We start from the raw sequence: 113,787 nt of genomic DNA on the forward strand, positions 1-113,787 counted from the left end.
GAGTTGCCAGCGCCCCTGCAGACCCAGCCCCAGCCGCCGCGAGGTGCTCGACTGGTCGTCGAACTCCAGCGCCGTGGCGTCGTTGCCGCGCTCGCGATAGCCATCCACCTGGACGCGGGCATAGTCGGCGCTGAGATAGGGACTCAGGTGCCAGGGACTGCCGGCCGCCGCCAGGTCGTAGCCCAGCCGCGCCGAGAGGGCGCGCAGATCGCCGTCGGTGTCGCCCTGCTCGCTGCGGGTGGTCGAGCCGAGGGCGAAACGGCGGCTCAGGTCGTCATAGTCCAGCCGGCCACCGGTGGCGGTGAGATCGCCCCAGAGGCGCTCGCCCTGGTACTGGGCGAAGGCGCTGAGCAGATAGCTGTTGAGGCGATAGCTGGAATCGGCCGCGCCGGGCTCCAGGCGCTGGCGCGCGACACCGGCGGCCACGCCGAGGCGCCATTCCTCGCTGAGCCGATAGCTGCCACCCAGGTCCAGGCTGTAGCCGTTGCCATCGCCGCCGGCGGTGCTGCGCTGGTCGTCGACGTCCAGGCGCCGCGCGCTGGTATCCACATAGCCCTGCCAGCGCCCCACCGGCTGCCAGGCATGCCAGTCGCCCAGCCAGCGCTGGTGCAGGCCGTCCTGGTGCGCCCTGAGCGTGGACTGGGCCATCTCCGGCAGCAGCGTGACCTCCCAGGGCGCCGCCAGCAGCGAATAGGCGTAGTCGGCGATCAGCCGCTGGCCGGTGATGGTCGGGTGGACGCGATCGTTGAACAGCAGCTGGCTGGGATCGGCCGCCGCCGCGCCCAGGCCATAGGTGGGGTTGCGGGTGCAGCTGTCGCCACTGAAGCAGGTGCCGGTCAGATTCTGCCCGCTGGCCAGGCCATAGCGGCCCGGTTCGGCCACCACCTCGGCCAGCAGCTGGGGCACGTTGAGGCCGATAATCTCGGCGTCGATGCCGGCCAGGCGCGCCACCAGCGCCTGGTTGTAGACCCGACTCAGGGCCGAGCTGGCCGCCTGTTGCGGCGAACCGGCCAGGGCTGGGGTCTGGCCGATGTCGGGCAGCAGCCAGACCACCATATAGCGGGCGCCGGCCTGCTGCAGCGCAGCCACGCCGTCACCCAGGCGATTGGCTGCGGCCGCCGCGGTGGCCGGCGAGGTGACCAGTCCCTGGAGGAAGTCGTTACCCCCGCCGCTGATATAGAACAGGGTGTTGGGATCCAGGCTCAGTCCCTGGCTGGCGAGGCCGGGCAGGTAGCCGTCACGGCTGCGCAGGGTCAGGCCACCCACCGCCACCACCGAGCCGTTGCGAGCGGTGATGGAATCGCGGATCTGCGCCGTGGTGTAGCCACCCGTGGCCCAGTTGTCGCCATCGCTCAGGCCGATCCGCTGATTGATCAGCGAGGTCGAGGCGTCCAGGGTACGGACATCGAAGCCCAGTTGCTGGCCGAGCAGGATCGAGGACACCGGTCCGGTCACCGCGCCGCTGGCCGGGCTGTAGCCGGGACCGACGCGGTTGGTGAATCTGAGGCTGGCGCCCGTGACCCCGGTATCGGGAAATTGCCCGGCATCGAGCAGGCTGTCGCCGAACACGGTGAAGCCACTGTAGGGATTGGGAGCCGCCTGGGCGGTTGCCGCGAGCGCCGTGGCCAGGGCGATGGCCAGCGGCAGGCGTTGCCTGAGGAAAGATGTCATGCCTGCATCCTTGATTGTTGTTATCGGGGCACGCGTCAGGGCGTGTGGCCCCACGCTAGACGGTTTTTGTGACGTTGTATCTGGGTGTAAACAAAAACCTGGAAGACATTTGTTCGGCTTGAACGGCAGGTCAGAGGGCTGTCGGCAATTCGACCGGAGCGGCCTGCCATGACTGTCGAGTCTGCCGCTCAATCCGTGGCGACGCTCATCGGGACGATGAGGCTGATCGCCCGCTCGGATAGCCCCCTCTCCCCCGGGGAGAGGGTTGGGGTGAGGGCCCTGGCAGCGAGCCGAGTGGAAAAGACTGCGCCGTTTTCCACGCTACGGTTTTCTCCGGAACGATGAGGCTGATCGCCCGCTCGGATAGCCCCCTCTCCCCCGGGGAGAGGTTGGGGTGAGGGCCCTGGCAGCGAGCCCAGTGGAAAAGGCTGCACCGTTTTCCACGCTACGGTTTTATCCGGCGCGATGACGCCAAGCGCCCACTTGGATAGCCCCCTCTCCCCCGGGAAGAGGGTTGGGGTGAGGGCCCTGGCAGCGAGCCCAGTGGAAAAGGCTGCGCCGTTTTCCAGGCTACGGTTTTATCCGGGGCGATGACGCCGAGCGCCCGCTCGAATAGCCCCCTCTGCCCCGGGGAGAGGGTTGGGGTGAGGGCCCCCTGGCAGCGAGCCCAGTGGAAAAGGCTGCGCCGTTTTCCAGGCTACGATTTTCTCCGGAGCGATGACGCCAAGCGCCCATTCCGGATAGACCCCTCTCCCCCCGGGAGAGGGTTGGGGTGAGGGAACGGCGCGCCCCCTATCCCGCCAGCTACCTCACTGCCCCAGCTTGCCCGCCTCGCAACCGGTGCTGGCGCATTCGCGCAGGCGCTCCTTGAGCACCTCCAGACGGCTGTCGGTCAGGCTGACGGCGCAATCCAGGTTGACGAAGTAGCCATCGGCTTCCTCGCGGGCGCACTGGCTGTCGCGCTGCTTGATCCAGGCCAACTGGCTCTGTTTGAGCACGGCCTGCTGATCGGCCGGCAGCTGCTTGCGCAACTCGCCATAGGTCTGGTTCAGCGACTTGTCGCTCTGGGCGAACAGGTTGCTGGCGCAGTAGACGGTATCGAAGGCATTGCGCGGCGTGCCGCAACCGGCGGCCTGGGCCGTGGCGAAAACGCTGAGACCGCTCAGGGTCAGGGTGGCGGCGAGGGTAGTCTTGAGCATGGCAGCATCCTGCAGAAGGGGCCGTCCCGAATGGCGCGGCCGTGGGATAAACGCTAGCAGAGCCGCCAGTCGTGCGCGTAGCAGGCTCTGAAAAACCGGCAACAAAAAAGCGCCCGAAGGCGCTTTCCTGCATCACCCGGACGGGATCAGACCTTGGAACGCTCGAAGCGCTTGCGGTCGTTTTCGTTCAGGAACTTCTTGCGCAGACGGATGGACTTGGGCGTCACTTCCACCAGCTCGTCGTCGGCGATGAATTCTAGCGCCTGTTCGAGGGTGAACTTGATCGGCGGCACCAGGGCGATGACTTCGTCCTTGCCCGAGGCGCGCATGTTGTCCAGCTTCTTGCCCTTGGTGGGGTTGAGCACCAGGTCGTTGTCACGGCTGTTGATGCCGCACAGCTGGCCTTCGTAGATCTCGTCGCCCGGAGCCAGGAACAGCTTGCCGCGGCTCTGCAGGGTTTCCAGCGAGTAGGTCAGGGCGGTACCGGTGGCCATGGACACCAGCACGCCGTTCTGACGGTTGCTCACTTCGCCGGCCTTGATCGGGCCGTAGTGGCTGAAGGTCGAGGTCAGGATGCCGCTGCCCGAGGTGAGGGTCAGGAAGTTGTTGCGGAAGCCGATCAGGCCACGCGCCGGGATGGTGTATTCCAGGCGGATACGGCCCTTGCCGTCGGGGATCATGTTGGTCAGATCGCCCTTGCGCAGACCCATCTGCTCCATCACCGAGCCCTGGTGCTGCTCTTCGATGTCGATGGTGACGTTCTCGTAGGGCTCCTGCTTCTCACCGTCCTTCTCGATGATCACCACTTCCGGACGGCCCACGGCCATCTCGAAGCCTTCGCGGCGCATGTTCTCGATCAGTACCGACAGGTGCAGCTCGCCACGCCCGGAGACCTTGAACTTCTCGGCGGACTCGCCCGGCTCGACGCGCAGGGCCACGTTGTGCAGCAGTTCCTTGTCCAGACGGTCCTTGATGTTGCGGCTGGTGACGAACTTGCCTTCACGACCGGCGAACGGCGAGTCGTTGACCTGGAAGGTCATGCTCACGGTGGGCTGGTCGACGGTCAGCGGCGGGCGGGCTTCGACGTTCTGCGGATCGCACAGGGTGTCGGAGATGAACAGCTCGTCCATGCCCGAGACGCAGACGATGTCGCCGGCTTCGGCTTCGGCCACTTCCACGCGCTGCAGGCCGGAGTGGCCCATGATCTTGAGGATACGACCGTTGCGCTTGCTGCCGTCGTCGCTGATGGCCACGACCGGGGTGTTGGCCTTGATGCGGCCACGGGCGATACGGCCGATGCCGATCACGCCGAGGAAGCTGTTGTAGTCCAGCTGGGAGATCTGCATCTGGAAGGGACCGTCCAGATCGACCTGGGGAGCCGGTACGTGGTCGACGATGGCCTGGAACAGGGCATCCATGTTGTCGTCCATCTTCTCGTGGTCCAGGCCGGCGATGCCGTTCAGGGCGCTGGCGTAGACGATCGGGAAGTCCAGCTGCTCATCGGTGGCGCCGAGGTTGTCGAACAGGTCGAAGATCTGGTCGATGACCCAGTCCGGACGCGCGCCGGGACGGTCGATCTTGTTGACCACCACGATCGGACGCAGGCCGGCCTTGAAGGCCTTCTGGGTCACGAAGCGGGTCTGCGGCATGGGGCCGTCCTGGGCGTCGACCACCAGCAGCACGGAGTCGACCATGGACATCACACGCTCCACCTCGCCACCGAAGTCGGCGTGGCCGGGGGTGTCGACGATGTTGATGTTGTAGTCCTTCCACTTCAGCGCGGTGTTCTTGGCCAGGATGGTGATGCCGCGTTCCTTTTCCTGGTCGTTGCTGTCCATCACCCGCTCGTTTTCCGCTTCTTTGCGGTCCAGGGTGCCGGACAGGCGCAGCAGCTTGTCGACGAGGGTGGTCTTGCCATGGTCGACGTGCGCGATGATGGCGATGTTGCGTAGATTCTCGATCACAGTGGTGTTCTCGGTATAGAAATGAAGGAGCTTCAGCCAGCAGGCTGACAGCCGGAGATTGCAAAGGCGCGAAACGCGGCCGACCGGTACGTGGCCGGAGGGCTAGAAGAGGTCGGGAGGGCGGTGGCGGATACTGCCACCCAGCAGGCCCGGCTGCTTAGGCCGGACGATAAACGCGCACATTGGCGTGCCCTTCGGTGAGCAGGTGATGGGCGTGCAGCCGGCTCATCACCCCGCGGTCGCAATAGAGGAGGTACTGGCGATTCTCGTCCAGTTCCTTGAAACGGCTGTTCAGCGCGAAGAACGGCATGGCCTGCACCTCGATGCCGGGCAGCTCCAGCGGCTGGTCTTCCTGGGCATCGGGATGGCGGATGTCCACCACGATCTGACCTGGCAAGGGCTGTGCCAGTTCTTCGACCTGCACGTCCTTGCCCAGCTCTTCGATCACCTTGTCGACGGTGATGAAGCGCGCACGTTCCAGGGCGGCGTCGAGCACCGCCAGGTCGAACTTGCCTTCCTCGTGCTCCACCCGCAGGGCCTTGGCCTTGGTGGTGGGATTCACCGAGATGATGCCGCAGTATTCGGGCATGTGCTTGGCGAAGTCGGCGGTGCCGATGCGCTGGGCGGTGTCGATGATGTCCTGCTTGTGGCTGGCCAGCAGCGGGCGCAGCACCAGGGTATCGGTGGCCTTGTCGATCACCGCCAGGTTGGTCAGGGTCTGGCTGGAGACCTGGGAGACGGCTTCGCCGGTCACCAGCGCCTCGATCTGCAGCTGTTCGGCGATGCGACTGGCCGCGCGCAGCATCATGCGCTTGAGGATAACACCCATGTGGCTGTCGTCGCACTGGGTGAGGATCTGCCCCACCACTTCCTCGAAGGGCACGCTGATGAACAGCACGCGCTGGGAACGCCCGTACTTCTCCCAGAGATAGTGGGCCACTTCCATCACGCCCAGCTCGTGGGCGCGTCCGCCGAGGTTGAAGAAGCAGAAATGGCTGACCATGCCACGTCTCATCATCTGGTAGGCGGCCACGGTGGAGTCGAACCCCCCGGACATCAGCACCAGCACCTGCTCCAGCGCGCCGAGCGGATAGCCGCCCAGCCCTTCGTGGTGCTCGTCGATGATGAACAGCTGCTGGTCGCGGATCTCCAGGCGGACGTTCACCTCGGGATTCTTCAGGGCGATGCCGGCGCCGCCGCAGCGTTCGCGCAGGCCACCACCGACATGGCGCTCCACGTCCATCGAGGAGAAGTCATGGCGGCCGGCGCGCTTGCAGCGCACCGAGAACACCTTGCCGCGCACGCGCTCGCCGAAGTGGCGTACGCACAACTCGAGAATCGAATCGAAATCGCCCAGCGGATACTCGTGCACCTCGAGGAACTGGCCGATGCCCGGGGTGCAGGCCAGGCGCTGCTTCATTTCCGCCAGCAGCCGCGGCTCGTCGAGCGCGGTCTCCAGGGTGATGTTGTCCCACACCCCTTCCACGCGGACATCCGGATCCAGATCGCGCAGCACGACACGAATGTTCTTCACCAGCTGGCGAATGAAATTCTTGCGCACCGGGCGACTCTTGATGGTGATTTCCGGAAAGACCTTGATGATGAGCTTCATGAGCAGGAAACGGGGGGCGGGCAACGCGAAAGAAAAGGGCGAATATGGTACCTGAAAACCACCCGGCACTCGAATTCGCCCGACAAAATCACCCAGAGCGCCATTAAGGTGCATACGCCAAATTAAGCGCACCAAATTGGTGCCCGAATACGGCCTCCATTGACCTGAAAACGGCACGACAGGCGCCAGGACGGCCCTCCAGCCCATTTAGGGGCACTGGCATACAACTTGCTCTCTTGTGAGGCAGCCGCCCCTGGGCCAGCATAGGGCGCTTTTCGTGGAACGCCGGTCGCTGACCAGGCAGTACGGGAGCGCCCCTCAAGGGCACAGCTGATACCGGGAGTACCGCCAACCGCTCCCGGCCGAAATTCCTCTGGAGGAAACCATGTCGAAGGCTGTTCAACTGATCAAAGAAAACGACGTGAAGTGGGTAGACCTGCGCTTCACCGATACCAAAGGCAAGCAGCAACACGTCACCATGCCGGCGCGTGACGCGCTGGACGAAGACTTCTTCGCCCACGGCAAGATGTTCGACGGCTCCTCCATCGCCGGCTGGAAAGGCATCGAAGCCTCCGACATGATCCTGCTGCCCGACGACAGCACCGCCGTTCTGGATCCCTTCACCGAAGAGCCGACCCTGATCCTGGTCTGCGACATCATCGAACCCTCCACCATGCAGCCCTACGAGCGCGACCCCCGCGGTATCGCCCGTGCTGCCGAGGAATACCTGAAGTCCACCGGCATCGGCGACACCGTGTTCGTCGGCCCGGAGCCCGAGTTCTTCATCTTCGACGAAGTGAAGTTCAAGTCGGACATCTCCGGCTCCATGTTCAAGATCTTCTCCGAGCAGGCTTCCTGGAACACCGATGCCGACTTCGAGTCCGGCAACAAGGGCCACCGTCCGGGCGTCAAGGGCGGCTACTTCCCGGTACCGCCGGTCGATCACGACCACGAAATCCGTACCGCCATGTGCAACGCCCTGGAAGAGATGGGCCTGGTCGTGGAAGTCCACCACCACGAAGTGGCGACCGCTGGCCAGAACGAGATCGGTGTGCAGTTCAACACCCTGGTCAAGAAGGCCGACGAGACCCAGACCCTAAAGTACGTCGTGCACAACGTGGCCGATGCCTACGGCAAGACCGCCACCTTCATGCCCAAGCCCCTGTACGGCGACAACGGCTCCGGCATGCACGTGCACATGTCCATCTCCAAGGATGGCAAGAACACCTTCGCTGGCGAAGGCTATGCCGGTCTGTCCGATACCGCCCTGTACTTCATCGGCGGCATCATCAAGCATGGCAAGGCGCTGAACGGCTTCACCAACCCGTCCACCAACAGCTACAAGCGTCTGGTGCCCGGCTTCGAAGCCCCGGTCATGCTGGCCTACTCGGCCCGTAACCGCTCCGCCTCCATCCGTATCCCCTATGTGTCGAGCCCGAAAGCCCGCCGCATCGAGGCTCGCTTCCCGGATCCGGCTGCCAACCCCTACCTGTGCTTCGCCGCCCTGCTGATGGCCGGCCTGGACGGTATCCAGAACAAGATCCACCCCGGCGATGCCGCCGACAAGAACCTGTACGATCTGCCGCCGGAAGAAGGCAAGAAGATCCCGCAGGTCTGCGGCAGCCTGAAGGAAGCCCTGGAAGCCCTGGACGCCGGTCGCGCCTTCCTGACCAAGGGCGGCGTCTTCACCGACGAGTTCATCGATGCCTACATCGAGCTGAAGTCCGAGGAAGAGATCAAGGTGCGTACCTTCGTGCACCCGCTGGAATACGACCTGTACTACAGCGTCTGATCCCGCTGCGGTTAGGCAAGAGGCCTCCTTCGGGAGGCCTTTTCTTTTGCCCTGGGAAAATCGCCGCGACCGACGCCCGGGCACAGCGGCCAGGTTGCCTACCTGTGCACCGGGCGCGCCTGCTACCCTTGATCTCCACTGCCCGGCCGAGATTCCGCCATGCCTCGCCTGCTTGCCTGCTGTCTGCTCTGCCTCGCCTGCTCCGCCCAGGCCGCGATCTACAAGTCGGTGGATGCCGAAGGCAACACGGTGTTCAGCGACCAGCCCTCGGCCAATGCCAAGCCGGTGCAGGTGGCACCCACCAATACCGTGGACAATCCACGGCCGGCGCCGCCCATCCCCAGTGCGCCTGCGGCGGCGACGCCCGCCGGCCCGGCCTTCAGCCGCCTGGAGGTCAACGTGCCCGACGATGAGGCCATCCGCGCCAACAACGGCACCTTCTCGGTGGGCGTATCCCTGGAACCGGCCCTGGGTGCGGGGCAGTCGCTGCAATTGCTGGTGGACGGCGCCCCCTACGGCAGCCCCGGCCAGAGCACCCGCTTCGGCGTGGCCAACCTGGATCGCGGCGAGCACCGTTTCGCGGCCCAGGTGCTGTCCGGCAACGGCGAGGTGGTCCAGACCAGTGCCGAGAAGACCGTGACCGTGCAGCGCATCAGCGTCAACAGCCCGGCCCGCTGATGCGCGCGCTCCTGACCCTGCTGCTGCTCTGCCTGCTGCTCCCCGCCCAGGCAGCGGTCTACAGCTATGTCGACAAGGAAGGCAATCGGGTCTATACCGACCAGCCGCCCAAGGGCGTCAAGGCCACCCAGGTGCCGATCACGGTGCCCAACAACCTCAATCAGCAGGGCCAGCCGACCCGCAAGCTGAGTCCGACCCCCGCCGCGCCGGTGGCCAGGACGCCCAAGGCGGCGCCCTTCCGCTACCAGATGCTGCGCATCCTGGTGCCCGAACCCGATGCCACGGTGATCGATCAGGAAGGGCAGCTCATCGTCAGCCTGGTCAGCGAGCCGGAATTGCAGCCGGGTCACAGCTACCGCCTGCTGCTGGACGACCGGGAAGCCGGCGCCGGACGCAGTCCGGTGTTTCCCCTGGGCGGCCTGGACCGCGGCACCCACAGCCTGGTGGCGGAGATCCTCGCCGCCGATGGCAACGTGCTGGAGCGGACGCCGGCGCAGCCCTTCCATCTGCGACGCCCCTCCCTGGAGCAGAAGCGCCGCGCCCATCCCTGCAGCGACAAGGACTGGGGCAAGCGGCCGGAATGTCCGCTGGACATGAAACCGCCCGAAGCCAGGAAATCCTGGCTACCCTTCCTATAGCGCACCTCTTTGGTGCGCTTTTTGACTGTGCACCATCTTGATACAAATCCTGTGCAACTCCGTCCGGCGTGCGGCGGCTGTTAGTGCACGTTTCAGCCATCTGCCCTAACTCGGGGCGTCTTGGTTTGCTTCTTGCATTTTCCTATCGTCCCTATAGCGCTGTGGCCCCTCATGCCTACCGACGTCATCCACCGACTCCTGCTCGACAACCTCACCACCGCAGTCATCCTGCTCGATGCGGAGTTGCGTCTGGAGTACATGAATCCGGCGGCCGAGATGCTGCTGGCCATCAGCGGCCAGCGCAGCCATGGCCAGTTCATCAGCGAGCTGTTCACCGAATCGCCCGAGGCCCTGCAGGCGCTGCGCCAGGCGGTGGACCATGCCCACCCCTTCACCAAGCGCGAGGCGCTGCTGATCTCCACCTCGGGCAACAGCCTCACGGTGGACTATGCGGTGACCCCGATCCTGGATCGCCACAACACCCTGCTGCTGCTGGAAGTCCATCCCCGCGACCGGCTGCTGCGCATCACCAAGGAAGAGGCCCAGCTCTCCAAGCAGGAGACCACCAAGCTGCTGGTGCGCGGCCTGGCCCACGAGATCAAGAATCCCCTCGGTGGCATCCGTGGCGCGGCCCAGCTGCTGGCCCGCGAGCTGCCGGAAGAGGCGCTCAAGGACTACACCAACGTCATCATCGAGGAAGCCGACCGACTGCGGAATCTGGTCGATCGCATGCTCGGCTCCAACAAGCTGCCTAAGCTCGCCATCACCAATGTGCACGAGGTGCTCGAACGCGTCTGCAGCCTGGTGGAAGCGGAAAGCCAGGGGCTGATCAACCTGGTGCGCGACTACGACCCGAGCATTCCCGATCTGATGATCGACCGCGAGCAGATGATCCAGGCGGTGCTCAACATCGTGCGCAACGCCATGCAGGCCATCTCCCAGCAGAACGAATTGCGCCTGGGCCGGGTCACCCTGAGAACCCGCACCCTGCGCCAGTTCACCATCGGCCACCACCGCCATCGCCTGGTGTGCAAGGTGGAAATCACCGACAACGGTCCGGGCATCCCCCAGGACCTGCAGGAAACCATCTTCTATCCCATGGTCAGCGGTCGCCCCGACGGCACCGGCCTCGGGCTCGCCATCACCCAGAACATCATCACCCAGCACCAGGGGCTGATCGAGTGTGAAAGCCATCCTGGCCACACCGCCTTCAGCATCTTCCTGCCGCTGGAATAACGAGGAGTACGCATGAGCCGTCAGGAGACCGTCTGGATCGTCGACGACGACCGTTCCATCCGCTGGGTCCTGGAAAAAGCCCTGCAACAGGAGGGCATGACCACCGTCGCCTTCGACAGCGCAGACAGCGTCATGACCCGCCTCGGCCGTCAGCAGCCGGACGTGGTGATCTCGGACATCCGCATGCCGGGGACCAGTGGCCTGGACCTGCTGTCGCGCATCCGCGAGATGCACCCGCGCCTGCCGGTCATCATCATGACCGCCCACTCCGACCTGGACAGCGCCGTGGCCTCCTACCAGGGCGGCGCCTTCGAATACCTGCCCAAGCCCTTCGACGTCGACGAGGCCGTGGCCCTGGTCAAGCGCGCCGGGCAGCATGCCCAGGAGCAGCAGGGCTTCGCCGAACCGGCGCACCTGACCCGCACCCCCGAGATCATCGGCGAGGCGCCGGCGATGCAGGAGGTGTTCCGCGCCATCGGCCGCCTCTCGCACTCCAACATCACCGTGCTGATCAACGGCGAATCCGGTACCGGCAAGGAACTGGTCGCCCACGCCCTGCACCGCCACAGTCCGCGCGCCGCGGCGCCCTTCATCGCCCTGAACATGGCCGCCATCCCCAAGGACCTGATGGAGTCCGAGCTGTTCGGCCACGAAAAAGGCGCCTTCACCGGCGCCGCCGCCCAGCGTCGCGGCCGCTTCGAGCAGGCCGATGGCGGTACCCTGTTCCTCGACGAGATCGGCGACATGCCGGCCGACACCCAGACCCGCCTGCTGCGGGTACTGGCCGATGGCGAGTTCTATCGCGTCGGCGGCCACACCCCGGTCAAGGTTGACGTGCGCATCATCGCCGCCACCCACCAGAACCTGGAAGGCCTGGTGCGCGAGGGCAAGTTCCGCGAGGACCTCTTCCATCGCCTCAACGTCATCCGCATCCACATCCCGCGCCTGGCCGATCGCCGCGAGGACATCCCCGCCCTCGCCCGCCACTTCCTGGCGCGCGCGGCCCAGGAGCTGGCCGTGGAGCCCAAGACCCTGCGCGGCGAGACCGAGGAATACATGAAGGGCCTGCCCTGGCAGGGCAACGTGCGCCAGCTGGAGAACACCTGCCGCTGGATCACGGTGATGGCCTCCAGCCGCGAGGTGCTGATCGACGACCTGCCGCCGGAGCTGCTCAACCAGCCCCAGGACGCCGCCCCCGCCGCCAACTGGGAACAGGCCCTGCGCCAGTGGGCCGACCAGGCCCTCACCCGCGGCCAGTCCAGCCTGCTGGACAATGCCGTGCCGGCCTTCGAACGCATCATGATCGAGACCGCCCTCAAGCACACCGCCGGCCGCCGCCGCGACGCCGCCGTCCTGCTCGGCTGGGGCCGCAACACCCTGACCCGCAAGATCAAGGAGCTGGGCATGAAGGTGGATGGGCCAGATGAAGAGGGGGAGGACTAGCTGTTGTAGGTTGGGCTGAGCGATAGCGAAGCCCAACGTTTCGAGTTTGGACTTATAGCTGCCTAAGCTGATTATCGCGGTTTGCTGATAGGTTTTGTTTCCCCCACCCGGGCGAGTCACTTTTTTCAAACGCGAAAAAAGTAACCAAAAACGCTGTCCCCACGTTTCGGTCCTCCGCTGCGCTCCGGGTGCCCTCGCTCCGGCGCCGTGGCAGGGGCACGGCACGAAGGGGCTTCCTGCCCCTCGCGCCTTGCTCGGCGTCTTGCCTCGCAACCCCCGCCACGACACCGGAACTCGGCCTCACTGACGGGGACGGGGCGCTAGCCTGAGACTTCGGTGTTCATAGGATTTGTAGCGTGGAAAACCGCGCAGCGTTTTCCACTGATGAGCTTGATCGAGAAAGTGGACAAGGCTTCGCCGTTGTCCACGCTACGGGCTCTTCAACCAACACTTTCAGGCTGGCGAATCGCCCCGTTCAGCAGGGCGAACGCCAGTGTCGTGGAGTGGGTCGAGCCGCATGGATGCGGCGAGAGGTCCAGTGGGCTATGGACGGCCGATCTGGACCGACCCCGGAACGGCGCTGGCGTGAGCGCACCCGCAGCGCAGCGGAGGGCCGGATGACCGGGGCAAGCGTTTTTGGTTACTTTTGTCCGGGGCGCGCAGCCGCGACTGAAAAAAGTGACTCGCCCGGGTGGGCGAAATAAGAAAAATCAGCAGAATTCGATGAGCGACTATGGCACCAAGAAAGCCGAGTCTGCTGCACCGAAACGTTGGGCTTCGCTAGCGCTCAACCCAACCTGCAAAATCCCCAACACCACCTAACTCAAAACTTGGCACACCTTCTGCAATGTTCTAGGTAACTACCCTTTTGGGGACCTCGGTACAGGCAGGCTGGGGAATCCCCTCTTTTCTTCCCGAGGCCATCACCCAGTGTGATGGCCTCTTTTTTTCGTCTGCGAAAAGTGGAAAGCCGCAGGCTAGAGCGCTTTTTCTCCTCGGCAAGGACGCAGGGGTCGGCAAAGGAGGACTAAGCTTCAAAACAATCCGGCTCCGCACCCCGTTCCGCTCTGGTGCAAACCAGCGGCCTTTTGCCTGATAACGGGGCATTTCAGGGTGTCAGCGGGACCTCGACGTGGAGCACCCAGTCCTCGCCTTCCGCGACGATCCGGTCGCTGGCCTGCAAGGCACCGCCCACACCGACCAGCAGCACCTTCAGGTCCTGGCCATCCTGGCGCACCGTCCAGGAAAAGCTGCCGCCCGGCCGCGCCACCCGCCCCTGGCGTTCGCCACCGTCCCAGCGGGCGCGGGGCAGGCGCAGGCTGAGGGCGCCGTCGGGGCGATAGCGTTCGTAGAACAGCGAGCGGTCGGCGGTGATCAGCAATTCGAAGCGCCCCGCCTCCTGATGAGCCTCCACCCCCAGGATGACCGGGCGGCGGGCCTCGGCCGACCAGGGATCGGGATGGGTGCGCTGGTACACCAGTTGGCCGAGGATCATGCCGAACAGCCCGGCGCCGAGGGCCGCCGAGGCCAGCCAGAGGGTCAGGCGCTGGCGCTGGCCGCGCCATTCGGCCTTGAGCAGCTCGGGATCTTCCACCCGCGCCAGTTCGTCCCGGCGAGCGCGCTGTTCGCGCAGCAGCCAGTCGACCAGGCGGCGCCAGAGGTTCATCGCCCTACCCCGCTCGCGACGGCGCGACGGCGGCGCAGTACCATAGGCGCTTTGCCAGGCTCCCTGCCCTTCATGTTCGACATCATCCTCTACCAACCGGAAATTCCGCCCAATACCGGCAACGTCATTCGCCTGTGCGCCATTACCGGCTGCCGCCTGCATCTGATCGAGCCGCTGGGCTTTGCGCTGGACGACAAGAAACTGCGTCGCGCCGGCTTGGACTACCACGAGTGGTCCAGCGTGCGGACCCATGCCAGCCTCGCGGCCTGTATAGCAGATTTGCAGCCGCCCCGACTGCTGGCCTTCACCACCAAGGCCAGCCATCCCTTCACCGAGATCGCCTATGCGCCGGGCGATGCCCTGCTGTTCGGTCCGGAAAGTCGCGGGCTGCCGGCCGAGGTGCTGGAGTCGCTGCCGCCCGAACAGCGGCTGCGCCTGCCGATGCTGCCCAATCGCCGCAGCCTCAATCTGTCCAATACCGTGGCCGTGGCGGTCTACGAAGGTTGGCGCCAGCTGGGCTTCGCCGCACCGCCTGGCTGACCACCAGAACCTTCCCGCCAGACGCGTCGTCCCATGACCTACAGGCACATCGCCAGACAGTCACGTGAGGCGCACCATGAGCAAGATCGGCAAACCCAAGGTTGAAAGCTATGACGCGCCCTCCGGTGGCTGGGGCTCGGCGCGTTCGGTGACCGAGATCGTCCTGCGTGAACGGGTGCCGCTCAAGTCCGGTGCGCTGCTGGCCCGGCAGAACAAGCATGGTGGCTTCGCCTGCGTGAGTTGCGCCTGGGCCAAGCCGGGCAAGCCCCATCCGCTGGAATTCTGCGAGAACGGCGCCAAGGCCACTGCCTGGGAGGTCACCAGCAAGAGATGCGGACCGGAATTCTTCGCCCAGCATTCGCTCAGCGAACTGCGTGGCTGGCGCGACTATGACCTGGAAGAGGTAGGCCGCCTGACCCATCCGCTGCGCTACGACGCCGCCACCGACCGCTATCGTCCGGTGAGCTGGGCCGAGGCCTTCGCCGACATCGGCGCCGAACTCAAGGCGCTGGCGCCGGACTCGGTGATCTTCTACGCCTCGGGTCGTGCGGCGCTGGAGACCTCCTACCTCTATCAGCTCTATGCCCGCCTGTACGGCACCAACAACCTGCCGGACAGTTCCAACATGTGCCACGAGAGCACCTCGGTCGCCCTGCCCAAGAGCATTGGCGTGACCGTGGGCACCGTGACCCTGAACGACTTCGATCAGGCCGACTGCCTGCTGTTCTTTGGCCAGAATCCGGGCAGCAACAGTCCGCGGATGCTGCATGACCTGCAAGAGGCGCGCAAACGCGGCGCGCCCATCATCACCTTCAATCCCCTGCGCGAGCGCGGCCTGGAAACCTTCGTCAATCCGCAGTCGCCGGTGGAGATGCTGACCGACCAGCCCACCCAGATCAGCACCCAGTACCACCAGCTCAAGCCCGGTGGCGACACCGCGGCCCTCGCCGGCCTGTGCAAGGCCTTGCTGGCGGCCGATGATCTCGCGCGCGAACAGGGCCAGCCGGCCGTGCTCGACCATGCCTTCATCGCCGAGCATTGCCACGGCTTCGCCGACTTCTGCGAGTGGTTGCAGCGCCAGGAATGGCCGCAGCTGGAGCGCCAGTCGGGGCTGACCCGCAGCGCTCTGGAAGCCGCCGCTGCCGTCTATGGTCGCTGTCAGAAGGTCATCGGCATCTATGGCATGGGGCTGACCCAGCATCGCCATGGAGTGGAAACCATCCAGATGCTGACCAACCTGCTGCTCATGCGCGGCAACATCGGCAAGCCCGGCGCCGGCATCTGCCCGGTGCGCGGGCATTCCAACGTCCAGGGCCAGCGCACCGTGGGCATCACCGAGAAGCCGGAGCTGGCGCCGCTCGAACAGCTGGGCGAGCGCTTCGGCTTCGCCCCGCCACAGGACAAGGGTCGCAATACCGTGGAAGCCTGCGAGGGCATCCTCGACGGCTCGGTGAAGGCCTTCATCAGCCTGGGCGGCAACTTCCTGCGCGCCATTCCCGAGACCAGCCTGATGGAGCCGGCCTGGCGCACCCTGCGCCTGTCGGTGCAGATCGCCACCAAGCTCAATCGCAATCATCTGGTGCCGGCGGACAAGACCTATCTGCTGCCCTGCCTGGGGCGTACCGAAATCGATCGCCAGAATGGGGTGGAACAGGCCCACAGCACCGAGGACAGTACCGGCTGCATCCACGGCTGGCGTGGCGTGGCCGAGCCGCCCGAAGGCGACCTGTTGTCCGAGCCGGCCATCGTCGCCGGCCTGGCCAAGGCCACCCTGCCCGACAACCCGCAAGTCACCTGGGACGCCTGGGTCGCCGACTATGCGCTGATCCGCGACGAGATCGCGCGCTCCTTCCCGGAGATCTTCCACGACTTCAATGCGCGGATGTGGGAGGTGGGCGGTTTCCATCGCCCACTGCCGGCGGCCAAGCGCGAATGGAAGACCGACACCGGCAAGGCCAATCTCATCGTGCCGCGCAGCCTGGAAGAGGATCCGGACATGCCCGCCCGCGGGCGTGACGTCCTGACCCTGATGACGCTGCGCAGCAACGACCAGTTCAACACCACCATCTATGGCTATCACGATCGCTTTCGCGGCGTGAAAGGCACCCGTGCGGTGCTGCTGATGAATCGCAACGACATCGAACGCCTGGGCCTGGCCGAAGGCGACAAGGTGCAGGTGTCGACGGTGGCCGATGACGGCGTGCGCCGTGAGGTGGGTCCGCTGCGGGTCACGCCCTACAACATTCCGGAAGGGGCCTGTGGCGGCTACTACCCCGAATGCAACGCCCTGATCCCGCTCTGGCACCACGCCGAAGGCAGCAAGGTGCCAGCTGCCAAGGCCATCCCGGTACGCCTGAACAAGCTGATCGCCGCCAACAATGGCAGCTTTCCGGTGGAACCGGAGGGGTATGGGGCTAGCTAGCGCATGTAGGCAGCGAGAAAAGCCGGTCGAGACGAAACTCGATCATGGCTCTTCCGCCCCCTTTCTTGCCAGAGAGGGAGCGACCAACCAGCTGTTGACTCGCTGAATATCGGCTGCGGAAAAGTCCCCGCTCCAGCGCAGTAACACGAGCTGATTGGTGACGAAGTCGTACTGGGCCTGCAAGTAATCGCGCCGGCCGAGAAACTCCTGACGCACGGCGTTGAGGACATCGACTGCTGTAACGGTACCGTAAGCGAAGGACTTTTCGGTCACTTCTCTGGACTTGACCGCCGACTCCAAAGCCTTGCGCGCTGAAGTGATCTTCCGCAGATTGGCATTGCTCTTGAGATAGGCGGTCTTGGTTTCCTTGACCACCTGCCGTCGTAACGCTTCGTAGTCCTGCTCGGCAGCGTCTCGCGAACCGTACAGCCCCCGGGTACGGGCAGTGACCGACCCGCCGCTGTAGATCGGAATCTGCAGGTTCAAGCTGGCGGACAGGGTATCGACCTTGTCCGCCGCGATGACATTGTCGTAGGCAAAATCGCTGCGTTGCGCGCCCAAGGCGAGGCTCAAGGTGGGCAGGTGGCCGGCCTTGGCCTCATCAATAGCCTGTTCGGCCGAATTCAGCGCACTCTGCCGGGCTTTGAGCGCCGGGTTATGCGCAAGCGCGGACGTCACCCAATCCGTTTCCGCGCCTGGCAGAGCGCTGAACAGCGTTCGCTCGTCAATTCGCTTGAGAGGCTGGTAGACCTCCTGGCCCAGCAGTTCGGCCAGCGCCTCGCGGGCGACCTGAATCTGGTTCCTAGCCTCGATTTCCTCAGTTTCCAAGCTGTCGACTCGGGCAGCCAATTGCAGCTTGTCCGTGATGGTCGCCAACTGACGCTCGAACAGCGCCGAGACGCGCTCCAGGTTACGGCGCGTCGCATCACGCTCGGCCCTGGCCAGGTCCAGCTCATCTTCCGCGGCCAAGACCGCGAAGTAGCGCTGGACGAGATCGGCGGCGGATTGGATACGCGCATCCTCCGCCTGGGACCGGTACTGTTGGGTGAGCTCCGCGTACTTCTTGAAACCGCGCCAGGCTTCAGGGTTATAGAGCGTCTGTGTGAGACTCAGGTTGTAGGTCTGGCCATCATAGAGCAGCGCCTGGGTTCCTTCCGAGCGCTTGATACGGCTGGTGGAGGCACCGCCTCTGAGCTGTGGCAGCAGTTGCCCTAGGGCACTGCGCTCCTGGCCGGCCCCCGCCTGGATCTGCGCATCCGCGCCGAGGATGCGCGGATCGGACTGGACGACTCGCTGATAGAGCTGCCAAACATCCACTGTGCCGGTGTCATTGTCAGGGAGAGCGGCAACGGCTGGTCCCATAAATAGCAGCAGCACGACCAGCTCCCGGCGCAGCCTTGATCGTCGGGACATGGTCCTACTCCTCGATCATCGAACGCGCCATGGCGTTGCGAGCGGGCTTGAGCAGATAGTTGAGCAAGGTACGATCCCCCGTGGTGATGAGGACCTCGGCCGGCATGCCAGGCACAAGTTCGCGTCGGCCCAGTTCCTGGCGACCTCGCTCCGTCAGGGCCACCCGCGCCAGGTAGTAGGGTGCACCGGTCTTCTCGTTGGTGAAACGGTCGGCAGATACATAGACCAACTCCCCCTCCAAGATGGGGGTGGTCGCGCCCTTGAACGCGCTGAAGCGAATTTCGGCAGGCCTGCCCAGGGCGATACGATCGATGTCACCTGGCTGGATCTCCACTTCGACCAGGAGGTCCGCCCCACCGGGGACGACGTCCAGCAAGTGACTACCAGGCGCGACGACTCCACCCAGGGTATGGACGCTCAGTCCCATCACGATGCCATCCACGGGCGCCCTGATCACGGTACGGTCGAGCGTGTCCTGCAATGCCCTTAGCTGTTCACGCAATTCGTAGATACGTGATTGGGTATCGGCCAGCTGATTGGCGACCTCGGACCTGAATTTCTGGGTGATCTGGAGCATCTGCAGCTGGGTTTCCCCGCGCTGTACCCGGGCCCGGGCGATGGCCGAGCGCTGATCCGCAATCTCCGCCTGCAGTCGCGAGAGGCTGCGTTCCTGATCGCGCAGGCGCTCGTTGCTGACGAACCCCTGCCTGAGCAGCTCGCTCAGATCCTTGATCTCGCTGGTGTAGGACTTCGCCAGGCCCAGCTTGCTTTGACTGTTCGCTTCAAGTCCCAGGATCTGTTGCTCAAGCTCCATACCACGACTGCGCAGTACTTCGATCTCGCCCAGCCGAGCCGCCCGGCGTGCCTGGAACACCTGCCGCTCGCTGTTGCGCGCCTCACGAACGCGCCGGTCATCAACGGCAAAATCACTGCCGGTGGAGGCGATTTCGGACCGATCATCACGCTCGGCGATCAGCCGTGCCTCGAGTGCCTGGGCCGCGATCAGTTGGCTCCGCGTCGTTTCGAGCTGTGCCCGCGGCTGGGTATCGTCAAGCTGCATGAGTATCTCTCCCGCTTGCACCCGGTCGCCGTCGCTGACCAGCAACTCGCGCAGGATGCCGCCCTCCAGGTGCTGCACGGTCTTGCGCGAGCTCTTGATGATCACCGAGCCCTGCGCGAGCACGGCGCTGCTCAGCGGCGCCAGTGCCGCCCAGAGCCCTCCGAGGCCAAATACCACGAAGAGGATGGCGAAACCGAGCCAGCGGATGGGCCAGTCAGATACCTTGAGCCCCTCGGCTTCGGCTTGGATAAGGACGGGATGTTTCAGCACCTTAGACCTCCCTGCCAGGTTCGCGGGCCTCGCTACCAGGCAGCCCCTCCGGCGCGGATGCCTCAACGCGGCCCTGCAGCCGCGCCAGCACCTCATCGCGCGGCCCCGACAGCGCGATCTGGCCGTCGCTGAGCACCAGGAGATTATCAACATAGGCCAGGGCACTGATCCGGTGCGTCACGATGAGCAAGGTGGTCTGGCTTTGCTTGAGCCGGGTCAAGGCAATCCCCAAGGCGCGCTCGCCGTGTTCGTCGAGATTAGAATTCGGCTCGTCCAGCACCACCAGTCTCGGCCTGCCATACACCGCGCGCGCAAGACCGATGCGCTGTCGCTGACCACCGGACAAGGCGCCACTCTGGGCGCCAATGAGTGTGTCGTACCCTTGAGGCAGTCGGAGAATCATTTCGTGGACGCCAGCGAGTTCGGCCGCTTCGACCACAGCCTGCGGATCCACCGCCCCGAAACGGGCGATGTTGTCACTGATGCTACCCTCGAAGAGCTCGATGTCCTGAGGCAGGTAGCCCAGATGAGGCCCCAGGTCACTGCGCGGCCACTGGGCAATGTCGGCGCCGTCCAGACGAATCTTGCCGCTCTGTGGCAGCCAGATGCCCAGCAGTGCCCTGGCCAGGGTCGACTTGCCGGCGGCACTGGCGCCGAGGATGCCTACCGACGCGCCGGCAGCCACGTTGAAGCTCAACCCCTTGAGCACCGACTGGCTGGCTCCAGGCGGGGTCAGGAAGACCTGCTCCACGGCTAGGTGACCAGCGGGATCGGGCAAGGGCATCCTCGGCGGCTCGGCCGGTATCTGGCGTAACAGAGCATTGAGACGCTCGTACTGGCCGCGCGCCGTGACAAAGCCTTTCCAGCTGCCAATCATGAGATCGATCGGCGCCAGGGCTCTCCCCAGCAACAGGGAACCCGCGGTCATCAGGCCAGGGGTAATCTGGTGATCGATGACCAACCAGGCGCCCAAGCCAAGAATCAGCGACTGCAGGATCATGCGCAGGCTCTTGGACAGGTTGCTCAGGGCACCGCCTCGCTCACTGGCCTTGGCCTGCAGCGCCAGTACCCTGTTGTTACGCTGACGCCAACGCTCGAACAGACTGGGCAGCATGCCCATGGCCGTCACCACCTCGGCATTGCGCAGGTTCTTGCTGGTGAACTGCGTGGCCCGGCCATGCTCTTGGTTGGCCTCGGCCAGGTGCCTGCTGGTCAGCCGCTCGTTGGCGAAGGCCAAGGCGAGCAGCAGCAGAGCACCGAGGATGGTGAGGACGCCGAACAGCGGATGAAAGAAGAACATCACCGCAATATAGAGGGGTAGCCAGGGCACGTCGAAGAAGGCGAACAATCCCGGACCGGTCAGGAATTGGCGCAGTCCGGTCAGGTCATTGAGCGCCTGCGCTGAAGCCAGGACACCACCGCTGTAGAGGGCCTGTTGGTAGCTCGCTTCATAGAAGCGACGATTTAACAGCAGGTCGAGTCGGGTGGCCACCCGGATCAAGATGCGTGAACGCACCCACTCCAGGGCGCCATAGGTCGCCATCAATAGCAGCATGATCAGCGTCAGCATGACCAGCGTGGTGATGCTGTAGCTGGTCAGAACCCGGTCATACACTTGCAGCATGTAGAACGCGGGCACCAGCAGCAGCAGATTGATGAACAGGCTAAAGAAACCGACCGCGAGAAAGCTGCCCTTGCACGCGGCCAGCGCCTGCTCGAGATCCGTCTTATGGTTGTAGTGCATGCAGATACCAGCTGGAAACGGAAGCGCAGAGCCAGCGCGTTGCGACTCTAACAGTACCGCCTGGAACCTGCTGCCAAGACGATCAAATAAGTACAGACCAGCGAAAGAAATTCCGGTCGCCTTCAGGAAGGAGACCACCGGGATCGTCAGGGCTGAGCGTGCAGTGCCGGGAGGCGATGGTCACGCCTCCCAGCTCATACCCTTTAGCCAATCGTCATCAGACTCGCATTACCACCCGCCGCCGCGGTATTCACGCTCAGCGCGCGCTCGATGAGCAGGCGCTCCAGCGGAATGGCGGTCTCGCCGCGGGCCAGGCCCTGGACGCCGACGATGGGACCATTGCGCTTGGCCACCTGCTGGCAGACCTGGCGCAGCTGATCGGAATCGCCGTGGTGCAGGACCACCTCGAAGGCGACCTCGTCCTTGCGCCAGTCAGCCGCCACCTGAACCCGCGCGCGCACGGCGTGCGGCAGGCGCGTCAGCGTCGTCTTGTGGGCTTCCTCGACTAGGGCCGTGCTGCCCACCGCCATGACCGCCGCCAGTTGCAGCAGCAGATCGCTTTCGTCGGCCGCCAGGCACAGTACCCGGCTGCGCGGCAGCAGGCTGTAGCTGTTGCGCTCGCCGGTCGGACCCGGTAGCAGGCGGGTCAGGCCGCTCAGGGATTCCTCGGCGAATCTCAGGCAGGCCTGCTCCAGCTCGCCCAGGCCCTGTTGCTTGGCCCAGTCGTGCAGGGCGCCCAGCGGATTGCCGGCCTGCTGGCGCAGGGCATCGCGCACCTGCCATTCGGTCTCGCCGGTGCTGCCCTTGGCCAGGGCCACCGCGGGGTCGCCATCGGGACGGGTGCTGAGCAGGCGATATAGATACAGCGGGCCACCGGCCTTGGGGCCGGTGCCCGAGAGGCCTTCGCCACCGAAGGGCTGCACCCCGACCACCGCGCCGACCATGTTGCGGTTGACGTAGAGGTTGCCGGCATGGGCGCGCTCCACCACCTTGGCGATGGTCTCGTCGATGCGGGTGTGCACGCCGAAGGTCAGGCCATAGCCGGTAACGTTGATCTGGTCGATGACCTTGTCCAGGTCCTTGCGGCCATAGCGCACCACGTGCAGCACCGGGCCGAAGACCTCGCGCCCCAGTTCCGCCAGGCTCTCCAGCTCGATCAGGGTGGGCATGACGAAGGTGCCGCGGTGGATGGCATCGCCTTCCACGCGCCCGCCCTGGTGCACCCGGCGACCCTTACCGCGCAGGGTCTGGATGTGCTTGTCGATGGTGGCCTTGGCCTCGCCGTCGATCACCGGGCCGATGTCGATGGCCAGATTCTCCGGATTGCCCAGGCGGCATTCGGCCATGGCGCCCTTGAGCATTTCCAGCACGCGATCGGCCACGTCGTCCTGCACGCAGAGCACGCGCAGTGCCGAGCAGCGCTGACCGGCGCTGTCGAAGGCGGAGGCGACCACGTCGGCCACCACCTGCTCGGCCAGGGCCGAGGAGTCGACGATCATGGCGTTTTGGCCGCCGGTCTCGGCGATCAGCGGGATCGGCCGGCCCTGGGCGTCCAGGCGTCCGGCGATGTTGCGCGCCAGGATCTGCGCCACCTCGGTGGAGCCGGTGAACATCACGCCCTTGACCCGCACATCGTTGACCAGGGCGGCGCCGATGGTCGAGCCCTCGCCCGGCAGCAGTTGCAGCACGCCTTCGGGGATGCCGGCTTCCAGCAGGATACGCACGGCCTGGGCGGCGATCAGCGGGGTCTGCTCGGCCGGCTTGGCCAGCACGGTGTTGCCGGCGGCCAGGGCCGCGGCGATCTGGCCGCTGAAGATGGCCAGGGGGAAGTTCCAGGGGCTGATGCAGACCACCGGACCCAGCGGGCGGTGGCTGTCGTTGGCGAAGTCACGGCGCACCAGGGCGGCGTAGTAGCGCAGGAAGTCCACCGCCTCGCGCACCTCGGCGATGGCATTGGCGTAGGTCTTGCCGGCCTCGCGCACCAGCAGGCCCATCAGCGGCTGGATCTGCGCCTCCATCAGTTCAGCGGCGCGATCCAGGGCGGCGGCGCGCTGCTCGGGCGGCGTGGATTGCCAGATGGGTGCGGCGGCCAGGGCTTCTTCCAGGGCGATGTCGACATCGGCTCGGGTGGCGTTGCTGACCTGGCCGACGCGATCGCGGCGATCGGCCGGATTGAGCACCGGTTGCGCAATCGACGGCTCGCTGGCGCGACCCAGCAGCGGGCGGGCTTCCCAGGCGGTGTTGCCACTGGCCAGCAGGGCCGCGGACAGCGAACCCAGGCGGTGTTCGCTGGACAGGTCCAGACCGCTGGAATTGCAGCGCTCGGCGCCGTACAGGGCGCTGGGATGGGGAATGCGCGGATGCGGCAGGCCGATGGCGCCTTCGTTGGTGGACTGCTGCTCGATCTGCACCACCGGATCGGCCACCAGCTCGTCGAGGGAGATGGAATGGTCGGCGATGCGGTTGACGAAGGAGGTGTTGGCGCCGTTTTCCAGCAGGCGGCGGACGAGGTAGGCCAGCAGCGTCTCGTGGGTGCCCACCGGGGCATAGATGCGGCACGGCCGTGCCAGCTTGCCGTCCTTGACGCTGCCCACCACCTGCTCGTACAGCGGCTCGCCCATGCCGTGCAGGCACTGGAATTCGTACTGGCCGGGGTAGTAGTTCTGCCCGCCGAGCTGGTAGATGGCGGCCAGGGTGTGGGCGTTGTGGGTGGCGAATTGCGGGTAGATGGATTCCGGCGCCGCCAGGAGCTTGCGGGCGCAGGCCAGGTAGGCCACGTCGGTGTAGACCTTGCGGGTATAGACCGGATAGCCCTCCAGGCCTTCCACCTGGGCGCGCTTGATCTCGCTGTCCCAGTAGGCACCCTTGACCAGCCGGATCATCAGGCGGCGACGGCTGCGCCGAGCCAGGTCGATCAGGTAGTCGATCACCAGCGGGCAGCGCTTCTGGTAGGCCTGGATGACGAAGCCGATGCCGTTCCAGCCGGCCAGTTGCGGTTCGAAGGACAGGCGCTCCAGCAGATCCAGGGAGATCTCCAGGCGATCGGCTTCCTCGGCGTCGATGTTCAGGCCGATGTCGTAGCGCTTGGCCAGCAGGGTCAGTTCCAGCAGGCGCGGATAGAGCTCGCTCATCACCCGGTCGTACTGGGCGCGGCTGTAGCGCGGATGCAGTGCCGAGAGCTTGATGGAGATGCCAGGGCCTTCGTAGATGCCACGGCCATGGGAGGCCTTGCCGATGGAGTGGATGGCCTGCTCGTAGGAGGCCAGGTAGCGGCGGGCATCGGCCTCGGTCAGGGCGGCTTCGCCGAGCATGTCGTAGCTGTAGCGGAAGCCTTTCGCCTCGAACTTGCTGGCGTTGGCCAGGGCCTCGGCGATGGTCTCGCCGGTGACGAACTGCTCGCCCATCAGGCGCATGGCCATGTCCACGCCCTTGCGGATCACCGGCTCGCCGCTCTTGCCGATGAGGCGATTGAGCGAACTGGTGAGGCCGGCCTCGTTGTGGGTCGAGACCAGGCGGCCGGTCAGCAGTAGGCCCCAGGTGGCGGCGTTGACGAACAGCGAGGGGCTGTTGCCCAGGTGCGGCTGCCAGTTGCCGGTGCTGATCTTGTCGCGGATCAGCGCATCGCGGGTGCCCTTGTCGGGGATGCGCAGCAGGGCTTCGGCCAGGCACATCAGGGCAACGCCTTCCTGGGACGACAGCGAGAATTCACGGAGCAGACTCTGCACCATTCCGGAGCGCCCGGTTGCACCCTTGGCATTACGCAGCTTCTCGGCGATGCGGTGAGCCAGTTCATGGGTGGCCTTGGCCTGGGCTGCCGGCAGGCGCGCCTGCTCCAGCAGCAGCGGCAGCAGCTCTTCTTCCGGCCGGCGATAGGCCGCGGTGATGGCCGAGCGCAGTACCGATTGCGGCAGGATGCTTTCGGCGAATTCCAGGAAGGGCTGGTAGACCGGATCGGCCAACGCCTCGACGGCTTCGTTGTCACCCTCGGCCAGGCGCTGGGCGATGCCCTGCAGATCGGCCAGGGTCGCGCCGCTTTCCAGGGTTTCCAGGTAGGTGAAGATGGCCTGCTTGATCAGCCAGTGGGGCGTCCGGTCGATACGGCGCGCCGCTTCCTTGAGGCGATCGCGGGTGGCTTCGTCGAGCTTTACGCCCAGGGTGGTGGTAGTGGCCATGCGCAGGTCCTCAAGCAAGAAGGCGTCGAAATTCGGCGCAGCTTAGCGCCGCTCGAAAGAAAAGTGCAACCAAGTGCAACCCGCAAGGTTGTACCGTCGATCCGGTTGCACCAAAAGCTGGGTAACAGAACGGAAGGTTATGCAGAGATCAGGCCAAGGGGTGCGACCCGGTTGAACCCCTACCACAGGGGAATCGCCTGCCCAGGTGACGACGGCCGGGAATCGTTAGCCAGGCAAGTGTTACCTGGCGCCACACCGCGACGATCGCTACGGCTGCAGGGAAGGAAAGTGCGGGAGCACGAATTCGCCCAGTTCCTGGACCACTTCGCTGGCCGGACGCCGTGAGGGCCGCAGGTTGAGGGCCAGGTGATTGACGCCGGCTTCCTGCAACTGACCAAGGTAGTCCACCAACGCCCGCCGCCCGCAGGACAAGCCGGCATGGATGGGCCGAGGCGGCTGAGCCGGATCGCTGGCCAGCTCGAAGAACAGCCCCTGGGCGAAGGGCTTGAACAACTCGCGCCCGCCGATCTCGTCCAGCGCCTCGCGCCAGACCCGCGTCAGCGCCGGAACATGTTCGGCCGGTACGAAGTAATAGAACCAGCCATCGGCCTTGGCGGCGATCCAGTCCACCGTTTGCCGACTGCGCCCGGTGACCAGCGCCGGAATGCGCCCATGCACGGGTTTGGGCACCAGATCGGCCAGCCCCTGCAGATCGCCGAAGCGGCGAAAGGCCCCCAGCGGGAAATTAGTCTCGCCGGCCAGGCGAAACATCTCGAAGGCATCGCGAAAGCGCTCGCCCCGCCGCTCGAATTCACTCTCCAGGCCAAAGGCCGGGTATTCCACCGGGCGATCGCCGGAGGCCACCCCCAGCACCAGCCGGCCATCGCTCAACTGGTCGACCGAAGCCGCCATCTTGGCCAGGTGCAGCGGATGGCGCAGGGTGATGACGGCGCTGCCGGTGGCCAGGGTCAGGTGCTGGGTGATGCCCGCCAGATAGCCGAGATAGGTGAAGGGCTCGAACACCTGGCCGGCATCGTTGAAGCCGGGATCGTAGAAGGGCACGTCGCGCGCCCAGAGCGCCGCGAAGCCCAGCTGGTCGGCCAGCCGCGCCAGGCGGGCGTGGTCGCGCAGAGTCGGCATGGGATCGTCGGGATAGCCCTCCAGTGGCAGCAGAAAGCCCAGGGTCAGGCGACCGGGTGCGAACAGCCGCGAAAAGCCCGGATGCTGAAGAAAGGCGCGGCGACGCTCCGTGGTGGACATGGGGATTCCTTGCCGGAGAGGGAAAGCGAATGACCTTCTATGGAGTCTAGCGCCCTTCCAGGGTTCGCCGGACAGTCGATGAGAGCGGCGAAGGTGGTCATCGCCATCTGCGCGAGCGGGAGCCGCTGGCCGCCAGCGAAGAACCGTCCTGCCAAATCCACTTCTCTCCGGATACAGGCCAGCGCCTCTGCTCCTGCCTTTTGGTCATATCTCTAAAGCCAGACTAATAAAAAGCAATCCCTCAACTAACACGGATTGTCCAAGGCCAAATTTCGACAAAAAATTCTATATATATCAATAGCGCTAACAGCGAATGCCTGGAAACGAAATCACTCTTGATATTGATATATAAGAATTAGACTTACCATTATTTAAAGGTTGTAAACACCTAACTTTTTTACATTACCCTCGGCTAGAATCCGACGCCCTCCGCCCCTCTCAAACTCCGGAACTTTCCGCCGAACATTGGAAATAGCCCCATGAAGATGAGCAACATGAGTGTTCGTACGAAGCTGTTTTCCGGCTTTACCATCCTGATCATTCTGTCCCTGGCTATCGCCTATGCCGGCTGGGACGGCATCCAGGCCCTGGGCCGACGCGGCAACCTGATCGAACAGTTCACCCAAATCGGTCTACTCGCCCGCGACATGCGCAATGCCCGCAAGGATTTCGCCCTCATGCCGGAAGCCGACCAGGCCGCTCGCTGGAAAGGCGGCATCGATGCCCTCGAACAGCAACTAGAGAATGTCCGTCCACTGTTCAAACGTCCGGAAAGCACAGCACTACTGGCCCGTACCGAACAGACCCTCAGGGAATACCGCGATATCTATCAGCAGGCGCTGAAGGTGACCCAGGATCGCACCACCGCGATCCAGGACATTCGCGATACGGGCGACATGATGGACCAGCGATTGCAGGAGGCATCCAGCGCCCTGGATCGTGAGCGCGATCAAGCCAGCGCCCAGCTGCCCTCCCTGCTGGCGGCGCTGCAGCAACTGCGGATCCACTTGCACCTCTATGTGCTCAAGTCCGCCGGGCCACAACAGGAAGCCTTGCTGGCGTCCCTGACCAAGACCGGTGACGTGCTCAAGACCTTGCCTCCGACCCCGGAATTGCAGCAGCTGCCAGGACTTCTCGACCAGTATCAGCGTCAGGTCCAGCAGCTGTTCAGCGTCCAGAAGGCGTACCAGGACGTCAATCAGGGGCTCTACCAGCATATTCAGATGTTGCTCAAGACCTCCGACGAGATGAAGCAGCTACAGAGCCAGTTCCGCCTCGACGATATCCGCGAAGCCAAGCTGATGCTCTTTGGCGGGCTGCTGCTGGCGGTACTGCTCAGCCTGGTCGCGGCCTGGGTCATCACCCGCTCCATCGTGACGCCGCTGCGCCAGACCCTGGTGACCGTGGAACAGCTCGCTGCCGGCGACCTGACCGTGCAGATCGAGGCAGCGCGCAAGGACGAGATCGGCCAGTTGCAGGCGGCCATGCAGCGCATGATCGTCAATCTGAGCGACCTGATCCGCGAGCAGAAGGACGGCGTCATCCAGGTCGCCAGTGCCGCCGAAGAACTCTCCGCCGTCACCGAGCAGACGCGCGCTGGCGCCTCGGCGCAGAAGATGGAGACCGAGCAGATCGCCACCGCCATGCAGCAGATGAGCGCCACCATCAACGAGGTGGCGCGCAATGCCGAACAGGCGTCGACCACCGCCCGCGAGGCCACGCTCAAGACCCGGGAGGGTGACGAGATGGTCAACCAGGTCGCCACTCAGATTCAGAGCCTGGCCCAGGAAGTGGACAGCACCCAGGCCACCATGGAGTTGCTCAGGCAGGATGCCGACCGCATCGGCGGCGTGCTGGACGTGATCAAGGCGGTCGCCGAGCAGACCAATCTGCTGGCGCTCAACGCCGCCATCGAGGCCGCTCGCGCCGGTGAAGCCGGACGTGGCTTCGCCGTGGTCGCCGACGAGGTGCGCGGCCTGGCGCAGCGTACGCGCACCTCCACCGACGAGATCGCCAGCCTCATCACCCGACTGCACGGCAGCACCGACAAGATGAGCGCCGCCCTCGACCGCAATATCGAACTGACCGGCGAAAGCGTCGACCTGACCCGCCAGGCAGGCGTGGTGCTGGGCAGCGTCAGCAGTGCGGTGAGCGAGATCGAGGCCATGAACGAGCAGATCGCCACCGCGGTCGAGCAACAGAGTGCGGCCAGTGAAAACATCAGCCGCAGCGTGGTCAAGGTCCACGAAGTGGCCGACCAGACCGCCGCCGCCACCGAGAAAACCGCCGGCTCCAGCACCGAACTGGCCAACCTGAGCCTGCAGCTGCAAGAGCTGACGTCGCGCTTCAGGGTCTGAGACCCGGGCCAGGCGATGCTCGGGAATCGCCTGGCCGCACCCCGGCCGCAAGGCTTCGAACTCGATCGGGCCGCGCTGCCGGAAAGCCACGGGCGACGCGCCTGACCTACACCCGCGCGAGTCCCCTCACGCGGTCTGAATACGCAACCGCGGCCAACGCTCCAGCCAGCCCTTGGTCGCGAGTCTCTGGCGAAAGGCTTCGGGTCGTGGACGCCAGGGATTGGGCGTGAGATGCAGGGCGAAGAGCCCTTCCTGGGCGAAGGGGCTGACGACTTCGAGCTCGCCGTCGGCGGTCAGGCGCGCGGCCAGGGCCGTTTCCACCTCGGGCCAGTGGGCCATGGCATCCCGGCAGTCGCGATAAGGTCGATCGCCGTTACGCAAATGCATCCGCGCCTGATTCTTCACTGACCAGGGCCAGCCCGGCGCCTGCGCCGCCAACAGCGCTTCGATTTCCCTGTCCCGCTCGGGCCGGCAGTCAGTCGCGTCGAAATAGATGACATCCAGATCCGCCAGCGGCGTCGACTCGGCGTGGCCATGCAGTCGATCCCACACCAGGTTGCGTACGAAGCCCGCGGCCAGCCAGGCGTCGGGCAGGTGCAGGTCGGCGAGGACGCGCAGCAGGCGCAGACGCTCGGCGTCAGTCTTCAACCAGGACGCTATCTGGGAGAACTCCGGGGTCATGGCACGGCTACAGAGTCGGAAAATCCCGAAGATGACCGTCTACACCCGCTTTCGCAACGTCCATCGCCAATAATCGCAATAACCTTTGGCCCTCTTAAGTTTTACAAACAGATGTCGAAAATGTGACGGCTTCGCTTGATCACGTTTGCGAGGCCAACAGGACGTGGTGACCGGTCAGGACATGACCACTGGCAGCCCTCGCTGAATAGAGGGCGCCGCACCTCGCTGCTCGCTACTGCCCAAGCTTTCCGAGGTGTAGATGTTCCGTAACCTGTCGCTGACGCTCAAGCTGTCGCTGCTGCCCGCTGCCGCTCTGCTGGGCCTGCTGCTCTACGTGGCCTACACCTCGGCCCAGCTGGCTGGCAACGATCAACGCCTCGACCAGCTGGAAAATCACAGCTATCCGCTGCTGGAAAAGGCTGACGCCGTACTGTTCCAGTTTTCCCGTTTGCCCGGCCTGTTCAACAGCGCGGTGACCGCTAGTGAGCTGGAAACCCTGGGCGAGGCGCGCAAGGTAGTCGATGACATCGACCACCGCCTGCAGGAAATGGCCGACCTCACCCGTCAGACCTCGGCGCGCAACGACGAGATATCCGGCTGGCGCCAGGGCATCCATCGCTATGCGGACAATGCCCTGGGCGCCTCCGAGCAGCTGATCAAGGGCAGCGGCTCCTTCGACTCCCTGCGACCCAACCTGGACCGCATGGCCACGGATCTCGCCGCCGCCCAGCAGCTGGGCACCACCCTGCGCAGCCATGCCTATACCGACTTCCAGCAGACCCTGGCCCAGGCTCGCGACCAGAACGCCGACACCACCCGGGTGGGTATCTGGCTGAGCCTGCTACTGGTGGTGATCCTGGCCGGCGCCGCGGTGCTGACCATCCGCAGCGTGCTCAGCAGCGTGCGCGAGGTGATCGCCTCGCTGCGCGCCATCGCCGAGGGCGACGGTGACCTCACCCGCCGCCTGCAGGTCGGTTCGCGGGACGAGATCGGCCAGATGACCGCGCTGTTCAACGTCTTTCTCGATCAGTTGCAGGGCACCATCAAGGCCATCGTCGACGCCGCCCATCCGCTGGGGCAGGTGTCCGGCGAGCTCTATAGACTCACCCAGACGGTGGAGAACAACGCCCGTTCCCAGCAGGGTCACACCGAGTCCATCGGCCGTGACATCCAGACCATGAACACCAACCTGCACGAGGTAGCCGACCGCTCGCGCGAGGCCGCCGACCAGGCCTCCGCCGCGGCCGAGCAGTCCGCCGCTGCCCGTACCAGCATCGGCCAGCTGTCGCGCAACATGGGCGAACTGGACGACAGCGTGCGCCAGTCGGCCGAGTCCATGCAGCAGCTGGAACAGGAAACCCGCCAGGTCGGGCTGGTGCTGGACGTGATCAAATCCATCGCCGAGCAGACCAATCTGCTGGCGCTCAACGCCGCCATCGAGGCCGCGCGCGCCGGTGAACAGGGCCGCGGCTTTGCCGTGGTGGCCGACGAGGTGCGCAATCTGGCGCAGAAGACCGCGCGCTCCACCGCCGAGATCCAGCAGATCATCGAACGCCTGCAGGGCAACGCCCAGCGCGTGCTGCAGGCCATGCAGGGCAGCCATACCCAGGCGCAGGTCAGCGCCAGCAGCTCCCAGGCCGCCACTGCCATGCTCGAAGGCATCGCCCAGGCCGTGGCGCGCATCAATGACTACAACGCTCAGATCGCCCTGCTCACCGGCGAGCAGCTGAGCCTTTCCGATTCGATCAGCAGCGACACCCGCCGCCTGCAGAGCGATACCCAGTCCAGCGCGGACAGCACCACCGCCACCGCCCGCATGGGCGAGCAGCTGGTGGTGGTCGACACCGATCTCCGGCAGGCGACCTCGCGCTTCCGCATCTAGCTATCCCTCTACCGCCTTTCCCTATACCGAGAAACCTCTAGGAGCACTTCCATGGCTTTTGCACGTCTGCTCGCCTTCGGCGCGGCCCTCACCTGCGCGGGATCCGCGCTCGCCCTCGATCAGGGTGACTATCGCTTCAACGGCTTCGGCACCGCCGGCATCACCCACCTGGGCGGCGAAGACGACGGCCGCAGCTTCGGCATCAATGGCCAGACCAACGACCACTGGCGCGGCGATCAGCTGAGCAAGCTGGGCGGCCAGTTCCAGTACGGCCTGACCGACAAGCTGGACGCCACCGTGCAGGTCACCGCCAAGGCCGAGCAGGACCAGTGGAAGGCCAACCTGGAATGGGCCTACCTGGCCTTCCACGCCACCGACAACCTGACCTTCCGCGCCGGCCGCCTGCGTACGCCGGTGTTCATGTATTCCGAGACCCTGGACGTGGGTATCACCTACCCCTGGCTGCGCCTGCCCGACGAGGTCTACAGCCAGGTGCAGGTCTCCAACTACGAAGGCGCCGATGCCCTTTGGAGTCTGCCGGTCGCCTTCGGCACCCTGAACCTCCAGGTGAGCGGGGGCCAGGCGGTCAATCGCAACTACTTCGTCAACGACGACCTCTACGACATCGACTACAAGCGCATCGCCGCCGCCAACGTCAGCCTGGCGACCAACGAGTACGGCACCGTGCGCCTGGCCTACACCGAGTCCAGCATCGACCTGCACTATCCGTTGCTGACCCTGGACGACCAGAAGGGCAAGTTCACCTCGCTCGGCTACCAGTACGACAACGGCACCTGGCTGACCAGCAACGAATGGACCCGCCGCGTCATCGAGGGTGACAACCAGGGCAGCAGCAACGCCTTCTACCTGATGGCCGGTCGCCGCTTCGGTGACTTCCTGGCGCATGTGACCTACGCCCAGCTGGATGAGGAACGCGCCGGCCGCCAGAGCTCCTGGACTTACGGCCTGAACTACAACATCACCCCCAGCCTGGTGCTCAAGAGCGAATACAAGCGCGTCGACACCACCGGCGGCTACAACGGCACCTTCGTCAAGACCGACAACGAGAGCATCGCCAATGCCGTCTACGACCGCAGTGGCGGCCGCTTCGGCGCGCCGGCCCGCAACTTCGACGGCGACATCATCAGCATCGGCCTCGACTTCATCTTCTAAGGAATCCGCCCATGAGTTCTCTCCGCCTGCTCACCGGCGCCGCCCTGCTGTTCAGCGCCAGCCTGGTCCACGCCGAAGTCGCCGTGATCGTCAATCCGGCCGCCACCAAGACGCCTGGCCAGGAGGAAGTGGCCAACATCTTCCTCGGCAAGGACAAGTCCCTGAAGGGCGTCGACCAGAAGGACTGGTCGGCCACCAAGGAAACCTTCTATGCCAAGGTCGCCAACAAGAACGAAGCCCAGCTGAAGTCCTACTGGTCGGGCCTGGTGTTCACCGGCAAGGGCCAGCCGCTGCCCAGCGTGGCCGGCGACGCCGCCGTGGTCGCCCAGGTGGCCGGCGAAGCCGATGCCATCGGCTACGTGGACAAGGCCGCGGTCACCGATAAGGTAAAGGTGCTCTTCACCCTGCAGTGATCAGCGCAGCGCCATGAAAAAAGCCGTCTTAACGACGGCTTTTTTCGTTTCCGGGAGAGCGTCAGGCCACCGAGGCAATGCGGTTGCCGGCGCTGGCTTTTTCGACCTTGATGGCGACGAACTTGGAGGTGGGCGTGAAGCTGCCCTCGCCGTAGCTTTCCAGGGGCACCAGCGGATTGGTCTCCGGGTAGTAGCCGGCTGCCTGGCCAACCGGGATGTCGAACGGCAGCGCAGTGAAGCCGCGGACCCGGCGTTCGAGGCCGTCGTCCCACAGGGCGACCAGATCCACCTTTTCGCCGGCGGCCACGCCCAGGCGATCCAGATCGGCCTGGTTGACGAAGACCACGTCGCGCTGGCCCTTCACGCCGCGATAGCGGTCGTCGAGGCTGTAGATGGTGGTGTTGTACTGGTCGTGGGATCTCATGGTCTGCAGGATCAGGTCGGGCTTGATGCCCTGGCGGCGGACCGCGTCCGGCAAGAGGTCATGCAACAGCGCATTGGCCGCGAAGTTGGCCTTGCCGGTGGGGGTGTTCCACTCCCGGCGTCCGGCCTTGTTGCCCAGGTAGAAGCCGCCGGGTGCGGCGAGACGCGCGTTGAAGTCCTGGAAGCCGGGAATGACGTCGGCGATCAGGTCGCGGATGCGGTCGTAATCCTCGATCAGCCAGTCCCAGTCCACCGGATGGTTGCCCAGGGTGGCCTTGGCCAGGCCGGCGACGATGGCCGGCTCGGACTTCATCTGCGTCGACAGCGGCCGCAGGATACCGGCCGAGGCGTGCACCATGCTGAAGCTGTCTTCCACGGTGATCGCCTGCTTGCCACCCCTCTGCACGTCCATCTCGGTGCGGCCCAGGCAGGGCAGGATCAGCGCCTGGCGACCGGTCACCAGGTGGCTGCGGTTGAGCTTGGTGGCGATATGCACGGTCAGGTCGCACTTGCGCAGCGCCCTGTGGGTGCGCGGGGTGTCCGGGGTCGCCTGGGCGAAGTTGCCGCCGAGGCCGATGAACACCTTGGCCTTGCCCTGCTCCATGGCGGCGATGGCCTCCACGGTGTTGTGACCACGATTGCGTGGCGGCTCGAAGGCGAAGCGCCTGGCCAGGGCGTCGCTGAGCCAGGCCGGGGCCTTCTCGTCGATGCCCATGGTGCGGTCGCCCTGGACGTTGCTGTGGCCGCGCACCGGGCAGAGGCCGGCGCCGGGCCGGCCGATGTGGCCGCAGAGCAACTGCAGGTTGGCGATCTCCTGCACCGTGGCCACCGAGTGGCGGTGCTGGGTGATGCCCATGGCCCAGCAGATGATGACCTTCTCGGCGCGGGCATACATGCGCGCGGCCTGCTCGATCTCGTGCAGCGACAAGCCCGACTGGCGCTCGATCAGCTCCCAGGAGGTGGCGTCGACCTGGGCCAGGTAGTCATCCATGCCCAAGGTGTGGGCGGCGATGAAATCGTGGTCGAAGACGCGCTTGGCGCCCTTGGCAGCGGCTTCGCGCTCCCACTGCAGGAGGTACTTGGCGATGCCGCGCAGCGCCGCCATGTCGCCGCCCAGAGCCGGACGGAAGTAGGCGGTGTTGGTCGGCCGCGAGTCGTTGGTGAGCATCTCCAGCGGACTTTGCGGGTGCTGGAAGCGCTCCAGGCCCCGCTCCTTGAGCGGGTTGAAGCAGACCACCTGGGCACCGCGCTTCACCGCGTTGCGCAGGGTCTCGATCATGCGCGGGTGGTTGGTGCCCGGGTTCTGGCCGATGACGAAGATGGCATCCGCCTCGTCCAGGTCGTGATAGGTCACGGTGCCCTTGCCGACGCCGATGCTGCGGCCCAGGCCCACGCCGCTGGCCTCGTGGCACATGTTCGAGCAATCGGGGAAGTTGTTGGTGCCATAGGCGCGCACGAACAGCTGATAGAGGAAGGCCGCCTCGTTGCTGGCGCGCCCCGAGGTGTAGAACTCGGCTTCGTCGGGACTGGCCAGGGCCTTGAGCTCCTTGGCGATCAGCGCGAAGGCGGCGTCCCAGGCGATGGGCACATAGCGATCGGTGGCCGCGTCATAGCGCAGCGGCTCGGTCAGCCGGCCCTGGTATTCGAGCCAGTAGTCGCTCTGCTCCAGCAGCGAGGTCACGCTGTGGCGAGCGAAGAAGGCGGCATCGACGCGGCGCTTGGTGGCTTCCCAGTTGACCGCCTTGGCGCCGTTCTCGCAGAACTTCACCAGGCCGTTTTCCGGGGCCTCGCCCCAGGCGCAGCCGGGGCAATCGAAGCCATGGTCCTGGTTGGTCTTGAGCAGGGTCCGCAGATTCTTGAAGGCGTTGCCGCTGTCGAGCCAGAAGTGCACCACGCTCTTCAGGGCGCCCCAGCCGGCGGCGGGGCCTTGATAGGGTTTGAAGGACTGCTGAGGTTTGTTCATGGCGATTCCCGTGGGATCAAGGGGCCACCGGCGCCGGGGCATAGACCCGCGGCGGCGACCGGTGTGGCAGATGGATCAGATTGAGACGATGACGGCGCGCCCACTCCACGGCCAGCCCGGTGGGCGCCGACAGAGTGATGAGGGTGACGAGTCCGGCCCGCACCGCCTTGTGGATGAGTTCGAGGCTGCAACGGCTGGTGACCACCACGCAGCCCTCGCGCACCGGCTGGCGCTGGCGCAACAGGGCGCCGATCAGCTTGTCCAGGGCGTTGTGGCGACCGATGTCCTCGCGGCACAGGGTCAGTTCGCCCTGGCCGTCGATGAACAGCGCGGCATGCACCGCCCCGCTGCGCTGGCCCAGGTCCTGGGCGGCATCGATGCGCTGGCGCAGGTCGTGCAGGTGAGCGGCCGGTGGCAGCGGCACCTTGCGCAGGCGATCCAGCTGCGGCAGCGCCTGTTCCAGGGCCTCGACCCCGCACAGGCCGCAGCCACTGGTGCCGGCCAGCTGGCGGCGCTGCTGCTTGAGCGCCCAGAAAGTACGGCTGCTGATCTCGACGTCGACATTGAGGGCTTCGCCAACGCGCCGCACCTGGATGCCATAGATGTCGTCGATGGCATCGACGATACCGGCGCTGAGGCTGAAACCGACCACGTAGTCTTCCACGTCGGCCGGCGTCGCCATCATTACCGCATGGCTGATGCCGTTGTAGGCGATGGCCAGCGCCACCTCCTCGGCCAGCGGCTGTTCGCCGCGCACGGCAGGCTGCTCCAGCTCGGCGAAGGCATAGCCGGCGGGGGGCGCGGCAACGAGGTCTGGCGAATCCTGGGACATGGGCGAAAACGACCTGCGGCGGTTTGACACAGATCAAAGATTAACCAGCACATCCCGGGGCGTCTAATCGCTATGACCGATGCCTTGATAAACGCTATCTATCACTCTCGGCATAGAGCGCCTTGACCGCCTGGAAACAGGCATCGGCGACCGCCAGTCGGGGTTCGGTCCGACGAATGAGCAGCCCCAGGGGCGCCAGGGTGCGGGCCGTGGCGATGGGGATCAGCCGCGCATGGGGGGTGAGCCGATCGAAACCGCCGGCCAGGGGCACCACGGCGCAGCAGAGACCGGCATTGACCGCCTGCAGGAGCAGATAGACGGCGTCGGTCTCCAGCACCGGCTGTGGCGTCAACCCCAGGCTGCGAAAGCCATGGTCCACCGACTGGCGGAAATGCATGGCGCCGGTAAGCAGGCCGAGCGGCAAGCCGGCCACCGCCTGCCAATCCAGCGCGGCCTGGTCGAAGCTGAAATGCCGCTCGTCATAGAGCAGGCCCATGCGCGTCTCGGTCAGGGTCAGGCTGTCGAAGCGCGCCGGATCCAGGTGTTCCAGGTAGGAGATGCCCAGCTCCAGGCGATTGCTGGCCACGGCTTCGAGGATGCGCTCGGTGCTGAGCACCTGCAGCTGGAAATGCAGCTTGGGGTGCAGCAGGCGCAGGTGCTGCAGCAGCGGCATGGGATCGAAGCTGGCCAGCGGCACCAGGCCGACCCTCAGGGTGCCCACCAGTTGCCCCTGGAAGGCCTGGGCCTCGGCATAGAGACCGTCATGGGCGGCCATCAGGGTGCGCGCCCAGGCGAGGATGCGCTGCCCCGCCTCGGTGAATCCCTCGAAGCGCTGCCCGCGACGCACCAGCTCCACGCCCAGCTCGTCTTCCAGGCCACGCAGGCGCATGGACAGGGTCGGCTGGGTGACGTGGCAGCGCGCCGCCGCCTGGCCGAAGTGACGCGTCTCGTCCAGGGCGATGAGAAAACGCAGTTGCTTGATATCCACTGATTACCTCCGGGCGCTCTGACCCCTCTCCCCCCGGGAGAGGGCCGGGGTGAGGGTCGCCAGGACGGCGGCAATCCTCACTGCGGCAGCAGCTCGCGATAATCCCGCACCGCCTCGAACTCCTCGCTGTCCTTGGGACCGCGCCGGCTGTCCGGCTCGTGGATCGCCAGCAGGTGGGCGACGCCATAGTCGCGGGCGCTGCGCAGGATCGGCAGGTTGTCGTCGATGAACAGGGTACGCGCCGGATCGAAGGCGAAGTCGGCCTGCAGGGCGTGCCAGAACTGCTGTTCTTCCTTGGGGAAGCCGTAGTCGTGGGAGCTGATCAGCCGGTCGAAATAGGGCGCCAGCTCGATGCGCTCCAGCTTCAGCGACAGGGAATCGCGGTGGGCGTTGGTGATCAGCGCCACCCGCTTGCCGGCGCGTTGCAGGGCGGCGAGAAAGGTGTCGGCGTCCGGCCGCAGGGCGATCAGGTGGGCGATCTCCTCCTTGAGTTCGCGCATGGAAAAGCCCAGCTCGGCGCTCCAGAAGTCCAGGCAGTACCAGGTCAGCTTGCCCTGGTGGCTACGAAACAGCGGCTCCAGCTCGGCCTTGGCCAGCGCCAGGGACTGGCCGTGGCGCTCGGCATAGCGCTGCGGCAGGTACTCCAGCCAGAAATGGTTGTCGAAATGCAGATCGAGCAGGGTGCCGTCCATGTCTAGCAACACGGTATCGATACGGCTCCAGTCGAGAGGGGTCATGGTGACTCCGGATCATGTAACAGGCGGGTTATCATACCCGTCCGCCCAGCCCAGGAGCCGTCCATGCGCCAGAAACCCACTGTTCTCGCCCGACAGATCGTGGCCAAGAGCCGTCTGTTCACCGTCGAGGAGATGCAGTTGCGCTTCGCCAACGGCGAGGAGCGCACCTACGAGCGCCTGGCCAACAAGGGCACCGGTCATGGCGCGGTGATGGTGGTGGCGCTGCAGGACGCCACCCACGCCCTGCTCATCGAGGAATACTGCGGCGGCGTGGAAGACTACGAGCTGTCGCTGCCCAAGGGCCTGGTGGAGCCGGGCGAAGAGATCCTCGACGCCGCCAATCGCGAACTCAAGGAAGAAGCCGGCTTTGGCGCGCGCCAACTGGAATACCTCACCGCCCTGTCGCTGAGCCCGGGCTACATGAGTCAGCGCATCCACGTGGTGCTGGCCCGCGACCTCTATCCCGAGCGCCTGCCGGGCGACGAACCCGAGCCCCTGGAAGTCAGCAGCGTCGACCTGCGCGAACTGTCGCAGCTGGTGCAGAATCCGCGCTTTTCCGAAGGCCGCGCCCTGGCCGCCCTCTACCTGGTGCGCGACCTGCTCACCCAACGCGGAGAACTGCCGGCATGATGGCGCCCGTTTCCATTACCGCGCCCCTGGTGCTCAACGTCATCGACCTGGTGCGCCAGGCCGGCGCGGCCATCCTGCCCCATTGGCGCCAGGGCGTGGCGGTGCGGCAGAAGAGCGACGACTCGCCGGTGACCGCCGCCGACCTCGCCGCCCACCGGGTGCTGGCCGAAGGCCTGGCGCGCCTGACCCCGGACGTGCCAGTGCTGTCGGAAGAAGCCTGTGACATCCCCTTCGCGGCGCGCAGCGCCTGGGACGTCTGGTGGGTGGTCGACCCCTTGGACGGCACCAAGGAATTCATCGACGGCAGCGAGGAATTCACCGTCAACGTGGCCCTGGTCGAGCGCGGCCAGGTGATCTTCGGCGTGGTCGGCATCCCCACCCGGGACGTCTGCTTCAGCGGCGGCCGCGAACTGGGCGCCTTCCGCATCCAGGGCGAGGACGGCGTCGAGATCGGCGTGCGCACCCAACCGGAAGAAGCCTTCACCGTGGTCGCCAGTCGCCGCCACGGCAGTCCGGCGCAGCAGCGGCTGCTGGAAGAACTGGACACCACCCTGGGCGAACCCAAGCTGGTCAGCGTCGGCAGCTCGCTCAAGTTCTGCCTCCTGGCCGAAGGCCTGGCCGACTTCTATCCCCGGCTCGCCCCCACCTCCCAGTGGGACACCGCCGCCGCCCAGGGCGTGCTGGAAGGCGCCGGCGGCGAGGTCCTGACCCTGGACGGCCAGCCCCTCACCTACGAGATGCGCGAGTCCTTTCTCAATCCGCACTTCCTCGCCCTGCCCCGCGAGGCCACCTGGCGGCAGCAGGTACTGGAGCTGGCCGGAGCCCTGGGCGACGCCTGAGGCCGCTAGGCCACTACCTTGGCCAACTCCGGCACATCGCCGGACAGGCCCAGGGCGCGGCGCACGAACAGGGCCTTGGCTTCGAAATGGCGATCGACCTGCTTGAGCGCGGCGTTGCGTAGCCAGCGCAGCGGCAGGCGGTCGTCCTGGAACAGCCGCTGGAAGCCTTCCATCGCCGCCATCATCGCCAGGTTGTGCGGCATGCGGCGGCGCTCGTAGCGCTCCAGCACCCGCTGCTCGGCGATGGATTCGCCGCGCGCCTGGGCATGGCGCAGTTCCTCGGCCAGCACCGCGGCGTCGAGAAAGCCCAGGTTGACGCCCTGCCCGGCCAGCGGGTGGATGACGTGGGCGGCATCGCCGATCAGGGCCAGACCGGGTTCCACATAGCGCTTGGCATGGCGCTGGCGCAGCGGGATGCACAGCCGTGTGTCGCTGCACTCCACCTTGCCCAGGCGCTGCTCGAAGGCCTCGCCCAGGGCCTGGCAGAAGGCCGCGTCGTCCATGGCCATCAGCCGCTCGCCCTGCTTGGGCGTGCAGGACCAGACGATGGAGCACCAGCGGGTATCGCCACCGCGGTCCAGCGGCAGGAAGGCCAGCGGGCCGTCATCGGTGAATCTTTGCCAGGCGGTGCGCTGGTGCGATTCGGCGCAGCGCACGCTGGTGACGATGGCATGGTGCAGATAGTCCCATTCGCGGGTTTCCAGCCCGGCCAAGCGGCGCACGGCGGAGTTAGCGCCATCGGCAGCCACCACCAGGGGCGCACGGATCTGACGGTCGCCGGCCAGTTGCACCAGCCACTGATCGCCGGAGCGACGCAGCAATTCCAGGCGCGCCTCGGGCAGGAGCAGGACGTTGGCCTCGGCCAGGCGTTCGAGCAGAGCATCCTGCACCGCGCGGTTCTCGACGATGTGGCCGAGTACCTCGGCGTGCACGCTGGCGGCATCGAAATGCACGGCGCCGGTGCCGGAGCCGTCCCATACGTGCATCGCCTGGTAGGGACTGACACGCCGCGCGAGAATGCCGTCCCAGGCGCCCAGGCGCTGCAGGATGCGCTGGCTGGCCAGCGACAGGGCGCTGACCCGGGGTTCGAAGGGCAGGTCGCTCTCGACCGCGCCGGGGGTGAGCGGGCCGCGGTCGAGCAGCACCACCGACAGGCCGCTGTCGGCCAGGGCCAGGGCCAGGGCGCTGCCGACCATACCGGCACCGACGATCACCAGATCCGCATGGGTCAGCATGCTCGTTTCTCCTCGCAGGTCAGGGACGGGTACCCAGGCCCATGGCCTGGCGGGCGAAGGCACTCTTGGCCGGCGGGCACAGCTCCAGGCCGACCAGGCCTAGGTTGCGCCCGGCACTGAGCCAGGGCCGGCTGTTGGAAAACAGCCGGGTGATGCGATCGGAAAAGCCGATGGTCAGCTGCTGGTCCAGGCGCTGGCGCTGCAGATAGTCCTGCAGGGTGGCGAAGTCGCCGGGCGCCGCGGCGCTCTCCAGCAGGCACTCGGCCAGACTGTCGACGTCGCGCAGGGACAGGTTGAAGCCCTGGCCGGCAATGGGGTGCAGGCTGTGGGCGGCATTGCCCAGGACCACCAGGTGCGGGCGGACCTGTTCGTTGGCCTCCAGCAGGGTCAGCGGATAGGCATGGCGGGTGCCGACCTGGGTGAAGCTGCCGAGGCGATAGCCCACCGCCTGCTGCAATTCGGCGAGAAAGACGGCAGCGGGCGCCTGTTGCAGTCGCAGGGCCTCGCCGTCCGGCTGGGTCCAGACCAGGGCGCTGCGCTGGCCCGGCAGGGGCAGCAGCGCCAGGGGGCCGTGGGGCGTGAAGCGCTCGAAGGCGCGCCCGCCATGGCCGAGATTGGTCGAGACGTTGGCGATCAGCGCGGTCTGCTCATAGACCGTCCGCCGCACCTCGATGCCGAGGGACTCGCGCAGCGCCGAGCGGCCGCCGTCGGCCAGTACCGCCAGGCCGCATTCGAGGATGTCGCCATCCTCCAGCTCCAGGCGATAGCCGTCGGCAACGGCGGTGAGCGTGCGTACCTCGGCCGGGCAGCGCCATTCCACCACCTCGCGATCCAGCGCCTGCCAGAGCACCTGGCCGATCCAGGCGTTCTCCACCACATAGCCCAGCGCTGGCAGGTTCTCGTCGCGGGCGAGCAGCTGGGTCACGCCGAAGCGGCCCTGGTCGGAGACCTGGATCTCGCGGATCGCCTCGGCATGCTCGGCCAGGGCCTCCCAGACGCCGAGGCGCTGGTAGATCAGCCGCGAGCCGTAGGAGAGCGCCGAGGAGCGGGCATCGTAGCTGGGCTGATAGGTGTCGCCGGGGGCGAAGGGCTCCACCAGCAGGATGCGCCAGCCGCGCGCCTTGGCCCCTGCCTGCAGGGCCAGGGCCAGACTGGCGCCCACCAGGCCGCCACCGATGATGGCGATATCAGGACGTTGCATGAGCGTTCTCCCGGCGGTCGCGCGCGGCCGCCATCAAGCCTTCGATCTCCGCGGCCGCCTTGGGCAGGCCGGCGGTCAGCACCTCGCAACCACTGCGCGTCACCAGCACCTCGTCTTCGATGCGGATGCCCAGGCCGCGCCATTTGCGCGGCACCTCGGCCTCCACCGGGATGTAGAGTCCGGGCTCCACGGTCAGCACCATGCCCGGCTCCAGCATCCGCCACTGATCGCCGATGCGGTATTCGCCGACGTCGTGGACGTCCAGCCCCAGCCAGTGTCCGGCGCGGTGCATGTAGAACTCACGACAGGCGCCGGCCTCGATCAGCGCATCCAGTTCGCCCTGCAGCAGCCCCAGGGCTAGCAGCCCCTCGGTGATCACCCTGACCGTGGCTTCGTGGGGTTCGTTCCAGTGCCGTCCGGGCGCGACGCAGGCGATGGCGGCCTGGTTGGCGGCCAGCACGATGTCGTACAGCTGCCGCTGCTCCGGCGAGAAGCGGCCATTCACCGGAAAGGTGCGGGTCACGTCGCTGGCATAGCACTCCAGCTCGCACCCGGCATCGATCAGCACCAGGTCGCCGTCGCGCAGAGGGGCATCGTTGGCCTGGTAGTGCATGACGCAGGCATTGGCCCCGGCGGCGACGATGGAGCCATAGGCCGCCAGCCGGGCACCGCCCTGGCGGAAGCAGTAGTCCAGCTCCGCCTCCAGGTGATACTCGCGCAGTCCCGGTCGGCAGGCCTGGATGGCGCGCAGGTGGGCGGCGCAGGTCAGCTCGGCGGCGGCCTTGAGCAGACGCACCTCGGCGGCCGACTTGTACAGCCGGCTGTCGTGCAACAGGGTATCCAGCGCCAGCAGCTCCCGCGGCGGCGAGGCGCCCTGGTCGGCCTTGGCGCGGATCAGTTCGATCCAGTTGAGCAGTTGCCGCTCGAATTCCGGATGGGCGCCCATGGCGTAGTAGACCCGCTCACGCCCCTCCAGCAGCCCGGGCAGGATGTCGTCCAGATCGCCGATGGGAAAGGCATCGTCGGCGCCATAGTCGGCCAGTGCCCCTTCCTGACCGGCGCGCCGGCCCTCCCAGCGCTCCAGTTCCGCGTCCCGCTCGCGACAGAACAGCAGGTATTCACCGTGGGCCCGGCCGGGAATCAGCACGGCCAGGGCCTCGGGTTCGGGAAAGCCGGTGAGGTACTGGAAGTCGCTGTCCTGGCGATAGGGTTGTTCGATGTCGCGATTGCGCAGGCACACCGGAGCGGCGGGCAGCAGGGCGATGCCGCCGTGGCCGATCTCGGCCATCAGGGCGCGGCGGCGACGGGCGAATTCGGCCTTGTGGATCCGCGGCATGGCCGCTCAGTGCACCACGGGTGCGGGTTCGGGAATGGGACCGCGGCCGTATTCGCCATAGAGCAGCAGCGGGGCGACGCGCAGGTACTCGGTGACTTCCATGAAGTCGTTCTCGCCCTCTTCGCCTTCCTCGGCCGGCTCCTGGATCTGGGCGATGGCCGCCAGGTCCTCGAGCACCTCGCTCGCCTCGCCGGAGACCTCGCCGGTGCGGCCGGACAGGCCGAAGCCGGCGAGGAAGCCCTGACACCACTGACCCAGGGCCGCGGTGCGCTCGGCGAGCGGCACCTCGTCCGGCGGCAGCATCAGCACTAGGGCCACCTGCTGGCCGGCGAATTCCTGCTGCACCATGCCCAGCAGACCCGAGAGCGCCGCCTGCAGACGCTCGCCCGGCGCGCCACCGAGCAGCTCGCTGGCCGCGGCCAGCCAGTCGTTCTCGTCGAAGCCCGCGCCCCCGCAGACCCGCCCGAGCAGGTGACCGTGGAGTTCGGCGGGCGAGACCGGCAGAGCGGCCTCGGCGAGCAGGGTGGCGAAGGCGGCGTAGGCGGATGCTGAGCTGGACATGGCGTCGAGGTGAGGCGCTGGCTAGAATGAAGCCTTATCCTACGCGCTGACCCCGCCGGCGGCCAATCTCGTTGCACCCTTCTGGAGCTGTAGCCCTCATGCGCGAGTCTCGCGACACGCCCCTCGACGCCGATCTGGAAGCCCTCGGTGACCGTGTGGAGCGCCTGCTCCTGCGTCTCGAGGAATTGCAGCGGCAGAATCGACAACTGCGCCAGGGCGAGCGCAACTGGCGCCAGGAGCGCGCCGAGTTAATCGAGAAGAACGAATTGGCCAGATCGAAGGTCGAAGCGATGATTTTACGCCTGAAAGCCTTGGAGCAGGACTCATGAGCATCGAGACCGTGACCGTCCAGATACTGGAAAAGGAATATCGCATCAGCTGCCCGGCTGACGAGCGCGCCAACCTGGAGAGCACCGCTCGCTACCTGGACGGCAAGATGCGCGAGATCCGCGGCAGCGGCAAGGTCATCGGCGCCGACCGCGTGGCCGTGATGGCCGCCCTCAACATCACCCACGAACTGCTGCACCGCCAGGACGACGTCAGCCTGGAAGTCAGTAGCACCCGCGAGCGGGTTCGCGATCTGCTGGATCGCGTCGACCGGGCGCTGATCACCGAACACGACACCACCGCCTGATCGCCGACCGGGGACAGGTGGGGGTTTGCATCCCGGCTCAGGGGCGTATACTGGAGATCACTCTCTGGTGTGTGCGCCAGTCGGTCATGTCCCCGAGCCGATAAGCAACACCCCGGGGGTTGCTCGTCAGACTGGTGTGCATGTCCGCTACGGCGGAAAGCCTAAAGGTCTACGACTTCTCCCACCTTGAACCAAGGGTTCAAGGGCTACACCGGCAGCGGCATTCCGGAGAGCTCATTTCCTTCATGACCACCCCGCCTTCCCCCGATCTCAGCAGGCCCGCGCTGCGCAAGCTCCTTCGCCAGCGACGTCGCGCCCTCACCCCTGTTCAGCAACGCCAGGCCGCCCGCCAACTCTACCGGCAGCTCGCGCAGCATCCGCTGTTTCGCCGTGCCCGGCACATCGCCTTCTACCTGCCGAGCGATGGCGAGATCGATCCGCGTCCGCTGCTCGAGGAAGCCCAGCGCCGCGGCAAGGCCACCTACCTGCCGGTGCTGTCCCGCTGGCCGCGGACGGCGATGATCTTTCAGCGCGTGGGTCGTGGCGAATCCTGGGTGCGCAATAGATTCGGCATCGCCGAGCCGCGCCCGGATCGGCGCCTGGGTCGCCCGACCTGGGCCCTGGACCTGATTCTGATGCCACTGGTGGGTTTCGATCCCCAGGGCGGACGCCTGGGCATGGGCAAGGGCTTCTACGACCGCAACCTGGCCTATCTGGCGCGCCGGCGGCAATGGCACAGCCCGCAGCTGATCGGCTGTGCCCATGAATGTCAGAAGGTGGAGCGGCTGGCACTGGCGGCCTGGGACGTGCCCATGGCGGCCGTGGTGAGCGATGACGGCTGGTACGCTCAGCGTACGGGCGAGACTTCCCGCGCCGGCTGAGTGTCGCTGGCATAGCGGGCGTATTGCTGGCTCTGGCGCTGCTCCCAGAAGCTCTGGGTGTACCCGGTGGTGACGACACCCAGGGTAAAGATCAGGACCAGCACCCACAACAGATCAGGTTTGCGTTTCATCGAGCTGGGCCACCCCCTTGCTGGCACCTTTGGGCAGGACAGGACGTCGCCCTGTTATGCTCAGCGCGTACGATCAGACTACATCCGGAATGCGCGGCATTCTGCGACAAGCGGTCGCCCCTTGCAATCGACCAGACCCTTTCCTGGAAGCTCCCGAGCCTCCATTCGTCAGGAGACGAACCGTGGCCTGCTGGCTGTTGAAATCCGAACCCGATGAATTCTCGCTGGCCGACCTGGAACGCCTGGGCCAGGCGCGCTGGGACGGGGTACGCAACTACCAGGCGCGCAACTTCCTGCGCGCCATGGCGCCCGACGAGCTGTTCTTCTTTCACCATTCGAGTTGCGCCGAACCCGGCATTGCCGGCATCGGCCGCATCGTCGGCGAAGCCTTCGCGGATCCCACCGCCCTGGATCCCGAAAGTCCCTATCATGCGCCCAAGGCCAGTGTCTCAGACAACCCCTGGACGGCGCGCCAGGTCGCCTTCGTCGAGGCCTTTCCGCGGGTGCTGACCCTGCCGCGCCTGCGCCAGCTGCCGGCACTCGCCGACTTCGCCCTGCTGCGCAAGGGCAACCGCCTCTCGGTGATGCCGGTCAGCGCGGCGGAATGGGCGGCGATCGTCGCCGCGGCCCGCGGCTGAGCGCTGGCTTCAGGGCTGGATGATCAGGTTGTTGAACAGCAGGTCTTCCACCAGGGGCTTGCCCTCCTCCTGGGTCAGGACGCTCTGCACCTGCTTGAGGGCCTCCTGACGCAGCTTCTCGCGGGCTTCCACGCCCGCCAGGGTCTCATCGGTCTGCTGGGCGAAGAGCATCACCAGCTGATTGCGCAGCAGCGGCTCGTGGAACTCGACCTTATCCTTGGCTTCCTTGCCGGTCATCATCAGGGCGATGTCGGCCTTGTAGTACTTGAGCTTGGGACCGCTGCCATAGTTGCCGACCAGCGCCGGGGTCAGGTTGTAGAACTCGGTCTTGGGCGCCTCGCCTTCCTTCCCTTCCTTCTTCTCTTCGCCCCAGACATTCATGGCCAGGCAGAAAGACAACACAATGGCAACGACAGCTTTCACGTTGGATCCTCGCGGGTGGATGGCTGCAGCATAGCCAGCACGGCTCAAGGGGTCACCTCGAACCTGAGGGTTCCGATCACCTGGCCGACGTCCGTCACCACTTGCACCTGCCAACGGCCGGTCACGTCACCGGGGAAGTTCTGCTTGTGGGTCCAGGCACGATAACCGGCCTCGCGACCGCCGCTGATATCCAGCGGAATCCGATCCACCTCCTGCCCGGCATGGCGCCAGACATGGTAGATGCGCTCGTTCAGACCGCGCGGCGCATTGATGGCGGTGAAGGCATAGAGCCCCTGGGCGCGCAGTTGGGCGATGCTCAGGCTTTTCACCGCATCGCCGGGCTGGCGCTTGAGACTGTCGAAGTTGGTGCTCATGCCCATGTCGGTCAGCCACAGGGTGGCCGGCGGCACCCAGGCGCGCCCCAGCCAGCCGAAGGCGCCGATGGCCAGGCACAGCCCCAGCAGCCCCAGCCAGCGCCAGCCGAGGCGTACCCGGAAGGCCACCGCCAGACTGGGAAAGGACAGCAGCACGGCGACCCCCAAGGCCAGTTCGTAGCTCTGGGTGGTGGTCAGGTGCAGGATGATCGGCAGCGCCGTGAGCAGCACCGCGAACAGGGTCAGGGTGTGGTAGCTGAGGAACACCCAGCGCCGCGGCGCCAGGGCCTTGTAGTAGAGCGGATCGATGATGGACACCAGCGCGGCCGCGCCGAGCAGCCCGGTGAACAGCGCCTGGCCGCTGTTCCAGGCCGTGGTGATGGCAAAGAACGGCAGGCAGAAGAATAGGCTTTCCTGGTGGATCAGCTGGGTGGCGTAGCGCAGCAGCGGCGGCGGCAATTCCCAGCCGAAACGGCGGCTGACCCAGCCCCGCAGCACGTTTTCCAGCATCAGCCAGACCCAGCTCGCCAGCATGACCACGGCCATCACCGGGGCGAAGCCCTTCTGCCGGTCCACCAGCAGGAAGCTGCAGATCCCCGAGATGAAGCCGGCCAGGGCGATCAGCCGCGGATAGCGTTCGAACAGGGCGGTGGCCAGGTTCAGGGCGCGGGAGGAGAGGACTTTCCAGGCAGGCATGACGACTCGCGAAAACAACGGCAAAGACGCGCCACCCTAGGCGCGCAACCCCCGCAGATCAAGAGGGAATCCGAGCTGCCGCTGCCACAGGGCGGAAAAGCCTGGACCCGCTGTAATATCATTGTAATATTCGAAAACGAACCTGGAATGTTCGCTTTCGATTAATACCTATAACAATACCGAGGCTCCCATGCTTGGAATCTTCGCCCCCGCGGCCCACCGCGCGCCGCTGCCCGCCGATCGCATCGACCCCGTCTACCGCCGTCTCCGCTGGCAGATCTTTGCCGGGATCTTTATCGGCTATGCCGGCTACTACCTGCTCCGCAAGAACTTCTCGCTGGCCATGCCCTACCTGGTGGAGCAAGGCTACAGCCGGGGCGAACTGGGCGTGGCGCTGTCCGCGGTGGCCATCGCCTACGGCCTGTCCAAATTCCTCATGGGGCTGGTCTCGGACCGCTCCAATCCGCGCTACTTCCTGCCCTTCGGGCTGGTGATGTCGGCGCTGGTGATGCTGCTGTTCGGATTCGCGCCCTGGGCCACCTCCAGCGTCAGCATCATGTTCGTCCTGCTGTTCCTCAACGGCTGGTTCCAGGGCATGGGCTGGCCGCCCAGCGGTCGCACCATGGTGCACTGGTGGTCGCAGAAGGAGCGTGGCGGGGTGGTTTCGGTGTGGAACGTCGCCCACAACGTCGGCGGCGGCCTGATCGGTCCGCTGTTCCTGCTCGGCCTGGCCTGGTTCAACGACTGGCACGCCGCCTTCTATGTCCCGGCCGTGGTGGCCCTGGCGGTCGCGGCCTTCGCCTTCATCGCCATGAGAGACACTCCGCAATCCTGCGGCCTGCCGTCGGTGGAACACTGGAAACAGGACTTCCCCGAGGGCTACAGCGAAGGTCACGAACGTGAATTCTCCACCAAGGAGATCTTCGTCGAGTACGTGCTGAAGAACCGCCTGCTCTGGTACATCGCCTTTGCCAACGTCTTCGTCTATCTGCTGCGCTATGGCGTGCTGGACTGGGCCCCCACCTACCTCAAGGAAGCCAAGCACTTCTCGGTGGACAAGACCTCCTGGGCCTACTTCTTCTACGAGTGGGCCGGCATCCCCGGCACCCTGCTCTGCGGCTGGCTCTCGGACAAGCTGTTCCGCGGCAATCGCGGCGCCACCGGCGTGGTGTTCATGCTTGGCGTGATGATCGCCACCCTGGTCTACTGGCTCAACCCGGAAGGTAATCCCGGCGTCGACCTGGCGGCCCTGGTCTGCATCGGCTTCCTGATCTATGGCCCGGTGATGCTGATCGGCCTGCAGGCGCTGGAACTGGTGCCCAAGAAGGCCGCCGGCACCGCTGCGGGCTTTACCGGACTGTTCGGCTACCTGGGTGGCTCGGTGGCGGCCAACGCCCTGGTCGGCTACACCGTGGACCACTTCGGCTGGGATGGCGGCTTCATGCTGCTGATCGGCTCCTGCGTCCTGGCCATCGTCTTCCTGGCGATGACTCTGAGACACACCGGCATGGTGGCCAAGTCGGCGCGCTGAGCCTGGAAAGGATCCCCGTAGCGTGGATGACGGCGTAGCCTCATCCACCGGGGCTCAAGGTGGAAAACGCTATGCGGTTTTCCACCCTACGGACGTATCCATCGCGGCCATGCCAGTGCGCCGTCGCGAGCCGCATCAACCCCGGGGCGCGTAGGCGAAGACGTCGGCGCGCATCTGGTGCGCGTCCATGCCGGCGTCCACCAGGGCGTCCAGGGTGGCATAGACCATGGCCGGTGAGCCGCTGGCATAGACGTGCAGGCCGCTCAGGTCGGCGAAATCCGCCCGCACCACCTCGTGCAGCAGACCACAGCGCCCTTCCCAGCCACAGGCATCGCTTACCACCCGGTTGAGGACGAGATTGGGCAGCTCCGCCCATTGCTCCCAGGCCTCGATGGCATAGAAGTCGTCCGGCGTGCGCACGCCCCAGTAGAGGTGCACCGGATGGGCGAAGCCGCGGGTGCGGGCGTCTTCGATCAGGCTGTGCATCTGCGCCATGCCGGTCCCGGCGGCGATCAGCACCAGGGGGCCATCGGGCAGCTCGGCCAGATGGGCATCCCCATAGGGCAGCTCGACCTGGGCCATGCCCTTGCCTTCCAGTTGCGCCAGCAGCGCCTGGCTGCTGGCCTCGCGCGCCAGCACGTGCAATTCCAGCTCACGCCCCTGGTGGGGCGCCGAGGCCAGGGAAAAGGCCGACTGCTTGCCGTCGTCACGACCGATCAGCAGGTACTGGCCAGCGTGATAGCGCGGCGGTCGCCCGGCCGGCGCGCGCAGCCGTACCCGGCGAACATCGCCCCCCACGTCATCCAGCGCCACCACCTGGCAGGCCAGCGTGCGCACCGGCAATTCGCCGGGCGCCAGGACGCCGTCCCACTGCAGCAGACAATCGCTCAGGGGCACCGCCACGCAGACATAGACCTCGCCGTGATCGACCGTCTGGCCGTGCTGGCTGACCTGCCCTTCCACCAGCAGTGCGGCGCAGAGCTGGCAGTTGCCGTTGCGGCAGCTGTGCGGTCCGCTGTAGCCGAGGCGCTGCGCGGCGGCCAGGATGGCTTCGCCGGGCTGGGTTTCCAGTACCGCACCCGAGGGCTGCAGGGTGACCTTCATCGTCGTCTCCGTTAATCGATCCCGAGACTGGACCACATCTCGTCCACCCGTTTGACCACCGTTTCGTCCTTGACGATCGCCCGCCCCCACTCGCGGGTGGTTTCGCCCGGCCACTTGTGGGTGGCATCCAGGCCCATCTTCGAGCCCAGGCCGGAGATCGGCGAGGCGAAGTCCAGGTAGTCGATGGGGGTGTTGTCGATCATCACGGTGTCGCGCTTGGGATCCATGCGCGTGGTGACCGCCCAGATGACGTCGTTCCAGTCGCGGGCATTGATGTCGTCGTCGGTGACGATCACGAACTTGGTGTACATGAACTGCCGCAGGAACGACCAGACGCCCAGCATCACCCGCTTGGCGTGGCCGGGGTACTGCTTCTTGATGGTCACCACCGCCATGCGGTACGAGCAGCCTTCCGGCGGCAGATAGAAGTCGACGATTTCCGGAAACTGCTTTTGCAGGATGGGCACGAAGACTTCGTTGAGCGCCACGCCCAGGATGGCCGGCTCGTCCGGCGGACGCCCGGTGTAGGTGCTGTGATAGATGGGATCGCGACGCCGGGTGATGCGCTCCACGGTAAAGACCGGGAAGGTATCGACCTCGTTGTAGTAGCCGGTGTGATCGCCATAGGGCCCTTCCGGCGCGGTCTCGCCCGGATGGATGACGCCTTCCAGCACGATCTCGGCGCTGGCCGGCACCTGCAGGTCGTTGCCCACGCACTTGACCAGTTCGCTGCGACTGCCGCGCAAGAGGCCGGCGAAGGCGTATTCGGACAGGGTATCGGGCACCGGGGTGACCGCGCCGAGGATGGTGGCTGGATCGGCGCCCAGGGCCACGGCCACCGGATAGGGCTGGCCGGGATGCTTCTGGCACCACTCGCGAAAGTCCAGGGCGCCGCCTCTGTGGCTCAGCCAGCGCATGATCAGCTTGTTGCGGCCGATGACCTGCTGGCGATAGATGCCGAGGTTCTGGCGTTCCTTGTTGGGGCCGCGGGTGACCGTCAGGCCCCAGGTGATCAGCGGCGCCACGTCGCCCGGCCAGCAGTGCTGGATCGGCAGCTTGCCCAGATCGACCGCCTCGCCCTCCTCGATCACCTCCTGGCAGGGGGCGTCCTTGAGCACCTTGGGCGCCATGCTGATGACCTTCTTGTAGATCGGCAGCTTCGACCAGGCGTCCTTGAGGCCCTTGGGCGGCTCGGGCTCCTTGAGGAAGGCCAGCAGCTTGCCGATCTCGCGCAGGGCGCCGACGTCCTCGGCACCCATGCCCAGGGCTACGCGCTGGGGCGTGCCGAACAGGTTGCCCAGCACGGGCATGGAGAAGCCCACGGGATTCTCGAACAGCAGCGCCGGGCCTTGCTTGCGCAGGGTCCGGTCGCAGATTTCGGTCATCTCGAGGATCGGCGAGACCGGGGCGGTCACGCGCTTCAGTTCACCACGCTGCTCCAGGCTGCGGATGAAGTCACGCAGATCTCGGTATTGCATGCGGCCTCTTGGCGCTGGGGAAAGTCTGGCAGTCTACCGCCTGAGTCGCGCATCGAGAAAGCACTGGCCCAGAAACGCCAAAGGCCGGGATTTCCCGGCCTTTGCATGCGACTGCGCCTTACTTGCTGCGCTTCATCGAATCGAAGAACTCGTTGTTGGTCTTGGTCTGACGCAACTTGTCGAGGAGGAATTCGATGCCGGCGATCTCGTCCATCGGATGCAGGATCTTGCGCAGGATCCACATGCGGGACAGCTCTTCCTCGTCGGTGAGCAGTTCTTCGCGGCGGGTGCCGGACTTGTTGATGTTGATGGCCGGGAAGACGCGCTTCTCGGCGATGCGACGCTCCAGGGGCAGCTCCATGTTGCCGGTGCCCTTGAATTCCTCGTAGATCACCTCGTCCATCTTCGAGCCGGTTTCCACCAGCGCGGTGGCGATGATGGTCAGGCTGCCGCCTTCCTCGATGTTACGGGCGGCACCGAAGAAGCGCTTGGGCTTCTCCAGGGCGTGGGCATCGACACCACCGGTGAGCACCTTGCCGGAACTGGGGATCACGGTGTTGTAGGCACGCGCCAGACGGGTGATGGAGTCCAGCAGGATGACGACGTCCTTCTTGTGCTCGACCAGGCGCTTGGCCTTCTCGATCACCATGTCGGCGACCTGCACGTGGCGGGTCGGCGGCTCGTCGAAGGTGGAGGCCACCACTTCGCCGCGTACGGTACGCTGCATCTCGGTCACTTCCTCGGGACGCTCGTCGATGAGCAGCACGATGAGGTAGCACTCGGGATTGTTGCGGGTGATGTTGGCCGCGATGTTCTGCAGCATGATGGTCTTGCCGGCCTTGGGCGGCGCGACGATCAGACCGCGCTGACCCTTGCCGATGGGGGCGCAGAGGTCGATGACCCGACCGGTGAGGTCTTCGGTGGAGCCGTTGCCGGCTTCCATGGTCAGGCGCTTGTTGGGGAACAGGGGCGTGAGGTTCTCGAACAGCACCTTGTTCTTGGCGTTTTCCGGACGGTCGAAGTTGATGGTGTCGACCTTGAGCAGCGCGAAGTAGCGCTCGCCCTCTTTCGGCGGACGAATCTTGCCGATGATGGTGTCGCCGGTGCGCAGGTTGAAGCGGCGGATCTGGCTGGGAGAGACATAGATGTCGTCGGGGCCGGCCAGGTAGGAGGAGTCGGCGCTACGCAGGAAGCCGAAGCCGTCCTGCAGGATCTCCAGCACGCCATCCCCGGAAATCTCGTCGCCACCCTTGGCGTGCTTCTTGAGCAGCGCAAAGATGATGTCCTGCTTGCGGGACCGGGCCATGTTTTCCAAGCCCGCGGCATCCGCCATTTCCAACAGTTCCGTGATGGGCTTTTGCTTGAGTTCGGTCAGATTCATAGACGTATGTTGACGTGAGAAGAGGCGAAGGAGGGATTCGAGCTGAGCGGCCGGATGCGAGATTAGCTTCGCGGGATGCGTTCTGAAGAGGAGAACTGACGGCTACAGCAGATGAGAAGACGGCCCGCTGATGGGGTCGTGGCTGGAATCTAGCACCTGCACCTGTGCTCGTCCAGCCGTCCAGGCATAAAAAAGCCCCGCATGGCGGGGCTTTCGACCAGAACCCTCAGACGTTGGCGTCGAGGAAGGCGGCCAGTTGCGACTTGGACAGGGCGCCGACCTTGGTGGCCTCGACCGCGCCGTTCTTGAACAGCATCAGGGTCGGGATGCCACGCACGCCGTACTTCGGCGGGGTGTCCTGGTTTTCGTCGATGTTCAGCTTGCAGACCTTGAGCTTGCCTTGGTAGTCCTTGGCGATCTCGTCCAGAACCGGGGCAATCATCTTGCAGGGACCGCACCATTCGGCCCAGTAGTCGACCAGCACGGGGCTGTCGGACTTCAGCACGTCCTGCTCGAAGCTGGCGTCGCTGACGTTGGTGATGTATTCGCTCATTGACTCTCTCCGAATTCGGGTGCGACTTGAAGTACGCCCATGATAGCCCTGCTGCCGTCACTTCGAAAGCATTCGAACATTGATGGTGGCTATGACCGGCATTGATGTTAGACCGCAGGTACCGGGAAAGGGGTTCCGCTGCGCAGCGCCGCATTGCGGATATGTTCGCGCATGGCCTTTTGCGCGGCCGCGGGCGAGCGGCGGCTCAGCGCCCTGAGGATCCGCCGGTGTTCCTGCCAGGTTTCCAGGGCCCGGTCGGGGCGCACGAAGGGCAGTTTCTGGCTTTCGTGGAAACGCTCGGGGCTGCTGGTGATCACCGCGAGCATGGCCGGATTGTCCGCGGCCAGCAGCAGTTGGCGATGGAAATCGAAGTCCAGCACGGCGGCCTCTTCCAGCTCGTTGGCCCGCAGCGCCCGGTGCAGGGCGGCGAGATTGACCTCCAGGCGATCCAGGTCGGCGGGGCCCAGGGTGACGGCGGCGAGGCCAGCCGCGAAGCCCTCCAGGGCGAATCTCAACTGGAAGACATGGGCGGCGGCGACCTCGCCGGCGAAGGGCCAGTGCCCATCCGGCGCGCCCGTCGCCTCCTGCACATAGACCCCGCGCCCGGGCTGGACGCTGACCAGGCCCAGGGCACTGAGGGTGGACAGCGCCTCGCGCAGGGAGGCGCGACTCACCCCCAGCCGCTCGGCCAGCTCGCGCTGCGCGGGCAGGGCCGCGCCGGGGGCATAGCCTTCGGTCTCGATCAGCCGGCGAATGGCGTCGACGGCATATTGGGGTACGGCACGGGTGGCAGCGAGGGGCATGGCGTGGTCAGGCCAGTCAGTCCAGAAGCTTGCCTTTTATGCCCAATTTACAGCGACTTCAAGTGCAGCCCCAAGGCAGAGCACGCCGCCATAGCCGCGCACCAAAGCGGCTCACGGCAAGCGAAAGTTCAGGGCACTGAGCGGGACAACTGTTCAGACCAGTAAGACCAATCCTCAGGCCAGACGGCCCTTGCGCCCGTCTGGCAGGCGACTGGCACATGAAATGCACTGGGCAGAGCCATCCCTTCCTGCTTTCGGAGTCTCGTCATGCTCAAGCGCTGGACCGCCCTCTCCCTGCTCGCCCTGGGCCTGACCGCCCTGCACACCTCCGCCCAAGCCGATCAGCTGGCCGACATCCAGCAGCGCGGCGTGCTCAAGGTCGCCGTGCCGCAGGACTTCCCGCCCTTCGGCTCGATCGGCCCGGATCTCAAGCCGCGCGGCCTGGACATCGACACCGCGCAACTGATGGCGGACAAGCTGAACGTGAAACTGGAAGTCACCCCGGTCAACAGCACCAACCGCATTCCCTTCCTGACCACCGGCAAGGTCGACCTGGTCATCTCCAGCCTGGGCAAGAATCCCGACCGCGAAAAGGTCATCGACTTCAGCAAGCCCTATGCGCCCTTCTACCTCGGCGTCTTCGGTCCCAAGGATGCCGCCATCAGCACGCCCGAGCAGCTGGCCGGCAAGGTGATCTCGGTCACCCGCGGCTCCATCGAAGACCTGGCGCTCACCGACGTGGCGCCGAAGGACAGCGTGATCAAGCGCTTCGAAGACAACAACTCCACCATCGCCGCCTACCTGGCCGGGCAGTCCGAGCTGATCGCCAGCGGCAGCGTGGTGATGAAGGTGATCGGTGCGCGCAATCCGGCCAAGGAGCCAGTGCTCAAGGTCAAGCTCAAGGATTCGCCGGTGTACGTGGGCATCAACAAGAACGAGCCGGCGCTCAAGGCCAAGGTCGATGCCATTCTCGACGCGGCCCGCGCCGACGGCACCCTGAGCAAGAACTCCGAAAAATGGCTGGGCGATCCCCTGCCGGCCACTCTCTGAGGATCGACGCGCCATGGCGTATCAGTTCGACTTCCAGCCCGTGCTCGCGCAGAGCGACCTGCTGCTCAAGGGGGCGCTCTACACCCTTGAGCTGACGGTGATCGGTGGCTTCTTCGGCATCCTCATCGGCATCGTCGGCGCCACCTGCCGCGCCTGGCGCCTGAAACCCTTCGCCCAGGCCTTCGGGGTCTATGTCGAACTGATCCGCAACACGCCCTTCCTGATCCAGCTGTTCTTCATCTTCTTCGGCCTGCCCTCCATCGGGGTGCGGATCGAAGCCGGCCAGGCGGCGGTGCTGGCCATGGTCATCAACCTCGGTGCCTACTCCACCGAGATCATCCGCGCCGGCATCCAGGCGATCCCGCGCGGCCAGCTGGAAGCGGCGGCGGCCCTGGCCATGACCCGCTTCGAAACCCTGCGCTACGTGATCCTGCGCCCGGCGCTGGCCAAGGTCTGGCCGGCGCTGTCGAGCCAGGTGGTGATCGTGATGCTGGGCTCGGCGGTCTGCTCGCAGATCTCCACCGAAGAGCTGACCTTTGCCGCCAACTTCATCCAGTCGCGCAATTTCCGCGCCTTCGAAACCTATCTGCTGACCACCCTCATCTATCTGCTCATGGCCATCGGCGTGCGCCAGGCGCTGCACTGGCTGGGCGTCTTTTTCATCGTCAGGAGGCGCTGATGGACTTCACTCTCGCCGACATCCTGCGCAGCCTGGCCAGCGGTCTCGGCCTGACGCTGGTGCTGTCGCTGGCGGCCTTCCTCTTCGGCGGCCTGGCCAGCGTGCTGGTGCTGCTGGCGCGCAACTCGACGCTCCGGCCGCTCCGCCTGCTGGCGCGCGGCTACATCGAGCTGTTCCAGGGCACCCCACTGCTGATGCAGCTGTTCCTGACCTTCTTCGGCCTGTCGCTGCTGGGCCTGGAGGTCCCCGCCTGGCTGGCCGCCGGCCTGGCCCTGACGCTGTTCACCAGCGCCTATCTCGCCGAGATCTGGCGGGGCTGCGTCGACGCCATTCCCCATGGCCAGTGGGAAGCCTCGGAAAGCCTGGCGCTGACCCGCTTCGAGCAGTTGCGCCACGTGATCCTGCCCCAGGCACTGCGCATCGCCGTGGCGCCCACCGTGGGCTTCTCGGTACAGGTGGTCAAGGGCACCGCGGTGACCTCCATCATCGGCTTCACCGAACTGACCAAGATCGGCGGCATGCTCGCCAATGCGACCTTCCAGCCCTTCACCGTCTACGGCCTCGCGGCCCTGGGCTATTTCATCCTCTGTTATCCGCTGTCGCTGGCCGCCCGCTGGCTGGAAAGGAGACTGCATGCCGCTGCTTAGAGTGACCGCCCTGCACAAACACTATGGCAACCACCATGTGCTCAAGGGCATCGACCTGACCGTCGAGGAAGGCCAGGTGGTGGCCATCATCGGCAAGAGCGGCTCGGGCAAGAGCACCCTGCTGCGCACCCTGAACGGCCTGGAATCCATCAACGACGGCGTCATCGAGGTGGATGGCGAATACCTGGACGCCGCCCGGGTCAATCTGAGGTCGCTGCGGCAGAAGGTCGGCATGGTTTTCCAGCAATTCAACCTCTTCCCGCACCTGACCGTGGGCGAGAACGTGATGCTGGCGCCCCAGGTGGTCAAGAAGACCAGCAAGGACGAAGCCCGCACCCTGGCGCGGCAGATGCTCGAACGGGTCGGCCTGGCGGAGAAATTCGACAGCTATCCGGATCGCCTCTCCGGCGGCCAGCAGCAGCGGGTGGCGATCGCCCGCGCCCTGGCCATGTCGCCCAAGGTGTTGCTCTGCGACGAGATCACCTCGGCGCTGGACCCGGAACTGGTCAACGAGGTGCTGATGGTGGTCAAGCAACTGGCCCGCGAGGGGATGACGCTGATCATGGTCACCCACGAGATGAGATTCGCCCGCGAGGTCGGCGACAAGCTGGTGTTCATGCACCAGGGCAAGGTGCACGAAAGCGGTCATCCCCAGGAGCTGTTCGCCCATCCGCAGACGCCGGAACTGGCCCAGTTCATCGGTCAGGTGGCCTCCTGAGGCGGAAAAACCCTATTTTTCCTGCCACTTTGCGCAACCGTAACCGCTGTGCGCTTGAAGCCGCCACCGGCTAGCTGGCACGATGGCGCGGTTTATCGCCGAGAGCCTCCAGATGCAGCCTTCGCCAGCCGAACCCCACGAACTGATCGCCGCGATCGACCTGGGCTCGAACAGCTTTCACATCGTCCGGGCGCGCCATTCCCACGGGGAAATCCGCATTCTTGAGCGGTTGGGCGAAAAGATCCAGCTGGCCGCCGGTCTGGACGAGTCGCGCCTGCTCAGCGAAGAGGCCATCCAGCGGGGCCTGGACTGCCTGCGCCGCTTCGCCCAGCTGATCGCCGGCATGCCGCGCGGCGCCGTGCGGGTGGTGGGCACCAACGCCCTGCGCGAGGCGCGCAACCGCGCCGAATTCATCCAGCGCGCCGAAGCCGTGCTCGGCCATGCGGTCGAGGTCATCTCCGGTCGCGAAGAGGCTCGCCTCATCTATCTGGGCGTGTCCCACTCCATGCCCGATGTACCCGGACGCCGCCTGGTGACCGACATCGGCGGCGGCAGCACCGAATTCATCATCGGCCAGCGCTTCGAGACCCTGCAGCGCGAAAGCCTGCAGATGGGCTGTGTCAGCTTCACCAAGAGATTCTTCGCCGACGGCAAGATCACCGCCGCCCAGTACGCTCGCGCCTATACCGCCGCCCGCCTGGAACTGATGAACATCGACCAGGGCCTGCGGGAGATGGGCTGGCACCAGGCCCTCGGCGCCTCCGGCACCATCCGCGCGGTGGCCCTGGCGATCCAGGCCGCTGGCCGCAGCAATGGCGAGATCACCCCGGACGGCATCGAATGGCTCAAGCGCAAGCTGCTCAAGCAGGGTGACATCAACCTGCTCAACATCGACGGCGTGAAGCCGGATCGACGCGCCATCCTGCCAGGCGGCCTGGCCATCCTCGAAGCCCTGTTCAAGGCCCTGGAACTGCAGGAGATGCATCTCTCCGAAGGCGCCCTGCGCGAAGGGGTGCTCTACGACATGATCGGCCGGCACAGCCACGAAGACGTCCGCGAGCGCACCCTCAACGCCCTGGCCGAGCGCTACCACGTCGATCAGCGCCATGCCGAGCGGGTGGAAAAGCGCGCCCTGAAGTCCCTGGCACAGGTCGCCGAGGCCTGGGCCCTGACCGACGAGAACCATGCCGAACTGCTGCGCTGGGCCGCGCGCCTGCACGGCGTCGGCCTGGACATCGCCCACTACCAGTACCACAAGCACGGTGCTTACCTGATCGAGCACTCGGACCTGCCCGGCTTCTCCCGCCGCGATCAGCAGGCCCTGGCACTATTGGTGCGTGGTCATCGCCGCAACATTCCGCTGGAGCGCCTGCAGGAGCTGGGCCCGGAAGGCGAGCCGCTGCTGCGCCTGACCCTGTTGCTGCGCTTCGCCATCCTCTTCCACCACATCCGCCACAAGAGCATTCCGGATGTGCAGCTCAGCGCTGGCGAGCGCAGCCTGGACGTGCAATTCCCCGATGGCTGGCTGGCGGAAAACCCCCTGACCCAGGCGGATTTCGAGCTGGAGGCCCAGTGGCTGGAGCGGGTGGGGTATCGGTTGAGCGTACGCTGAGGGGATTTTTCGTAGGTTGGGTGGAGCGGGAGCGAAGCCCAACGCCCTGGGTTTTAGCCTTTCACGGCACTAGCTGATTATCGTGCTCTGCTGATGGCTCTTGTTTCGCCCACCCGGGCGACTCACTTTTGCCAATCGCGGCTGCGCGCCCCGGACAAAAGTAAGCAAAAACGCTTGCCCCACGTTTCGGCCCTCCGCTGCGCTCCGGATCCCCTCGCTTCGGCGCCGCTCCAAGTGCACGACACGAAGTGGACTCTTGCCCCTTGCGCCTTGCTCGCCGTCCTGCCTCGCATCCCCCTCCGCGACACCTGGACTCTGCCTCACTGACGGGAACAGGGCGCAAGCCTGATGCCTGATGCACATCCTTGTAGCGTGGAAAACCGCGCAGCGTTTTCCACTGGTATGCACCGCGGGCTTTGTGGACAAGGCTACGCCGCTGGCCACGCTACGGTTTTTCAATCAAAACTTTCAGGCTAGCGAATCGCCCCGTTCAGGAGGGCGAACGCCAGTGCCGTGGAGTGGGTCGAGCCGCATGGATGCGGCGAGAGGTTCAGTGGGCCATGGATGGCCCATCTGGACCGACCCCGGAACGGTGCTGGTGTGAGCGGACCCGGAGCGAAGCTTAGGGCTGGATGGTCGGGGCAAGCGTTTTTGGTTACTTTTTTCGCGTTTGAAAAAAGTGACTCGCCCGGGTGGGCGAAACAAGAAGCATCAGCAAAGCTCAATGAACAGCCAGGGCACCCACAAAACCTAAGGTGCAGAGCTGCACACGCAACAGCTGGGCTTCGCTCCCGCTCAACCCACCTTACGAAACCGGTCAGGGCCCATGGCGGCATGGGCCCGACACGCCATCAGCGGGTATTCACCACCGGACTGGCCAACCGCTCCAGCAGCGTCGCCTGCACGCTGCGGGCATTCTGGTTGCCGGTGGGCGATTGGCGGATGTAGCTGCCGTCTTCCTGCAGCACCCAGGCCTGAGTGTTGTCGGTGAGGTAGCCTTCCAGCTCCTTCTTGACCCGGCTGATGAGCTTCTTGCCCTCCACCGGGAAGCAGGTCTCGACGCGCATGTCGAGGTTGCGCTCCATCCAGTCGGCGCTGGAGAGATAGAGTTTCTCGTCGCCACCGTTGAGGAAGTAGTAGATGCGGCTGTGCTCCAGAAAGCGGCCGATGATGGAACGCACCTGGATATTGTGGGACACGCCCGGTACGCCTGGCCGCAGGCAGCACATGCCGCGCACCACCAGGTCGATCTTCACCCCGGCCTGGCTGGCCTTGTAGAGGGCGCGGATGACCTTGGGATCGGTGAGGCCGTTGACCTTGGCCATGATCTGCGCCGGCCGCCCTTCGCTGGCCGCCACCGCTTCGCGGTTGATCATCTCCAGCAGGTTCTTCTTAAGGGTGAAGGGCGCGTGCAGCAGCTTCTTCATGCGCAGGGTCTTGCCCATGCCGATCAGCTGGTTGAACAGCTTGTGCACGTCCTCGGTCAGGGCCACGTCGGCGGTCAGCAGGCTGTAGTCGGTGTACAGCTTGGCGTTGCCGGCGTGGTAGTTGCCGGTGCCCAGGTGGGCATAGCGGCGCAGCTCGCCATTCTCGCGGCGCAGGATCAGCATCATCTTGGCGTGGGTCTTGAAGCCCACCACGCCATAGATGACCACGGCGCCGGCCTGCTGCAGGCGGCTGGCCAGCTGCAGGTTGGATTCCTCGTCGAAGCGCGCGCGCAATTCGATGACCGCGGTCACCTCCTTGCCGCTGCGCGCCGCATCCACCAGGGCGTCGACGATCTCCGAGTTGGCGCCGCTGCGGTAGAGCGTCTGCTTGATCGCCAGGACGTTGGGGTCCTTGGCGGCCTGGCGCATCAGGTCGATCACCGGGGTAAAGGACTCGAAGGGGTGCAGCAGCAGCACATCGAGCTTGCCCAGCACGTTGAAGAGGTTGTCCTTCTTCTGCAGCAGCTTGGGAATGGTCGGGGTGAAGGGGGCGTTCTGCAGCTCCGGGTGACTGTCCAGCCCGGTGATGGAGAACAGCCGGGTCAGGTTGACCGGACCATTGACCTTGTACAGCTCGCTGTCGCCCAGGCCGAATTGCTTGAGCAGGTAGTCGGTGAGGTGTTTCGGGCAGATGTCCACCACCTCGAGCCGCACCGCATCGCCGTAGCGCCGCGAGAACAGCTCGCCGCGCAGGGCGCGGGCCAGGTCTTCGACGTCCTCGGTGTCCACCGAGAGATCGGCGTTACGGGTCAGGCGGAACTGGAAGCAGCCCTTGACCTTCATGCCGGGGAAGAGGTCATCGGCATGGGCGTGGATCATGGAGGACAGGAAGACGTAGTTGTCGCCGGGCCCGGCGACCTCCTCCGGCACCCGGATGATCCGCGGCAGCAGGCGCGGCGCCGGGATGATGGCCAGACCCGAGTCGCGGCCGAAGGCGTCCATGCCCTCCAGCTCGACGATGAAGTTGAGGCTCTTGTTCACCAGCAGCGGAAAGGGGTGGGTCGGATCCAGGCCGATGGGGGTGATGATGGGCGCAATCTCGTCGCGGAAGAACTTGCGCACCCAGGCCTTGATCTTGACGTCCCAGTAACGCCGGCGAATGAAGCGGATCTGCTGCTCGGCCAAGGCCGGCAGGAGCACGTCGTTGAGGATGGCGTACTGCCGCTCCACCTGGCCGTGGACGATGTCGCTGATGCGCGCCAGCGCCTGGTGCGGCAGCAGGCCGTCGGCTCCGGCCTGCTCGCGGGCGAAGGTGATCTGCTTCTTCAGACCCGCCACGCGGATCTCGAAGAATTCGTCCAGGTTGCTGGAAAAGATCAGCAGGTACTTGAGCCGCTCGAGCAGCGGATAGGATTCGTCGAGGGCCTGTTCCAGCACCCGGATGTTGAACTGCAGCTGCGACAGCTCGCGATGGATGTAGAGGCTGCTGTCGTCCACGTTGGCCGCCGGCACGCTGGGCGCGGCCGGCGCCTCGGCGGCGGGTGCCGGTACTTCGGCGTCCAGCGCCAACGCCTCCTCCGCGGTCTCCAGGGACTCGGCGCTGACGGGCTGTTGCAGATCGGTTTCGACGAAACCCTGGCTACTCATTGAAGCTCCTTAGGAACGCGAAGGCCCCTGGCGAAGTTGTTGGGCGGCGCGTTTGGCGAAATAGGTGAGGATGCCGTTGGCCCCAGCACGCTTGAAGGCCAAGAGCGATTCGAGGATGACGGCGTCGGACAGCCAGCCGTTCTGGATCGCGGCCATGTGCATGGCGTACTCGCCGCTCACCTGGTACACGAAGGTCGGCACGCGGAATTCCTCGCGGACCCGGCGGACGATGTCCAGGTAGGGCATGCCCGGCTTGACCATCACCGAATCGGCGCCCTCGGCCAGGTCGCCGGCGATCTCGTGCAGCGCCTCGTCGCTGTTGCCCGGATCCATCTGGTAGGTGGCCTTGTTGCCCTTGCCCAGATTGGCGGCCGAGCCGACGGCGTCGCGGAACGGCCCATAGTAGGCGCTGGCGTACTTGGCCGAGTAGGCCATGATCTGCACGTTGTGATAACCGGCGTCTTCCAGGGCCGCGCGGATGGCGCCGATGCGACCGTCCATCATGTCCGAGGGGGCGATCACCTGGGCCCCGGCAGCGGCATGGGACAGCGCCTGCTTGACCAGCACCTCGACCGAGACGTCGTTGAGCACGTAGCCGCGCTCGTCGAGGATGCCGTCCTGGCCGTGGGTGGTGAAGGGATCCAGGGCCACGTCGGTGATCACCCCCAGCTCGGGGAAATGCTCGCGCAGGGCGCGGGTGGCGCGCTGGGCGATCCCGTCCGGGTTGTAGGCCTCGGCGCCGTCCAGCGACTTGCGCTCGGTGGGGGTGACCGGGAACAGGGCGACCGCGGGAATTCCCAGCGCCACCAGCTCGGCGGCCTCTTCCAGCAGCAGGTCGATGGACAGCCGCTCGACGCCGGGCATCGAGGGGATCGCCTCGCGGCGGCCTTCGCCATCAAGCACGAATACCGGCAGGATCAGGTCATCCACCGTCAGCACATGCTCGCGCATCAGGCGACGGGAAAACTCGTCGCGGCGCTGACGGCGCATGCGAGTGGCAGGGTAGCTACGGTTGATGGGGGTAAAACTCACGATCGACTCCCAGACCCGGATCACGGGTCAGTGTGATGGGTTATAGGCCACAATCATGACCGATTGGTAACAGCAGATGACAATATGGAGTGCCTATAGGTCCTATCCAAGGCAGACGCCGGCTGGACCCGGCGTGACACAGGGTCGCAGCGAAATCCCTGCCTGACCGTCTGGCGCCCGGCGGACGGAAGTCCGTCACACTTTCTTTCCAGACGCCAACCGGGGTAGGCTGCGCCATCTTTATTCATCTCGTGTAGCGCCGAATGCTCCAACAATTCCTCCATGATTTCGGCTATTTCGCCCTTTTTCTCGGCACCTTTTTCGAGGGCGAAACCATTCTGGTATTGGCCGGCTTCCTGGCCTTCCGCGACTACATGAACATCCAGACCGTCATCCTGGTCGCCTTCTGCGGCAGCTACGCCGGCGATCAGCTCTGGTACTTCCTCGGCCGGCGCCACGGGCGCAAGCTGCTGGCGCGCAAACCCAAGTGGGAAGCCGCCGGCGAAAAGGCGCTGGCGCACATCCGACGCCATCCGGACCTCTGGGTGCTGAGCTTTCGCTTCGTCTACGGCCTGCGCACGGTGATGCCGGTGGCGATCGGCCTGTCGGGCTATCCGCCGGCGCGCTATCTGATCCTCAACGGCATCGGTGCCATCGTCTGGGCCACGGTGCTCGGTTACGCCGCCTATCATTTCGGCGCCGTCCTCGAAGGGGTGCTGGGCAATCTCAAGCGGTATGAACTGATGGTGCTGGGCGGCCTGGTGGTGATCGGTCTGCTGCTCTGGCTGTGGCGTCGCAGCCGGACGCCCAAGGCCTGATGGCCAGGCAGCCCCTCACCCGGTACGTCCATCGAACGGATTAAAGGCCCGGCTGCCGCTGCCGATGCCCTGAGCAGCAACCCCTCCCAAAACCTCGTGTGCACGCTGGCGATTGAGCATGCTGAACTTCTCCACCCTGCTGCCTCCCGGCCATCAGATCCTGGCTGCCAACGAGTACGAAAGCCTGCTCGTGGTGCTGGCGTACCTGATCGCCAGCGCCGCCGGCTACACCGCCCTGGCCATGGCCGACTGGGTGACCAACAGTCGCTCCCGCCGCGGCAGCGAGCTGGCCAAGCTGATCGGTGCCGTCGCCCTAGGCGGGGGCATCTGGTCGATGCACTTCCTCGCCATGCTGTCGTTCAAGATCGGCATCCATGTGCACTATGCGCCCCTGCAGACCCTGGCCTCGCTGCTGATCGCCATCGCCGTGTCCTATACGGTCATGCACCTGATCGGGCGCGAGTCCCTGACCGCACCGCAATACGGGCTCGCCGCCCTCGCCGCCGGCCTGGGCATCGCGACCATGCACTACACCGGCATGCTGGCCATGCAGTCGGTGGCCGTGCAGCTCTATGATCCCCTGCTGGTGGTGGTTTCGGTGGTGGTCGCCAGCCTCGCCTCCCTGGGCGCGCTGCTGCTGGCCTTCCGCCTGCGCGGCAGGACCGGCCTCAGGACCTTCTGGCTGCGCCTGCTGGGCAGTCTGGTCCTGGGTTTCGCCATCGTCTCCATGCACTTCACCGGCATGGCCGCCCTCACCCTCGCCGTGCCCATCGGTTTCGAACCCGGCGGCCTGGCGGAAGCCAATCAGCACCTGGAACTGGGCATGGGCATCGCCCTCGGCACCCTGTTCATCATCATGGTCGGCCTGCTCGCCGCCTGGGCCGGCGAACGCTTCAATGCCCAGCGCCTGCGGCTGGAGCGGGTCTCGACCACCCTCGACCAGATCACCCTGCACGATCCCCTCACCCACCTGCTCAATGGCGGCAGCTTCATCCAGACCGTCGATCGGGCCATCGGCCAGGCGCGCACCGGTGAGCAGTTCGCCCTGCTGATGCTGGACATCGATCACTTCAAGCGCATCAACGACAGCCTCGGCCATGCCCTTGGCGATGAACTGCTGATCCAGATGGCGCAGCGGATCCGCGCGGTGCTCGATGACGACCTGCCGCTGGCCCGCTATGCCGGCGACGAGTTCAGCCTGCTGCTGCCACTCGGCCAGCGCGGCGACAGCCAGCCCCTGGCCATGCGCCTGCTGGAGCAGTTGCGACCGCCCTTCGAGCTGGCCGGGCAGCGCATTGCCATGACCTTCAGCCTGGGCATCGCCCACTATCCCCAGGACGGCGCCAACGCCGGCCAGCTGCTGCGCAGCGCCGGCCTCGCGGTCGGCCATTGCAAGCGCAGCGGGCGCAATCGCAGCCAGAGATTCACCACCGAACTCCAGCGCGACGCCGACGACCTGCTGAGCCTGGAGATGGACCTGCGCCAGGCCCTGGCCCAGGGCGGCCTGCACGTGGCCTACCAACCCATCGTCGACCCCGCCGGTGCGCCGGTGGCCCTGGAAGCCCTGGTCCGCTGGCAGCATCCGGTCCTGGGTCCGCTGAGTCCCGAGCGCTTCGTCCGCGTCGCCGAGGAAACCGGGTTGATCGCCGACCTGGATGGCTGGGTCATGCGCCAGGCCTGCGCGGACCTCGCCCAGCTGCACCGCGAAGGTCACGCGGCTCTGCGCGTCTCGGTGAATTGCTCGGCGCTCAATCTGAGCGATCGCCTCCTGCCCCAGTCCATCGCCCGGGCGCTGCAGGCCGAAGATCTGCCGGCCTCGGCGCTGATTCTCGAGGTGACCGAGAACGCCCTGATGCACAGCCTCAACGTGGCGGTCGAGGTGCTCGGCGAGATCCGGACCCTGGGCGTGCGGGTATCCATCGACGATTTCGGCAGTGGCTACTCGTCGCTGGCCTACCTGAGTCGGCTGCCGGTGGATTCGCTCAAGGTCGATCGCGCCTTCGTCCGCACCATCCCCAAGCAGAGCAACGACATGGCCATCGCCGCGGCGATCATCGCCATGGCGCACAAACTGGGCCTCAATGTGGTCGCCGAGGGGGTGGAAACCAGCGAGCAACGCCAGTTCCTGCAGGCCAATGGCTGCAACTTCATGCAGGGCTATCTGTTCGGCCGGCCCATGCCGTTGCCGCAGCTGCGTACCTGGCTGCAGCAACCCGCCCTCGCCGCCGTGCCCGCCTAGCAGGCCGCCCTAGCCGGCGGCTCTGCGCTGGAGGCGGGTGATCAGCCGGTCCAGGGCGTTGGCGAAGGCCTGGCGATCACGCTCGCCGTAGCCGGCCTGGCCCCCGCCCATCTGTCCCTGGTCGCGCAGATCGGTCATCAGATTGCGCATGGCCAGCCGCTGACCCATGTTGCGCTCGTCGAATTCCTGACCACGCGGATCCAGGGCGGCCACGCCCTTCTTCACCAGCCGATCGGCCAGGGGAATGTCGCTGCAGATCACCAGGTCACCCGGCTGAGCCTGCTCGACCAGGTGGTCGTCGGCGGCGTCGGGGCCACTGGGGACCACCACCAGGCGGACACAGGCGAAGGGCGGCTTGATCTGCGGCTGCCCCGCCACCAGCACCACCTCCAGCTTGCGCTTGAGAGCGAACTTGCAGACCAGCTCCTTGGCGGCGCGTGGACAGGCATCGGCATCGATCCACAGGATCACGGGAATTTCTCCGGCAAAAGCCCAGGATACCGCGCTACGCCAACGCACCCCAGCGCAGTGGCGCGGTCGGACAGGGATAGCGACCTGACTGGAGTCCCCCATGACTTTCTGGCAACGCCTGGCGCAGCCCGCCCAGGCCCTGGTGTATGGCGCCACCGGCGGCCTCGGCCTGGCCCTGTGCGAACAGCTGCTGGCGCGTGATGACATTGCGCGGGTCTGGGCCTGCGCGCGCCACGCCGAGACGCATGACGGCCTGGCCGCGCTGGAGCGGCAGCATGGCCCGCGCCTGCGCCGCCTCGACGTCGATCCGCTGACCACTACCGATCTGGCAGCCCGGCTGGCGGACGAGACGCCCCGCCTGGATCTGCTGCTGTGCGCCTCGGGGCTGCTGCAGGGCGAACGGGCGCGCGCCGAGAAGAGTCTGGCGCAGGTGGATCAGGCCGGGCTGCTGGAAAGCTATCTGGCCAATGCCGTGCTGCCGCTGCTGCTGATCCGCCAGCTGACGCCACTGCTCAAGGGCCAGCATCCCTGTCAGATCGCGGCGCTGTCGGCACGCGTGGGCTCCATCGGCGACAACCAGCTGGGTGGCTGGTATGGCTATCGGATGGCCAAGGCGGCGCTGAATCAGGGGCTGCGCTGCGCCAGCATCGAGCTGACCCGGCTCAATCCCCAGAGCTGCGTGCTGGCCCTGCATCCCGGCACCACGGACACGGCGTTGTCCCGGCCCTTCCAGGCGCGGGTGCCGGCGGACAAGCTGTTCACGCCCGCCTACGCGGCAGAGCGCCTGCTGGCGGTGCTGGCCGCCCGTACGCCGGCCGAGACCGGCAGTTTCTGGGATTGGCAGGGGCAGTCGGTGGTCTGGTAGCCCCGGCTTCAGACCGCGGCGCGGCGCACCGTGGACAGCAACGCGGCCGCCGCGAGGAACAGGCTGGCGAATACCCGGTTGGTGATGCGCTGCTGGCGCGGGGTGCGCAGCAGGGTCAGCACCCGGGCAGCCAGCCCGGTGTAGCCCGCCATCACGATCAGGTCGACACTGACCATCGTCGCCCCGATGATCAGGTACTGCGCGGTCAGGGGCGCATGGGGATCGACGAATTGCGGCAGCACCGCGAGCATGAAGATCAGCGCCTTGGGATTGCTGACGTTGACCAGGAAACCGCGCATGACCAGGGCGCCGATCCGCGGTGGCAGACGCTCGCCGACCACCTGTTTACCCAGATCCATGGGCGCCGCGCGCCACTGGCGGAGCGCCAGGTAGGCGAGATAGGCCACACCGAACCACTTTATCAGGGTGAAGGCCAGCTGCGAGGTCGCCAGCAGGGCGCCGACGCCCACGGCAACGATGGCGATCTGCAGCGCCAGTCCCAGCTGCAGACCGATGGCCGTCCAGTAGCCGCGGCGGAAGCCCAGGGTCACGCCGGCGCTCATGGAGGCGATCGCCCCGGCTCCGGGCGAGAGACTGATCATCCAGCAGGCGATGAAGAAACCGGTCCAGACCTGCAGACTCATGGGTTCACCTGTCGAGATGGAAATCGAAGGAGCCGTCGGCATCGCGCCAGCGACGAACCGACTTCTGGAAGAACTGGGTGTTGGGAATCTGCACCAGGGCGCCTTCCTGGTTGTCGTCCAGTTCCTGCAGGGTCACGAAGAGCATGTTGATCGCCACCACCCGGCCCTTGATGCCGGGTTTGTCCGAGGCGTCCAGCACCTCGATGCGATCGCCCAGGCGGAAGGGGCCGACGGTAAAGATCAGCACCGCGCAGAACAGGTTGGAGAGCACGCTCCAGATGGCGAAGAAGGCCACCGCGGCCACGGCGACGAAACCGGAAATGGCCGTCCAGAGCACCGCTGCGGACACCCCGAAGCGCTCCAGGGCCATGAGGATGGCACTGCCCATGATCAGCCAGCGCAGGGTGCCGCGCAGGCCGAGGACGATCTGCGGCGGCAGCGGATAGCGTTCGCCCAGGCCGGTGACGGCGCGGGCGACGATGCGCTGCAGCACATAGCCGATCAGCAGTACCAGGGCGACCTGGCCGGCCACCAGCAGGTAGTCGCCCCACCCCGGCAGCCAGGTGTGCAGCCACTCGGTCATCAGGCCCCCTCGAGTTCGGCTTGCAGGCTTTCCAGCCGTTCCAGGGCCTCCAGCCACTGCTCTTCCAGCTCGGCTTCGCGGGTCTTGGCCGCGGCCTGGTCGGCCAGCGCCTGGCGCAGTTCTTCCTTGCGCGCGGCGTCATAGAGGCCGCTGTCACCCAGACGGGCTTCCAGGGCGGCGAGCCTTTCCTGCAGCTTGCCCAGCTCGGCTTCCAGCTTGTCGGCGGCCTTCTTCAGCGGTGCCAGCTGCTGGCGCAGGGCGGCAGCGGCCTGGCGCTGGGCCTTGCGATCGGTCTTGTCGACCGCGGCGCCCTCACCGGCGGCGAGGCCCGGCTCCTGGCGGGCGCGGAAGTCCACCAGCCAGCGGCTGTAGTCGTCCAGATCGCCGTCGAAGGCCTGCACCTTGCCATCGGCCACCAGCAGGAATTCGTCGGTGGTGCTCTTGAGCAGATGACGATCGTGGGAGACCACCAGCACCGCCCCGGCGAATTCCTGCAGGGCCAGGGTCAGGGCCAGGCGCATGTCCAGGTCCAGGTGGTTGGTGGGTTCGTCCAGCAGCAGCAGATTGGGCTTCTGCCAGGCGATCAGCGCCAGGGCCAGGCGCGCCTTCTCGCCACCAGAGAAATTCAGCACCGCCTCGTCGCAGCGCGGACCGCGGAAATCGAAGCCGCCGAGGAAGTCGCGCAGGCTCTGTTCGCGCTCGCCGGGGGCGATGCGTTGCAGGTGCAGCAGGGGACTGGCCTTGGCGTCCAGCGAATCGAGCTGGTGCTGGGCGAAGTAGCCGATGGCCAGGTTCTCGCCGCGCTGCAGCCGGCCGCCGAGGGGTTCGAGTTCGGCGGCCAGGGTCTTGATCAGGGTCGACTTGCCGGCGCCGTTGGGGCCGAGCAGGCCGATGCGGGCGCCTGGTGTCAGCTGCAGCTTGACCGGGTGCAGGATGGTGGTCTCGCCGTAGCCGAGTCGGCCTTCGGCCAGGTCGAGCAACGGACTGGACAGCTTGTCCGCCTCGCGGAAGACGAATTCGAAGGGCGAATCGACATGGGCCGGCGCCAGCTCTTCCAGGCGTTCCAGGGCCTTGATCCGGCTCTGTGCCTGACGGGCCTTGGTGGCCTGGGCCTTGAAGCGGGCGATGTACTTCTCCATGTGGGCGCGCTGGGCCTGCTGCTTGTCGTAGGCCTGCTGCTGCTGCGCCAGGCGCTCGGCGCGAGTACGCTCGAAGCTGGAGTAGCCGCCGCGATAGAGCACGAGTTTCTGCTGGTCCAGGTGCACCACATGATCGACCACGGCATCGAGGAAGTCGCGGTCGTGGGAGATCAGGATCAGGGTGCCGGGATAGCCCTTGAGCCAGTCTTCCAGCCAGAGGATGGCGTCCAGATCCAGGTGGTTGGTGGGTTCGTCGAGCAGCAGCAGGTCCGAGGGGCACATCAGCGCCTGGGCCAGGTTGAGACGCATCCGCCAGCCACCGGAGAAGTCGCCGACCTGGCGCTCCATCTGCGCGGCGGTAAAGCCCAGACCGGCCAGCAGCTTGCGGGCGCGGGCATCGGCGGTATAGCCGTCGGCGGCCTCGAAGTCGGCATGCAGCCGGCCAAGGGCGTTGCCGTCCTGGGCCGCTTCGGCCGCCGCCAGTTCGCGCTGGATGCGGCGCAGGTCGATGTCGCCGTCCAGCACATAGTCCACCGCCAGCCGCTCCAGGGTATCCACCTCCTGGCGCATGTGGGCGATGCGCCAGGCCGCCGGGATGTGGCAATCGCCGGCATCGGCCCCGAGCTGCCCGCGCAGCAGGGCGAAGAGACTGGATTTACCGGCGCCATTGGCACCGATCAGACCGGCTTTCTGGCCGGGATGCAGGGTCAGTTCAGCGCTTTCGAGCAGACGCTGGGGACCACGCTGTAGAGTAAGGTTCTGTAGTCGGATCATGGCGGCGGAGTGTAGCAGCTCCACCACCCACGAACGGGGAGGCGGACATGCAAGAGGACCTGTGGGAATTCGCGTTGGCAGTATACGCCCGGCCCGGCGTGGAAGGCGCCTGTTTGCGTCTGCAAGAGGCCGGCGCCGACGTCTGTCTGGTGCTGACGGCGCTCTGGCTGGATCGCCGCAACTGCGCCCTGGATGCCGAGGGCCTGGCCCGGCTGCAGCGCGCCTCGCAGCACTGGCAGGATACGGTGGTACGCCCCCTGCGCCAGTTGCGCCAGGCCTGGAAGGCCGCGTCCAGCGCGGACGAGAGCCTGGCGGCCCTGCGGGAGCAGCTCAAGGGACTGGAATTGGCCGCGGAACGTGAACAGCTCGCGCGTCTGGCACGACTCGCGGGCCATTGGCCGTGTCGCGGGGCACAGGGCCCGGGGGATTGGCTGCACGCGCTGGCACCGCGCGAGGCAGCCGCAGCGGACCTCGACCTGCTGGCCGAGGCCGCGCGGGGGAACCGGGGCTAGACCGACGCCAGCCGCGGTTGCTGGTGCGAGGTGTGCAGCACCTCGATCAGGCAGTCTTCGAGTTCGAAGCGCTCGCGCAGGGTTTCGCCCAGCAGCTTGAGTTCGATGGTCAGCAGACCCGGGTCCCGATAGGCCCCGCGCTCGAATCTGTCGTTGAAGTTCAGCGCGGCGTCGGTCAGGGCCTGCAGGCGCGGATAGACGCTGTCGGCGAACTCGATGGCGCGCTCGTCCTGGAATTCCCGGGCTTCGGCCACCAGTTGCTCGTAGATCTCGAAATGCGCGGTGGACATGTAGTCGACCAGCATGTCGCAGAGCCGCTCCAGTTCGCTGACCTCGCGCACCGGTCCCATCAGGGGCTCCATGTCCAGGGTTTCGTAAGCGGTCACCAGCTCGCGGCGGGCAATCAGCCAGCGGTCGATCAGCTGGTGGACCCCACCCCAGCGTTCCTGGGCATTGCGGCAGGTTTCTAGCATGACGGCAGCTCTCTATACGGGCGAGACGGTCCGGGCGCAGGCGCCCGGCTGTTATCAGGAACTATACCGACATCGCCTCGCCAGGCGAGTGCCGTTGCTCGGAGAAAGCTCAGCGACGGCGGAAGATCTTGACCAGGCTCAGGGCCATGAGCAGGACGAAGGCCAGCAGGCTCCATTCCGGGATACTCAGACCGAACAGCGTCCAGTTGACCTCGGCGCAGTCGGCGGTGCCGTGCAGGACCAGGCGGATGATTTCCTGGAAGGGCAGCGCCTGCATCATGTAGTCGAGGCTCGGCAGGCAGGCCGCCAGCTCTTCCGCCGGGACCGTCTGCAGATAGACCTGGCGGCCCGCGGTGGCGGCGCCGGCGGCGGCCAGCAGCAGCAGGACCACGCCATAGATGCGTCGTCCGCGCTTGCCCGGCGCCTGGATGCCGGCGATCAGCGCCACCACCCCGACCAGAATGAAGAAGATCCGTTGCATGACGCACAGCGGGCAAGGCTCGAGGCCGACCACGTGTTCGAGATAGAGACCGACGCCCATGAGCACCGCACAGGTGGCGGCCATGAACAGGAAGATGAAGCGGGGACTAGTCACGGACGCGCCGTCTCCAACAGGGAATTGGGACGTTACGGTAGAGAAAGCCCGGGCACCTTTCAAGGACCCGGGCAGACGAGCCGCGCCGTCAGACCCGCGGCGTCGGCAGCGAAGTGGTGTCGGACTCGCGCCACTGGCTCTGCAGGAGCTGCTGGCTGCGGTCCACATCGCCCAGCTGGATGGCCACCCTGGCCAGTTCGCCGGCGGTGACTGCGGACGGCCGCTGCGCCAGACTGCGCTCCAGATATTCGCGCGCCTTGCCCCACAGCTGGTTGTTCATGCACAACCGGCCCAGGGCCAGCAGCAGCACCGCATCCTGGGGGCGATCCTTGAGCCAGCCTTCGGCGTGGTGCAGCGGACGACTGGCATCGCGCGGACGCAGCTGGCCATAGAGCTCGACCAGGCGCTCGTCCCACTGGCGATTCAGGGTGATGTGCAGCACCTCTTCGGCCAGGTCGTCGCGGCCGATGGCGCGCAGCTGACGGGCATAGGCCAGCACCACCGAGGCATCGCCCTTGAGCGCCGTGGGCACCTGCTGCCACTGGGCATCCACCGCCGATTCCGCGCCCTGGGCGGGCACCTCGTCGAGGGTCGCGATCCAGACCTTGCGCTCCAGGTCGTCCTGCTCCTGGGGGCGCAGCACTTGCTGCTTGCGCAGTTGCGGCAGCAGGGCGATCAGTGCCGGCCAGTCGCGCAGGGTCACCTGCAGGCGCTGCAGTTGCAGCAGCACCTCGCCATTCTTCGGATACTTGGCCTGCAACGGCGCCAGGCTGTCACGGGCTTCCAGATACTGGCCGCGGTCGATCTGCAACCGGGCCTGCTGCAGACCGATGGCCAGGTCGGCCTGGGGCTCGCGCTCGCGGGCCTGGCGCAGCAGGCGGTCGCGTTCTTCGAGGTCGCCCAGTTCGTTGGCGGCGCGGGCGGCGCCCAGCAGGACGAACAGCGGCTGGTCGGCGTGCTCGGCGGCGCCTTTCAGGTGCTTGAGGGCACCGCTCCAGTTGCCTTCGGCCAGTTCCAGCTGACCCTTGTGGCGCGCCTGCTCCAGGCGGCGCTGGCGATTGTGCCGCGACCAGGGGTTGAGCACCTTGCCGGTCAGGCCGAGGGCGCCCAGCACCAGCTTGAGAATGTAGAGAGCCAGCCAGACCGCCACCAGCAGAGCCAGGAAGGCCCAGAGACTCGATTCGTAGCGGAAGTTGCTGTAGGACAGCAGCACGTAGCCCGGCTCCTTGGCCAGCACCACGGCAACGCCCAGGCCGACGAGCAGGGCGAACAGGAACAGCAGGTACAGGCGCTTCATGGGCGATTCTCCTGAGCCGCGCCGGCGGCGGCATTGTTCGGCTGGATTTGCTGACGCTGGGCGATGTAGGCCTGCAGCGCGGTCAGGGCCGGCGTCAGGTCAGGCGCCTCGAAGGTGACCGGCCGTTCGGCCAGCTCCTGCAGGCGCAGCTTGACCGCACGGCTGTCGGGATTCTGGTTGTTGAAGTGGGCGGCGAGGACGTCTTCGGCCTGCTCGATGGAGAGCCGGTAGACCTCCTGATTGCCATTGAGCACGGCCCACTGCGCCTGCTCCAGCGCCAGGCTCATGGCCAGGCGGACCTGGGCCAGGGACTCCTCGGCCAGCAGCGGACGAATCGGCTGGTCGGCGGAAAAGTCGATGCGGAAGTAGCTGGAGATGCGCTGGCGGAAATCCTGCCACCACTGCTGCAGGGCATTGCTCGGCGGTACCGCGGCCTTTTCGACGCCGGGCTGGTCGGCCACGGTGGTGGAAAAGCGTGGCGGCAGGGGTTCCAGGCTCTGCACCTGATTGCGCAGCGATGCCAGCTGGACGAATTGCCCGGTGCGATCCAGGTCGGGCAGCTGGCGCAGGGTCTGCTGGGCATTGGCCAGTTGCTGGCGGGCGGCGAAGGCAGCCGGGTCGTTCTGGGCCTTGAGGATGTCATCGACACCCTGCAGCAGATTCTGGGCGCTGGGCACGTCCTGCAGCGCGGTCATGCGCAGGGTGGCCATGCGCAGCAGGTGCTCGGCCTCGGTCAGGCGCCAAGCCTGGCGACTCTGGCCGACCACCTCCTTGAACTGTTCGGCGAGGTGCTGCTGGTCGCCCTGCAGCTCACCAAGCTGACGGCGGCGCTCTTCCAGCTCGTTGGCCGAGGGCAGGCGGCCCAGATCGGCACTCAACGTCTGGTTGCGCATTTCCAGCTGGCGCAGCTGGCTGCGCAGATCCTCGGCCTGGGCGGCCTGACTCTGCTCGGCCTGACGCACCTGCTGCAGTTGCCAGACGCTCCAGCCGCCGACACCCAGGCCACCGGCGGCCACCAGCAGGGCCAGCAGCGCCAGACCGGACGCCTTGCCCGAGCCCTTGCGGCGCACGCTTGCCGGTGGGGGTGCCGGCGGCGGCGAGGCGGGAGTCACGACAGGATCGGGAGAGACGTCGTCGGCGCGGGGGGCTTGAGTTTCGCTCACGGGAATTCCTTGTAGGGTCAATCCGGATGGTGATGGGCAAGCGCGGCGATCAGGGCGCCGGCGCTGGCGCCCTGGCACTCGATGATGAGCTCGCAGCCGCTGGCACGAGCCAGTTCGGCCACACGGGCGCTGGGTACCAGCAGGGGATAACGGCGCACCGCGGGCCAATCCGCACCCGCACAGGCCTGCAGATGCGCGAAACCCTGCCCACTGCTGACCATGATGGCATTCAGGCGTTCCGCTGCCAGGGTCTCTAGGACCTGCCCTGCGGGGTAGTCCGGGCACTGGCGGCGATAGAGTTCGAGCACCTCGACGCGGGCGCCGCGGGCGGTGAGGGTGTCGACCAGCAGGTCGCGGCCGCCCTCTCCGCGCAGCAGCAGCACCTCGGGCGCCGGGCGCTCTAGGGCTTCCTGCAAGGCCGGCAGGGCCAGCAGGCCTTCGCTGTCCTCACGCTGGGGATGGTGCACCTGCAGTCCATAGTCTTCGAGCACGGCGGCGGTGGCCGCGCCCACGGCGAACCAGGCCTGCAGCGGCGGTTGCGGCCAGTACTGATCGAGGGCGGCGAGGCCCATGCGGGCCGCCGGCTTGCTCACCACCAGCACGGCGGCATAGCGATCGAGATCGAGCCAGAGTGAGCGCTGTTCGGGGGTTTCCGCCAGGGGCTGCAATTCCAGCAGCGGCAGGCTGGCCGTGGCGATGCCCGCCGTGTCCAGGGCGGCGGCCAGGGGTGGATTCTCCTCCGCCGGCCGGGTCAGCAGCAGTCGCCAGGCGCTCATGATGCGCCGGAGACCCCATAGACGGCATCGAGAATGCCCTGGGCGCCCTGGGCCAGCAGGTCTTCGGCCACGGTCACGCCCAGCCCGGCCGGGTCGTTCAGCGGGCCGCGGGCCTCGGCACGCAGCAGCAGCCCGCCATCGGGCTGGCCGACCAGGCCGCGCAGCCAAAGCAGTTCGCCTTCCTGTACCGCATAGCAGGCGATGGGCACCTGGCAGCCGCCATTGAGACGCCGATTCAGGGCGCGCTCGGCGGCGACGCGGCGTTCGGTGTCGAAATGGTGCAGGGGTTCGAGCAGCGCATGGACCTCGGCATCGTCGGTCCGGCATTCGATGCCCACGGCGCCCTGGCCGCCCGCCGGCAGGCTGTCTTCGACGGTCAGGTATTCGCGGATGCGCTCGGCGAAGCCCAGGCGGATCAGCCCGGCCGCGGCCAGGATGATGGCGTCATAGTCATCGGCATCGAGCTTGGCCAGGCGGGTATTGACGTTGCCGCGCAGAAAGCGGATCTCGAGATCCGGGCGCAGGGCCAGCAACTGGGCCTGACGCCTCAGGCTGGAGGTGCCCACCACACTGCCCTGGGGCAATTCGGCAAGACCGGAATGGCGATTGGAAACGAAGGCATCGCGCGGGTCTTCCCGCTCGCAGATGGCATACAGCCCGAGACCTGCGGGGAATTCCATGGGCACGTCCTTCATGGAGTGCACGGCGATGTCGGCGCTGCCGTCGAGCAGGGCGTTTTCCAGTTCCTTGACGAACAGACCCTTGCCGCCGATCTTGGCCAGGGGCGCGTCGAGCAGCTTGTCGCCGCGACTGGTCATGGGCAGCAGACTCACCCGCAAACCCGGGTGGGCCGCTTCGAGGCGGGCTTTCACATAGTCGGCTTGCCAGAGTGCCAGGGCACTCTGGCGCGTGGCGATACGGATTTCGCGGAGCATGGACATTACCGGCACGTCAGATTGCCGGCCATGATAGCAGGTCGACCGGCGCCCCTCCCCCGCTGCGCGCCGGTCGCCAACCCGCGAGCGACGTCAGATGCTGTGCATCAGGCGGCGCACACCGGCCACATGACGGCGGCTGACGGTCAGGGCGTCGCCGTTCATGCCCTTGAGGAACAGCTGGAAGTGGCCCAGGGGCGTGCGCTGCAGGCGCTCGATGCGCTCGCGGGAAACCAGCGCATTGCGGTGGATGCGCACGAAGCGCTCACCGAATTCGTCTTCCAGCGCCTTGAGCGGTTCATCCAGCAGCACCTCGCCACCGGAGTGTCTCAGGGTCACGTACTTGTGGTCGGCGATGAAATAGACCACGTCATCCAGGGGGATCAGCTCGATGCCCTTGCGGGTCCGGGCGCTGATATGGCTGCGCGGACCCGGACCACCACTGGCCGGCGGCTTGGTCAGGGCGGCCAGCTGCATCCGGTTGGGCCGCTGGGCCTTGCTCAGGGCAGCGGCCAGGTCCTCCTGCCGCACCGGCTTGACCAGATAGCCCACGGCGCTGACCTGAAAGGCGTCGAGCGCGTATTCGTCGTGGGCGGTCACGAAGATCACCGCGGGCGGCGATTCGCGCTCGCAGAGACGCGCGGCCACTTGCAGACCGTCCAGACCCGGCATGCGGATGTCGAGCAGGACGATATCGGGCTTGAGGTTTTCAACCAAAGCGAGGGCTTCCTCACCGTTGGTGGCTGTTGGCTCCAGGGCGGTATAACCGTCCAGTTGCCCCACCAGACGGGCCAGACGCTCGCGCGCCAAGGGTTCGTCATCGACGATCAGGACATTCATAAGCTCAGGCTTCCCGCATGAGTCGCTCGCATGGATAGCGAAGAGACGTTGTATGCCGCTGGTCGCGGCGTTCGATTTTGAGACTCGCAGCTGGTCCGAAAAGTGCCGTCAATCGCGCCTCGATATTGCTTAAAGCTTGACGGGTGCCCTTGGGTGGGCGTGGCTGCTGCTCCACCTCGGGGTCATAGGGGTTGCTGATGACCAGCTCGAACACCCCCTCCCGGTAGGTGGCGAAGATGGTGACCAGGCCCCCTTCGATGCGCGGCGCCACACCATAGATCAGGGCGTTTTCCAGCAGCGGCTGCAGCGTCAGCTGGGGAATCGGCAGGTCCGCCGGCACCCCGTCCACGTCCCACTGCAACTGCAGGCGATCGCCCAGGCGCAGGCGCTCGATCTCCAGATAGCGCCGCGACAGCTCCAGCTCCTCGACCCAGCGCACCTTGGTGCCGGGCTGGGCGAGGCTGGCGCGGAACAGCGCCGACAGGTCCAGCACCGCGCGCTCGGCCTTGTCGGCGTCCAGGGCGACCAGGCTGGCGATGCTGTTCAGGCTGTTGAACAGGAAATGCGGGCGGATGCGCGCCTGCAGCGACTCGATGCGCGCCTGCAATTCGGCCTGCTGCTGGCGGCGCCACTGGCTCTGCAGCCAGAAGTAGCGCAGCAGCAGCATGGACATGATCAGGGCGATCAGCGCGTGCCTCATGTACAGCCGCACCTCGCCGACCCGCTGTAGCGGTCCGGCCAGCTGCAGCCAGTCGGCCACCAGGGTGCAGAGCAGGGTCAGGGCCACCACGATGGCGCAGCAGAAACCGCCCGCCACCACCGGTCTATGGCGTGCCAGCCAGGGCCGCAGGCGACAGAGCAGCGCCGCCGACAGCAGCACGATCCACTGCACGAACAGCGACACCAGCGCCAGGCGGATCCAGTTGAACTGCAGGGTGAAGGGTTCTGCCAGCACCAGGACCAGCACCAGCAACTCGGCCAGCACCACCAGCACGAGCAGGGCCTCCGGTTCGCAGAGCGCCGGGACGAAGAAGTCGTCGACCTTGACCGGTCGGGGGGTTTTGCGGCGTTCGAGTATCATGGAGGCAGTGTGGGTCAGATACCACTCGTCGGCAAGTCGGCTCCGTTGAATCGGGCCGGCACCCGCTCAGGACTGCTATCATCGGCCCCCTTCTTTCCTTACCGACAAGCCCAGCAGCAGGCCGATCCATGAGCAGCGAAAAAACCAACCAGTCCTGGGGCGGACGCTTCAGCGAACCCGTCGACGCCTTCGTCGCCCGCTTCACCGCCTCGGTGGACTTCGACAAGCGTCTCTACCGCCACGACATCCTCGGCAGCCAGGCCCATGCCCGCATGCTGACCCAGGCCGGAGTGCTCAGCGAAGCCGAGCGCGATGCCATCGTCGCCGGACTGGACGAGATCCGCAGCGAGATCGAGGCCGGCACCTTCGAGTGGCGCGTCGACCTGGAAGACGTGCACATGAACATCGAGGCGCGCCTGACCGAGCGCCTGGGCGTGGTCGGCAAGAAGCTGCACACCGGTCGCAGCCGCAATGACCAGGTGGCCACCGACATCCGCCTCTGGCTGCGCGACGAGATCGACGCCATCCTCGTCGAGCTCAACCGCCTGCAGGCCGGCCTGCTGCAACTGGCCGAGACCGAAGCCGACACCATCATGCCCGGCTTCACCCACCTGCAAACCGCGCAACCGGTGACCTTCGGTCACCACCTGCTGGCCTGGTTCGAGATGCTCTCCCGCGACCACGAGCGCCTGGTCGACTGCCGCAAGCGCGTCAATCGCATGCCCCTGGGCAGCGCGGCGCTGGCCGGCACCACCTACCCCATCCAGCGCCAGGTCACCTGCGAGCTGCTGGGCTTCGAGGCCATCGGCGGCAACTCCCTGGACGGCGTCTCGGATCGCGACTTCGCCATCGAATTCTGCGCCGCGGCCTCCCTGGCAATGATGCACCTGTCGCGTTTCTCCGAAGAGCTGGTGCTCTGGACCAGCGCCCAGTTCCAGTTCATCGACCTGCCCGATCGCTTCTGCACCGGCTCCTCGATCATGCCGCAGAAGAAGAACCCCGACGTGCCCGAGCTGGTACGCGGCAAGACCGGCCGGGTGTTCGGCGCCCTCACCGGCCTGCTGACCCTGATGAAGGGCCAGCCGCTGGCCTACAACAAGGACAACCAGGAAGACAAGGAACCGCTGTTCGACGCCGCCGACACCCTGCGCGACTCCCTGCGCGCATTCGCCGACATGGTCCCGGCCATCAAGCCCAAGCGCGAGATCATGCGCGAGGCGGCCCGCCGCGGCTTCTCCACCGCCACCGATCTCGCCGACTACCTGGTGCGCAAGGGCCTGCCCTTCCGTGACTGCCACGAGATCGTCGGCCATGCGGTCAAGTACGGCGTGGACAGCGGCAAGGACCTGGCCGAGATGAGCCTGGACGAACTGCGGCGCTTCAGCGACCAGATCGAGCAGGACGTCTTCGCCGTCCTGACCCTGGAAGGCTCGGTCAACGCCCGCGACCACATCGGCGGTACCGCCCCGGCCCAGGTCCGCGCCGCTGTGCAGCGCGGCCGCGCGCTGCTGGCCCAGCGCTAACGCCTGCCACTGCGCCTCTCGCCTACCCCTCTGCGGGCGGGCGGGAACGCCGCCGGCCGAAGACTTCGCCCCTGCCGCTCATCGGCCGCGCCAAAGGGCACAAGGGTTCCCTCCACCGCCCCGCAGGCGCCTGGTCCGACGGCAAGGGCTCTAGGCCAGGGGTCTCCGCGCAGGAGGCCTGAAAGCCGGTCGGACGAGCGCCGACCAGCCGTTGATAGGTACGACGACTGGTGCTCAGGAAGGAGACCCGGCAGCCGATACTGGAGGCTTGACCAGCCGTTCGAGTCAAGTCTCATGCGCCTTTCAGCCTGTTCCCTCCTGCTTTGCGGAATGTTCGCCGCGGCTTCCAGCCAGGCCGCCCTGCCGCCGCCGCTGCCACAGACGCTCACCTGGCATGTCCAGCTGAACGGCGTGCTGCAAAAGCCCAATCGCACCCTCTACGACATCGATCTCTATGACACCAGCAAGGCGGTGATCGCCAATCTGAAGGGCAATGGGAAGACGGTGATCTGCTATTTCAGCGCCGGCACCTGGGAAGACTGGCGGCCCGACGCCGCCCTCTATCCCAAGGCCGCCCTGGGCAAGGCGCTGGACGCCTGGCCAGGCGAGCGCTGGCTGGACATCCGTCGCGCCGACGTCCGCGTGCTGCTGGCCAAGCGGCTGGACCTGGCCGTGCAGAAGGGCTGCCAGGGGGTGGACCCGGACAACGTCGATGGCTTCAGCAACCCCAACGGCCTCAAGCTGACCCGGGCCCAGCAGCTGGATTTCCTCAACTGGCTGGCCGACGAGGCGCACAAGCGCAGTCTGCTGGTGGGCCTGAAGAACGCCGTCGACCTGGTGCCGAGCCTCTACACCAAGTTCGACTTCGCCCTCAACGAGAGCTGCTACGACTACGCCGAGTGCAACGCCTACAGCTACTTCCGCACCCAGAAGAAGCCGGTGATGATCATCGACTACGGCCTCTACAGCACCAAGCGCTGCAGCCAGGCCAAGACCTCGGGCTACAACCTGCAATTCTACCCGCTGTCGCTGGCGGCGCTGGGCACCGCCTGCAAGTAGCCGCGAGAGCCTATTCAAAGGCTCGCGAGCTAGAGCCAAACAAGGCGAAAAGGCCTGAGGAAGCGGAGTTTACGAGTGGTAAATGAGCATTCCGAAGGCCTTTTCAACGTAGTTTGGCCGACGCGCAGCAGACTTTGAGCGGGCTCTCAGTCGAGGCCGGCCTTCTTGTGCGACCGCTGCCCCAGCGCGATCCAGTCCAGATCGCCTTCGCCCTGGGCGACGGCCTCCAGCAGGTTGTCCCTCAGGACGCTGGCGAAGGGTAGCGGCACCGCCTTCTCCTGGCCGGCCGCCAGGGCCAGGCCGACGTCCTTGAGTCCCAGGCTGAGCTTGAAGGCCGCCGGCGAGAACTTTCGCTCGGTCAGCAGGCGCCCGTAATTCTGGTACACCGGCGCGGCGAACAGGGTGCTGGTGAGGATCTCCAAGAGTGCCGCGGGCTCCACGCCATAGCTGCGCGCCAGGGCGGTGCTCTCGCCCATGGTCTCGATGGCGCTGGCGATCATGAAGTTGCCGGCGATCTTGACCACATTGGCCTGCCGCGGCTCCGCGCCCACCGGCCAGGTCTTGCGCCCCAGCACATCGAGCAGTGGCTGGACCCGCGCGATCGCCTCAGGATCCCCTGCCACCACGATGTTGAGCTGGCCACTGGCGGCCACGTCGGTGCGCCCGAACACCGGCGCCGCCACGTAGCCCACGCCGGCCTCGGCATGGCGCGCGGCCAGTTCGTCGACCAGGGCCACCGACAGGGTGGCCATGCTGACGTGGACCAGCCCGGCCTGCGCCCGCTGCAGGGCGCCGCTGTCGAGGATCACTTCGCGGGTAGCGGCGTCATTGGCCAGGATGCTGAAGACCACCTCGGTCTCGAAGGCCTCCGCGGGCGACGCCGCCGCGCGGGCGCCCTGGGCGACCAGGCCCTGCACCGGCTCCGGGGAGCGATTCCAGACCACCACCTCATGACCGGCCTTGAGCAGATTGGCGGCCATGCCCTGGCCCATGCCGCCCAGGCCTATGAATCCGATACGCATAGCTTTGCCTCCTCGAGGTGCGATGGATGCCGCCGGCTACAACCAGCGGCGAAATTTGAACCAGGCATAGGGAATCAGCGCCGAGACCACCATGGCGCCCAGCGCCAGCGGATAGCCGAAATGCCAGTCCAGCTCCGGCATGACCTTGAAGTTCATGCCGTAGATGGTGCCCACCAGGGTCGGCGGCAGGAACAGCACCGAGGCGATGGTGAACACCTTGACGATATTGTTCTGCTCCACGCTGATCAGGCCCAGGGTGGCGTCGAGCAGGAAGCCGATCTCGCCGTTCATCTTGGCCTGGTAGTCGCTCAGCGAGCGGACGTCGCGTTCCAGCGTCTTGAACCAGGTCTTGGCCGTGCCGGAGATCCAGGTCGCCCCCGCCCGGCGCAGGTAGGAGACGATGCGATTGATACCCAGCAGGCTCTCGCTGAGCTGGGCCAACAGCTGGTTGCTGCGGCCCAGTTGCTTGACGATGGATTGCAGGTCGGTCTTGGGCTGCTGCTTTTCCTGTTGCGGATCCAGGGGTTCGCGAAACACCGCCTTGGCCAGGCGATTGAGGTGCGCCTGCACCGATTCGAGGATGTCGGCCACGCGGTCCACCAGGCTGTCCAGCAGCGAGGCGAAGATGACGTCGCTGCGACAGTGCTGCCGTGCCTGCTGCTGGGCCTTGCCGAGAAAGGCCTTGAAGGCGGCCAGCTCGGCGTAGCGCACCGTCACCAGCCAGTCGGGGGTCAGTACGAAATTGACCACCGAGGCCTGCGGCTGATGCTCACTGAAGCCGCTGACCACCGTGGTGGTCAGGTGCAGGGCCTGGTCGGTCTGATAGAGTCGCGAGGATTCCTCGATCTCGGCGATTTCTTCCCGGGTGGGGATGTCCATCGCCAACGCCTGTTCGAGATAGCGTTCCTCTGCCTCGCTGGGGTCGAGCAGATCGACCCAGAGCAGATCCGCGGGCAGCGGGTCTCCCGGCGACAGGGGCTGGGCGACCAGCTCGTCGGCGGACAGGCGATAGCAGGTGATCATCGAGAAGACTCCAGGCCGGCATCAGGGGTCGCACTGTAACAAAAGGTATCCAGACATGATTGACCACGCCGATGACGAAGAATCCTTTGTCTCCTCGCATCTAATCGAAGCGGTGGAGAATCAGCTTGCCGCCGGCGAGCCGAGCTATGTGCAGGCGGTACTCAACAAGCTGACCCTGGTCGGCTATGACCGCGAGGAAGCGGTGCTGCTGATGGCCCAGGCGCTATCCTGCGAGATCGCCGCCATGCTCGACGCCGACCGCCCCTTCGACGGCGCCCACTACGAGCGCCTGTTGCGGGCCCTGCCGGACCTGCCCGAGGTCGCGGACGACTAGGCCTCGGCCGGCTCCAGCGCCAGCAGCTCCACCTGCTGCTCCTTGCCACCCGGCACCGGCCAGCTCAGGTGCTCGCCGGGCGTGGCTCCGAGCAGCGCGCTGCCGGCCGGCGCCAGCACCGAGACCCGCCCCTCGCCACCGGCGTCCTCCGGATAGACCAGCACCACCTGGTACTCCTTGCCGGTATCGGTCTCGCGGCAGCGTACGCGCGAATTCATGGTGACCACCGCGCCGATCTCCTCGGGCGCCACCACCCGGGCCTGGGCCAGTTCCTCGTCCAGGGCCTCGGCCACGGGGCCGAATTCGGGCAGGGCATCGAGCAGGCGTTCGAGACGGGGCAGGTCGACGGCGGAAACGGTAATGGGCGATGCATGGCGCATGGCGGACTCCTGGAGGGCGAGACGGTGCGATCCCCGCCGCGGGAGGCGGCCGGACCACCGGGGATGACGGGCGGCAGGCGCCCAGCGGGAAGCCGCCTGAGGCGGCAAAAGAAAACGGCGCTCGAAAGGCGCCGTCAGGTCACGCTAGCACAGGGGTCTCGGCAGCGGTCAAGCCGCACCGACCGCAGGTCGTTACAGCCCCGGCAGGGCCACGCTCTCGCCGGTCTGCTCCAGGGTCACCCGCACCAGCAGCGCGCCGAGGGTTTCGGACGAGGTGTCGCAGATCCAGTTCTGGCCATCCCAGTCGAAGTGATAGCCACCCGAGCGCGCCGCCACCCAGAGCTGCACCAGCGGGGGCTGGCGGCTGAGAATGACCTGGCTGCCGTTGTCGAACTTGATCGTCAGCACGCCACCGGCATTTTCCAGATCGAGGTCCAGACCGCTGTCGTCATAGGCGTCCTCGACCTGACGCTGGGTCTGGTCGACGAGGTGATGGAATTGCGCTTCGCTGAGCCGGCTCATGACGATCCTCGAAAGAAGGGAAAGAATCGCCGCACGGTAGCGGGCCGCCCAGATGACGTCCAGTCGCGACGGCGGCCGGCAGCTGCGCTTCAGCCATCCGGGCGTGTCAAAGAGTCGTTCAACCCCGTTATACTCCGGGCAATATTCGCCTGAATAAAGGTTTAGCGTCATGAAGCGCCTGTCTCTTCTCTTCATCGCCTGCGCCTGCCTGCTGGCCGGCTGCGGTCAGAAAGGCCCGCTGTACCTGCCCGACGACCAGAAAGCCGCCAAAGAACACCGCCACGACGTGTTCTAAGGAGCCACCATGGAAGTCTTCGCTGTCCGTGCAGGTGAACTGCATGCGGAAGGGGTAGCCCTGAGCGCCGTGGCGCAGGAATTCGGCACCCCCGCCTACGTCTACTCGCGAGCGCACATCGAGGGCCAGTACCGCGCCTATACCGATGCGCTGGCCGGTCTGCCGCACCTGGTCTGCTTTGCCGTCAAGGCCAACTCCAACCTCGGCGTGCTCAACGTGCTGGCCCGCCTCGGCGCCGGCTTCGACATCGTTTCCCGCGGTGAACTGGAGCGCGTCCTGGCCGCCGGTGGCGATCCGCACCGGGTGGTGTTCTCCGGGGTCGGCAAGACCCGTGACGACATGCGCCGCGCCCTGGAAGTGGGCGTGCACTGCTTCAACGTCGAATCCACCGACGAGCTGGAACGGCTGCAGCAGGTGGCCGCGGAGCTGGGTGTGGTCGCGCCGATCTCGCTGCGGGTCAATCCCGACGTCGACGCCGGTACCCATCCCTACATCTCCACCGGCCTCAAGGAAAACAAGTTCGGCATCGACATCGCCGACGCCGAGGCGGTCTACGCCCGCGCCGCCGAACTGCCCAACCTGGACATCCTCGGGGTGGACTGCCACATCGGCTCCCAGCTCACCACCCTGCCGCCCTTCCTCGACGCCCTCGACCGCCTGCTGGCGCTGATCGACCGCCTCGCCGAGCGCGGTATCGTCCTGCGCCATCTGGACCTCGGTGGCGGCCTGGGCGTGCGCTATCGCGACGAGCAGCCGCCGCTGGCCGGCGACTACATCCAGGCCATCCGCGAGCGCATCGCCGGGCGCAACCTGACCCTGGTGTTCGAACCCGGCCGCTTCATCGTGGCCAACGCCGGTGTCCTGCTGACCCGCGTGGAATACCTCAAGCACACCGCCCACAAGGACTTCGCCATCGTCGATGCGGCGATGAACGACCTGATCCGTCCGGCGCTGTACCAGGCCTGGATGGCGGTGGAGCCGGTGACCGCGCGCCAGGGCGATGCCCGCCGCTACGACCTAGTCGGCCCCATCTGCGAGACCGGCGACTTCCTCGCCAAGGACCGCGAGTTGGTCCTGGCCGAAGGCGATCTGCTGGCCATCCGCTCCGCCGGGGCCTATGGCTTCACCATGAGTTCCAACTACAACACCCGTGGCCGTGCCGCCGAGGTGATGGTGGATGGCGACCAGGCGCACCTGGTCCGTCGGCGCGAGACGCTGGAAGAACTCTTCGCGGGCGAGAGCCGGCTGCCGGCCTGAGGGGAGTTCCATGCAACTGCGCTTCACCAAGATGCACGGTCTGGGCAACGACTTCATGGTCCTCGACCTGATCAGCCAGCACGCGCACATCCAGCCCAAGCACGTCCGTCTGTGGAGTGACCGCAAGACCGGCATCGGCTTCGATCAGCTGCTGATCGTCGAAACCCCCAGCACCCCGGACGTGGACTTTCGCTATCGCATCTTCAACGCCGATGGCTCCGAGGTCGAACAGTGTGGCAACGGTGCCCGCTGCTTCGCCCGCTTCGTCTTCGACAAGCGCCTGACGGTCAAGAAGCAGATCCGCGTCGAAACCAAGGGCGGCATCATCGAGCTGCTGCTCAAGGGCGACGGCCAGGTCCGCGTGGACATGGGCGCACCGCGCCTGCAGGCGGCCGAGATCCCCTTCATCGCCGAGACGGAGACCCTGAGTCATGCCGTCCAGGTCGAGGGCGAGACGGTCGAGCTGGCGGTGGTCTCCATGGGCAATCCCCATGGCGTGCTGCGCGTCGCCGACGTCGACCAGGCGCCGGTGCTGACCCTCGGGCCCAAGCTGGAATGCCATCCGCGCTTTCCGCAAAAGGCCAATATCGGCTTCCTGCAGGTCATCGACGCCCAGCGCGCCCGCCTGCGGGTCTGGGAACGCGGTGTCGGCGAAACCCGCGCCTGCGGCACCGGTGCCTGCGCCGCCGCGGTAGCCGGTATCCGCCAGGGCTGGCTGAAATCGCCGGTGAGCATCGAACTGCCGGGCGGCCTGCTCAACATCGAGTGGGACGGCGTCGGTCAATCGGTGCTCATGACCGGTCCGGCCACCCGTGTCTACGAAGGCCAGGTAAGAGTATGAGCGACACCCCCGAACTGACCGCGGACCAGGTCGCCGACTGGCTGCTGGACCATCCGCACTTCTTCGCCGATCGCGAAGAGCTGCTGGCGGAGATGCGCGTGCCCCATCAGCGGGGTACCGCCATCTCCCTGGTCGAGCGGCAACTTGGTCTCTTGCGCGATCGCAACGGCGAGATGCGCCATCGCCTGACCCACCTGATGGACGTGGCGCGGGACAACGACCGGCTGTTCGACAAGACCCGTCGGCTGATCATCGGCCTGCTCGACGCCAACAGCCTCGAAGAGGTGATAGGCACCGTCGAAGACAGCCTGCGCCATGAATTCAAGGTGCCCTACGTCGGCCTCATCCTGTTCCACGAGCATCCCCTGCCGGTCGGCCGCAGCGTCACCCCCGCCGAGGCGCAAAAGGTGATCGGTGGCCTGCTGGGCGGCGAGAAGACCACCAGCGGCGTCCTGCGCGCCCACGAACTGGCCTTCCTGTTCGGTGATTCGGCCAAGGAAGAGGTCGGCTCCGCCGCCGTCGCCGCCCTCTCCCACCAGGGCCTGCATGGCGTCCTGGCGATCGGCAGCCCCGATCCCCAGCACTATCGCAGCAGCCTGGGCACCCTGTTCCTCAGCCATGTGGCGGAAGTCCTGGCGCGGGTCCTGCCGCGCTTTCCCGTCCCCTTGCGTACGGTGCGCTGAGCCCGGGAGCGGAGCATGCAGGTCCAGCTCGATGCCTATCTCGATCATCTGCGCCTGGAACGCCAGGTTTCGCCCCACACCCTCGACGGCTACCGGCGCGACCTGCGCAAGCTGCTGAGCTTCGCCGAAGCCGAAGGCCTGAGCGACTGGGGCGGCCTGGACAGTCGGCGCCTGCGCGCCCTGATCGCCCAGCTGCACCGGGCCGGCGCCTCCAGTCGCAGCCTGGCGAGGCTGCTGTCGGCCTGCCGCGGCTTCTATCTCTATCTGATCCGCGAAGGCCACTGCAGCCAGGACCCGGCCCACGGCCTCTCGCCGCCCAAGGCGCAGAAGGCCCTGCCCAAGGTGCTCGATGTCGACCGCTCCATGCAGCTGCTCGATGGCGCCGTGGAGGACGACTTCTTCGCCCTGCGCGACCAGGCCCTGCTGGAGCTGTTCTACAGCTCCGGGCTGCGGCTGTCCGAGCTGGTGGGGCTGGACCTGGCGGATGTGGACCTGGCCCAGGGCCTGGTCCAGGTACGCGGCAAGGGCAACAAGGAGCGGGTGCTGCCCATCGGCAGCAAGGCCCGCGACGCCCTGGAGACCTGGCTCAAGGTCCGGCTCCAGGCCGCACCGCGTGACGACGCCCTGTTCATCGGCCAGCGCGGTCTGCGCCTGACGCCCCGCGCGGTGCAGCTGCGGGTGCGCGAGGCCGGCGTGCGCGAGCTGGGCCAGCACCTGCATCCGCACATGCTCAGGCACAGCTTCGCCAGCCACATGCTCAGTGCCTCCGGCGATCTGCGCGCGGTCCAGGAGCTGCTCGGCCACGCCGACATCGCCACCACCCAGATCTACACCCACCTGGACTTCGGCCAGCTCGCCGAGGTCTATGACAAGGCGCACCCCCGCGCCAAGCGCAAGGCCAGCCGATGACGATTCGCCTCGTGACCTTCGACCTCGACGACACCCTCTGGGAAATCGCCCCGGTCATCCACTCCGCCGAAGCCCTGCTGCGTGACTGGTTCGCCGCCTCCGCGCCGCGGCTGGGCAGCGTGCCGGTCGAGCACCTCTGGGCGATTCGCGATCGCCTGCTGCAAGAGGACGCCGGTCTCAAGCACCGCGTCAGCGAGCTGCGCCGCCGGGTGATCCATCAGGCGCTGCTCGATGCCGGCTACGGCGAACCCGAGGCGGCGCAGCTGGCCGAAGCCGGCTTCGCGGTCTATCTGGCCGCCCGCCAGCAGGTCACCCTGTTCGACGACGTCCATCCCACCCTGGAGCAACTGGCCGATCGCTACACCCTGGGGGTGCTGACCAATGGCAATGCGGACGTCCAGACCATCGGCCTGGCCGACTATTTCCGCTTCGCCCTGAATGCCGAGCAGCTGGGCGTCGGCAAACCCGATCCCACGCCCTTTCGCGAAGCGCTGCGCCTCACCGGCATTCCCGCCGAAGCCACCGTGCACGTGGGCGATAACCCCGTGGATGACGTCCAGGGCGCCCAGCGCGCGGGCATTCGCGCCGTCTGGTTCAATCCCCTGCAGCATCCCTGGCAGGGGCCTGGCCAACCGGATGCGGAGGTCCGCAGCTTGAGCGAGCTTCCCGCCGTCCTGGCAGGCTGGTAAGCCAGCGGAAAACATTAGCAATACTAAATAGCGAAAAGCTGATTTATTTCCGCTCGCCAGCCGTCTACTAGACCCCTGGGTTCTGTTAACTAATCGCCAAAATATTCGTCACATTTATTGCCTTGCCTGGCAGAGGCTTTGCGACTCCCTTCACCAAAAGCTTCGGCCTCGGCCGTTTTTTTGCCAAGCACACCTCATTTGGCCGCCGATTCACCCGGATCAACGGCATTAATAGCCGTCTCGCTGGCCGGATTTGCCGTTCGGACCTCGCGTTGACAGTCCAAACCCTTTTGACAATCATTGCCCCAGGTTCGAAGTAGCGCTGGGATTGCGCGCTGAACCTGCTGCCGTACAGGTCAGGGAAGACAGCATTACCTCCCCCTCCTCTGCGTCTCGCCGATGGCTTTTCAAGTTCCTGTTTTCTGCGTTGTCAGGTCTTGATATCGGTAAATAACCCTCTGCTCATCCCGTCCAGGTGCAAACCCGTGCGGTAGCCATGTCCCGACCGGACCGGTTACCACCCAAGACACGGCAAACCTGTGCGGTAGCCATGCCCAGGCACTGGACAGCAGGGGACGATCACCGTGCCAGCGAGCACTTGCAGGACTACATGGATGTCACCTGAACTGGACTTAACTCTTTTCGCTCATGCCACTTCAGTCTTGCCTGAAACAGGCGGGCGAGTGGCTGCCCAGCCAAACGAACTTCAGCACCCTTAAGGCGGCACGCAGTGTGGCCGGAATCAGCGGGTAAAGATCGCAAAGTCTTCGGCAGATGGCCGTGAGCAAGTTGCTGTATACCCGGCGCCGATACTTTCGAATTAATTACCGGCAATGGCTGGCACCGGTACTGACCGACGTTCATCAGACGGTCACTCAATCAATAAAGATTAAAACGATCTCTTGAATTTCTTGCTGACTGCCGGGCACTGCGAAAGCCAGTTTCTACCACGTTAATTGCGCCCCGATTGCGCACAGAGAGGATGCCCCGATGGCAAGGAATGATCTATCGGAATCGACATTAGGATGTCTAATTGGCGGCGCCGGTCCGGCGGGCCTGGGATTCCTGTTCAATGCCATCAAGCGTGGCGCCCTCGAGCAACTGGCCCAGGCCGGCACCATCATCGTCGATGCCGGGACCGAACTCGGCGCCGGCAAGCTGGGTGACTATCAGATCATCGCCAACTCGGTCAGCGACGTCTTTCTGGACTGCCTGCGCGATCCCCTGCTGGCGCCCATCCTGGCCCCGCTGCAGGCTTCGCCGACCTTTCGCCACCTCAAGCTGAATTCCCAGGAAGCGCCGGCGCTGCCCATCGTCGGCCAGCTCTTCCAGCAGGCCGCCGGCCTGGTCCTGCCCTGGCTCGAACGCCAGTACGGCATCCCCACCTGGCGCCAGACCCGCATCACCGAAGTGACCTGCGAAGGCTCGAGCTATGTCGTCTGGCTGGAACAGGCCGGTGCCATCCGCCGCGTGCGCACCTCCAGCCTGGTCCTCAACCTGGGTGGCCAGCAGACCCGCCACAGCTTCGAGGAAAGCATCCAGGCCATGGGCCTGCAGCTGCCCCAGAGCGCCTCGATCGACAGCTCCGACAATCTGCTGCGCCTGCAACCCGAGGCCCTGCGCCAGCGCTATCGGGCGCGCCTCAAGGATGGCGGTCCGATCTGCGTGGTCGGCGGCTCCCACAGTGCCTTTTCCGCCCTGGACAACCTGGCCAGCGCCCTGCACCACGATGGTCTGCGCGAGCTGACCCTGGTCCATCGCTCGCCGATCCGGCTGTTCTACGAGACCGCCGCCGAAGCCCTGGCCGCCGGCTACGACTTCGACCCGATCCAGGACATCTGCCCCATTTCCAAGCGGGTCAACCGTTCCGGCGGACTGCGCTACCGCGCCCACGAGATCGGTCGCCAGGTCCTTGCCGGTCAGGGCATCGGCGGCACCCCGGTCAAGGTCAGGACACTGCAGCTGGATGGCAGCGCCGACCAGCTCGCCAGCGCCCAGACGCTGTTCGACAGCGCCGCCCTGCTGGTCCAGGGCATGGGTTACCAACCCATAGTGCCCGAGCTGCGCTGCCAGGACGGCCGGCCGCTGACCCTGCGCACCCTGCGCGGCGGCCTGGACTCTGACGCCGCCGGCAGTCCGCTGGACCAGCACGGCCAGCGCCTCAAGGGCCTGCACCTGTTCGGCCTGGGTTCGGGATTGGCGGTGGATCCCCGCCTGGGAAGCGAAGCGTCTTTTTCCGGACGCATCTACGGGGTCTGGCAGTTCCACAACGATGCCAGTCGCGAGGCCCTGGAGTCGGTTCTGGAGCGCCTGGACAAGCCCGGCGCCTCCTTCCGGCAACCGGCCAGCCCGGTCGCCGAGCACGCTTGACCGAACCGACACGTATCAAGGACTCGATAAGCAGGTACCGGATCATGATCAATGTGACCAAGCCCTACCTTGGCGATAAGGAACGCTTCAAGGCGTATATCGACAAGATCTACGCCAACAACTGGATCACCAACCAGGGCCCTTTGCACGCGCAACTCGAAGAGCGCCTGCGCGACTACCTGGGCGTCAGAAACATCATCCTGGTCAACAACGGTACCCTGGCCCTGCAGGTCGCCTATCGCGCCCTGGGCCTGACCGGCAGTGCCATCACCACGCCGTTCAGCTTTGTCGCTACCACCAGCACCCTGCACTGGGAAGGGATCCGGCCGGTGTTCGCCGACATCCACCCGGAAACCTGGAACCTGGATCCGGCCAACGTCGAGGCCGCCATCGAGCCTGATACCTCGGCCATCGTCGCCACCCACGTGTTCGGCAATCCCTGCGACGTCCGCGGCCTGCAGCAGGTCGCCCAGCGCCACGGCCTGAAGGTCGTCTACGACGGCGCCCATGCCTTCGGCACCCTGTTCGAAGGCCGCTCGGTACTGCAGTGGGGCGACATCACCACCGTCAGCTTCCACGCCACCAAGCTGTTCCACACCATCGAAGGCGGCGCGATCATCACCGAGGACGACGAACTCGCCGAGCGCGTTCGCCGCATGATCAACTTCGGCATCGTCGATGCCGAGCGCATCGAGGGCGTCGGCATCAACGCCAAGCTCAACGAGGTCTCCGCGGCCATGGGGCTGTGCATCCTCGACGAGCTGGAAGACATCCTGGCCCGCCGCGCCGTCATCGGTCAGCACTATGAAAGACGCCTGCAGGGCGCCTTCGACCTGCAGCGCCCCACCTACGGGACCCAGCTGAACTACAGCTACTTCCCGGTGGCCCTGCGCGACGAGCCGAGTCTGCTGGACACCAAGAAGGCGCTGAACGCCGTCGGCATCAATCCGCGCCGCTACTTCTATCCGTCGCTGGAAACCCTGGATTACCTGCAGCCCCAGGCGATCAAGCCGGTCTCGCGCAAGCTGAGTCACCGCATCCTCTGCGTGCCGCTCTATCCGGACCTGCCGCAGGCGACCCAGGACCTGCTGATCGACACCCTGCTCCTGGCGCAGCAGAAAAAGACCAGCATGGAATCCCTGCGGGCACTCATCACCCCGGCGCAGCTGCTGCCGAGCTGGGATTTTCCCGGCGACTCCTCTCCTGTTCTAACCTGACCCTGGCCCGCTATCTCCCATGACCAGTCCCGCGAAAGTGTCGGTGTTGCGCAACACCCTGATCAACTATGCCGGCCAAGCCTATGCGCTGCTGATCGGCATCTTGATCCAGCCGATGTATCTCGGTCATCTGGGTGCCGAAACCTATGGTCTGATCGGCTTCTTCGCCGTGCTGCAGACCTGGCTGCAACTCCTCGACGTCGGCATTTCCGCCTCGCTGGTCCGCGACGTCGCCCACGGCCGCGGTCAGACCGGCGCGGGGCGTACCCGCGGCCAGCTGCTGCGCTCGCTGGAATTCATCTTCATCCCCCTGGCGACCCTGGCCTTCGTCGCCATCGAGCTGAATTCGGAGTGGATGGCGGGGCATTGGCTCAACGTCCAGGGCCTGCCCACCGAGACCGTGGCCCACTGCATCGGCCTGATGGGGCTGATGATCGCCTTCCGCCTGCTGTCGACGCTGTACAAGAGCGGCGTCCAGGGGGTAGAGCTGCACGGCTGGCTGAACATGGTCAACGTGCTGATCGCCACGGTGCGCTACTTCGGCGGCCTGGTCCTGGTGATGTGGATTTCCCAGGAGCCCCTGGACTTCTTCGTGTTCCAGGCCTTCGTCGCCGTGTTCGAGATGCTGGTCTATGCGCTCAAGGCCTATCGCCTGCTGCCCAACCCCACCTGGTGGAGCGGCTTCGACTGGCAGCGGGTCAAGCCCATCGTGCCCTTCGCCCTGAGCATGTCCTTTACCTCGATCCTGTGGATCGCCCTGACCCAGCTCGACAAGCTGGTGCTGTCTAAGGCGCTGCCCCTGGCCGAGTACGGCTACTTCAGCCTGGTGGCGCTGATCTCCACCGGCATCGTGACCCTGACCAATCCGCTGGTGCAGGCGCTGTTGCCACGCATGACGGTGCTGGTGTCCCAGGACAAGCCGCTCGAACTGGAACGGCTCTATCGCAACGCGGCGCGCTTCGCCTTCGCCATCCTGCTGCCGCTGGCGGCCATGGTGGCCTTCCATGGCGAGGCGCTGGTCTTTGCCTGGACCGGCGACAAGGTCTCCGCCCACTGGAGCGAGCCGATCCTGTTCTGGTACGCCCTGGGCTCGGCGCTGCTCGCCCTCAGCCAGTTCCAGTTCTACCTGCAGTACGCCTACGGCAAGTTGCGCCTGCACGTCTGGTACAGCCTGGTATCGGCGGCCATCTCGGTGCCCATCGTGATCCTGGTGGTCCTGCACTACGGCGCCTATGGCGCGGCGCTGGCCTGGTTCTTCATGCGCCTGATCCCCTTCGTGATCTGGCCGATGATCGTGCATGGCCGCTTCGCGCCGAATCTGCAGCGCTACTGGAACCAGGATCTGCTGGTGGCCGTGGTGGTGACCGCCATCGGCGTGGGCCTGAGCAAGCTGCTGTACCAAGAGATTCAACCGCAGGAGCGGTTCTCCATCCTGGCCACCCTCGCCCTGGGCGGTGGCCTGACCCTGGTGCTGATGGCGCTGAGCTACGTGCTCTGTTCTCCGAAACAGACCCGCTCGCGCCTGTTTTCCCAACTCTACAAAGCAGGTATCTGACATGGACGCTCGGACCGAAGCAGAGATCATGAAGCACTGGCCGACGAATTGCAGTCGGCCGGTCGCCAGCATCGTCTGCCTGACCTTCAACCATCGTGACTACATCGGCCAGGCCATCGACGGCTTCCTGCGCCAGCAGACCGATTTCCCCTTCGAGATCATCGTCAACGACGACGCCTCGACCGATGGCACCCGGGAAATCCTCCAGGACTACGAGCGCCGCTACCCCCGGCTGATCCGCCTGATCCTGCAAAAGGAAAACCAGTACAGCCAGGGCAAGCCCTATGGCATGCCGGTGTTCCAGCACGCCCGCGGCGACTACATCGCCTATTGCGAAGGCGACGACTACTGGAACGATCCGCGCAAGCTGCAGCTGCAGGTGGACTTCCTAGAGAACAACCGGGACTACGCCCTGACCTTCCACGCCTCCTATGCCTTCAACAGCACGGGGATCGTCAATCCGCAGCGGTTCAATGGCCAGGATCACTACGATCGCAGCGAAACCGACCTGAAGAAGGCTCTGCCGCTGTCGACCCTGACCGCCTGCTTCCGCAACGTCCTGCGCGAACTGCCGCCGGAGCTGGAAACCGCCGCGCTCATGGACATCGTCTGGTGGTCGCTGCTGGGTGCCCACGGCAAGGGCAAGTTCATGGACGAGATCCGCCCCGCTGCCTACCGCGTGCACGAGGGCGGGATCTTTTCCATGCGCGCCAGCCAGAAGCGCCTGCAGATGGATCTCCACACCCAGTACTGCCTGGCCAACTACTACTACCGGCTAGGCGAGCGCGACCTGCACGTGTTCTTCCTGCGCCAGGTCCTGAGTCTTTCGCTGTCCTCGATTCCGCCGACGCAGAAGGTCAAGGCGCTCCTGCGGGCGGTAAGCAACATCACCCTCAACATCGGCCGACGCTTCGCCCCCAAGCGCGTCACCTACTGAACTTACGCAGAGCAGTTTTCCGGCTGCGCTGTATCCAGCTAAAAGGAAGGGACCCCAATGACCGTCATGCAGCGCTCTTCGTTCGAACAACACGAAGAACAACATCTGGACCTCAAGACGATGGCCCTCACGCTTCTTGATCACAAGAAGCTGATCGCGGGCATCACCGCGGGTTTTCTGGCCGTGGGCATCACCTATGCCGTGCTGTCGACTCCGCAATACGTCGCCGGGGCGATGATCCAGATCGAACCCAAGAAGAATGCGCTCACGGCGGTCGCCGAGACCGTGGTGCGACCCAACTCCGCCTCGCCGGCGGTAGCCGAGATCGAGCTGCTGAAATCGCGCGCGGTGCTGACCAAGACCGTGGAGAACCTGCGCCTGGACATCGAGGCCAAGCCGCGCTTCTTCCCACTGATCGGCCACTACCTGTGGCGCCACTACGAAGCCGAAAAGCCGGGTCAGCTGGCGGACAGCTGGCCGCAACTGCGCGGCTTCGCCTGGGGCGGCGAACAGATCGACGTCTTCCAGTTCGACGTGCCGGACGACATGTACGGTGAAACCCTGACCGTGGTGGCCGGCAGCAACGGTCGCTACCGCCTGCTGGACAAGGACAAGCAGCCCCTGCTCGACGGCCAGGTCGGCCAGATGGCCAGCGGTAACGGCTACCGCATGCAGATCAAGACCCTGACCGCGCGTCCCGGTACCGAATTCAAGGTGACCCGCAACCGCGTCATCACCACCGCGCAGCTCTATCAGAACCGCATCAAGACCAGCGAAGCGGGCAAGGAGTCGGGGATCATCTACCTGTCCCTGGCCGACGAGAATCCTGACCTGGCCAAGAGCGTCCTGTCCGAGATCAGCCGCCTGTACGTGCTGCAGAACGTCGAGCGCAGCTCGGCCGAAGCCGCCCAGCGCCTGGACTTCCTCCGTGGCCAGCTGCCGGCGGTGCGCAAGGACCTGGAAAGCGCCGAAGCGGCCCTGAACAACTACCAGACCAACAGCCGCTCCGTGGACATCAGCCTGGAAACCAAGGCAGTCCTGGACAAGATCGTCACCCTCGACACCTCCATCTCCCAGCTCAAGCTCAAGCAGGCCGAATACGATCGCCTCTATACCCGCGATCACCCCAGCTACAAGACCCTGCTGAACCAGCTCGCCCAGCTGGAAGTGGAAAAACGCAGCCTGCAGCGCAAGGTGGAGGCCCTGCCGAGCACCCAGCAGGAGCTGCTGCGCCTGAACCGTGACATGAAGGTCACCAACCAGACCTATCAGCTGCTGCTCAACCAGGCCCAGGAACAGGACATCATCCGTGCCGGCACCATCGGCAACGTGCGCCTGGTCGACAACGCCGACGTCAACCTCGACGAGCCGGCCACCAACCGCAAGATCGCGCTGATCCTGTCGCTGCTGCTGGGTCTGGTGACCTCGGTGGTGGTGGTCTTCGTCCGCCAGGCCTTCCAGAAGGGCATCGAGAATCCGGACACCGTCGAGCAGATCGGCCTGCCGGTCTATTCCACCCTGCCCTTCACCAAGGACCAGGAGCGCCTGAATCGTCGCCTGAAAAAGAAGACCCGTACCGGCGAACCCAATCTGCTGAGCGTGGTGCAGCCGGCCAACCTGGCGGTGGAATCCCTGCGCAGCCTGAGATCCAGCCTGCACTTCGCCATGCTGGAAGCCAAGAACCGGGTGATCATGATTTCCAGCCCGACCCCGGGCGTCGGCAAATCCTTCGTCTCCAGCAACCTCGCCGCGGTGGTCGCCCAGTCGGGTCAGCGCGTGCTGCTGATCGACGCCGACATGCGCAAGGGCTATCTGCACCGCGTGTTCGGCCTGCAGCCGCAAGCCGGCCTGTCCGAGCTGCTGACCGGTCGCAGCAAGCTGCGTGAAGCCATCGTGCCGAGCGGTATCGCCCAACTGGACATCATCAGCTGTGGTCAGGCCGCGCCGAATCCCTCGGAGCTGCTGATGCACGCCAACTTCTCCCGTCTGCTGGACGAAGTGGGCGGCCTCTACGACCTGGTGATCATCGATACCCCGCCGATCCTGGCGGTGACCGATGCCGCCCTGGTGGGTCGCCTCGCCGGCACCACCCTGCTGGTCACCCGTTTCGGCCAGAGCACCCTGAAGGCGGTGGAGAACTCCCGTCGTCGCTTCGCCCAGAACGGCATCACCATCAAGGGCGCCATCCTCAACGGCGTGCAGCGCAAGGCCTCGACGTCCATGGAAGACGATGGCGTCTACGGCTACTACGAATACGGCCCCCGTACCTGATACGCCGCTCCGCCGCGACTGATCGCCCCTAGAGAAGGAACTCGCCCATGACGCTCGCTCATCCCGCCGGTCACTGGTACCTGGTGCAGACCAAGCCCAATCAGGAGGTCCGCGCCGAAGAAAACCTGAGCAGACAGGGCTATGTCTGCTTCCGGCCCCAGCGCGAGCGCAAGGCGTCCGGCAGAAGTCGCGCGGCCGGCAGCGAATCGCTGTTCCCGGGGTACCTGTTCATCCAGCTCAATGACGTGAACGACAACTGGTACCCCATCCGCTCGACGCGCGGCGTCAATCGCATCGTCAGCTTCGGCACCCAGCCGACGGCGGTGAGCGAAGCCATCATCGACGATATCCGTCAGCGGCTCGCCGCCCTGGCGGAGCCTGCACCCGCCCACCAGCCCGGCGCGGCCGTGCGGGTGCAATACAGTCAGGAGCTGGAAATGGACGCCGTGTTCCTGAGTGCTGATGGCAATGAGCGAGCCATCATCCTGCTGCGCATCCTGCAGCGCGAACAGCGGGTCAGCGTCGCTCTCGATCAATTGTCGGCAGCGGCCCCCGTCAGCCAACGGCTGCGCGCCTGACCCAGTACCCAAGGCCCTTTGGAGAGTCTCTTCATGCAATGCAAAACCACGGTCGTTACCGTCACCTACGGCAATCGCCTCTGCTACCTGGAGCAGCTCGTCACCCGCGCCCTGGCCGAGCGCACCATCCACCAGGTCATCGTGGTGAGCAATGCGGCGACGGTGTCACTGGATAGCCTCGAAGCCCGCTGGCCCGGTCAGGTCAAGGTGATCGCCCTGAGCGAGAACACCGGTTCCGCCAACGGTTACGCCGTGGCCCTGGAAGCGGCCCTGGCCACCGACACCACCCATATCTGGATGATGGACGACGATAACGCCCCCCTGGGCGATGCCCTCGACGTCCTGCACCGGCGCCTCGGCGAACTCGGCGCCGTCCATGGCCACGACAAGGTCGCCGTGCTCGGCTACCGGCCGACCCAGCAGGCCGACATCGCCCAGTGCATCCCGACCAAGATGATCACCCAGCCACGTTCGAGCTACTTCGGCTTCCACGTGGCCCGCATCCCCTACAAGATCTGGCGCCGCCTGCCCTGGGGCCGTCCGCGCGGTGGCCAGCCGGAAGCCCTGGTCGAGCTGCCCTTCGCCCCCTATGGCGGCATGCTCGCCCACCGCAGCCTCTATGAGCGCATCGGCCTGCCCCTGCGCGAGCTGGTGCTCTATTCCGACGACACCGAGTACACCTACCGCATCACCCAGGCCGGCGGAAAGCTGTTCATGGTCACCGAGGCGGAACTCGAAGAACTGGAGCATTCCTGGAACATCAAGGAAGGCACCAGCAACGTCTACCAGAACTATCTGCAGGCCGGCTCGGACTTCCGCGCCTACTACGCCGCGCGCAACCAGGCCTGGTTCGACAAGAACGTCTGGGCCAGCTCCCGGCCGATGTACAGCCTCAACCGCTATGTCTTCCACACCCTGCTCAAGCTGTTCGCCCGTGACGACAAGAGCCGTCAGCGCCTGGCGCTGATCCGGCAGGCGGTCCAGGACGGCGAAACCGGCGCGCTGGGGATAAACCGCAGCTATCCGCTATGAAACTGCTCTTTCTCAACAGCTTCTATCCGCCCCATGTGGGCGGTGGTGCGGAGCTCATCCTGCAACGCAGCGTGGAAGGCTTCCAGCAGCGCGGTCACGACGTGGCCGTGCTGGTGACCGGTCCCGAGCAGGGTGTGCGGCAGGAGACGGTGAACGACGTTCGCGTCTATCGCGCTGGGCTGAAGAATTTCTACTGGCCCCTGACCCAGCAGCGCCCCGGTCCGCTGGCGCGCTTCGGCTGGCACTTTCGCGACCAGTACAACAGCGCGATGCGGGCGCCCCTGCGCCAGGTGCTGCAACAGGAAAAGCCGGACCTGGTGGTATGCCACAACCTGTCCGGCTGGTCGGTCGCGGCCTGGGACGAGATCCGCGCCAGCGGCGTGCCCATCGTGCAGGTGCTGCACGACATGTACCTGCTGTGCCCGAAGAACACCCTGTTCAAGAAGGGCCAGAGCTGCCAGAAACTCTGTGGCAGCTGCGCGGCGCTGCGCCGGCCCCATGCCGAGCAGTCCGCCAAGGTGGATGCCGTCGTCGGCGTCAGCCGGTACCTGCTGGATACCATCGTGAACAAGGGCTACTTCAGCGGCGTTCCGCGCCAGGTCATCCACAACGCCAGCCTGATCGCCGGCAGCAATGCCGAGACCGCGACCCCCAGTCCGGACGGCGTCGTCCGCTTCGGCTACATGGGCACCCTGTCGGAAAACAAGGGTGTGGGCTGGCTGATCGAGCAGTTCCAGCGGCTGTCGCTCAACGCGACCCTGACCATCGCCGGCAAGGGCCAGCTGGACTACGAAGCCCAGCTCAAGGCCATGGCCGATCCGCAAAAGGTCAGCTTCGTCGGTTATCAGAAGCCCGAAGCCTTCTACCGAAACATCGATGTCTTCGTCGCGCCGTCGCTGTGGGCCGAGCCCTTCGGCATGGTCGCCGTCGAGGCCTGTGCCTTCCAGAAGCCGGTCATCGCCAGCCGCATGGGCGGCCTGCCGGAGATCATCCGCGACGGCGTCAACGGTTTGCTCTGCAACCCCGACGACCGCGACTCCCTGGGCCGCGCCCTGCAGTGCCTGCATGACGATACCGAGCTGCGCCAGCGGCTGAGTCTGCTGAGCCGCACCGCGGTGGCCGATCTGCTGAGCATGGACACCATGCTCGACCAGTACCAGGCGCTCTTCGAGGACGTCCTAGGCAAGGCGCAACACGGCTCCACCAAGCCGCTTCACGTACCTCACACACAGCTTTCCAACTGATCCACCCCAGGTCACGGCAACGGGCAGAATCATGATCATCGTCAATTCCCGCTTCATCACCCAGGATCTTCGCGGCGTTCAGCGCTTCGCGGAATGCATCTCGCTGGAGCTGGCGAAGCTGAGATCCGACCTGCGCTTCGTCGCGCCGCCCGGCGCCGTCAGGCCCGAGGTGGCCAAACGGCTGGGCATCGAAGTCATCGGCACCCGCCAGGGGCAGCGCTGGGAGCAATGGGATCTGCCGAACTGGCTGAAGAGCCAGGGCAGCCCCCTGCTGCTGTCGCTGTGCAGCACGGCGCCACTGCTCTACACCAACCAGATCGCCACCCATCACGACATCAACTACGTGCGCTTTCCCGAGAGCTATTCGTGGAAATTCCGCACCTCGTACCGCTGCCTGATCCCCATGCTGCTCAAGCGCTCGAATGCCCTGATCACCGTGAGTGAATTCTCCCGGGACGAGATCTCGCGCTTCTATCGCTATCCGAGCGACTCGATCACGGTGGTGCCCAACGCCGTCGCCGATGCCTTCACCCTGGAGCCGCGGATCGATCGCGCCGAGACCCCCTATCTGCTGGCGGTGTCCTCGCCCAGCTACCACAAGAATTTCTCGCGGATGCTGGAGGCCTTCGCCGCCCTGCCGCGGGATCTGAAGGTCGAGTTGCGCATCGTCGGCGACAGCCACGCCGTGTTCGGTCAGAACGACCTGGCGACCCTGGCCGCCCGGGATTCGCGGGTCAAGCTGCTCGGCCGCATCGACGATGCCGAACTGGCGCGCCAGTATCGCCAGGCCACCGCCTTCGTCTTTCCGTCGCTCTACGAGGGGTTCGGCATCCCGCCCCTCGAAGCCCAGGCCTGCGGCTGTCCGGTGATCTCGGCCAACACCGCCTCCATGCCGGAAGTGCTGCAGGACAGCGTCCTCTACTTCGATCCCTACGAGACGGCCAGCATCACCCAGGCGATGCGCACCATCCTCCAGGACGCACCGCTCAGGGAGGCGCTTCGCGCCAAGGGCCTGGCCAACATCCAGCGCTTCAACTGGCAGACCTCGGCGAGAAAGGTCTCCGACCTGCTGGACAGCGCCCTGGCGACCACCACGAAGGCCACGGCCAGAGCCGCCTGAAACGACCCCACAACAACAATTCAGCGATCAAGAACTCATGGAAGAGACAAGCAACGCCATGGCAGGCCAGAGCCGTTCCTCTGTACCCCTGACGCTCGACGACTCGAATGTGTCCGGGCGCGTCCTTCAGGTCGCTGATTGCCACCGGCTGCCCAGCAGCTCGGACGCTACCGCGGCAGAGACCGCGGAGCGTCCGGAAAACGCCGAATGTTTCGAAACGCCTGCAACAGACGCCGTCTTTGCACCAAGCCCAACCATCAAGTTGCATGAACTCGACAGCGCTTCGGACGAGATCGAGATTACCCGGCTGCCCTGGGGATATGCAGTGACCAGAAAGACCCGCACTCCATGATTCAGCACCAGCACTTGATTTCATTTCACGCTTAAGGAAGACGACATGAAAATCGCCATCGTTCACGATTGGTTGGTAACCTTTGCTGGCGCCGAACGCGTGCTCGCCGAACTGCTCGACATCTGGCCGGAGGCAGACCTGTTCAGCGTGATCGACTTCCTCTCGGACGAGGATCGGGCGCAGCTGCAAGGCAAGCAGGCGACCACCACCTTCATCCAGCGCCTGCCCCAGGCCAAGAAGCGCTATCAGACCTATCTGCCACTGATGCCGCACGCCATCGAGCAACTCGACCTGTCCGGCTACGACCTGATCATCTCCAGCAGCCATGCGGTGGCCAAGGGCGTCCTGACCGGTCCGGACCAGCTGCACATCAGCTATGTCCACTCGCCCATCCGCTACGCCTGGGACCTGCAGCACCAGTACCTCAAGGAAGCCGGTCTCGACCGCGGCCTCAAGGGCAAGCTGGCGCGCGTCATCCTGCACTACGTGCGCATCTGGGATCAGCGCACCGCCGCCGGCGTGGACGCCTTCGTCGCCAACTCCCACTTCATCGCCCGGCGCATCAGCAAGGCCTATCGCCGCGAAGCCAAGGTCATCTATCCGCCGGTCGACATCAGTCGCTTCACCCCCAGCGGCGGCAAGGAGGACTTCTATCTCACGGCGTCGCGCATGGTGCCCTACAAGCGCATGCCCATGATCGTCGAGGCCTTCAGCTCGATGCCCGACAAGAAGCTGGTGGTGATCGGCGCCGGCCCCGAATTCGAGAAGGCCAAGGAAGTCGCCGGCCCCAACGTCACCCTGCTCGGTTACCAGGACTTCGACTGCCTGCTCGACCACATGCGCAGAGCGCGGGCCTTCGTCTTTGCCGCCGAGGAAGATTTCGGCATCACCCCCATCGAAGCCCAGGCCTGCGGTACCCCCGTCATCGCCTATGGCCGGGGTGGCGTCCTGGAAACCGTGCGCGGCCTCGATGCGCAACACCCCACCGGCGTCTTCTATCCGGAGCAGACCGCTGCCTCGCTATGCGCCGCCGTGCGCCAGTTCGAGGCCCTGGAAACGCCGATCAGCCAGCAGGCGTGCCGGCAGAATGCCGAGCGCTTCGCCACCAAGCGCTTCCGTCAGGAAATGCGCGCCTTTGTCGAGGCCCGGGTCGCTGCGCTGCATCTGCCCGCCGATCTGGATCTGGAGATCGTGACACCCTTTCCCAGCAAGGCTCTGCAACCGAGTTCGCTGAGCACCGCCTGATGGTTACTCCTTCACGTCCATGAATTCCCGCGCCCAGACTCGATACTCCTGCAGGGTCGAGTACTTGGTGGAGAGTTCGGACGCGGACAGGTCGGACGCGGTGATGTCGCGCTGCTCTCTGAGGCAGTCGTAGGTCGCCTTGATCGCCGCGAAGTAGGCCGCATGCCCGTTCACCACCACCCGGACCCCGGCCTTGGCCAGGCGGGCGTTGTCGCGCAACTGGGGATTGCCGTAGGTCACCAGCATTACCGGCACGCTCAGGTGCTGGGTGATCTCTTCCAGATGAGCGAAATCGCGAATGCCGACCATGCAGATACCGTCCGCACCCGCGGCCTCGTAGGCCTTGGTGCGGGAGATGACTTCCTCGGTGCTCAATTCGGTGGCGTTGGTGCGGGCGAAGATGCTCAGGGCCTCGTCGATACGGGCTTCCAGCGCACCCTTGATCTTGCCGATGCCTTCTTCGACGCTCACCAGATCCGTGGACTTGCGACCATAGCCGGCCGGCAGCACGGTGTCCTCGATGGTCAGGGCAGCCACCCCGGCGCGTTCGAGTTCGGTGATGGTGCGCATCACGTTCAGCGCATTGCCGTAGCCGTGATCGGCGTCGGCGATGATGGGCAGCCGGGCGACCCGCCCGATGCGCGTGGCCTGCTCGACGAACTCGCTGAGGGTGATCAGGGCGAAGTCCGGCGCGGCCAACACCTGCAGGGAAGCCACCGACCCGCCGAGGATGCCCATTTCGAAACCCAGGTCGTTGGCGATGCGCGCCGACATGGGATCGAAGACGGACGCCGTGTGATAGCAGCTGTCCGATTTGAGCAGGGCTCTGAACGCTAGACGCAGCTTGTGCGGGGAGGTTGGCTTCATAGGATTTTCCTTCTGGGAGATACCGAACAGACAATGTTAGCGCGACAAGTACTGGTCACACGACCGGATGTCCGGCTTTGAGATAAATCGATTCATCCAACTGACCCACGGTCGTCGCCTGGCCTCGCTCTTCGAGAGCCGCAGGCCCCGCGTCGAACGTCAAATGAATGCGGATCGGCAGCGCAGCCAGCCACCTGGCCAGGCGCGGGAAATTTCGATACCCAAGCATGCCCGGGCAAAGTGACAATAGTGGCCAGGCCTTGCCTTCCTGCCAATCCCGTCACTGCATAATGCCATCATGCTCGCCGCTGCTTTCCTCGAACGCTTCACCGCCCTGGATCTCTTTCTAACCCGCCATCAGCACCTGTGGCGACCCAGACCCTTCGTCGAACGGGAGCTGGCCTGGGAATCGAGCCATGCGGAGCTGGCCCGCTGGCTGCGGGCCCGCAGTCTGGAGGAAGCCGAGGCCGCCCATAATACCCCTCAGCTGCTGGCTGCACCTGAGCCCTTCCGCTCCCTGGCAGAGACCTCGCTGGCGCTCAGCCAGGTCCACGCCTACCCAGACGCTCCTGGCCGCACCTTGTCCGGCAGGCAAGACGTCGACGTGCCGGGGCGCAAGTGGCTGCAGATCGAAGCCTTCAGTCGCAAACTGGACTTCCGGCAACCGGTGCAGCGCTGGGTCGACTGGTGCGCGGGCAAGGGCCACCTGGCCAGGCACCTGACCCATCAGGGTGCGCCAGCCGTCTGCCTGGAGTTCGACGCGGCCCTGGTCGAGGAGGGCGAAAGGCTCAGCCACCGGGGCCGGGCCCCGGTGCACCATTATCAGGCCGATGTGCTCCAACCGCTGGCAGGCGACCAGCTCGGCAGTCGCGACACGCCCGTCGCCCTGCATGCCTGCGGCGACCTGCATACCCGGCTGCTCAGGGTGACGGCAGCGCGCGGCTGTCAGCAACTGGCCCTGGCGCCCTGCTGCTATGACCGCATCTCCACCGAGGTGTATGACCCGTTGTCCACCGCGGCGCAGGCCTCGGCGCTGCGCCTGGACCGCGAAGCCCTGCGCCTGGCGCTCTGCGAAACCGTCACCGGCGGGCAGCGGGTGCGGCGGGACAGGGACCTGTCCATGGCGCGACGCCTGGGATTCGATCTCCTGCAACGCGAACTCAGTGGGCGCGACGTCTATCTCAATACGCCGCCGCTACCCAGCCACTGGCTGCGCCAGCCCTTCTCGGCGTTCGGTGCGGAGCTGGCGCGGCGCAAGGCGCTGAAGCTTCCCGCGGCGATCGACTGGCCGCTGTGGGAACGTCGGGGCTTCCAGCGGCTGGCAGAAGTTCGTAATCTCGAACTGCTGCGCGGCCTGTTCCGCCGTCCGCTGGAACTCTGGCTGGTGCTGGACCAGGCGCTGTTCCTACAGGAGCAAGGTTACAGTGTGACGCTGGGGACCTTCTGTCAGGCCAGCCTGACACCCCGGAATCTGCTGCTGAGTGCGGAAAAACCCTGCCCGGCATAGGCCTACAGCCGCTCTATCCTGCACGTTTGTCGGAATCTGAGCTGAGGAGTGTAAAAAATACCTTTTGGTGATGGACTTCTCACAAAGTCTGCACAATAGTTAGGTTGCAATCTCGCAAAAAAAGCAGGAATAACAAAAATGCGCTACTACCTGCCCGTTTGGACCGGCGTTGCCGGTTGCCTCGTCTTCGCCCAAGCCCAGCTGCCCTGGCTTGCGGTCGCCTCGCTCCTCGTCAGCTGGTCGTTCCTGTTGTTCTCCCACGACAACTCGAGAAATTCAGCCTGGCACTCCAAGATTTCCAACCTTCCCGTCAATTCCCCCCTGAGTTTTCAGTCCCATCATCGCCATTGAGGCGTGTTTCAGGCCAGGGACTGGCCTACACCCGACCTGACCGGTCTGGCTGTCTCATTGTTTGGTGAAGCAGCTCACAATTCCCACATCCCGCGTTAAAGTCCGACGGAACGTTTTCCTGCCTTCCGCTGCCCGGGCAAGCCACTCATCGCACCCTGATGCGAGAGAAGTGTGCCAGCCGTCCGCCCGCGCTGTGACGCACTCCCCCCTTCTTCACTTCCCCTCCTCCGCCGTAGCCCGACTGGCGTGCTATTTGCCCTGATCTGGGCCAACTCGACAGCGCCTTCCCGCCTTTTTACCGTGTGAACCTCTTTATCAGTGCCGAGTCCTAACGTCGCTACAGCCATCATGGCATTTAGCGATCGGTGGTCAGTCATCGGTCCTAGAGCGCCATAGTGAACATTTCATACGCTGGTAGCTGCCTCGCCCAGTTGAAAGTTCGTGCACGGTATACGCACAAGGATGGAACCATGAATTTGAAAGAACGCGGCATTTTGCATACGAATTCCTCGGCAATCTCGCTCGCACACCGCCTGCTCGACCTCGCCGTGATCACGCTGAGCGCCTATGTGGCAGGCACCTGGGCGTCGGAAACCGGCATGCGTCCCGAGCATTGGGTCGTCATCTTCCTGTCCTTGCTGATTTTCCATTTCCTCACCGAGCTGAACCACGTCTATGGTTCCTGGCGGGGTGAGCGCATCACCGACGAACTGCTCAAGATCGCCACCTACTGGGTGCTGACCTTCGCGACCGTGTTCATGGTCGACTACTTCTTCTTCGATCAGTCCTATCTCTCGCCTGGCGTGATGCAGGGCTGGCTGGGTCTGACGCTGGGCACGCTGTGCGGCTATCGCGTGCTGCTGCGCTCGATCATGCATTCCCTGCGCAAGGCCGGCATCAACACCCGCAATGTCGCCATCGCCGGCAACGGCATGGTCGCCCAGCGCTTGGCGCACACCATCAGCACCGCCCCCTGGATGGGCCTGCGCATCGCCGGTTTCTACAGCGACAACCAGGACACCGGTGAAGAAGGCGTACCCAGCCCGACGCTGAATGGCGGTCTGGATCGCCTCATGCAGGACGTTCGCTCCGGCCAGGTCGACAAGGTCTACATCACCCTGGGCATGGCCGATCAGAGCAAGATCAACTGGCTGGTCCAGGAGCTGAGCGATACCACCGCGTCGGTCTACATCATCCCGGACATCTTCATGTTCCACCTGCTGCATGCCCGTAGCGAGAGCCTGGACGGCCTGCCCAGCATCAGCATCTTTGATACCCCGATGGATGGCGCCAGCCATATCGTCAAGCGTATCGAGGACATCGTGCTGTCTTCGATCATCCTGGCCATGATCTCCCTGCCCATGCTGGCCATCGCCATCGGCATCAAGATCACCTCGCCCGGTCCGATCTTCTTCAAGCAGAAGCGCTACGGCATGGACGGCAAGCCGATCGAAGTGTGGAAATTCCGCAGCATGAAGGTCATGGAAAATGGCGCCAAGGTCACCCAGGCGACCAAGAATGACTCCCGCATCACCCCGTTTGGTGCATTTTTACGACGTACGTCTCTCGATGAATTGCCTCAATTCATTAATGTACTCCGCGGCGAAATGTCCATCGTGGGTCCCCGTCCCCATGCCGTCGCTCATAACGAGCAATACCGCAAGCTGGTGCAGGGCTACATGCTCCGCCACAAGATGAAGCCCGGCATTACCGGTTGGGCTCAGGTCAATGGCTGGCGCGGCGAGACCGACACTCTGGACAAGATGCAGAAGCGCGTCGAGTTCGATCTGGACTATATCCACCACTGGTCCTTCTGGTGGGACGTCAAGATCATCTTCCTCACGCTGTTCAAAGGCTTCATCAATAAGAACGCATACTGAGTCTGGCCGGGGCCATTGGCCCCACTACTCAGCACGACGATCTGGAGCCTGGACTCCCGACTCTAATTACATCGGCAGCGAGCAACTCCTGTACGGGCTTTGCTGGGCTATCTGCCGTCGATACCTGTTGTCCGGACAACAGGAAGGTTTTTGAAGAATGATCAAGTCGATATTGGTTGTATGCGAAGGGAACATCTGCCGCAGCCCGGTCGCAGAAGCACTACTGGCCAAGGCGCTGGAAGGCCGTGACGTCCAGGTCGGTTCGGCCGGCATCAGGGCGCTGGTCGGCCACGGCATGGAAAAGACCGCTCAGGAGGTATTGCTACGGGAGAACGGCATCGATTTCACCACCCACAAAGCTCGCCAGGCGGATGCAGAGATGCTGCGCAAGGCGGATTTGATTTTGACCATGGAAGAGTTCCACTCACGCTCCGTCGAAAGTATTGCTCCTGAAGTCAGGGGTAAGGTTTTTCTGATCGGGAAATGGTTGAGCAATCAAGAAGTACCAGACCCTTATCGCCTTTCTAAAGAGATGTTTCAAAATGTCCAAATACTTTTGACGCGCTGTGTAGACAGTTGGCTTCCATACATCAAATAGGGAAGAAGGAATTTCATGACCACGATGCCTCGCTTTACTCCCGAAGTTAAAAATGAGTCGGATATCAACTTCTCCGCACTCTTCGGAATGTTGATCGATTACAAATGGCAACTGCTGTCGGTAATCGGCATTTTCGCTGCGCTCGGTATTGGCTACGCCATCCTGGCCACGCCGATGTATTCGTCCAACGCCATGATCCAGATCGAAATGGAGAAGAAGGGCGTTACCCGACTGACCGACCAGACCAGCGGCATGCCGCCGCCCATGCCTGAGGCGGTGACCGAGATCGAGCTGCTCAAGTCGCGCTCGGTGATCGGCAAGGCGATCGAGAACCTCAAGCTGGATATCGAGGTCAAGCCGCGCTATTTCCCACTGATCGGCAACTTCGTCGCGCGCCGTTTCGAGCCGCAGAATGAAACCGACGTCGCCTCTCCCCTGCTCGGCCTGAACAGCTTCGCCTGGGGCGGCGAGAAACTGGTCATCGACCAGCTGGAAGTGCCGGACAGCAACCTCGACAAGCCGATGAAGCTGAAGGTCGAGGACAACCAGAACTTCACCGTCTTCAACGCCGACGACGAAGTGGTACTGCACGGTGGCCTCGGCCAGCCGGTGAGCAATGCCGGTTACCAGATCAAGGTGACTACGCTGCAGGCTCGCCCCGGCACCGAATTCACCATCATGAAGAAGCGTTTCTCCAAGACCATCCAGGAATACCAGGGCCGCATCGTCGCCGGTGAACGCGGCAAGATGTCGGGCATCATCGGTGTCGGTCTGCAAGACGCGGATCCGCTGAAGGCCCAGGCCATCGTCCAGGAAGTCGCGGACATCTATGTTCAGCAGAACATCGATCGCAACGCCGCCGAGTCTACCCAGAGCCTGGAATTCCTGCGCGCCCAGATCCCGGTCGTGAAATCCGATCTGGAAAAGGCCCAGTCCGCGCTGAACTACTACCAGACCAACAAGAAGTCGGTCGACATCGACAGCGAGACCAAGGGTGTCCTGGAACAGACCGTTGCCCTGGATAACCAGATCTCCGAGCTGAACCTCAAGCGCACCGAGATGGACCGCAAGTTCACTCGCCAGCACCCGGCCTATCAGGCGCTGATGAGCCAGCTGGGCCAACTCCAGGCCGAGCGCGCCAAGCTGCAGAAGCGCGTCGAAGTGCTGCCGGAAACCCAGCAGGAACTGCTGCGCCTGAACCGCGACATCGAAGTGACCGGTCAGACCTATGCGCTGATGCTGAACAAGGCCCAGGAGCTGGAAGTCATTCGCGCCGGTACCGTGGGTAGCGTCCGCATCATCGACAACGCCAATGCCAACGTCGACGATCCGTCCGCTCCCAACAAGCCGCTGATCATCGCCGTCGCCATCATCCTGGGCGGCATCGTCGGCCTGGCCATCGTCTACACCCGTCACACCCTGCGTCGCGGTGTCGAGACCCCGGAAGCCATCGAGCAGATCGGCCTGCCGGTCTACGCCTCGATCCCCTACAGCAAGAACCAGGCGGACACCACCAAGGTACTGGGCACCAAGCAGCCGGGCGAGTCCTCGCTGACCGCCCTCACCCATCCGACCGATCTGAGCACCGAGGCGCTGCGCAGCCTGCGTACCAGCCTGCACTTCGCCATGATCGAGGCCAAGAACAACATCCTGATGATCTCCGGTCCCAGCCCGGGCGTCGGCAAGTCCTTCGTGTCCTCGAACCTGGCCGCGGTGATCGCCGAGTCCGGTCAACGCGTCCTGCTGATCGATGGCGACATGCGCAAGGGCTATCTGCACAAGCTGATGAACACCAAGCAGCAGGACGGTCTGTCCGATCTGCTGAGTGGCCGCATCGCCCTGAACGATGCCATCAAGAAGACCGAAGTCGGCAGCCTGGATTTCGTCTCCTGCGGCCAGTTCCCGCCGAATCCGTCGGAACTGCTGATGAGCCTGAGATTCACCACCGTGCTGAAGAAATTCAGCGAGCTGTACGACATCGTGATCATCGACACCCCGCCGATCCTGGCGGTGACCGAGGCCGGCATCATCGGCAGCCACGCCGGTACCAGCCTGATCGTCGCACGTTTCGGCGTGAACAGTGTCAAGGAGCTTGAGGCGACCAAGCGCCGCTTCGACCTCAACGGCATTCCGCTCAAGGGCGTGATCTTCAACGCCGTGGAGCGCAAGGCCAGTAACTACGGCTCCTACGGCAACTATCACTACTCTTACGAGCAGAACGCCAAGAGCTGATGCACGACCCCGGCTGGACGGCCCGAGCGCCGTCCAGCCAATCCCTTCAGGGATCGCGGCAGTATTCGTACAGGCGCATCGAACAAGAAACTACCTCACACAGCGATTTCGAAGGGTTCGCTCCTGAACCCGGCCACGCTTGGCAGCCTTGGATCTCGACGCTGTACCGGATTGATGATTCTGAAGAATAGGAACACGCCAATGAACGTAGTCATGGTGCTCAACTACAAGGCCCCCAACGAAACCATCAGTTGTGTGGAGAGCATCCTCAAGCACTGCCCGTCCATCGATCACGCGGTGGTGGTGGACAATGATTCCCAGGACGGCTCCATCGACGTCCTGCAACGCTGGCAGGCCGACAACGGCCTGAGCCAGGTCACCGTGCTCGCCAGTCCACGCAACGACGGCTACGCCGGTGGCAACAACTACGGCATGCGCTGGGCGCTGGACAACCTGGCGGTCAAGCATTTCTGGGTCGTCAACAACGACGCCTACGTCAAGGACGATGCCTTCGCCCCGTTGCTGGCCGAGCTGCAGCGCGCGCCCAAGACCATCGTCGGCTCGGTGATCCTGAGCTCCCAGACCGGTCGCCTGGAATGCTATGGCGGCGGCATCCTCTACCCGCTGCTGGGCAAGTCCAAGCTGCTGGGCAAGGACATCGCGGTCAGCGACATCGCCAAGCTCGATCGTGAACCCGACTACATCATGGGTTGCAGCATGGCCTTCTGCGCCAGCCTGCTGACCGAGATCGGGTTCATGGACGAAGCCTACTTCATGTACTCCGAAGAAGTGGACTGGCAGTACCAGGCCAAGCGCAAGGGCGTCGCCCTCAAGGTGCTGCGGGAGAGCCAGCTCTATCATTACGGCTCGATGAGCTCGGGCGGACGCAGTGCCTTCTATCACTACTTCCGTAATCGCGCCGCGACCCGCTTCAATCGCAAATTCCATGGCACGCCCTACGCACTGGTCTCCGCCGTGCTGCTGTCCGGCATCACCGTGCTCAAGGAATTCAAGAATCCGAAACTGGCCTGGTCCGGCGTGAAGGGCGCCTTCAAGGGAGCGACGATGCATGTCTAACCTACGCACCCAAGCCTTTGGTATCGACTTCTTCACCGGTACCAAGGACGAGCTGATGAGTTCGATCAGCCAGGACATCCACCGGCCCTACAGCTACATCGTCACGCCAAACATCGACCATGTCGTGCAGCTGCAGAGCAACCCCGACATGCGCGAGTCCTACCAGCGCGCCGGCAAGCGCATCTGCGACAGCCGGATCCTGATGCCCATCCTCAAGTCGCTGGGGGTGGCCGTACCCGAGGTTATCACCGGCAGCGATCTGACGCTGAGCATCCTGCGCAAGGCCAACGACGAGCGCCTGTCGGTGGTGTTGATCGGTTCGAGCGAGAATGACGTGGGCAAGCTGCGGCGGATGTATCCGCACATGCAGCTGGCGCACTACAACCCGCCGATGGGCTTCATCAACGATCCGCTGGAAACGCAGAAATGCGTCGACTTCGTGATGCAGAATCCGTCGGAGTTCATCCTCTATGCTGTCGGGGCGCCGCGTCAGGAAAAGCTCGCGCGGCAGATCGACAGCAGCAAGCGCACCGGCGTCGGCCTGTGCATCGGCGCGTCCATCCTGTTCGCCGTCGGCACCGTCAAGCGGGCGCCGCGCTGGATGCAGAAGGCCAAGCTGGAGTGGCTGCACCGGATGTGTTCGGAGCCCAAGCGGCTGGCCAAGCGTTACGTGCACGATGCGGTGAGCATCCTGCCCATCTATCTCAAGGAACGCAGCAGTCGACGCACCTGAGGGGCTGCCCCGCAGCGTTCTCAGCCGCAAGGAAGATGACCACCGGACAAGCAGTCCGGTGGTCCCGTCTGGATGGGTAGGTCTATGAGCATTCTCCGTAAAAGTACCGTTTCCTTCGTTCTCCTGGTTCCGTTGCTGATCCTGCACCTGGACGTGTTCGGCGAAAGCCCGCACAACCCGGTCGGCATCCTCTATCTGAACGAGTTGTACCTGGCCATCTGCATGGCCTTCACCTTTTTCTACCTGCTGACCAGCATTGGTACCCAGCAGCGCGAATTCAAGATCCTGATGACCTACGCCGTCTATTCGTCGGTGGTCTTCATCGGTCTGCCAGCGATCTTTTCCTTCCTGTTCTACGGCCAGCCGCTGGTCTACGGCCTGATCGAGGAGCGGCGGATCCTGTTCAGCTTCGGCTTCGCCACCCTGATGTTCCTGGGGCGCAACATGAGCGCCTCGCAATTCGAGAAGGCCCTGCTGATCACCGCGCTGCTGGCCGCCGTCATGGCCTGGATGTTCAAGTTCGGCGTGCTGCCGGACCTGCGGGACAAGCAGTCCTCCTTCGACCGCCCGGACCGTTCCTCCATCGGTGCGCCGGCGCTGTGCCTGGCCTACTTCTACTGCATCCAGACCTGGAACAAGGGCATCTCGCCGATCGATGGCTCGGCGCGCAGCAAGACCGTGCACATCGTGCTGGCCATGGTGTTCCTGCTGACCCTGGTGTTCGGCACCCAGACCCGGCAGCTGATCGTGCTGGCGCTGGTGTTCACCGTGTTCTGCCTGAAGAGCAAGTCGATCGTCTGGATCTGCGTCTCCGCGCTGCTGCTATCGCCCTTCTTCATCTTCCCGGACCTGATGAAGGTGCTGGGGTTGAACCTGGACTTCTATGCCCAGTCGGTGCAGGACGGCCCCACCGACGGGGTGCGCGAGCAGACCATCGGCTACATCTTCTCCCACCTCAGTCAGAACCACTGGTTGCCGAGCGGCTCGCTGTCGCTGATGTGGAACAACGGCTTCATCCCCTACTTCGGTGAGTACTTCTTCCTTTCCGACGTCGGCGTGTTCGGCACCCTGTTCCGCTTCGGCTTCCTGGCCTTCATCATCATCCCGGTGTCGCTGTTCCTCTACTATCGCTGGGCGAAGATGCTGCACCCCGATACCGGTTTCGTGGTGACCGCCACCCTGGCGCAGCTGGTGATCTGGCCGCTGGCCGGTTTCTTCGAGTACCTCCAGGCCACCATCTGCTACCTGCTGGTGATCCAGGCGCTGCGTGCGCTGCACCATTACAGCTCCGCATCCGTCCAGGAGACCTACGTCAGCAGTCCCTACCCGCGTCCGAGCAGCCAGCTGGCTCGCCCGGTCTGATCCCGCGTGCCGCCCGACGTCGGTCGGGCGGCCTCAAGGAGTTTTCA

The 113,787-nt window shown here is 65.4% G+C and carries 101 protein-coding genes, 1 other RNA gene and 1 pseudogene (1 of these 103 only partly in view); 57 read left to right on the forward strand and 46 right to left on the reverse strand.

All coding sequences use genetic code 11. The annotated features are described in order from the left end of the window. The 4 genes from QKY98_RS03030 to thiI all read right to left on the reverse strand — a co-directional run. Positions 1-1,671: the 5' portion of an autotransporter domain-containing SGNH/GDSL hydrolase family protein gene (locus QKY98_RS03030; protein ID WP_284670318.1), read on the reverse strand. The gene continues 267 nt to the left of window position 1, outside the view; the window shows 1,671 of its 1,938 coding nt (coding positions 1-1,671); the start codon lies at positions 1,669-1,671; its stop codon lies off the left edge, out of view. 809 nt (positions 1,672-2,480) lie between these two features. Further along, the gene (locus QKY98_RS03035; protein WP_284670319.1) at positions 2,481-2,870 is read right to left on the reverse strand and encodes a lysozyme inhibitor LprI family protein; all 390 of its coding nucleotides are present in this window, start codon (positions 2,868-2,870) and stop codon (positions 2,481-2,483) included. Between the two features lie 146 nt (positions 2,871-3,016). Further along, complete coding sequence (gene typA, locus QKY98_RS03040) at positions 3,017-4,834, reverse strand: translational GTPase TypA (RefSeq protein WP_027598212.1); 1,818 nt, start codon at positions 4,832-4,834, stop codon at positions 3,017-3,019. Positions 4,835-4,991: 157 nt separating this feature from the next. Further along, positions 4,992-6,446, reverse strand: a complete 1,455-nt coding sequence (thiI, locus tag QKY98_RS03045) for a tRNA uracil 4-sulfurtransferase ThiI (RefSeq protein WP_027598211.1) — start codon at positions 6,444-6,446, stop codon at positions 4,992-4,994. A 385-nt stretch (positions 6,447-6,831) separates the two neighbouring features. Here thiI and glnA point away from each other — a divergent pair, with 385 nt between their 5' ends. The 5 genes from glnA to ntrC all read left to right on the forward strand — a co-directional run bounded on the left by glnA (position 6,832) and on the right by ntrC (position 12,233). Next, positions 6,832-8,238 (forward strand): glutamate--ammonia ligase, encoded by a 1,407-nt coding sequence (gene glnA / locus QKY98_RS03050; protein ID WP_017639449.1) that lies wholly within the window; start codon positions 6,832-6,834, stop codon positions 8,236-8,238. A 159-nt stretch (positions 8,239-8,397) separates the two neighbouring features. Further along, positions 8,398-8,916 carry a DUF4124 domain-containing protein gene (locus QKY98_RS03055; RefSeq protein WP_077171350.1) on the forward strand — a complete coding sequence of 173 codons (519 nt, stop codon included), beginning with the start codon at positions 8,398-8,400 and terminating at the stop codon, positions 8,914-8,916. Further along, a complete protein-coding gene (locus QKY98_RS03060; protein WP_027598209.1) occupies positions 8,916-9,554 on the forward strand; it encodes a DUF4124 domain-containing protein in 639 nt (212 codons plus the stop codon). Before QKY98_RS03055 ends, QKY98_RS03060 begins: the two co-directional genes overlap by 1 nt. A gap of 171 nt (positions 9,555-9,725) precedes the next feature. Next, complete coding sequence (gene glnL / locus QKY98_RS03065; RefSeq protein ID WP_007161315.1) at positions 9,726-10,790, forward strand: nitrogen regulation protein NR(II); 1,065 nt, start codon at positions 9,726-9,728, stop codon at positions 10,788-10,790. A 12-nt stretch (positions 10,791-10,802) separates the two neighbouring features. Then, positions 10,803-12,233: a nitrogen regulation protein NR(I) gene (ntrC, locus tag QKY98_RS03070; protein WP_007161316.1), complete on the forward strand. Its 1,431-nt coding sequence runs from the start codon at positions 10,803-10,805 to the stop codon at positions 12,231-12,233. Between the two features lie 1,108 nt (positions 12,234-13,341). On the opposite strand, the gene QKY98_RS03075 is transcribed toward ntrC, so the two are convergent. Continuing rightward, complete coding sequence (locus QKY98_RS03075; RefSeq protein ID WP_284670320.1) at positions 13,342-13,899, reverse strand: hypothetical protein; 558 nt, start codon at positions 13,897-13,899, stop codon at positions 13,342-13,344. Positions 13,900-13,971: 72 nt separating this feature from the next. Between QKY98_RS03075 and QKY98_RS03080 the strand changes: the two genes are divergently transcribed. After that, on the forward strand, positions 13,972-14,439 hold the full coding sequence (locus QKY98_RS03080; protein ID WP_007161318.1) for a tRNA (cytidine(34)-2'-O)-methyltransferase: 468 nt from the start codon (positions 13,972-13,974) through the stop codon (positions 14,437-14,439). Positions 14,440-14,515: 76 nt separating this feature from the next. Beyond that, a complete protein-coding gene (locus QKY98_RS03085; protein WP_284670321.1) occupies positions 14,516-16,861 on the forward strand; it encodes an FdhF/YdeP family oxidoreductase in 2,346 nt (781 codons plus the stop codon). Between the two features lie 42 nt (positions 16,862-16,903). On the opposite strand, the gene QKY98_RS03090 is transcribed toward QKY98_RS03085, so the two are convergent. From QKY98_RS03090 to QKY98_RS03110, 5 genes are all read right to left on the reverse strand, one after another. Further along, positions 16,904-18,274 (reverse strand): TolC family outer membrane protein, encoded by a 1,371-nt coding sequence (locus QKY98_RS03090; protein WP_278387828.1) that lies wholly within the window; start codon positions 18,272-18,274, stop codon positions 16,904-16,906. Between the two features lie 4 nt (positions 18,275-18,278). After that, positions 18,279-19,604: an HlyD family type I secretion periplasmic adaptor subunit gene (locus QKY98_RS03095; RefSeq protein WP_284670322.1), complete on the reverse strand. Its 1,326-nt coding sequence runs from the start codon at positions 19,602-19,604 to the stop codon at positions 18,279-18,281. A 1-nt stretch (position 19,605) separates the two neighbouring features. Beyond that, positions 19,606-21,348 carry a type I secretion system permease/ATPase gene (locus QKY98_RS03100; RefSeq protein WP_284670323.1) on the reverse strand — a complete coding sequence of 581 codons (1,743 nt, stop codon included), beginning with the start codon at positions 21,346-21,348 and terminating at the stop codon, positions 19,606-19,608. A 203-nt stretch (positions 21,349-21,551) separates the two neighbouring features. Next, entirely contained in the window at positions 21,552-25,520 is a 3,969-nt protein-coding gene (gene putA / locus QKY98_RS03105; RefSeq protein ID WP_284670324.1) for a trifunctional transcriptional regulator/proline dehydrogenase/L-glutamate gamma-semialdehyde dehydrogenase, read from the reverse strand. Between the two features lie 267 nt (positions 25,521-25,787). Continuing rightward, entirely contained in the window at positions 25,788-26,780 is a 993-nt protein-coding gene (locus tag QKY98_RS03110) for an LLM class oxidoreductase (protein WP_027600312.1), read from the reverse strand. A gap of 494 nt (positions 26,781-27,274) precedes the next feature. On the opposite strand from QKY98_RS03110, the pseudogene QKY98_RS23875 reads away from it, so the two are divergent. Next, positions 27,275-28,279: pseudogene (locus QKY98_RS23875) on the forward strand (HAMP domain-containing protein); the annotation flags it as partial. A gap of 117 nt (positions 28,280-28,396) precedes the next feature. Continuing rightward, positions 28,397-29,137 carry a methyl-accepting chemotaxis protein gene (locus tag QKY98_RS23880; RefSeq protein ID WP_377710203.1) on the forward strand — a complete coding sequence of 247 codons (741 nt, stop codon included), beginning with the start codon at positions 28,397-28,399 and terminating at the stop codon, positions 29,135-29,137. Between the two features lie 126 nt (positions 29,138-29,263). On the opposite strand, the gene QKY98_RS03120 is transcribed toward QKY98_RS23880, so the two are convergent. Beyond that, complete coding sequence (locus QKY98_RS03120) at positions 29,264-29,785, reverse strand: nucleotidyltransferase family protein (RefSeq protein ID WP_394337603.1); 522 nt, start codon at positions 29,783-29,785, stop codon at positions 29,264-29,266. Between the two features lie 292 nt (positions 29,786-30,077). On the opposite strand from QKY98_RS03120, the gene QKY98_RS03125 reads away from it, so the two are divergent. From QKY98_RS03125 to QKY98_RS03135, 3 genes are read left to right on the forward strand one after another with little or no spacing between them, the layout of a single operon-like run. Continuing rightward, a complete protein-coding gene (locus tag QKY98_RS03125; protein WP_284670325.1) occupies positions 30,078-31,700 on the forward strand; it encodes a methyl-accepting chemotaxis protein in 1,623 nt (540 codons plus the stop codon). Positions 31,701-31,751: 51 nt separating this feature from the next. Further along, a complete protein-coding gene (locus tag QKY98_RS03130) occupies positions 31,752-32,873 on the forward strand; it encodes a hypothetical protein (RefSeq protein ID WP_051399180.1) in 1,122 nt (373 codons plus the stop codon). An 11-nt stretch (positions 32,874-32,884) separates the two neighbouring features. Then, positions 32,885-33,286: a type 2 periplasmic-binding domain-containing protein gene (locus QKY98_RS03135; RefSeq protein ID WP_042135320.1), complete on the forward strand. Its 402-nt coding sequence runs from the start codon at positions 32,885-32,887 to the stop codon at positions 33,284-33,286. A 61-nt stretch (positions 33,287-33,347) separates the two neighbouring features. Here the strand turns inward: QKY98_RS03135 and QKY98_RS03140 are convergent, their stop codons facing one another. From QKY98_RS03140 to yrfG, 4 genes are all read right to left on the reverse strand, one after another. After that, the gene (locus QKY98_RS03140) at positions 33,348-35,672 is read right to left on the reverse strand and encodes an FdhF/YdeP family oxidoreductase (RefSeq protein ID WP_284670326.1); all 2,325 of its coding nucleotides are present in this window, start codon (positions 35,670-35,672) and stop codon (positions 33,348-33,350) included. Positions 35,673-35,688: 16 nt separating this feature from the next. After that, positions 35,689-36,504 (reverse strand): formate dehydrogenase accessory sulfurtransferase FdhD, encoded by an 816-nt coding sequence (gene fdhD, locus QKY98_RS03145; RefSeq protein WP_284670327.1) that lies wholly within the window; start codon positions 36,502-36,504, stop codon positions 35,689-35,691. Positions 36,505-36,598: 94 nt separating this feature from the next. Next, positions 36,599-37,492: a LysR family transcriptional regulator gene (locus tag QKY98_RS03150; protein ID WP_007161326.1), complete on the reverse strand. Its 894-nt coding sequence runs from the start codon at positions 37,490-37,492 to the stop codon at positions 36,599-36,601. Between the two features lie 77 nt (positions 37,493-37,569). Beyond that, positions 37,570-38,229 carry a GMP/IMP nucleotidase gene (gene yrfG / locus QKY98_RS03155; RefSeq protein WP_027600319.1) on the reverse strand — a complete coding sequence of 220 codons (660 nt, stop codon included), beginning with the start codon at positions 38,227-38,229 and terminating at the stop codon, positions 37,570-37,572. A gap of 63 nt (positions 38,230-38,292) precedes the next feature. On the opposite strand from yrfG, the gene nudE reads away from it, so the two are divergent. Next, entirely contained in the window at positions 38,293-38,859 is a 567-nt protein-coding gene (gene nudE, locus QKY98_RS03160; protein WP_027598200.1) for an ADP compounds hydrolase NudE, read from the forward strand. Further along, the gene (gene cysQ / locus QKY98_RS03165; RefSeq protein WP_077171342.1) at positions 38,856-39,698 is read left to right on the forward strand and encodes a 3'(2'),5'-bisphosphate nucleotidase CysQ; all 843 of its coding nucleotides are present in this window, start codon (positions 38,856-38,858) and stop codon (positions 39,696-39,698) included. The genes nudE and cysQ overlap by 4 nt, the downstream gene beginning before the upstream one ends. 5 nt (positions 39,699-39,703) lie before the next feature. Here cysQ and QKY98_RS03170 read toward each other — a convergent pair whose 3' ends face one another. From QKY98_RS03170 to QKY98_RS03185, 4 genes are read right to left on the reverse strand one after another with little or no spacing between them, the layout of a single operon-like run. Then, complete coding sequence (locus QKY98_RS03170) at positions 39,704-40,933, reverse strand: 2-octaprenyl-3-methyl-6-methoxy-1,4-benzoquinol hydroxylase (protein WP_284670328.1); 1,230 nt, start codon at positions 40,931-40,933, stop codon at positions 39,704-39,706. A 19-nt stretch (positions 40,934-40,952) separates the two neighbouring features. Continuing rightward, entirely contained in the window at positions 40,953-42,134 is a 1,182-nt protein-coding gene (ubiH, locus tag QKY98_RS03175; RefSeq protein ID WP_241808205.1) for a 2-octaprenyl-6-methoxyphenyl hydroxylase, read from the reverse strand. Then, complete coding sequence (gene pepP / locus QKY98_RS03180; protein ID WP_027598196.1) at positions 42,121-43,470, reverse strand: Xaa-Pro aminopeptidase; 1,350 nt, start codon at positions 43,468-43,470, stop codon at positions 42,121-42,123. Before pepP ends, ubiH begins: the two co-directional genes overlap by 14 nt. A gap of 6 nt (positions 43,471-43,476) precedes the next feature. Beyond that, positions 43,477-44,031, reverse strand: a complete 555-nt coding sequence (locus tag QKY98_RS03185) for a UPF0149 family protein (RefSeq protein WP_284670329.1) — start codon at positions 44,029-44,031, stop codon at positions 43,477-43,479. Positions 44,032-44,129: 98 nt separating this feature from the next. Here QKY98_RS03185 and QKY98_RS03190 point away from each other — a divergent pair, with 98 nt between their 5' ends. The 4 genes from QKY98_RS03190 to QKY98_RS03205 all read left to right on the forward strand — a co-directional run bounded on the left by QKY98_RS03190 (position 44,130) and on the right by QKY98_RS03205 (position 45,546). Continuing rightward, positions 44,130-44,360 carry a TIGR02449 family protein gene (locus QKY98_RS03190; protein ID WP_007161334.1) on the forward strand — a complete coding sequence of 77 codons (231 nt, stop codon included), beginning with the start codon at positions 44,130-44,132 and terminating at the stop codon, positions 44,358-44,360. Next, positions 44,357-44,665, forward strand: coding sequence for a cell division protein ZapA (locus QKY98_RS03195; protein WP_007161335.1), 309 nt, complete (start codon positions 44,357-44,359; stop codon positions 44,663-44,665). The genes QKY98_RS03190 and QKY98_RS03195 overlap by 4 nt, the downstream gene beginning before the upstream one ends. Before the next feature lie 58 nt (positions 44,666-44,723). Then, positions 44,724-44,901: non-coding RNA, 6S RNA (ssrS, locus tag QKY98_RS03200), on the forward strand. A gap of 9 nt (positions 44,902-44,910) precedes the next feature. After that, entirely contained in the window at positions 44,911-45,546 is a 636-nt protein-coding gene (locus QKY98_RS03205; RefSeq protein WP_042135309.1) for a 5-formyltetrahydrofolate cyclo-ligase, read from the forward strand. On the opposite strand, the gene QKY98_RS03210 is transcribed toward QKY98_RS03205, so the two are convergent. After that, complete coding sequence (locus tag QKY98_RS03210; protein WP_169742417.1) at positions 45,513-45,677, reverse strand: hypothetical protein; 165 nt, start codon at positions 45,675-45,677, stop codon at positions 45,513-45,515. The genes QKY98_RS03205 and QKY98_RS03210 overlap by 34 nt on opposite strands. A 182-nt stretch (positions 45,678-45,859) precedes the next feature. Between QKY98_RS03210 and QKY98_RS03215 the strand changes: the two genes are divergently transcribed. After that, a complete protein-coding gene (locus QKY98_RS03215; protein ID WP_077171340.1) occupies positions 45,860-46,315 on the forward strand; it encodes an EVE domain-containing protein in 456 nt (151 codons plus the stop codon). 9 nt (positions 46,316-46,324) lie between these two features. Here the strand turns inward: QKY98_RS03215 and QKY98_RS03220 are convergent, their stop codons facing one another. Further along, positions 46,325-46,738: a flagellar basal body-associated protein FliL gene (locus tag QKY98_RS03220; RefSeq protein WP_027598192.1), complete on the reverse strand. Its 414-nt coding sequence runs from the start codon at positions 46,736-46,738 to the stop codon at positions 46,325-46,327. A gap of 44 nt (positions 46,739-46,782) precedes the next feature. Beyond that, positions 46,783-47,808 (reverse strand): DUF5924 family protein, encoded by a 1,026-nt coding sequence (locus tag QKY98_RS03225; protein ID WP_027598191.1) that lies wholly within the window; start codon positions 47,806-47,808, stop codon positions 46,783-46,785. Between the two features lie 190 nt (positions 47,809-47,998). Here QKY98_RS03225 and glpT point away from each other — a divergent pair, with 190 nt between their 5' ends. After that, positions 47,999-49,339, forward strand: a complete 1,341-nt coding sequence (glpT, locus tag QKY98_RS03230; protein WP_150340073.1) for a glycerol-3-phosphate transporter — start codon at positions 47,999-48,001, stop codon at positions 49,337-49,339. Between the two features lie 135 nt (positions 49,340-49,474). Here glpT and QKY98_RS03235 read toward each other — a convergent pair whose 3' ends face one another. The 5 genes from QKY98_RS03235 to QKY98_RS03255 form a co-directional block, all read right to left on the reverse strand. Further along, complete coding sequence (locus tag QKY98_RS03235) at positions 49,475-50,443, reverse strand: CDP-6-deoxy-delta-3,4-glucoseen reductase (protein WP_027598189.1); 969 nt, start codon at positions 50,441-50,443, stop codon at positions 49,475-49,477. Between the two features lie 11 nt (positions 50,444-50,454). Continuing rightward, positions 50,455-51,921, reverse strand: a complete 1,467-nt coding sequence (gene ubiD, locus QKY98_RS03240) for a 4-hydroxy-3-polyprenylbenzoate decarboxylase (protein WP_284670330.1) — start codon at positions 51,919-51,921, stop codon at positions 50,455-50,457. Positions 51,922-52,039: 118 nt separating this feature from the next. After that, complete coding sequence (gene rho, locus QKY98_RS03245) at positions 52,040-53,302, reverse strand: transcription termination factor Rho (protein WP_007161344.1); 1,263 nt, start codon at positions 53,300-53,302, stop codon at positions 52,040-52,042. Positions 53,303-53,528: 226 nt separating this feature from the next. Then, a complete protein-coding gene (trxA, locus tag QKY98_RS03250; protein WP_017639417.1) occupies positions 53,529-53,855 on the reverse strand; it encodes a thioredoxin TrxA in 327 nt (108 codons plus the stop codon). A gap of 107 nt (positions 53,856-53,962) precedes the next feature. Further along, positions 53,963-54,658 (reverse strand): FadR/GntR family transcriptional regulator, encoded by a 696-nt coding sequence (locus QKY98_RS03255; protein ID WP_284670331.1) that lies wholly within the window; start codon positions 54,656-54,658, stop codon positions 53,963-53,965. A gap of 267 nt (positions 54,659-54,925) precedes the next feature. Here QKY98_RS03255 and QKY98_RS03260 point away from each other — a divergent pair, with 267 nt between their 5' ends. From QKY98_RS03260 to ppx, 5 genes are all read left to right on the forward strand, one after another. After that, on the forward strand, positions 54,926-55,708 hold the full coding sequence (locus QKY98_RS03260; protein ID WP_027600330.1) for a transporter substrate-binding domain-containing protein: 783 nt from the start codon (positions 54,926-54,928) through the stop codon (positions 55,706-55,708). A 13-nt stretch (positions 55,709-55,721) separates the two neighbouring features. Continuing rightward, positions 55,722-56,387 carry an amino acid ABC transporter permease gene (locus tag QKY98_RS03265; protein WP_027598186.1) on the forward strand — a complete coding sequence of 222 codons (666 nt, stop codon included), beginning with the start codon at positions 55,722-55,724 and terminating at the stop codon, positions 56,385-56,387. Next, positions 56,384-57,034, forward strand: a complete 651-nt coding sequence (locus QKY98_RS03270; protein ID WP_169886926.1) for an amino acid ABC transporter permease — start codon at positions 56,384-56,386, stop codon at positions 57,032-57,034. The genes QKY98_RS03265 and QKY98_RS03270 overlap by 4 nt, the downstream gene beginning before the upstream one ends. Further along, complete coding sequence (locus QKY98_RS03275; RefSeq protein ID WP_044341113.1) at positions 57,021-57,752, forward strand: amino acid ABC transporter ATP-binding protein; 732 nt, start codon at positions 57,021-57,023, stop codon at positions 57,750-57,752. Before QKY98_RS03270 ends, QKY98_RS03275 begins: the two co-directional genes overlap by 14 nt. 112 nt (positions 57,753-57,864) lie before the next feature. Further along, on the forward strand, positions 57,865-59,364 hold the full coding sequence (ppx, locus tag QKY98_RS03280) for an exopolyphosphatase (protein WP_284670332.1): 1,500 nt from the start codon (positions 57,865-57,867) through the stop codon (positions 59,362-59,364). A gap of 851 nt (positions 59,365-60,215) precedes the next feature. Here the strand turns inward: ppx and ppk1 are convergent. Together ppk1 and hemB are read right to left on the reverse strand one after the other, a co-directional pair. Next, a complete protein-coding gene (gene ppk1 / locus QKY98_RS03285) occupies positions 60,216-62,438 on the reverse strand; it encodes a polyphosphate kinase 1 (protein WP_145249147.1) in 2,223 nt (740 codons plus the stop codon). A 9-nt stretch (positions 62,439-62,447) separates the two neighbouring features. Continuing rightward, a complete protein-coding gene (hemB, locus tag QKY98_RS03290; RefSeq protein WP_007161353.1) occupies positions 62,448-63,470 on the reverse strand; it encodes a porphobilinogen synthase in 1,023 nt (340 codons plus the stop codon). Positions 63,471-63,733: 263 nt separating this feature from the next. Here hemB and QKY98_RS03295 point away from each other — a divergent pair, with 263 nt between their 5' ends. Beyond that, positions 63,734-64,288 carry a DedA family protein gene (locus QKY98_RS03295; protein ID WP_027598182.1) on the forward strand — a complete coding sequence of 185 codons (555 nt, stop codon included), beginning with the start codon at positions 63,734-63,736 and terminating at the stop codon, positions 64,286-64,288. A 118-nt stretch (positions 64,289-64,406) separates the two neighbouring features. Next, a complete protein-coding gene (locus tag QKY98_RS03300; RefSeq protein ID WP_081347913.1) occupies positions 64,407-66,527 on the forward strand; it encodes a putative bifunctional diguanylate cyclase/phosphodiesterase in 2,121 nt (706 codons plus the stop codon). A gap of 9 nt (positions 66,528-66,536) precedes the next feature. Here the strand turns inward: QKY98_RS03300 and QKY98_RS03305 are convergent, their stop codons facing one another. Next, positions 66,537-66,998, reverse strand: coding sequence for a YaiI/YqxD family protein (locus QKY98_RS03305; protein ID WP_284670333.1), 462 nt, complete (start codon positions 66,996-66,998; stop codon positions 66,537-66,539). A gap of 100 nt (positions 66,999-67,098) precedes the next feature. On the opposite strand from QKY98_RS03305, the gene QKY98_RS03310 reads away from it, so the two are divergent. Continuing rightward, entirely contained in the window at positions 67,099-67,863 is a 765-nt protein-coding gene (locus QKY98_RS03310) for an SDR family NAD(P)-dependent oxidoreductase (RefSeq protein ID WP_284670334.1), read from the forward strand. Positions 67,864-67,871: 8 nt separating this feature from the next. On the opposite strand, the gene QKY98_RS03315 is transcribed toward QKY98_RS03310, so the two are convergent. Genes QKY98_RS03315 through QKY98_RS03325 form a run of 3 tightly spaced genes read right to left on the reverse strand, consistent with a single transcriptional unit; the run spans position 67,872 to position 71,003 of the window. After that, positions 67,872-68,507, reverse strand: a complete 636-nt coding sequence (locus tag QKY98_RS03315) for a LysE family transporter (protein ID WP_027598179.1) — start codon at positions 68,505-68,507, stop codon at positions 67,872-67,874. Between the two features lie 4 nt (positions 68,508-68,511). Continuing rightward, positions 68,512-69,090, reverse strand: a complete 579-nt coding sequence (locus QKY98_RS03320; protein WP_027598178.1) for a mechanosensitive ion channel family protein — start codon at positions 69,088-69,090, stop codon at positions 68,512-68,514. Further along, positions 69,090-71,003: an ATP-binding cassette domain-containing protein gene (locus QKY98_RS03325; protein WP_007161361.1), complete on the reverse strand. Its 1,914-nt coding sequence runs from the start codon at positions 71,001-71,003 to the stop codon at positions 69,090-69,092. Before QKY98_RS03325 ends, QKY98_RS03320 begins: the two co-directional genes overlap by 1 nt. A 47-nt stretch (positions 71,004-71,050) precedes the next feature. Between QKY98_RS03325 and QKY98_RS03330 the strand changes: the two genes are divergently transcribed. Then, entirely contained in the window at positions 71,051-71,515 is a 465-nt protein-coding gene (locus QKY98_RS03330) for a TIGR02444 family protein (protein WP_027598176.1), read from the forward strand. Here QKY98_RS03330 and rsd read toward each other — a convergent pair. From rsd to QKY98_RS03370, 8 genes are all read right to left on the reverse strand, one after another. After that, a complete protein-coding gene (rsd, locus tag QKY98_RS03335; RefSeq protein ID WP_284670335.1) occupies positions 71,512-71,988 on the reverse strand; it encodes a sigma D regulator in 477 nt (158 codons plus the stop codon). The genes QKY98_RS03330 and rsd overlap by 4 nt on opposite strands. Positions 71,989-72,097: 109 nt before the next feature. Further along, a complete protein-coding gene (locus QKY98_RS03340) occupies positions 72,098-72,583 on the reverse strand; it encodes a disulfide bond formation protein B (protein WP_027598175.1) in 486 nt (161 codons plus the stop codon). Positions 72,584-72,671: 88 nt separating this feature from the next. After that, positions 72,672-73,880 (reverse strand): heme biosynthesis HemY N-terminal domain-containing protein, encoded by a 1,209-nt coding sequence (locus QKY98_RS03345; RefSeq protein WP_027598174.1) that lies wholly within the window; start codon positions 73,878-73,880, stop codon positions 72,672-72,674. Next, complete coding sequence (locus tag QKY98_RS03350; RefSeq protein WP_284670336.1) at positions 73,877-75,043, reverse strand: uroporphyrinogen-III C-methyltransferase; 1,167 nt, start codon at positions 75,041-75,043, stop codon at positions 73,877-73,879. The genes QKY98_RS03345 and QKY98_RS03350 overlap by 4 nt, the downstream gene beginning before the upstream one ends. Before the next feature lie 17 nt (positions 75,044-75,060). Next, the gene (locus tag QKY98_RS03355; protein ID WP_042135284.1) at positions 75,061-75,819 is read right to left on the reverse strand and encodes a uroporphyrinogen-III synthase; all 759 of its coding nucleotides are present in this window, start codon (positions 75,817-75,819) and stop codon (positions 75,061-75,063) included. Next, entirely contained in the window at positions 75,816-76,754 is a 939-nt protein-coding gene (hemC, locus tag QKY98_RS03360) for a hydroxymethylbilane synthase (protein WP_037007646.1), read from the reverse strand. Before hemC ends, QKY98_RS03355 begins: the two co-directional genes overlap by 4 nt. Positions 76,755-76,847: 93 nt before the next feature. Further along, on the reverse strand, positions 76,848-77,594 hold the full coding sequence (locus tag QKY98_RS03365) for a LytR/AlgR family response regulator transcription factor (RefSeq protein WP_007161369.1): 747 nt from the start codon (positions 77,592-77,594) through the stop codon (positions 76,848-76,850). A gap of 4 nt (positions 77,595-77,598) precedes the next feature. Continuing rightward, on the reverse strand, positions 77,599-78,675 hold the full coding sequence (locus tag QKY98_RS03370) for a sensor histidine kinase (RefSeq protein ID WP_007161370.1): 1,077 nt from the start codon (positions 78,673-78,675) through the stop codon (positions 77,599-77,601). A gap of 128 nt (positions 78,676-78,803) precedes the next feature. On the opposite strand from QKY98_RS03370, the gene argH reads away from it, so the two are divergent. Together argH and QKY98_RS03380 are read left to right on the forward strand one after the other, a co-directional pair. Continuing rightward, entirely contained in the window at positions 78,804-80,198 is a 1,395-nt protein-coding gene (gene argH / locus QKY98_RS03375; protein ID WP_284670337.1) for an argininosuccinate lyase, read from the forward strand. A 330-nt stretch (positions 80,199-80,528) separates the two neighbouring features. Continuing rightward, positions 80,529-81,257, forward strand: a complete 729-nt coding sequence (locus tag QKY98_RS03380; RefSeq protein ID WP_027598169.1) for an endo alpha-1,4 polygalactosaminidase — start codon at positions 80,529-80,531, stop codon at positions 81,255-81,257. A 146-nt stretch (positions 81,258-81,403) separates the two neighbouring features. Here QKY98_RS03380 and QKY98_RS03385 read toward each other — a convergent pair whose 3' ends face one another. Both QKY98_RS03385 and QKY98_RS03390 read right to left on the reverse strand, forming a co-directional pair. After that, a complete protein-coding gene (locus QKY98_RS03385; RefSeq protein ID WP_027598168.1) occupies positions 81,404-82,279 on the reverse strand; it encodes an NAD(P)-dependent oxidoreductase in 876 nt (291 codons plus the stop codon). A gap of 36 nt (positions 82,280-82,315) precedes the next feature. Further along, positions 82,316-83,302 carry a magnesium transporter CorA family protein gene (locus QKY98_RS03390; RefSeq protein ID WP_007161374.1) on the reverse strand — a complete coding sequence of 329 codons (987 nt, stop codon included), beginning with the start codon at positions 83,300-83,302 and terminating at the stop codon, positions 82,316-82,318. A 55-nt stretch (positions 83,303-83,357) separates the two neighbouring features. Here QKY98_RS03390 and QKY98_RS03395 point away from each other — a divergent pair, with 55 nt between their 5' ends. Continuing rightward, positions 83,358-83,636, forward strand: coding sequence for a hypothetical protein (locus QKY98_RS03395; protein WP_027598167.1), 279 nt, complete (start codon positions 83,358-83,360; stop codon positions 83,634-83,636). Here QKY98_RS03395 and rnk read toward each other — a convergent pair. Then, positions 83,633-84,016, reverse strand: coding sequence for a nucleoside diphosphate kinase regulator (gene rnk, locus QKY98_RS03400; RefSeq protein WP_007161376.1), 384 nt, complete (start codon positions 84,014-84,016; stop codon positions 83,633-83,635). The genes QKY98_RS03395 and rnk overlap by 4 nt on opposite strands. Before the next feature lie 192 nt (positions 84,017-84,208). Further along, positions 84,209-84,538: an iron donor protein CyaY gene (cyaY, locus tag QKY98_RS03405; RefSeq protein WP_027598165.1), complete on the reverse strand. Its 330-nt coding sequence runs from the start codon at positions 84,536-84,538 to the stop codon at positions 84,209-84,211. A gap of 169 nt (positions 84,539-84,707) precedes the next feature. Here cyaY and lptM point away from each other — a divergent pair, with 169 nt between their 5' ends. The 17 genes from lptM (at position 84,708) to QKY98_RS03490 (ending at position 103,133) form a co-directional block, all read left to right on the forward strand. Continuing rightward, the gene (lptM, locus tag QKY98_RS03410; RefSeq protein WP_007161378.1) at positions 84,708-84,833 is read left to right on the forward strand and encodes an LPS translocon maturation chaperone LptM; all 126 of its coding nucleotides are present in this window, start codon (positions 84,708-84,710) and stop codon (positions 84,831-84,833) included. A 9-nt stretch (positions 84,834-84,842) separates the two neighbouring features. Beyond that, on the forward strand, positions 84,843-86,090 hold the full coding sequence (gene lysA, locus QKY98_RS03415) for a diaminopimelate decarboxylase (protein ID WP_027600344.1): 1,248 nt from the start codon (positions 84,843-84,845) through the stop codon (positions 86,088-86,090). 10 nt (positions 86,091-86,100) lie between these two features. Further along, positions 86,101-86,931, forward strand: coding sequence for a diaminopimelate epimerase (dapF, locus tag QKY98_RS03420; protein ID WP_284670338.1), 831 nt, complete (start codon positions 86,101-86,103; stop codon positions 86,929-86,931). After that, on the forward strand, positions 86,928-87,614 hold the full coding sequence (locus tag QKY98_RS03425; RefSeq protein ID WP_007161381.1) for a DUF484 family protein: 687 nt from the start codon (positions 86,928-86,930) through the stop codon (positions 87,612-87,614). Before dapF ends, QKY98_RS03425 begins: the two co-directional genes overlap by 4 nt. Before the next feature lie 15 nt (positions 87,615-87,629). Further along, complete coding sequence (xerC, locus tag QKY98_RS03430) at positions 87,630-88,523, forward strand: tyrosine recombinase XerC (RefSeq protein ID WP_042135280.1); 894 nt, start codon at positions 87,630-87,632, stop codon at positions 88,521-88,523. Then, positions 88,520-89,212, forward strand: a complete 693-nt coding sequence (locus tag QKY98_RS03435) for an HAD family hydrolase (RefSeq protein ID WP_042135278.1) — start codon at positions 88,520-88,522, stop codon at positions 89,210-89,212. The genes xerC and QKY98_RS03435 overlap by 4 nt, the downstream gene beginning before the upstream one ends. 990 nt (positions 89,213-90,202) lie before the next feature. Further along, on the forward strand, positions 90,203-91,582 hold the full coding sequence (locus tag QKY98_RS03440; RefSeq protein ID WP_027598161.1) for a hypothetical protein: 1,380 nt from the start codon (positions 90,203-90,205) through the stop codon (positions 91,580-91,582). 44 nt (positions 91,583-91,626) lie between these two features. Beyond that, entirely contained in the window at positions 91,627-92,799 is a 1,173-nt protein-coding gene (locus QKY98_RS03445; RefSeq protein WP_007161385.1) for a DegT/DnrJ/EryC1/StrS family aminotransferase, read from the forward strand. Positions 92,800-92,818: 19 nt separating this feature from the next. Beyond that, positions 92,819-94,354: a lipopolysaccharide biosynthesis protein gene (locus QKY98_RS03450; protein ID WP_027600347.1), complete on the forward strand. Its 1,536-nt coding sequence runs from the start codon at positions 92,819-92,821 to the stop codon at positions 94,352-94,354. Position 94,355: 1 nt separating this feature from the next. Then, a complete protein-coding gene (locus QKY98_RS03455) occupies positions 94,356-95,291 on the forward strand; it encodes a glycosyltransferase family 2 protein (protein WP_007161387.1) in 936 nt (311 codons plus the stop codon). Positions 95,292-95,348: 57 nt separating this feature from the next. Then, complete coding sequence (locus QKY98_RS03460) at positions 95,349-97,562, forward strand: polysaccharide biosynthesis tyrosine autokinase (RefSeq protein ID WP_027600348.1); 2,214 nt, start codon at positions 95,349-95,351, stop codon at positions 97,560-97,562. A 47-nt stretch (positions 97,563-97,609) separates the two neighbouring features. Beyond that, positions 97,610-98,140: a transcription/translation regulatory transformer protein RfaH gene (gene rfaH / locus QKY98_RS03465; RefSeq protein ID WP_044341124.1), complete on the forward strand. Its 531-nt coding sequence runs from the start codon at positions 97,610-97,612 to the stop codon at positions 98,138-98,140. A gap of 33 nt (positions 98,141-98,173) precedes the next feature. Next, on the forward strand, positions 98,174-99,172 hold the full coding sequence (locus tag QKY98_RS03470) for a glycosyltransferase (RefSeq protein ID WP_144955000.1): 999 nt from the start codon (positions 98,174-98,176) through the stop codon (positions 99,170-99,172). Further along, positions 99,169-100,416, forward strand: a complete 1,248-nt coding sequence (locus tag QKY98_RS03475; protein ID WP_284670339.1) for a glycosyltransferase family 4 protein — start codon at positions 99,169-99,171, stop codon at positions 100,414-100,416. The genes QKY98_RS03470 and QKY98_RS03475 overlap by 4 nt, the downstream gene beginning before the upstream one ends. A 31-nt stretch (positions 100,417-100,447) precedes the next feature. Beyond that, positions 100,448-101,536 carry a glycosyltransferase family 4 protein gene (locus QKY98_RS03480; RefSeq protein ID WP_027598156.1) on the forward strand — a complete coding sequence of 363 codons (1,089 nt, stop codon included), beginning with the start codon at positions 100,448-100,450 and terminating at the stop codon, positions 101,534-101,536. A gap of 58 nt (positions 101,537-101,594) precedes the next feature. Then, the gene (locus QKY98_RS03485) at positions 101,595-101,888 is read left to right on the forward strand and encodes a hypothetical protein (RefSeq protein WP_284670340.1); all 294 of its coding nucleotides are present in this window, start codon (positions 101,595-101,597) and stop codon (positions 101,886-101,888) included. 45 nt (positions 101,889-101,933) lie between these two features. Continuing rightward, the gene (locus QKY98_RS03490; protein WP_027598154.1) at positions 101,934-103,133 is read left to right on the forward strand and encodes a glycosyltransferase family 4 protein; all 1,200 of its coding nucleotides are present in this window, start codon (positions 101,934-101,936) and stop codon (positions 103,131-103,133) included. A gap of 3 nt (positions 103,134-103,136) precedes the next feature. On the opposite strand, the gene QKY98_RS03495 is transcribed toward QKY98_RS03490, so the two are convergent. Continuing rightward, on the reverse strand, positions 103,137-104,000 hold the full coding sequence (locus tag QKY98_RS03495; protein WP_027598153.1) for an oxaloacetate decarboxylase: 864 nt from the start codon (positions 103,998-104,000) through the stop codon (positions 103,137-103,139). Between the two features lie 298 nt (positions 104,001-104,298). Here QKY98_RS03495 and QKY98_RS03500 point away from each other — a divergent pair, with 298 nt between their 5' ends. The 8 genes from QKY98_RS03500 (at position 104,299) to QKY98_RS03535 (ending at position 113,740) form a co-directional block, all read left to right on the forward strand. Continuing rightward, positions 104,299-105,507 carry a methyltransferase gene (locus QKY98_RS03500; RefSeq protein WP_284670341.1) on the forward strand — a complete coding sequence of 403 codons (1,209 nt, stop codon included), beginning with the start codon at positions 104,299-104,301 and terminating at the stop codon, positions 105,505-105,507. 138 nt (positions 105,508-105,645) lie between these two features. Further along, positions 105,646-105,858 (forward strand): hypothetical protein, encoded by a 213-nt coding sequence (locus QKY98_RS03505; protein WP_027598151.1) that lies wholly within the window; start codon positions 105,646-105,648, stop codon positions 105,856-105,858. Positions 105,859-106,328: 470 nt separating this feature from the next. Next, the gene (locus QKY98_RS03510) at positions 106,329-107,738 is read left to right on the forward strand and encodes an undecaprenyl-phosphate glucose phosphotransferase (RefSeq protein WP_284670342.1); all 1,410 of its coding nucleotides are present in this window, start codon (positions 106,329-106,331) and stop codon (positions 107,736-107,738) included. A 157-nt stretch (positions 107,739-107,895) separates the two neighbouring features. Next, a complete protein-coding gene (locus QKY98_RS03515) occupies positions 107,896-108,336 on the forward strand; it encodes a low molecular weight protein-tyrosine-phosphatase (protein WP_027598150.1) in 441 nt (146 codons plus the stop codon). A gap of 15 nt (positions 108,337-108,351) precedes the next feature. Then, positions 108,352-110,568: a polysaccharide biosynthesis tyrosine autokinase gene (locus QKY98_RS03520; protein ID WP_027598149.1), complete on the forward strand. Its 2,217-nt coding sequence runs from the start codon at positions 108,352-108,354 to the stop codon at positions 110,566-110,568. A 201-nt stretch (positions 110,569-110,769) separates the two neighbouring features. Then, positions 110,770-111,645, forward strand: a complete 876-nt coding sequence (locus QKY98_RS03525) for a glycosyltransferase family 2 protein (RefSeq protein ID WP_027598148.1) — start codon at positions 110,770-110,772, stop codon at positions 111,643-111,645. Next, the gene (locus QKY98_RS03530) at positions 111,638-112,378 is read left to right on the forward strand and encodes a WecB/TagA/CpsF family glycosyltransferase (RefSeq protein WP_027598147.1); all 741 of its coding nucleotides are present in this window, start codon (positions 111,638-111,640) and stop codon (positions 112,376-112,378) included. The genes QKY98_RS03525 and QKY98_RS03530 overlap by 8 nt, the downstream gene beginning before the upstream one ends. Positions 112,379-112,462: 84 nt before the next feature. Beyond that, entirely contained in the window at positions 112,463-113,740 is a 1,278-nt protein-coding gene (locus QKY98_RS03535) for a hypothetical protein (RefSeq protein WP_027598146.1), read from the forward strand. Positions 113,741-113,787 lie beyond the last annotated feature (47 nt).

Source organism: Pseudomonas sp. HR1 (genome assembly GCF_030175875.1).
GTDB lineage: Bacteria > Pseudomonadota > Gammaproteobacteria > Pseudomonadales > Pseudomonadaceae > Chryseomonas > Chryseomonas oryzihabitans.

Coding starts and splice junctions, on each gene's coding strand:
- QKY98_RS03035 (WP_284670319.1), bottom strand. CDS start 2,870: ATGCTCAAGACTACCCTCGCCGCCACCCTGACCCTGAGCGGTCTCAGC.
- QKY98_RS03370 (WP_007161370.1), bottom strand. CDS start 78,675: ATGATACTCGAACGCCGCAAAACCCCCCGACCGGTCAAGGTCGACGAC.
- QKY98_RS03475 (WP_284670339.1), top strand. CDS start 99,169: ATGAAACTGCTCTTTCTCAACAGCTTCTATCCGCCCCATGTGGGCGGT.
- QKY98_RS03170 (WP_284670328.1), bottom strand. CDS start 40,933: ATGCTGACCCATGCGGATCTGGTGATCGTCGGTGCCGGTATGGTCGGC.
- QKY98_RS03390 (WP_007161374.1), bottom strand. CDS start 83,302: ATGATCACCTGCTATCGCCTGTCCGCCGACGAGCTGGTCGCCCAGCCC.
- rho (WP_007161344.1), bottom strand. CDS start 53,302: ATGAATCTGACCGAACTCAAGCAAAAGCCCATCACGGAACTGTTGGAA.
- QKY98_RS03345 (WP_027598174.1), bottom strand. CDS start 73,880: ATGAAGCGCCTGTACCTGCTGTTCCTGTTCGCCCTGCTCGTCGGCCTG.
- rnk (WP_007161376.1), bottom strand. CDS start 84,016: ATGCGCCATGCATCGCCCATTACCGTTTCCGCCGTCGACCTGCCCCGT.
- QKY98_RS03495 (WP_027598153.1), bottom strand. CDS start 104,000: ATGAAGCCAACCTCCCCGCACAAGCTGCGTCTAGCGTTCAGAGCCCTG.
- QKY98_RS03300 (WP_081347913.1), top strand. CDS start 64,407: ATGCTGAACTTCTCCACCCTGCTGCCTCCCGGCCATCAGATCCTGGCT.
- QKY98_RS03195 (WP_007161335.1), top strand. CDS start 44,357: ATGAGCATCGAGACCGTGACCGTCCAGATACTGGAAAAGGAATATCGC.
- QKY98_RS03385 (WP_027598168.1), bottom strand. CDS start 82,279: ATGCGTATCGGATTCATAGGCCTGGGCGGCATGGGCCAGGGCATGGCC.
- hemC (WP_037007646.1), bottom strand. CDS start 76,754: ATGCTCCGCGAAATCCGTATCGCCACGCGCCAGAGTGCCCTGGCACTC.
- pepP (WP_027598196.1), bottom strand. CDS start 43,470: ATGCCGCGGATCCACAAGGCCGAATTCGCCCGTCGCCGCCGCGCCCTG.
- QKY98_RS03445 (WP_007161385.1), top strand. CDS start 91,627: ATGATCAATGTGACCAAGCCCTACCTTGGCGATAAGGAACGCTTCAAG.
- dapF (WP_284670338.1), top strand. CDS start 86,101: ATGCAACTGCGCTTCACCAAGATGCACGGTCTGGGCAACGACTTCATG.
- xerC (WP_042135280.1), top strand. CDS start 87,630: ATGCAGGTCCAGCTCGATGCCTATCTCGATCATCTGCGCCTGGAACGC.
- ppx (WP_284670332.1), top strand. CDS start 57,865: ATGCAGCCTTCGCCAGCCGAACCCCACGAACTGATCGCCGCGATCGAC.
- QKY98_RS03515 (WP_027598150.1), top strand. CDS start 107,896: ATGATCAAGTCGATATTGGTTGTATGCGAAGGGAACATCTGCCGCAGC.
- QKY98_RS23880 (WP_377710203.1), top strand. CDS start 28,397: ATGGAGACCGAGCAGATCGCCACCGCCATGCAGCAGATGAGCGCCACC.
- QKY98_RS03440 (WP_027598161.1), top strand. CDS start 90,203: ATGGCAAGGAATGATCTATCGGAATCGACATTAGGATGTCTAATTGGC.
- yrfG (WP_027600319.1), bottom strand. CDS start 38,229: ATGACCCCTCTCGACTGGAGCCGTATCGATACCGTGTTGCTAGACATG.
- ubiD (WP_284670330.1), bottom strand. CDS start 51,921: ATGCAATACCGAGATCTGCGTGACTTCATCCGCAGCCTGGAGCAGCGT.
- QKY98_RS03185 (WP_284670329.1), bottom strand. CDS start 44,031: ATGTCCAGCTCAGCATCCGCCTACGCCGCCTTCGCCACCCTGCTCGCC.
- QKY98_RS03325 (WP_007161361.1), bottom strand. CDS start 71,003: ATGATCCGACTACAGAACCTTACTCTACAGCGTGGTCCCCAGCGTCTG.
- QKY98_RS03450 (WP_027600347.1), top strand. CDS start 92,819: ATGACCAGTCCCGCGAAAGTGTCGGTGTTGCGCAACACCCTGATCAAC.
- QKY98_RS03535 (WP_027598146.1), top strand. CDS start 112,463: ATGAGCATTCTCCGTAAAAGTACCGTTTCCTTCGTTCTCCTGGTTCCG.
- QKY98_RS03510 (WP_284670342.1), top strand. CDS start 106,329: ATGAATTTGAAAGAACGCGGCATTTTGCATACGAATTCCTCGGCAATC.
- QKY98_RS03275 (WP_044341113.1), top strand. CDS start 57,021: ATGCCGCTGCTTAGAGTGACCGCCCTGCACAAACACTATGGCAACCAC.
- QKY98_RS03520 (WP_027598149.1), top strand. CDS start 108,352: ATGACCACGATGCCTCGCTTTACTCCCGAAGTTAAAAATGAGTCGGAT.
- QKY98_RS03455 (WP_007161387.1), top strand. CDS start 94,356: ATGGACGCTCGGACCGAAGCAGAGATCATGAAGCACTGGCCGACGAAT.
- QKY98_RS03255 (WP_284670331.1), bottom strand. CDS start 54,658: ATGCCCCTCGCTGCCACCCGTGCCGTACCCCAATATGCCGTCGACGCC.
- fdhD (WP_284670327.1), bottom strand. CDS start 36,504: ATGTCCCAGGATTCGCCAGACCTCGTTGCCGCGCCCCCCGCCGGCTAT.
- QKY98_RS03505 (WP_027598151.1), top strand. CDS start 105,646: ATGCGCTACTACCTGCCCGTTTGGACCGGCGTTGCCGGTTGCCTCGTC.
- QKY98_RS03480 (WP_027598156.1), top strand. CDS start 100,448: ATGATCATCGTCAATTCCCGCTTCATCACCCAGGATCTTCGCGGCGTT.
- QKY98_RS03295 (WP_027598182.1), top strand. CDS start 63,734: ATGCTCCAACAATTCCTCCATGATTTCGGCTATTTCGCCCTTTTTCTC.
- QKY98_RS03210 (WP_169742417.1), bottom strand. CDS start 45,677: ATGAAACGCAAACCTGATCTGTTGTGGGTGCTGGTCCTGATCTTTACC.
- glnA (WP_017639449.1), top strand. CDS start 6,832: ATGTCGAAGGCTGTTCAACTGATCAAAGAAAACGACGTGAAGTGGGTA.
- QKY98_RS03315 (WP_027598179.1), bottom strand. CDS start 68,507: ATGAGTCTGCAGGTCTGGACCGGTTTCTTCATCGCCTGCTGGATGATC.
- lysA (WP_027600344.1), top strand. CDS start 84,843: ATGGAAGTCTTCGCTGTCCGTGCAGGTGAACTGCATGCGGAAGGGGTA.
- QKY98_RS03500 (WP_284670341.1), top strand. CDS start 104,299: ATGCTCGCCGCTGCTTTCCTCGAACGCTTCACCGCCCTGGATCTCTTT.
- cyaY (WP_027598165.1), bottom strand. CDS start 84,538: ATGAGCCGGCTCAGCGAAGCGCAATTCCATCACCTCGTCGACCAGACC.
- QKY98_RS03435 (WP_042135278.1), top strand. CDS start 88,520: ATGACGATTCGCCTCGTGACCTTCGACCTCGACGACACCCTCTGGGAA.
- QKY98_RS03260 (WP_027600330.1), top strand. CDS start 54,926: ATGCTCAAGCGCTGGACCGCCCTCTCCCTGCTCGCCCTGGGCCTGACC.
- QKY98_RS03110 (WP_027600312.1), bottom strand. CDS start 26,780: ATGTCCACCACGGAGCGTCGCCGCGCCTTTCTTCAGCATCCGGGCTTT.
- glpT (WP_150340073.1), top strand. CDS start 47,999: ATGCTTGGAATCTTCGCCCCCGCGGCCCACCGCGCGCCGCTGCCCGCC.
- QKY98_RS03235 (WP_027598189.1), bottom strand. CDS start 50,443: ATGAAGGTCACCCTGCAGCCCTCGGGTGCGGTACTGGAAACCCAGCCC.
- QKY98_RS03485 (WP_284670340.1), top strand. CDS start 101,595: ATGGCAGGCCAGAGCCGTTCCTCTGTACCCCTGACGCTCGACGACTCG.
- rsd (WP_284670335.1), bottom strand. CDS start 71,988: ATGCTAGAAACCTGCCGCAATGCCCAGGAACGCTGGGGTGGGGTCCAC.
- ntrC (WP_007161316.1), top strand. CDS start 10,803: ATGAGCCGTCAGGAGACCGTCTGGATCGTCGACGACGACCGTTCCATC.
- rfaH (WP_044341124.1), top strand. CDS start 97,610: ATGACGCTCGCTCATCCCGCCGGTCACTGGTACCTGGTGCAGACCAAG.
- QKY98_RS03470 (WP_144955000.1), top strand. CDS start 98,174: ATGCAATGCAAAACCACGGTCGTTACCGTCACCTACGGCAATCGCCTC.
- QKY98_RS03125 (WP_284670325.1), top strand. CDS start 30,078: ATGTTCCGTAACCTGTCGCTGACGCTCAAGCTGTCGCTGCTGCCCGCT.
- QKY98_RS03265 (WP_027598186.1), top strand. CDS start 55,722: ATGGCGTATCAGTTCGACTTCCAGCCCGTGCTCGCGCAGAGCGACCTG.
- QKY98_RS03310 (WP_284670334.1), top strand. CDS start 67,099: ATGACTTTCTGGCAACGCCTGGCGCAGCCCGCCCAGGCCCTGGTGTAT.
- QKY98_RS03205 (WP_042135309.1), top strand. CDS start 44,911: ATGACCACCCCGCCTTCCCCCGATCTCAGCAGGCCCGCGCTGCGCAAG.
- QKY98_RS03425 (WP_007161381.1), top strand. CDS start 86,928: ATGAGCGACACCCCCGAACTGACCGCGGACCAGGTCGCCGACTGGCTG.
- QKY98_RS03330 (WP_027598176.1), top strand. CDS start 71,051: ATGCAAGAGGACCTGTGGGAATTCGCGTTGGCAGTATACGCCCGGCCC.
- QKY98_RS03525 (WP_027598148.1), top strand. CDS start 110,770: ATGAACGTAGTCATGGTGCTCAACTACAAGGCCCCCAACGAAACCATC.
- QKY98_RS03055 (WP_077171350.1), top strand. CDS start 8,398: ATGCCTCGCCTGCTTGCCTGCTGTCTGCTCTGCCTCGCCTGCTCCGCC.
- QKY98_RS03530 (WP_027598147.1), top strand. CDS start 111,638: ATGTCTAACCTACGCACCCAAGCCTTTGGTATCGACTTCTTCACCGGT.
- QKY98_RS03135 (WP_042135320.1), top strand. CDS start 32,885: ATGAGTTCTCTCCGCCTGCTCACCGGCGCCGCCCTGCTGTTCAGCGCC.
- QKY98_RS03130 (WP_051399180.1), top strand. CDS start 31,752: ATGGCTTTTGCACGTCTGCTCGCCTTCGGCGCGGCCCTCACCTGCGCG.
- QKY98_RS03490 (WP_027598154.1), top strand. CDS start 101,934: ATGAAAATCGCCATCGTTCACGATTGGTTGGTAACCTTTGCTGGCGCC.
- QKY98_RS03080 (WP_007161318.1), top strand. CDS start 13,972: ATGTTCGACATCATCCTCTACCAACCGGAAATTCCGCCCAATACCGGC.
- QKY98_RS03365 (WP_007161369.1), bottom strand. CDS start 77,594: ATGAATGTCCTGATCGTCGATGACGAACCCTTGGCGCGCGAGCGTCTG.
- QKY98_RS03355 (WP_042135284.1), bottom strand. CDS start 75,819: ATGAGCGCCTGGCGACTGCTGCTGACCCGGCCGGCGGAGGAGAATCCA.
- thiI (WP_027598211.1), bottom strand. CDS start 6,446: ATGAAGCTCATCATCAAGGTCTTTCCGGAAATCACCATCAAGAGTCGC.
- trxA (WP_017639417.1), bottom strand. CDS start 53,855: ATGAGCGAATACATCACCAACGTCAGCGACGCCAGCTTCGAGCAGGAC.
- QKY98_RS03380 (WP_027598169.1), top strand. CDS start 80,529: ATGTTCGCCGCGGCTTCCAGCCAGGCCGCCCTGCCGCCGCCGCTGCCA.
- QKY98_RS03100 (WP_284670323.1), bottom strand. CDS start 21,348: ATGCACTACAACCATAAGACGGATCTCGAGCAGGCGCTGGCCGCGTGC.
- argH (WP_284670337.1), top strand. CDS start 78,804: ATGAGCAGCGAAAAAACCAACCAGTCCTGGGGCGGACGCTTCAGCGAA.
- QKY98_RS03140 (WP_284670326.1), bottom strand. CDS start 35,672: ATGAACAAACCTCAGCAGTCCTTCAAACCCTATCAAGGCCCCGCCGCC.
- QKY98_RS03060 (WP_027598209.1), top strand. CDS start 8,916: ATGCGCGCGCTCCTGACCCTGCTGCTGCTCTGCCTGCTGCTCCCCGCC.
- QKY98_RS03090 (WP_278387828.1), bottom strand. CDS start 18,274: ATGTCCCGACGATCAAGGCTGCGCCGGGAGCTGGTCGTGCTGCTGCTA.
- QKY98_RS03075 (WP_284670320.1), bottom strand. CDS start 13,899: ATGAACCTCTGGCGCCGCCTGGTCGACTGGCTGCTGCGCGAACAGCGC.
- ppk1 (WP_145249147.1), bottom strand. CDS start 62,438: ATGAGTAGCCAGGGTTTCGTCGAAACCGATCTGCAACAGCCCGTCAGC.
- QKY98_RS03395 (WP_027598167.1), top strand. CDS start 83,358: ATGATTGACCACGCCGATGACGAAGAATCCTTTGTCTCCTCGCATCTA.
- QKY98_RS03460 (WP_027600348.1), top strand. CDS start 95,349: ATGACCGTCATGCAGCGCTCTTCGTTCGAACAACACGAAGAACAACAT.
- QKY98_RS03190 (WP_007161334.1), top strand. CDS start 44,130: ATGCGCGAGTCTCGCGACACGCCCCTCGACGCCGATCTGGAAGCCCTC.
- cysQ (WP_077171342.1), top strand. CDS start 38,856: ATGATGGCGCCCGTTTCCATTACCGCGCCCCTGGTGCTCAACGTCATC.
- QKY98_RS03320 (WP_027598178.1), bottom strand. CDS start 69,090: ATGACCGAGTGGCTGCACACCTGGCTGCCGGGGTGGGGCGACTACCTG.
- QKY98_RS03225 (WP_027598191.1), bottom strand. CDS start 47,808: ATGCCTGCCTGGAAAGTCCTCTCCTCCCGCGCCCTGAACCTGGCCACC.
- QKY98_RS03085 (WP_284670321.1), top strand. CDS start 14,516: ATGAGCAAGATCGGCAAACCCAAGGTTGAAAGCTATGACGCGCCCTCC.
- nudE (WP_027598200.1), top strand. CDS start 38,293: ATGCGCCAGAAACCCACTGTTCTCGCCCGACAGATCGTGGCCAAGAGC.
- lptM (WP_007161378.1), top strand. CDS start 84,708: ATGAAGCGCCTGTCTCTTCTCTTCATCGCCTGCGCCTGCCTGCTGGCC.
- putA (WP_284670324.1), bottom strand. CDS start 25,520: ATGGCCACTACCACCACCCTGGGCGTAAAGCTCGACGAAGCCACCCGC.
- ubiH (WP_241808205.1), bottom strand. CDS start 42,134: ATGCAACGTCCTGATATCGCCATCATCGGTGGCGGCCTGGTGGGCGCC.
- glnL (WP_007161315.1), top strand. CDS start 9,726: ATGCCTACCGACGTCATCCACCGACTCCTGCTCGACAACCTCACCACC.